At 40.8% G+C, this 81086-nt stretch carries 67 protein-coding genes, 1 tRNA gene and 1 rRNA gene; 32 read left to right on the forward strand and 37 right to left on the reverse strand.

The window, feature by feature from the left end:
• The 4 genes from AC13CS_RS02325 to AC13CS_RS02340 all read right to left on the reverse strand — a co-directional run.
• Positions 1-350: ribosomal RNA gene (locus tag AC13CS_RS02325) — 16S ribosomal RNA — on the reverse strand; the annotation flags it as partial.
• 305 nt (positions 351-655) lie between these two features.
• Positions 656-2689: a putative porin gene (locus AC13CS_RS02330; protein WP_293169427.1), complete on the reverse strand. Its 2034-nt coding sequence runs from the start codon at positions 2687-2689 to the stop codon at positions 656-658.
• A gap of 120 nt (positions 2690-2809) precedes the next feature.
• Complete coding sequence (locus AC13CS_RS02335; RefSeq protein WP_293169425.1) at positions 2810-4291, reverse strand: RagB/SusD family nutrient uptake outer membrane protein; 1482 nt, start codon at positions 4289-4291, stop codon at positions 2810-2812.
• Between the two features lie 11 nt (positions 4292-4302).
• Positions 4303-7536, reverse strand: a complete 3234-nt coding sequence (locus AC13CS_RS02340; protein WP_293169423.1) for a SusC/RagA family TonB-linked outer membrane protein — start codon at positions 7534-7536, stop codon at positions 4303-4305.
• 233 nt (positions 7537-7769) lie between these two features.
• Between AC13CS_RS02340 and AC13CS_RS02345 the strand changes: the two genes are divergently transcribed.
• The 4 genes from AC13CS_RS02345 to AC13CS_RS02360 all read left to right on the forward strand — a co-directional run bounded on the left by AC13CS_RS02345 (position 7770) and on the right by AC13CS_RS02360 (position 12991).
• Positions 7770-8366: a ribonuclease HII gene (locus AC13CS_RS02345; protein ID WP_293169421.1), complete on the forward strand. Its 597-nt coding sequence runs from the start codon at positions 7770-7772 to the stop codon at positions 8364-8366.
• A 29-nt stretch (positions 8367-8395) separates the two neighbouring features.
• Entirely contained in the window at positions 8396-10852 is a 2457-nt protein-coding gene (locus AC13CS_RS02350) for a ribonuclease HII (RefSeq protein WP_293169419.1), read from the forward strand.
• A gap of 123 nt (positions 10853-10975) precedes the next feature.
• On the forward strand, positions 10976-12292 hold the full coding sequence (locus AC13CS_RS02355; protein WP_482888341.1) for an OmpA family protein: 1317 nt from the start codon (positions 10976-10978) through the stop codon (positions 12290-12292).
• Between the two features lie 6 nt (positions 12293-12298).
• A complete protein-coding gene (locus AC13CS_RS02360; RefSeq protein WP_293169415.1) occupies positions 12299-12991 on the forward strand; it encodes a TapB family protein in 693 nt (230 codons plus the stop codon).
• 67 nt (positions 12992-13058) lie between these two features.
• Here the strand turns inward: AC13CS_RS02360 and AC13CS_RS02365 are convergent, their stop codons facing one another.
• From AC13CS_RS02365 to AC13CS_RS02415, 11 genes are all read right to left on the reverse strand, one after another.
• On the reverse strand, positions 13059-13598 hold the full coding sequence (locus AC13CS_RS02365; RefSeq protein WP_293169413.1) for a hypothetical protein: 540 nt from the start codon (positions 13596-13598) through the stop codon (positions 13059-13061).
• Positions 13599-13675: 77 nt separating this feature from the next.
• Positions 13676-14140 carry a lipocalin-like domain-containing protein gene (locus AC13CS_RS02370; protein ID WP_293169411.1) on the reverse strand — a complete coding sequence of 155 codons (465 nt, stop codon included), beginning with the start codon at positions 14138-14140 and terminating at the stop codon, positions 13676-13678.
• A 117-nt stretch (positions 14141-14257) separates the two neighbouring features.
• A complete protein-coding gene (locus tag AC13CS_RS02375; protein ID WP_293169409.1) occupies positions 14258-14485 on the reverse strand; it encodes a hypothetical protein in 228 nt (75 codons plus the stop codon).
• Between the two features lie 19 nt (positions 14486-14504).
• Positions 14505-14891: an RDD family protein gene (locus AC13CS_RS02380; RefSeq protein WP_482888342.1), complete on the reverse strand. Its 387-nt coding sequence runs from the start codon at positions 14889-14891 to the stop codon at positions 14505-14507.
• 11 nt (positions 14892-14902) lie between these two features.
• Positions 14903-15541 (reverse strand): porin family protein, encoded by a 639-nt coding sequence (locus tag AC13CS_RS02385; protein WP_293169406.1) that lies wholly within the window; start codon positions 15539-15541, stop codon positions 14903-14905.
• A gap of 369 nt (positions 15542-15910) precedes the next feature.
• Positions 15911-16597: a hypothetical protein gene (locus AC13CS_RS02390; RefSeq protein WP_293169404.1), complete on the reverse strand. Its 687-nt coding sequence runs from the start codon at positions 16595-16597 to the stop codon at positions 15911-15913.
• 167 nt (positions 16598-16764) lie between these two features.
• Positions 16765-17277, reverse strand: coding sequence for a hypothetical protein (locus AC13CS_RS02395; RefSeq protein ID WP_293169402.1), 513 nt, complete (start codon positions 17275-17277; stop codon positions 16765-16767).
• The gene (locus AC13CS_RS02400; protein ID WP_293169400.1) at positions 17274-17894 is read right to left on the reverse strand and encodes a hypothetical protein; all 621 of its coding nucleotides are present in this window, start codon (positions 17892-17894) and stop codon (positions 17274-17276) included. The genes AC13CS_RS02395 and AC13CS_RS02400 overlap by 4 nt, the downstream gene beginning before the upstream one ends.
• A 142-nt stretch (positions 17895-18036) precedes the next feature.
• Positions 18037-18753 carry a lipoyl(octanoyl) transferase LipB gene (gene lipB, locus AC13CS_RS02405; RefSeq protein ID WP_293169398.1) on the reverse strand — a complete coding sequence of 239 codons (717 nt, stop codon included), beginning with the start codon at positions 18751-18753 and terminating at the stop codon, positions 18037-18039.
• A 32-nt stretch (positions 18754-18785) separates the two neighbouring features.
• Positions 18786-19523: a hypothetical protein gene (locus AC13CS_RS02410; protein ID WP_293169396.1), complete on the reverse strand. Its 738-nt coding sequence runs from the start codon at positions 19521-19523 to the stop codon at positions 18786-18788.
• Between the two features lie 7 nt (positions 19524-19530).
• On the reverse strand, positions 19531-19686 hold the full coding sequence (locus tag AC13CS_RS02415) for a YqaE/Pmp3 family membrane protein (RefSeq protein ID WP_014032109.1): 156 nt from the start codon (positions 19684-19686) through the stop codon (positions 19531-19533).
• A 93-nt stretch (positions 19687-19779) separates the two neighbouring features.
• Between AC13CS_RS02415 and AC13CS_RS02420 the strand changes: the two genes are divergently transcribed.
• On the forward strand, positions 19780-20823 hold the full coding sequence (locus AC13CS_RS02420; RefSeq protein WP_293169394.1) for a LuxR C-terminal-related transcriptional regulator: 1044 nt from the start codon (positions 19780-19782) through the stop codon (positions 20821-20823).
• 60 nt (positions 20824-20883) lie between these two features.
• On the opposite strand, the gene AC13CS_RS02425 is transcribed toward AC13CS_RS02420, so the two are convergent.
• Entirely contained in the window at positions 20884-21165 is a 282-nt protein-coding gene (locus tag AC13CS_RS02425; protein ID WP_293169392.1) for a type II toxin-antitoxin system YafQ family toxin, read from the reverse strand.
• Positions 21166-21170: 5 nt separating this feature from the next.
• The gene (locus AC13CS_RS02430; RefSeq protein ID WP_293169390.1) at positions 21171-21404 is read right to left on the reverse strand and encodes a toxin-antitoxin system HicB family antitoxin; all 234 of its coding nucleotides are present in this window, start codon (positions 21402-21404) and stop codon (positions 21171-21173) included.
• A 209-nt stretch (positions 21405-21613) separates the two neighbouring features.
• Between AC13CS_RS02430 and AC13CS_RS02435 the strand changes: the two genes are divergently transcribed.
• From AC13CS_RS02435 to AC13CS_RS02460, 6 genes are all read left to right on the forward strand, one after another.
• Positions 21614-22156: a thioredoxin family protein gene (locus AC13CS_RS02435; protein ID WP_293169388.1), complete on the forward strand. Its 543-nt coding sequence runs from the start codon at positions 21614-21616 to the stop codon at positions 22154-22156.
• Positions 22157-22221: 65 nt separating this feature from the next.
• On the forward strand, positions 22222-23913 hold the full coding sequence (lysS, locus tag AC13CS_RS02440) for a lysine--tRNA ligase (RefSeq protein WP_293169386.1): 1692 nt from the start codon (positions 22222-22224) through the stop codon (positions 23911-23913).
• 159 nt (positions 23914-24072) lie between these two features.
• Positions 24073-26925 carry a TonB-dependent receptor gene (locus AC13CS_RS02445; RefSeq protein ID WP_293169384.1) on the forward strand — a complete coding sequence of 951 codons (2853 nt, stop codon included), beginning with the start codon at positions 24073-24075 and terminating at the stop codon, positions 26923-26925.
• 148 nt (positions 26926-27073) lie between these two features.
• Positions 27074-29563, forward strand: coding sequence for a hypothetical protein (locus tag AC13CS_RS02450; RefSeq protein WP_293169382.1), 2490 nt, complete (start codon positions 27074-27076; stop codon positions 29561-29563).
• Positions 29564-29570: 7 nt separating this feature from the next.
• Positions 29571-30293, forward strand: a complete 723-nt coding sequence (locus AC13CS_RS02455) for a toxin-antitoxin system YwqK family antitoxin (protein WP_293169380.1) — start codon at positions 29571-29573, stop codon at positions 30291-30293.
• 386 nt (positions 30294-30679) lie between these two features.
• A complete protein-coding gene (locus tag AC13CS_RS02460; protein WP_293169378.1) occupies positions 30680-32110 on the forward strand; it encodes a DASS family sodium-coupled anion symporter in 1431 nt (476 codons plus the stop codon).
• Positions 32111-32555: 445 nt separating this feature from the next.
• Here AC13CS_RS02460 and AC13CS_RS02465 read toward each other — a convergent pair whose 3' ends face one another.
• Positions 32556-33278, reverse strand: coding sequence for a hypothetical protein (locus AC13CS_RS02465; protein ID WP_482888343.1), 723 nt, complete (start codon positions 33276-33278; stop codon positions 32556-32558).
• A gap of 266 nt (positions 33279-33544) precedes the next feature.
• Here AC13CS_RS02465 and AC13CS_RS02470 point away from each other — a divergent pair, with 266 nt between their 5' ends.
• From AC13CS_RS02470 to AC13CS_RS02500, 7 genes are all read left to right on the forward strand, one after another.
• Positions 33545-36046 (forward strand): zinc-dependent metalloprotease, encoded by a 2502-nt coding sequence (locus AC13CS_RS02470; RefSeq protein WP_293169374.1) that lies wholly within the window; start codon positions 33545-33547, stop codon positions 36044-36046.
• Between the two features lie 160 nt (positions 36047-36206).
• Positions 36207-36401 carry a hypothetical protein gene (locus AC13CS_RS02475; RefSeq protein WP_293169372.1) on the forward strand — a complete coding sequence of 65 codons (195 nt, stop codon included), beginning with the start codon at positions 36207-36209 and terminating at the stop codon, positions 36399-36401.
• A gap of 703 nt (positions 36402-37104) precedes the next feature.
• Positions 37105-37704: a transcriptional regulator gene (locus AC13CS_RS02480; RefSeq protein ID WP_293169370.1), complete on the forward strand. Its 600-nt coding sequence runs from the start codon at positions 37105-37107 to the stop codon at positions 37702-37704.
• A complete protein-coding gene (locus AC13CS_RS02485) occupies positions 37701-38426 on the forward strand; it encodes a DUF3307 domain-containing protein (protein WP_293169368.1) in 726 nt (241 codons plus the stop codon). Before AC13CS_RS02480 ends, AC13CS_RS02485 begins: the two co-directional genes overlap by 4 nt.
• Positions 38427-38531: 105 nt before the next feature.
• On the forward strand, positions 38532-38927 hold the full coding sequence (locus AC13CS_RS02490; RefSeq protein WP_293169366.1) for a thioredoxin domain-containing protein: 396 nt from the start codon (positions 38532-38534) through the stop codon (positions 38925-38927).
• Positions 38928-39219: 292 nt separating this feature from the next.
• Positions 39220-40758: a DUF748 domain-containing protein gene (locus AC13CS_RS02495; protein ID WP_293169364.1), complete on the forward strand. Its 1539-nt coding sequence runs from the start codon at positions 39220-39222 to the stop codon at positions 40756-40758.
• A 481-nt stretch (positions 40759-41239) separates the two neighbouring features.
• Complete coding sequence (locus AC13CS_RS02500; protein ID WP_293169362.1) at positions 41240-42802, forward strand: AAA family ATPase; 1563 nt, start codon at positions 41240-41242, stop codon at positions 42800-42802.
• Between the two features lie 95 nt (positions 42803-42897).
• Here AC13CS_RS02500 and AC13CS_RS02505 read toward each other — a convergent pair whose 3' ends face one another.
• Entirely contained in the window at positions 42898-43194 is a 297-nt protein-coding gene (locus AC13CS_RS02505) for a hypothetical protein (RefSeq protein WP_293169360.1), read from the reverse strand.
• Between the two features lie 159 nt (positions 43195-43353).
• Here AC13CS_RS02505 and AC13CS_RS02510 point away from each other — a divergent pair, with 159 nt between their 5' ends.
• Positions 43354-43548 carry a helix-turn-helix domain-containing protein gene (locus tag AC13CS_RS02510; RefSeq protein ID WP_293169358.1) on the forward strand — a complete coding sequence of 65 codons (195 nt, stop codon included), beginning with the start codon at positions 43354-43356 and terminating at the stop codon, positions 43546-43548.
• Positions 43549-43672: 124 nt separating this feature from the next.
• On the opposite strand, the gene hemL is transcribed toward AC13CS_RS02510, so the two are convergent.
• From hemL to AC13CS_RS02530, 4 genes are all read right to left on the reverse strand, one after another.
• Positions 43673-44950 carry a glutamate-1-semialdehyde 2,1-aminomutase gene (gene hemL, locus AC13CS_RS02515; RefSeq protein ID WP_293169356.1) on the reverse strand — a complete coding sequence of 426 codons (1278 nt, stop codon included), beginning with the start codon at positions 44948-44950 and terminating at the stop codon, positions 43673-43675.
• Between the two features lie 451 nt (positions 44951-45401).
• Positions 45402-46247, reverse strand: coding sequence for a glucosaminidase domain-containing protein (locus AC13CS_RS02520; protein ID WP_293169352.1), 846 nt, complete (start codon positions 46245-46247; stop codon positions 45402-45404).
• Positions 46244-47149, reverse strand: coding sequence for a pyridoxal-phosphate dependent enzyme (locus tag AC13CS_RS02525; RefSeq protein ID WP_293169350.1), 906 nt, complete (start codon positions 47147-47149; stop codon positions 46244-46246). Before AC13CS_RS02525 ends, AC13CS_RS02520 begins: the two co-directional genes overlap by 4 nt.
• Before the next feature lie 8 nt (positions 47150-47157).
• Positions 47158-47487: a hypothetical protein gene (locus AC13CS_RS02530; protein WP_293169348.1), complete on the reverse strand. Its 330-nt coding sequence runs from the start codon at positions 47485-47487 to the stop codon at positions 47158-47160.
• 255 nt (positions 47488-47742) lie between these two features.
• Between AC13CS_RS02530 and AC13CS_RS02535 the strand changes: the two genes are divergently transcribed.
• From AC13CS_RS02535 to AC13CS_RS02545, 3 genes are all read left to right on the forward strand, one after another.
• A complete protein-coding gene (locus AC13CS_RS02535; RefSeq protein WP_293169346.1) occupies positions 47743-47904 on the forward strand; it encodes a C1orf53 family protein in 162 nt (53 codons plus the stop codon).
• Between the two features lie 60 nt (positions 47905-47964).
• Positions 47965-48540 carry a DUF4136 domain-containing protein gene (locus AC13CS_RS02540; protein ID WP_293169344.1) on the forward strand — a complete coding sequence of 192 codons (576 nt, stop codon included), beginning with the start codon at positions 47965-47967 and terminating at the stop codon, positions 48538-48540.
• Positions 48541-48753: 213 nt separating this feature from the next.
• Entirely contained in the window at positions 48754-50505 is a 1752-nt protein-coding gene (locus AC13CS_RS02545) for an aromatic amino acid hydroxylase (RefSeq protein ID WP_293169342.1), read from the forward strand.
• Positions 50506-50528: 23 nt separating this feature from the next.
• On the opposite strand, the gene AC13CS_RS02550 is transcribed toward AC13CS_RS02545, so the two are convergent.
• Genes AC13CS_RS02550 through alaS form a run of 4 tightly spaced genes read right to left on the reverse strand, consistent with a single transcriptional unit; the run spans position 50529 to position 55605 of the window.
• On the reverse strand, positions 50529-51143 hold the full coding sequence (locus AC13CS_RS02550) for a DUF4230 domain-containing protein (protein WP_293169340.1): 615 nt from the start codon (positions 51141-51143) through the stop codon (positions 50529-50531).
• On the reverse strand, positions 51144-52091 hold the full coding sequence (locus AC13CS_RS02555) for a GSCFA domain-containing protein (protein WP_293169338.1): 948 nt from the start codon (positions 52089-52091) through the stop codon (positions 51144-51146).
• A gap of 10 nt (positions 52092-52101) precedes the next feature.
• On the reverse strand, positions 52102-52953 hold the full coding sequence (locus AC13CS_RS02560; RefSeq protein WP_293169336.1) for a tetratricopeptide repeat protein: 852 nt from the start codon (positions 52951-52953) through the stop codon (positions 52102-52104).
• 39 nt (positions 52954-52992) lie between these two features.
• Positions 52993-55605 carry an alanine--tRNA ligase gene (gene alaS, locus AC13CS_RS02565; protein WP_293169334.1) on the reverse strand — a complete coding sequence of 871 codons (2613 nt, stop codon included), beginning with the start codon at positions 55603-55605 and terminating at the stop codon, positions 52993-52995.
• Positions 55606-55709: 104 nt separating this feature from the next.
• Between alaS and AC13CS_RS02570 the strand changes: the two genes are divergently transcribed.
• From AC13CS_RS02570 to pbpC, 8 genes are all read left to right on the forward strand, one after another.
• Positions 55710-56687, forward strand: coding sequence for a M23 family metallopeptidase (locus AC13CS_RS02570; protein WP_293169332.1), 978 nt, complete (start codon positions 55710-55712; stop codon positions 56685-56687).
• A complete protein-coding gene (locus AC13CS_RS02575) occupies positions 56687-57016 on the forward strand; it encodes a MerR family transcriptional regulator (RefSeq protein WP_293169330.1) in 330 nt (109 codons plus the stop codon). The genes AC13CS_RS02570 and AC13CS_RS02575 overlap by 1 nt, the downstream gene beginning before the upstream one ends.
• Positions 57017-57034: 18 nt before the next feature.
• A complete protein-coding gene (locus AC13CS_RS02580) occupies positions 57035-57634 on the forward strand; it encodes a LemA family protein (RefSeq protein WP_293169328.1) in 600 nt (199 codons plus the stop codon).
• Between the two features lie 3 nt (positions 57635-57637).
• Positions 57638-58075, forward strand: a complete 438-nt coding sequence (locus AC13CS_RS02585; protein ID WP_293169433.1) for a TPM domain-containing protein — start codon at positions 57638-57640, stop codon at positions 58073-58075.
• Positions 58056-58844, forward strand: a complete 789-nt coding sequence (locus AC13CS_RS02590) for a TPM domain-containing protein (protein WP_482888344.1) — start codon at positions 58056-58058, stop codon at positions 58842-58844. Before AC13CS_RS02585 ends, AC13CS_RS02590 begins: the two co-directional genes overlap by 20 nt.
• Positions 58845-58899: 55 nt before the next feature.
• On the forward strand, positions 58900-59382 hold the full coding sequence (locus AC13CS_RS02595; RefSeq protein WP_293169324.1) for a hypothetical protein: 483 nt from the start codon (positions 58900-58902) through the stop codon (positions 59380-59382).
• A 145-nt stretch (positions 59383-59527) separates the two neighbouring features.
• Complete coding sequence (locus tag AC13CS_RS02600; RefSeq protein WP_293169322.1) at positions 59528-65089, forward strand: alpha-2-macroglobulin family protein; 5562 nt, start codon at positions 59528-59530, stop codon at positions 65087-65089.
• A 10-nt stretch (positions 65090-65099) separates the two neighbouring features.
• On the forward strand, positions 65100-67472 hold the full coding sequence (pbpC, locus tag AC13CS_RS02605) for a penicillin-binding protein 1C (RefSeq protein ID WP_293169320.1): 2373 nt from the start codon (positions 65100-65102) through the stop codon (positions 67470-67472).
• Here the strand turns inward: pbpC and der are convergent, their stop codons facing one another.
• Positions 67473-68774 carry a ribosome biogenesis GTPase Der gene (der, locus tag AC13CS_RS02610; protein ID WP_293169318.1) on the reverse strand — a complete coding sequence of 434 codons (1302 nt, stop codon included), beginning with the start codon at positions 68772-68774 and terminating at the stop codon, positions 67473-67475.
• A 76-nt stretch (positions 68775-68850) separates the two neighbouring features.
• On the opposite strand from der, the gene AC13CS_RS02615 reads away from it, so the two are divergent.
• A complete protein-coding gene (locus AC13CS_RS02615) occupies positions 68851-69366 on the forward strand; it encodes a GTP-binding protein (RefSeq protein ID WP_293169316.1) in 516 nt (171 codons plus the stop codon).
• Here the strand turns inward: AC13CS_RS02615 and era are convergent.
• Together era and AC13CS_RS02625 are read right to left on the reverse strand one after the other, a co-directional pair.
• The gene (gene era, locus AC13CS_RS02620) at positions 69363-70244 is read right to left on the reverse strand and encodes a GTPase Era (protein WP_293169431.1); all 882 of its coding nucleotides are present in this window, start codon (positions 70242-70244) and stop codon (positions 69363-69365) included. The two genes, AC13CS_RS02615 and era, sit on opposite strands and share 4 nt — an antisense overlap.
• Positions 70234-71598, reverse strand: coding sequence for an alanine/glycine:cation symporter family protein (locus AC13CS_RS02625; RefSeq protein WP_482888345.1), 1365 nt, complete (start codon positions 71596-71598; stop codon positions 70234-70236). The genes era and AC13CS_RS02625 overlap by 11 nt, the downstream gene beginning before the upstream one ends.
• A gap of 220 nt (positions 71599-71818) precedes the next feature.
• Here AC13CS_RS02625 and AC13CS_RS02630 point away from each other — a divergent pair.
• Positions 71819-71891, forward strand: a tRNA-Met gene (locus AC13CS_RS02630).
• 195 nt (positions 71892-72086) lie between these two features.
• On the opposite strand, the gene AC13CS_RS02635 is transcribed toward AC13CS_RS02630, so the two are convergent.
• The 7 genes from AC13CS_RS02635 to AC13CS_RS02665 form a co-directional block, all read right to left on the reverse strand.
• On the reverse strand, positions 72087-73052 hold the full coding sequence (locus AC13CS_RS02635; RefSeq protein WP_482888346.1) for a hypothetical protein: 966 nt from the start codon (positions 73050-73052) through the stop codon (positions 72087-72089).
• 122 nt (positions 73053-73174) lie between these two features.
• Positions 73175-75262 (reverse strand): ATP-binding protein, encoded by a 2088-nt coding sequence (locus AC13CS_RS02640; protein WP_482888347.1) that lies wholly within the window; start codon positions 75260-75262, stop codon positions 73175-73177.
• A complete protein-coding gene (locus tag AC13CS_RS02645) occupies positions 75259-76524 on the reverse strand; it encodes an SIR2 family protein (RefSeq protein WP_482888348.1) in 1266 nt (421 codons plus the stop codon). The genes AC13CS_RS02640 and AC13CS_RS02645 overlap by 4 nt, the downstream gene beginning before the upstream one ends.
• A gap of 261 nt (positions 76525-76785) precedes the next feature.
• Positions 76786-77871: a hypothetical protein gene (locus AC13CS_RS02650; RefSeq protein WP_482888349.1), complete on the reverse strand. Its 1086-nt coding sequence runs from the start codon at positions 77869-77871 to the stop codon at positions 76786-76788.
• A gap of 622 nt (positions 77872-78493) precedes the next feature.
• Positions 78494-79345, reverse strand: coding sequence for a hypothetical protein (locus AC13CS_RS02655; protein WP_482888350.1), 852 nt, complete (start codon positions 79343-79345; stop codon positions 78494-78496).
• A complete protein-coding gene (locus AC13CS_RS02660) occupies positions 79320-80324 on the reverse strand; it encodes a type IV toxin-antitoxin system AbiEi family antitoxin (RefSeq protein ID WP_482888351.1) in 1005 nt (334 codons plus the stop codon). Before AC13CS_RS02660 ends, AC13CS_RS02655 begins: the two co-directional genes overlap by 26 nt.
• Before the next feature lie 545 nt (positions 80325-80869).
• The coding region (locus AC13CS_RS02665) for a hypothetical protein (protein WP_482888352.1) at positions 80870-81086 on the reverse strand (217 nt) is incomplete at its 5' end.

An 81086-nucleotide genomic window follows, 5' to 3' on the forward strand; every position in this document is an offset into this window, starting at 1 on the left:
CCGTAGGAGTCTGGTCCGTGTCTCAGTACCAGTGTGGGGGATCCCCCTCTCAGGGCCCCTAACCATCGCTGCCTTGGTGGGCCGTTACCCCACCAACTAACTAATGGTACGCATGGCCATCCCTGTCCGATAAATCTTTAATCGTCATATCATGCGATATGACGATACCATGGGGCATTAATCCAAGTTTCCCTGGGCTATTCCCCTGACAGGGGCAGGTTCCATACGCGTTCCGCACCCGTGCGCCGGTCGCCACCAGAAAAGCAAGCTTTTCCGTGTTGCCCCTCGACTTGCATGTGTTAGGCCTGCCGCTAGCGTTCATCCTGAGCCAGGATCAAACTCTTCATTGTATTTCCTTGAATGTCTGTACGACACCCGGAAATCCGAGTCCCTGCATCAAAATGGTTCTTATTCTCTTTACGCTGTCGTTACAATATGTATATGAACTTCTTTAATCTTTTTTGCTCGAAAAAACCCAGAATTTCAATCCAAATCTCCTCTCGCAAACGCCCTGCCTTATCAGCTAAGCGGGTGCAAATATACGCACGTTATTTTATCTCTACAAAATGTTTTTTGATATTTTTTTCGAAAAAAAATCAATTAAATTATAAGTGCTTGTTTTTCAGTATTCCCTTGTTTTGTTTCTTATCAAATTTTACGAAAAGAAATTCCAGACCAACCCAAATCTAATCACAAAATCGCGATACGGATAATTTGGTGCGGAGTAATAATTTGGTTCTGAAAAAATGGAATTAAGGTGTTCTGCCTTTAAATAGATTCTGGTTTGCTTTACTTTGGCATTTATAAAAAAATCCAATAGTGGATAACCGCCCAATTCTTCGTTATTCTGAATATAGAACTCGCCCAACAAGGGATTATAGGCATTCATATTATATGATGTAAAATATTTAAAGGTTATTCCTGTTTGCAGGAACATAGCTTTCTTAAATACATCACTTGAAAAGTACAGACTGTTCCTTGTAACCACTTGGGGAAGATTGAGCACTTGATTGTCTTGGGTCACCTCCTGATACATTATGGTGTTCATCAAGGCCCACTTTCGCCACTTCACTTCTTTTTTATACTTCGCCTTTAGGTGATTTATGGTTCCCGCTTCCTGAAAAGGCCTTACAAAAGCAGTTTCTTGCCCCAATCCTATTTCTTCCTCACTTGCGGTAGATGCAAAGTAGGTGTAATTGTCCACTGCGCTATACGCTGCTTCCAACTGACCAAAATATTTTGAATCGAAACCAAACTTGATACTCTGTGTTTGCACCTTTTCGAAAGTGTTGTTGTTTTGCCAATTGAAATTGCGATAATCACTTTGATAGAGCAAATAATTAAAGTCCGGCATCCGTGAAGAAATATGTATGGCGCCCGTTATTGAATTGTTGTCATTCAACCGATATCTCGCCATGGCATCAAAATTATTACCGGTAAGGTCTCCGGAAACAGTGTAGTTTACGTTGCCTTTTAGAAAAAATGGCCCCAAAGTGTTGCTATATGACCCTCCTACCGAAATTTCCTCACCTTTCAATTTGTTTTGAATGGTTTCTTCTTCAGTTATAAGAAGACTGTTAAAAAAGTAATTATAGTTGTACAGGCTTATATTACCAGACAATCTGCCCAAGGTTCTATTTGAAAACTCCACTGTTCCCTTATTGAACATCGTTTTAAGCCGGGCCCTATCTTCAATTGGGGTTAAAAACGGATCTTGACCAAATGCATCATTCTGTCGGGTTTGTCCAAAATCGTATATTTTGGATTCGTAACTAAACTCATGTCCGATGACCAAGATGGTTGGTTCTTTGTCCGTTGAATCTTTTTTGTGGTTGACCAATTTATATTGGTGGTCCAGGAAATAGCGCTTTCCCAATATTCGATTGTTGGCATCGGTATACAGTAAATCGATTTTTGCCCTATCCTGAAAATCGGGCAAATTGTCTTCGAACTGAGTTCTATCCAACAGCCCCCCACTTTCTTCGCTTTGCATCTCTTGTGCCGCTATATGTCCACGAAGGCCGTATTTTTCATTCCGTGTGAGATAATTAAAGGTTACCCTAAACTTCCCGTCCTGAGCTTCTTCATACCTGTATTTTCCCAATGAGCGAAAACCATTGTAGGCTATGGATGCGTTAAATCGCTTGGATACATTAAAGGTAAGCAATGCATCCAAAAACTGTCCTTGCTCCATGGTTGTCTTGAACATAAGCTCCGTCATCGGAGTAGGCACGTTATAATAGTTGATGTCCTCCTTTTCAAAATATCCCGGATGTTTTGCTGTAGCTCCTATTTGGGGATAATAGGATGTTCCTAAAAAGCTCTTGCCAAGCTCGTTATAAGGTTGTCCCATATTCGCAAAAGGCATCAACTCAAAATCATCTTTTCTAAGGTAATTATACTTGTATTCTTTTTTTATTGTTAAAGTGGTGTCCACATAGGTAGTATCCCTTTGATAGGAAATTATCTTATAATCACGGATGCTGATGGAGTCTTCCTTTTTAGCTGCCAACTTGCCCATTCCCTTATCTTTTAATTTTCGCTTTGTTGAATCCTTGGATTTGGTCAAAAGGGAGTCTTTACCCTGAAGTTGCAAGGAATCCGCCTGTTTTGTTGGCGGTAGCGAGTCTTGCTGCGCCATTAGGACATGGCCAAAAAATAAAAGCAGGGTCAATATTAAAAATCTCATTCCGTGATATTGGTTGGGCAAAGGTAAAAGTTTTGTTACTAAAGAAATGTGAAAAGTTGATGCATAAAAAACCCCGCCAATTGGCGGGGTTTCCATTAAAACTTATATAACAGCTCAAAACTAGTTTTGAGTTGAAATGCTTGGATTGTTTTGAATTTCCGACTGAGGAATCTCAAAGGTCAATCTTTCATCGTCGTAATTGATCGGAACGCCCACATTGGAAAGGTGATTATCTCCCCTAACAACGGTTCCTTGGTTTCTCTTTAGAGAAAGGTAGCTTTTTCCCTCTCCCCAAAGCTCAATACGGGTTTGAAGATAGATCTCGTCCAATAGCGCCTGCCCCGAAAGACCATCGACATAGGCCGTACTTGGCAATCTCTCTGCCAGCAAATCCTTCAATATGGTTCGTGCAGCCCCGGCATCACCTGCCTTGGCAGCAGCCTCTGCGTGCAATAAATACATTTCCGCCACCCTTAAGTAAACATAATCAGTGGTAATGTTGGCCTGACCACCTATTACCCTGTCCGGGTGGTAGAATTTATTCAAAGGCATTAAGTCCGTATATTCCCCGATCGGCTCGGCAAACTGTTGCTTACGCACATCATCCTCTGGAATGGCCGCATAAAGGTCGGAGTCGATAGCCTTGGCATCGCCTGCCCAGGCATAACTATAGGTGAAAAGGTCCATTTGTCCCCACCAAGAAACAAGTCCAAGACCGGCATCCACCGTTAGGTCAACGCCCCAGATCCATCCCGAGGTGTTCAAATCGTTGAAACCGCCCAAGACTTCCTCCGAGTTCATCAAAGTATAGCCACCATTGTTTATCACATCGGCGGTCAAATCCATGACCTCCTCATGGCTGTCTCCTTTGGATGCCAGCACATATGCCAGGATGGCCTGGGCAACGGTTTTGTCCACTTGGCCCTTTGAGCTTCTGGAGAACCCGTCCAACAAAGAAATAGACTCGTTAAGGTCTTTTTCCATCAGCGCATAAATCTCCGAAGTAGTCACCTTTGGCCCATTCAGGTCGTCCGGGCTATCGTAGATAGGCAGGATTTCGGCTGAAGGGTCGTAGGAGTTTGCAAAGTATTGGGTCAAATAGAAATAAGCATGGGCACGAAGTGCTTTGGCCTGTCCCATCAAAAACTTATTCTCTTCTATTTGAGGAATTACATCATTACCGCCCAGGGCATCGATCACCAAGTTCGCAGAGCGAATAACACGGAAATAGAACCTCCAGGGCATGTAATTTCTCGTTCTGGTAAAATCCTGTGTGGACTGGAACTCTGTAATATCGGCCCTGTACCAACCATAGGTACTTACAGAAAGTGCCATATCGCCGGAAAGCATATCGCCGTAGATATCATATCCCTTATGTCCAAAGTCATCATGGTTTGTAGTACCACCACTTTCGGTAGCGAACATTGTTGAGTAGATACCCGAAATTGTTCCTTCAATTACAGCTGGGTTAACGGCAGCCGCCTCCCCAACTTGCTCTTGTGTCAAGAACTCGGACGGTTGCTCGTCCAAGAAATCCTTTCCACAGCCTGCCAACAATAATAGTGCGGCTATAACTGATAATTTAATATTACTATTTTTCATAACTTTTTTTTCTAAAATTTAACTCTTACACCCAAGGTCACGGTAGTCAACGGAGCATAAATTCTCCTTGCCGAAGCACCGTTCTCTCTTACAGATGGGTTAAAACCTTCTCTAGCGGTTTTGATTGCCAAATTATCACCAGCCAACCAAATGTTCACGTTGTCAATCCCCATTCTTTCAACATCTTTTTTGGGTAACGTATATCCGATTTTGGCATTGTTAAAGGCAAGATAATCCGTACTTGTCAACCATCTTGTGGTATTTACCCTTTGATCCTGACCAGTGGCATCATCCAAACGTGGTACATTTGTAATGTCCCCTGGGTTTTGCCATCTCTGGGAAATATCCTTGTGGAAGTTTGTGGAGGCCGCACCGAAGTTATCGCTCATCAACTCAGAATACTGGTTGTCCATCGCCCATCCTCCAACACTGTAGGTAAACTGTGCAGAGAAATCGAAATTCTTCACTTGCGCTGCCAATCTGAATGCTCCGAACAAATCAGGAATACCAGATTTACCTACATACTTCTGTGTTGCATCGGCATAGGTTTCCGTGACTTGTCTTTCAATGTTGGCGTCTGGATTTTCATCCATGTAGGCCATCATATCAGCAATACCGTCTTCACCATCATCAAGGGTGCCGTTACCGTTAGCGTCGTTAAAGTATTGATAGTATTGACCAACACCGTTTTCCGGATTTACACCAGCCCACTCCCTGATGTAGAAATCATAGATAGAACTTCCCTTTGAATATCCATAAGGAGTTGCAGATGTATCCAATATTCTTGGCTCACCAGTTGAAGGCTCAAGTGGCATCGTAAGAATCTCATTGTTGATATGGGATCCATTAATAGAGAAATCCAATTTGAAATCCTCTTTATTAAAAATGTGGCTAGTAAGGTTGAATTCGATACCTTGGTTCAACAATTCACCATCGTTAACCGTAACGATTGCAATACCTTGGGAAGGTCCAACCCTTCTCTCAAAAATCAGGTTGTCCGTCTTTTTGCTGTAGAAGTCAACAACACCATCCAAATATCTACCGAGACCAAACTCGACACCTGTCTGGAACATTTTGGAGGTCTCCCATGTCAAATCTGGGTTTCCATTGTCCCTGATAGAAAGTGAAATTTGATCGTTCAAGTTATTGATGTCGTACGTGTCATATGCAATATAATAATCTTCATCATCTACTGCCTGATCTCCAGTAACACCATAAGAAGCTTTCAACTTCAAGAAATCGAAAACACCGTTACCGGACATGAAGTCTTCGTTGGTAATAACCCATGCAGCACCGACCGAACCGAAGGTACCCCACTTTTCGTTGATAAACCTGGAAGAACCATCTCTACGTACCGAAGCGGTCAAGAAATATTTCTTGTCGTAATCATAGTTCACCTGACCAAAGTAAGACTCAATGCTATATCCTCTGGAAAAACCGGAAGGAGGTCCTTGCGAAACAACAAAGTTGTTCAATTCATAAATATCGGGGTGAACGGCCAATCTTTTTGAGGCCACGCTTTGCTCTCTCTCGAACTGGTTGTTCTCATGTGCGACCAAGGCCTCAATGGAGTGGCTGCCAAATTCAGTCTGGTAACGCAACAGTTTTAAGAAGTTGGTAGTCAAGAAATTTCTGTCCCTTTGAAACAAACTGCCCCCAGTGGAAATACCACCACCATAGAATGGGTTTGTGAACGACTTGTAACGCTCAGTGGCAAACTGTGCACCAAAACGGGTTTCAAAGGTCAATCCTTTTGCAATATCGATATCCAAGGAGAAATTACCGTTGATTTCGTGTCTGTTCGTACCTACAAAATCATACAAAGCAGAAGCAATCGGGTTCAACTGGTCAGCATTTGGTCTTGATCTAAATCCAGAAGCTGTACCGTAATCGTACTGATAACCTCCAAATATTGGGTCTTCCACCAATTGGGCGTTCTCATCTCTCAAGAATACCGGGAATATCGGCGCCATTTTGTCGGCAAACTCAAACAAGTTTTCAGAACCAACGGTCTGACCATTGTTTTGGCTTTTGGAATAAGCATATCCTGCATTCACTCCAACTTTCAACCATTCCTTAACTTGGGAATCGGCATTCAACCTGGCCGTATATCTTTGGTAACCAGTATTAAGGGCGTAACCGTTATCGTTCAAGTACCCAATTGAAGTAAAGTATTTGCTTTTTTCGTCACCACCAGCCATTCTAAGGTTGGTTTCTGTCCTAATGGCTGCATCAAAAGCCAAATCGGCATATCTCTCAGGCGTGTATCTTCTTGTTACTCCCGGTCTAACGGTACTGGTTGCAGGGTCGATCAACTCACCTCCATCCGCAACGTTCCACATATTGTATCCAGGATGCACATAGTTCACGGAAAATAGATTATCGTTTGCGAAAGCAACAGGATCTTCTTCACCATCCAAGGCAGCACCATTACGAATACCTTCCCAAACATAACCTATGTACTCTTCTGGAGATGTGATTACGTCATACCTTGGTATCAACTGCATGTTGAAACCAGACTTCACATCCACTTCAATGTAAGATTCATTGGCAGAACCTGATTTGGTGGTAATCAAAATAACACCATTGGCCCCACGAGAACCATAAATTGCGGTTGCCGTGGCATCTTTTAATACTGTGGTAGTTTTGATATCCGCAGGGTTAATGGAGTTGATACTTCCTGTAAAGGGAACACCATCGACCACATACAAAGGATCTCGGTTACCATTAACAGAACCATAACCCCTTACACGAATAGTGGAAGTAGTACCCGGCTGTCCGGATGTATTGATTACGGAAACACCCGCAACCTCACCTGCCAATGCTTGGGAAACGTTAGAAAATGATTTTACCTCCAAGGCTTCGGCCTCAACAACAGACGCCGTACCCGCAAAGGCTTGCTTTGTTGTGGTACCATAACCTACAACTACCACCTCTTCCAAGGCCTGGGCATCGTCCTGCATCTGCACATTGATAGTGAATGATGCACCAACAGTTCTTTCTACGGTCGCCTGACCGATGTAACTGAAACGCAAAACCTGTCCTTCGGAAGCTGAGATGGTGTAATTTCCATCAAAATCTGTTTGTGTACCATTAGACGTTCCTACAACGACTATGGAAACACCAGGAAGTGGCAGACTGTTTTGGTCCGTCACGTTACCTGAAACTGTTTTCTCTTGTCCAAAAGAGAAAGACATGCATAACACCAAGAAAGGTGTTAGCATCCATGCTAACTTAGCTCTCATTTATTTCATTTTTTGAATTAGTCCGCTCAAAAATCAATATAAAAAGTTAATATTCAAAAAAATTAACAACCTTGCACTTCGTATGTTACGACAACATTAATCAACATTTTTCATAATTTTAACATATTATATGCAAGCCAAAGCCTTGTTTATTGGGTATGTAGGATTTTTTTTAACCTTTTATTAGTAATTATGTTTTTCTGCAGAAACCATTTGTTAAATTTTTAAGAAGTATGTTAAAATCATGTTACTGTTCTTTCTTTGAAGCTGGAACCGACGAAGCTGGAAGAGGCTGTTTAGCTGGTCCCGTTACTGCTGCAGCGATTACATTGCCAAAAAACTTCAATAATGACATATTAAATGATTCCAAACAGCTTTCCGAAGTCAAACGGAACATGTTGAGACCAATTTTGGAAAAAGAAGCAGTTTCTTTCTCCGTTTGTCACGTTTTTGAGGATGAAATCGATGAAATAAACATTTTAAACGCCTCTTTTTTGGCCATGCACCGTGCCATAGAGAAGTTGTATCCACAGCCTGATTTTATAATTGTTGATGGAAACCGTTTTAAACCCTACCCCAATATTGACCACGAATGTATAATTAAAGGAGATGGAAAGTACATGAGCATCGCCGCTGCCTCTATACTTGCAAAAACCTATCGAGACGAATACATGGCCAAAATCCATGAAGAATTTCCCATGTACAACTGGAAAAAGAACAAGGGATACCCGACCAAGGAACACAGGGAGGCCATCAAAAAGTACGGCATTACCAAATACCACAGAAGAAGCTTTAGGCAACTACCCGAACAATTGACGCTGGATATTTAAAAATCCTAACTTTGTGTCAAACTTAAAGAATGAGATCAAAGGTACTTTTTTGTTTGCTTCCCATATTTATTGCATCCTGTACAAAAGAGGTAAAGACCAAAGATTCCCTTTTGGAACAGTTGCCCCCTAATCCTTCACTCGTTTTAAAGATCAACAACCTGACCAATTTTAAGAGCGAACTAAAAAACAACTCCAACCTTAAAAGTATTGAGGGTTTTTCCAACATAAAAGAGGTTGCCGATAAAATTCAGGGACTGGAACATCTTTCTACCGACAAAACCTGTGTGCTCGCACTTTACGAAGTAGGCAAGGACAACCACGACTATATTTTGGCCACCAAAAATGATTCCGGTATTTTCAATGTAGACAGCGTGTCCAACAAAACCGTGGAAACCTTAACCTACGAAGGCATCAATGTAACCAAATACAATCTTGATGGCCTAGAAGTCTATAGTCTACGGAAAAACAACGACATCTTATTGAGTTCCTCCATGATGCTGATGGAAAACCTCATCAGAGTTAGTGAAAATACACCTGTGGACCCTACGCTGAAAAAACTTTATCAGGCAAGTTCGCTCGATAAGTCGGCCACTATATTTATCAACCCTAGTGGCAATACATCTTTGTTAGCACTAAAAGAGCAAGATAAAACCATGGACAATCCATTTTCTTCTTGGGTTTCTTTGGATTTCACAGCAAATTCCGACGAAGTTAACTTGAGCGGCGTAGCCATGGCTCCCGATTCCACAAAAAATTTCATCAATTTATTCAAGGGCACATCTCCCTTGGCCAACAAAACACCTTCCTATGCACCATTAACTGCACAGGCCATACTATCCTATACTTTTGACGATTACCAAGTGTTCGCCAACAACCAGAACATCTATTTGGACAGAGTGAAGAAAACCGATTCCCTATTCAATACCATTGAAGAAGTTGGGATAATCTATTTGAACAACGAAAAGGTCGTCCTTTTAAAATCTTATGGCACCGAAAGTTTGTATGATTATTTGGATAGTAAAAAAACGGCTTCTCAGGACTACCAGGGCAGTGAAATTATAGAGCTCGAAAATCCAAATATTGTTGAAGAAGGTTTTACGCCCTTGGTCAAAGATTTTCAATCCAATTTTTGCACGATCTTGGAGAACAGCTTTATTTTTTCGGAAGAGAAGGAAGCGCTACAGACCATCATCAGTAACCATAAAAACGCTTCTTCTTTTAACGGTGACCAGGGTTTTAAAACAGCAAAGGCATCCTTGGCGAACGAATCCAGCATGCTTTTTGTTTCCAATGCTTCGGGGATTGATTTTTTTGCCGAACAGGAACTTTCCCCAGAGGTATTCGAGGGCATCAAAGACAAAGATTTCAAGGAACAGGTTTTTGCATCTCAAATGGTAATGGACAATGGTTTTGGGCATTTCAATCTGTTGGTATCAAAAATTGAAAAGAACCAGGAAAGAAACACAGTGTCCCCCCTATTTACTTTGGAGTTGAACACCGATTTGGCCACAGACCCCCAGTTTGTAAAAAACCACAGGACCAAACAACAGGAAATTGTGGTACAGGACCAAAATAATGTCCTCTATCTCATCTCTACCGATGGAAAAGTACTTTGGACGAAACAGTTGGACGGCAGAATCCAAGGCGAGATAGAACAAGTTGACATTTACAAAAACGGAAAACTACAGCTCGCCTTCACCACAAACGACCAATTTTTGATTTTGGACCGCAATGGCGACGAAGTTCCTCCTTTTACTATTGATTTTGAAGGCGGCAACCTAAACCCATTGGCCGTTTTTGATTATGATGGCAGTCGAAATTACCGCTTTGTGGTCACCCAAGGCCAAAAAGTATATATGTACAACAATCAGGGCAAGATAGTTCGCGGATTTACCTTTACCGATGCTCCTAGCAATATCTTGGATGCTCCCAAACACTTTAGGGTAGGCAACAAGGATTACTTGGTGTTTAAACAGGACAACAGTACCCTCAGAATTTTACACCGGGTGGGAAGCGATCGGATTAAAGTACCTGAAAAGATAGACTTTTCCAACAATGAAGTGTTCCTGTATAAAAACAAGTTCTCGGTAACCAACAAAACTGGTGTGCTGCATCAAATTGATACGAACGGAAAATTGACAGCTACCAATTTTAACCTAAATCCCGATCACGGGTTTTATGCCACAAGCAATACCTTGGTTTTTATGGATGACAATATTCTCAGTATTAAAGGAAAGAAAGTAGAATTGGAACTGGGCGTATACTCCAAACCTAAAATCTTTTACATCTACGATAAAATATATGTAGGAGTTACCGATATACAGAACCATCAGATCTATTTGTACGATAGCCAAGCGAAACCCATCCCAAATTTTCCCGTATTTGGCAGCTCGTTGATCGACCTTACCGATATGGACAATGACAGAAGACTGGAATTGGTGGCCAAAGATCAGGAAAACTCCCTGATCGTATACAAAATAAACTAGTTTACTTTGTTATTGCAACCTGTACAATAATTGTTACGAAACATACATTTTTAGTCTGTACGAGGGTTTTATTTGAGTAGTTTGGACAGTATTGCTTTATCAACAAACTAAAAACACTTTTAAATGAAAACCTCAAACAAACTATTCTACTGTTTGTCCTTTGCCCTATTGCTGGGCACCAGCGGAGAGGCTCAGTTCTTTAAAAAACTGGCCAAAAAAGCGGAAAAGGCAGCTGAACGCACAGTTGAAAGAAGAGTAGAAAGAGAAACCTCTAAAAAAACGGACCAAGCACTCGACAGCATCTTGGAGCCGGGTTCTGGAGGACAACAAGCTCCGGGAGCCCCTTCGGAAAATGGAAACCCCACGGGCACCAATACCGAAAACAGTACCTCAACCCGCCCAGTAGCGGGCAGTCCAAAAACTATTGAAGTCTACAGTAAATTTGATTTTGTACCAGGTGACAAACCTTTATTCTTCGATGACTTCAACGATGAGTTTATGGGCGATTTTCCTTCCAAATGGAATACCAACGGTTCCGGGGAAGTGGTCACGATTGGCTCCATACCTGGCAAATGGTATTCCGTGGCCAGTAGAAGTATTACCGTGCCCAATTTGGGCACCACCCTTCCCGAGGACTTTACTATGGAGTTTGACCTTAAAGTGGTTAACTTAAGCAGAAATACGGGTTCTGGTGCCAAATTGGGCATCTATTTTTCCGAAACCTTAGGACTTACCACTAACGAAAACAATGTATTGGCCAACCTCAACTTTTGCCAATACATAGCAATCGGAGTAAGAGTGGACAACAATTTTAAGGGAGATCCAGCTCCCATACAAAACACTTTACAACAAGACTTACGAGAGGTTTACAAGGATGTGGTCCATGTGTCCATAGCCGTAAACAAAAACAGGTACCGCCTTTGGCTAAACGAGATAAAGGTTGCCGATCTTCCCCAATTCATCGTAAAACCAGAATTGATCAACTATGTAAAGTTTTATGTGACTGGTATAGACAAACAAAAGAGACAGGAACAAGTATTGATCAGCAACCTGAAAATTGCAGAAGGTGGTGTTGATTTACGCAGGAAACTCATGGCCGAAGGAAAAATCTCCACCAACGGCATACGTTTCAACTCCGGTTCGGCGGATATCTTACCACAATCCATGGGTATAATCCGCCAAATCTCCCAAGTGTTGAATCAAGATTCCGCTATGAGCCTCAACATTGTGGGACATACCGATTCTGATGGTTCGGACGAAAGCAACATGAAACTTTCCAAAGACCGGGCCGAGGCCGTTAAAAAAGCGCTGGTCTCCGTTTATGGGATTTCCGAGAACCGACTGAACTCCGAAGGAAAAGGAGAAGCGGAACCTGTTGCCGACAATGGCACCTCACAAGGCAAAGCACAAAACCGACGAGTTGAATTCATTAAACTTTAATAAAACATGAAACGATATTTTCTATTACTACTACTTGCCGCATTAGCAGCACCCATATCACAGGCACAATCCACTTGCAGTACATACTATCCGTTGGTTGATGGGGCCAACCTTCAATACACCAATTATAACAAAAAGGGGAAAGAGGATGGACAAATCAACTACACAGTCACCAATGTGGAAAGCAGTGGCGACAATGTAAGCGCCACGATGATGATGGAAATGGTGGACAGAAAAGGGAACACCTATACTTCGGATTATGAGATTGCTTGCGATGGCAACGTCGTCAAAATAGATTTTAAATCTCTGATGAACGACCAAATGCTCAGCCAAATGGGCGATGTTGAAATGGATATGTCGGGCACCGATGTGGAATTGCCCAACAATCTTTCCGTGGGACAAGAGTTGCCCGATGCCAATATGGAGCTTAAAATGAAGATGGGCGGAGCCATCAATATGAACACCAATGTGGAGACCATCAACCGCAGAGTGGAAAAGCAAGAAAGCGTGACCACTCCAGCCGGTACTTTTGACTGTTATGTAATCTACAGCGAAACGAAGACCAAAATGATGATGGCCAACCAAACATTTCCTTCCCGCACATGGTTTGCCAAAGGGGTTGGTATGGTAAAACAAGAATCCTACAACAAAAAAGGAAAGTTAACAGGCAGCATGGTTTTGACCCAGTACAGTAAATAGGTCATTACTTTATAAAATAAAAAAAACCGAGGCTCGCACCTCGGTTTTTTTTATTTTTACAGCGTTTTTATCGTCTCTTATATTCAATAATAATTTCTCCCTTTAAATGTGAACCAAATTGAGCGTTGTCCAGGGTCAATTTCAAATTATCCCCGCTCAATTCTATGGATGATATTGAGGAATACTCTTCAAACTCATCAGGTCCTTGTTGGACAGAATCGGTGACAACAAGCTTTCTTTCTTCGATTTTCCAAGTACCCGCATGATACCCTTCCCCATCATCTCCATCCATAAAATTCGTCCCCGTCGAACCGGTGAACACCTTTTCCCCATTGACTATTTCATATTCTTCCCTGGAATAGCGTAAAAAACCGGTAGTCTTTATTTCTTTGGGGTTATCGGTAAATTCAATTCCATAATCCGTTTCTTCGGGTACCATTTGTTCTATTACTCCATACTCACCTTCCACAAAAAAAGTGTCGTCGTAGTAATTGGTCAATGTCCACTTACCTAGCAGTTGCTCATCCAAAGGTAAATCAGATGCAGCATCATCTTTACTACAGGCAAATACGAAAAGGGCCAAAAGGTAAATTTTAAATTGTTTCATAATTTATGGTTACTGTTTAATTGTTTTTCACATAAAAAATAGAGGTTTGCTTCTACGCTTTTTATGGTCAAGAGGATTTATCCTTCGACTCGGGTATACTCTTCAAAACTGTAATCCACTTCTTCTGAATCATTTTCAAAAATCCAGCGCATGGTATCAGAATCAGGGAATTGGATAGTAATGTTGGCCCCATTTCCTTCATCAGATGTATCCGAAGTATCTGTAATAATTTTGAAATGATACGATTCACCTTGATTTTCCCAAGTACCCGTAGTAACCCCAGTACTGAAACAATCATTTTCGGTACCATCAAATGTTTCTACTCTGAAGCTTCCATCCTTATTGAAGATGAAGCGACTTTGAAGTGTACAGTAATCGTCATACGGAAAAAACTCATCTGTACCATCATCTATGCCCACAACACCACTGCCAGACTCCATCCATATACCAATAAGCAAATCGGTTTGCGTAGAATCGCTTGCATCATCTTTGCTACAGGCCATTGCTAAAAAGGCTAAAAGACAAACTTTTAATTGTTTCATAATTTATGGTTGTGTTTGATTAATTTTTGAATCTTAAATCCAAGTCCTAAACTGATTACAGATGTTTTATTATAATCGTCTAGGGGTTAGTTTGTGAGACAGGAGCAGGGTTTAAGCTTACCTTTTCGGTCTGTAAATTGCTCCCGTAGCAAAATCCACTATGGCTCCTGGCCAAAAAAATACAAGGTCTGCAATTAAAGCCACCACTCGAACTTCCCTTTGTTGTTCTCCTGGAGCTGGTTTGGTTTTCTGATGCTGGGTTACTTTACCTCCAAAAATTGTTGCACAGCTTGAGAGCATTATTACCATCAATCCTAGAGCTATTACATTTTTCATTTTTTTCATTCTATATGGTTTATTTGATTTAAAGTTTCTTTAATTGTGTTTGAGATAAAATATCATGAATCCCTCTATTTGAAAATAGATACGAGAAAATATCAATAGGTATCAGTCTTGAAATTGTTCTCCAAAAAATGTTTAACAAGCCTACCCTTTGGGAATGATTTACACTAACAACTTTAGTTTTAGTAATCATTTTTCCAATTGTTTGACCGGATGTAGACTCAAAAACAAAATAATAAACATAGTATAATGGAATCATAAAGTATTTAAGGCTTTCCCTTTCAACATACTTTTTCAATAGCATTGAAACCAGCACAACAGCAATGAAGAATACAATTGAGTCAACTAAAAAATTATAAAGCCTAACCCTCCTCTTGATATTGCCTTTTCTATGATTGAAATATTTCAAAGTGCTATTTATTATAATGTAAATCCTAGCCCCAAACTGATTACGGAGGTTTTAATAGTATCGTCTCTCTCTATCAAGCCATAACTATATCTCAAATTCAACTCCAGTTGATTGGTAAGATCAAAACCTAGCCCCCCATTTAAACCAAAATCAAATTCATCAAAATCGGAATACGTCTCCTTTTCTCCCTCCAATGAAGAATCAAAAGGGACTTTTTTTGTCACTCCAACTCTTTTTATCGCATAACCAGGCTGAATGCCCAGTTCCAGATAAAAACGCTCAACCAATTCAATTCTAAAATCAATAGGCAGTAAAATCATCAATTCATTTACCTTGGTAACAACTTCACCCACTATAGGGTCACTAAAATCTACATATTCCACGTAAAATTCACTTGAAGTTTTTGTTCCTTGGTTGGCCAACAGTAATTCAGGCCTTATGCATGATTTATCAGAAATAGTGATATTAAAAAAACCACCAACATAATACCCTATTTTTCCTTGGAAGTCCTGAACTTTTTCACCATTGAACTCTACATCTGGGCGAAACTGAGAATAATTGGTGCCAGCCTTGATACCAAAGCCATTATCGAATTGCGCTGATGCGGTAAAACAAATCAATAGTGCAATAAGTAGGTTTGCTTTTTTCATTTTTAGATGTAAGATTATGCTATTATGACCAAGGCTAATTCGGCTTTGGCGGGGAAAGTAACAAGTATAGTGCGGATAGCATACCGTAAATTGACGGATGCCCTCTCTCAATTGACGGATGGCGAAAAAGTAGAATAAAAACCTATTTAAAGCTTCCTTTCAATCATATTGAAAACAAAAAACCGAGGTGCGAGCCTCGGTTTTAATAAAGTATTTCTTGAAACCAACTATCCCCAGTGATATTTCACTGGTTCCATTTTACACCAGGGTCAAAAACCGAAATTCCATTATTGGATTCCCGTTTTCACGGGAATGACAGTTGCAATGAAAACCCCGATGCAAGCATGCAGGGAATTCTTTTCGATTAAATCAATTCTTATTTTTATCCGGTAAAGGCGAAATCATAATGTGGGCCCTGTGCGTTCCGGGGTTCATGATCCAAGGATGATTTGAGCCCACGGGTTTTTCAGGGAGCCCCGTAGATTCCGCCGTAGCAAATGGCAAATAGACCACATAACGGTATTGCGCTCCTTCAACCTCATTTGTTTTGGGGTTGTACAAATCACTTTCCCCATAATAAATATGAAGGGTGGATCCCGGTTTCCCCATATCCAGTTTGCCCGACTTTGCTTCTTTCTCTCTAATATCAAAGATTTCAGGTCCTGTTTTTCCCTCAGCTCGTAATTCTCGGCCTCTGGCCATAAAAGGTTCCAGGCTTTTGTGGTAGCAAGCCGCATTGAATCCTGATTTTTTAGGGTCGTCGGCGAGGACAATGAATTCGTTATCCCCTTCCCGAAGTGTTACGAATTCACCCGCCATATTATACCCAATGACTGTGCACCCAGATCTGCTTGCCTCTGGTGCGGCCATCAAGGATACTGCAATCAAAGCTTCATCGGAATCAATGGGAACGTAGTTGGTTTCAGCCTGATTATCGGTGCTGTCAACAACTGTTCCCGCAACAGCAGAGTCGTCTGCATCTTTTTTGTTTTCACTGGTATTCTTGCAGGAAATTAAAACTCCTGCCAAGGCAATTGCTATGATAAATTGTTTCATGGTGTTTTGAATTTAGTTATCGGCGACATGATGGGAACCCCCTAAACAGAAATTTATTTTACGGATTTGAACCCACCTGTGGCTAAAATGTGCAAGTAGTAAGGTAAGAAATATTTGCAGAACCTGTTTTTACTTATACAAGGCACGAGCCTAGAGGCTAGCGCCGGCTAGGGTGTTTTGTTTTTACTGGATGAAGTTTTCCTCTTGTTCAAAATATCTATAATGTCATCTTCACAAGCGTTCTTGTAAATTTCCGTAACCACTTTATTGTTATCTGCCACAATAAGTATGTTGTCTTTTAATTGATTTTTTTTGTTCGGTCCAATCCCATATAAACTTATTAGCTTTGCCTCATTACTTACAATCAAATCTCCTCCTTTTGAAGTTACTTTATTCCCCAAGTTTTTGCTTTTCACCTCTTCATTTAAAAGAATACTATACCTCTTCTCATCAGAGATATTCTTGAAAAATAAAATTACAAAGTCCCCATTAAGTGTATCGAACTCAAATTCTTGATCATAATCTGTATTCGCCCAAAAACCCGATAAAGTATCTTTTACTTTTAGTTTTTCCAATTCATTGATTTTAATAATATTTCCACACTCGCTGGAAGAATCACTAACTCCATTACATTGATAAAAAAGAAAAACTGCAACTATTAAACGAACACCTATCTTCATTTATCTATTATTTCTACTGTTCCAATACTATCAAAATCCTTTCTCGATATGATAAGATGTTTATAAATCTCATCCCACCTATGAATATCTTTAACCGTAATACAACCAGCGGATACATTTCCACAATGAAGGAATCTGTCTCCTGAATGTCCGATTCTAAACCAAGTTTTAGCATACGTTGACTGTCCTGTATAATAATCCCCACCAGGGTGTGGTTCATAAGGAATTTCAATATCATATTTTCCTAAAGGAGGTGGATTATCTTCCTGTGTTTTGGCGTAAAATTCACCTAAACCGTCTATTTCCAGTTTTTTTGATTTAATATAAAATCTCATTTCGGCAGCCCCTCTATGTGGGTGGCCTTCTCGGATATCATCTTCAAAAAAAGACATATCCCAATCCCATTGGTCCCACCGCCATCCTTTTTTCTTTACAGTCGCCTTTTTACCATTGAAGCGTCCTTCCAAAATTTCAAATTCTTCCCTATCTCCTGATTTTGTGACCAAAACCTTTAAAAATTCGGGCAAAGGCCAAATAAAACCATCATTTAACTTAACTCTTAACCAGCCATTACCTCCTAGACTTTCTATATAACCAAAATATGAATTGTAACTCATAGTTTTTTATTTCACTAAACTATGAGAAAAGTAATAGGTATAATATAGAGATCAAGTTGCCAATTGATGGATACACTCTCTGAATTGACAGGTGGACTGTCTGAATTAACGGATAAGTATAAAGTAGATCGAGATCGAAGCCCTAAACCCCAGCCCCTTCCTTAACCATTTCCGCCTCAAAAAGTGCAGTAAAATGCTTTAGGAGTTTTACCTTTACCTCCTCCATATCCACTTCCTTCTGACCCAGTTCCACGTTCAGGGAAGTAACCGCTTTGTCTTTGATGCCACAGGGAATCATCATATCAAAATAACCAAGGTCGGTATTTATGTTCAGGGCAAAACCGTGCATGGTCACCCAACGGCTCGCGCGCACGCCCATGGCACAAATTTTTCGGGCAAAGGGAGTGCCCACATCCAGCCAAACACCGGTTTCTCCTTCGGAGCGCTGTCCCTTTAGGCCATATTCAGCCAAGGTAAGGATTACCATTTCTTCCAAAAAACGAAGGTATTTGTGAATGTCCGTAAAGAAATTGTCCAAGTCCAAAATAGGATAGCCAACCACTTGCCCCGGACCATGGTAGGTAATGTCCCCGCCTCGGTTGATCTTATAAAATGTGGCCCCTTTGGCTTTCAAAACTTTTTCATCCACCAATAAATTATTGATGTCGCCACTTTTCCCCAAAGTGTACACATGCGGGTGTTCCACAAACAAAAAATGATTTGGGGTTTCAAGGCCTGCATCCTCCCGTCGGTTGCGCACCTTGGTGTCCACAATATCCTTGAACAGCGTTTCTTGGTAATCCCAAGTTTCCTTGTAATCCTTACATCCTAGATCTTGAAGGGCAACTTTCTTGTTCATGCCACAAAGATACAAAGCATTGTAATGGTAAACTATTTCTCCAGTTCCACCTCAAGATCCAAAACCGAGGGGTCTTTCATCAAATCCAAAAAGTTTACTTCGTAGATTAACGTCTTTCCATCGGCACTAAAGGTGGCCTCTTCCACTGTAGTGGATTTCACCTTTTTCGGAAAATGATATTTAAGTGTATAGGTAGAGCCCGACAGGAACATTTCGGCACCTTGCAGACTGTCCAATTGCTGCTGAAACATCTCTTGGTCCACAATTTTGGAGGTTCGGGTAAATGTATTTTTCTTGAATGAGTAATTCACCTCTGTTGCTTGGTCGGCAGGTTTTATCTTTTCTTGCTGCGGATTGGCATTGCCCCCTATTGCACTGGCTTCTTGAAAGGTACTGAAAGCATCGTTCATTTCGCTTACATCCTTAAAATCGCTGAAAAGGTCGAACATCATCACACTTTTCTCGGGGTCCATCACCATTCGCATGTTAAACGGTTCCAATTTTTTCAATTTGGCCTGTTCCTCTGGTGGCAGTTGGGCAATACTGTCTTTTTTATCTTTCAACAATTCTCTAAAGGAAATAATTGAATCTACGGGCTTTTCGTTGGTCTTGGCCATTTCTTCGCCAGCCATTTGCATAAGTTCGGACCCATCAAAATTGATGGACAATTTTCCCGAACCATCTTCTTTCAGATGGATTTCCTCCGTAAAATTGCATGCGTAGGTCAGGGCAACCAACATTGCCGATAACAAGATTTGGATTTTTTTCATAAGATTTTTAGTTAGTGTTGTTTAAAATAACCAGGGCTCCTATTACACCCGGAACCCATCCACAAAGGGTTAAAAGTAATACAATAAGAATAGAGCCACAACCCTTTCCGATAACTGACAAAGGCGGAAACAGTATGGCCAACAAAACTCTCCAGAAACTCATTTTTTTTGATTTTGATTGATGATACCTATAAGTAGTTAAAATAACACTTTTGTTACATAAAAACCACTATTTTTAGCCCGAATCGGATATCAAATGCGGTTTTTTGTCCTTATCATATTAGCAATAAACTCATCTGCCCTTTGGGGGCAATACCGTTTTTCTGGAGAGGTTTCCCAGGAAAATACAGGCAATGCCATTTACTTATCGTTGGTGGAGGATTACCGTAAATCTTCCCGTGTGTACCTCGACCAAATCGTTCAAAAGACAAAGGTGGATTCCTTGGGCCATTTTTATTTTGAAGGAAACAATCTCAACGAACAAAACCGAATCTATCGCATTCATTTGGACGGTTGTTCGGACAACACGGGCGCCAATCACTTTTTGGGTAAGTGCAATAACAGCAAAAACGTGCTTTTTATAGCCAACAACAAAGATACGCTCGAGTTCCCTACTTCTTTTGAAGACCAATCGCTCTGCACCATATCTTCCACAAACCCCAATTCGGGACTGTTATTGGAAATTGAAGGGTTAAAAGAGCACATGGCCTACGATTTTGGGGACTATCCCAGCGAGACCAACAAAAAATTGAACTTGGTTAAATGGTTTAAAAACTTGCACAGCTTTGGACAGAACACCAACGAACCTTTGGCAGAGCTTTACATTTATGATTTTTTGTCCGACAAAAGAAACGAAACCTTTAGGTTTTATTTGGAAGACCTTACGAACAATGAGTATTACGAAAACTTGTCCGAAAGATTGGCCAGCACCTACCCCGAGGCAGAATTCACGCATCAATACCAAGCCGAAATTACTACCGACAAAGAACTGGCCAGTTTCAATCGACCAAAATCATCCAAATGGAACAGGACCATAATTGCCCTTTTGGCTGTTTCCATTTTGGGCAATGTTTTGTTTTTCCTAGGAAAAAAGAAAAAGAGCAACACCTCCCAACTACTTGAAAAGCTAACCCCGCAAGAGCAAAAAATTGTCAACTTGATGCTGGAGAACAAGACCAATAAAGAGATTGCCTCAGAACTTTTTGTGAGCGTGAGCACCATAAAAACACACATCAATAACTTGTACAAGAAACTCGGCGTTTCTTCCCGAGAAGAGATGGTTGTCCGCTTCAAAAAATAAAAGAGGGATGTGTTTACTTTTTAATCACCAACCTATATTGGATGGACTTGAATCTGTACACTATCTGAATAATTTCGAATGGGAGCCTACCCGCACTAGACTGATTACATTGTCGGCATCAATCTGAATCCAGATAATCAGCAGGTCGGGTTTAATGTGACATTCCCAATTATCTTTATACCTGCCATGCAACCTATGCGGTCTCATTTCTTTTGGTATTCCCAAAACACCCTCTTTTTTAAGTAGTTTAAGCACTTTTACCACCAAATCATAATCACTTTTATTTGATTTGATTTTTTTTAAATCCTTTTTGAACCTGCTGGTAGCAACAATCTTGAACATTGGACTTATAATTCATCCAGCCAACCATCAAGGTTGTCGATAACTTCAACATCGCCATTTCTGGCATCCTCAATGGCCCTCTTGGTCTCTTCATTGGGAATGTTCCCAACATCCTTATAAAGAAGCACTTCTATGTAATTGTTCAGGCTTCTTTTTTGTGCTTTTGCTTTTTCCTTAATAGCCTCGATCAATTCTTCATCGAACCTAAAAGGAAACTGTTTCTTCTTTACAGTTTCCATGACAATATCATTTTAGCATTTTAATGACCAAAATACAAAATAACATTATGCTATACAAATAATAGCGTTATGCTTTTTATAGGTGTTTTGATTTTCCCTGCCATTTTTCAATTTCAACCCCGGTCTAGTCCCGATTTCCAACGCGTAAAAGTCATTTCAACCATCGATTTTAGTGAATTTGGCCACCTAACCATAAATCACATAAAATCATGAAACAAGTTTTAACCGCTTTGCTTATGCTATGCATTTTCTGTGTTTCGGCTCAAGAATTCAACAAGGAAATCAAAACGGAAAACGGCTTACAATTTTTGGTGGGGCAAATCAATTTGGAAGGGTTGCAATCCCAACCTTACAACAACTGGTTTCAAAACAGGTACAACAGCTATCATCCCGACGAAACCATGGTTGCACTTTTCAAAGAACAGCTAGCGGAATACGACATCAAACTCTTTTTGGGAACCTGGTGCGGCGACAGTAAGCGGGAAAGTCCCAGATTCATCAAAATATTGGAAGCGGCGGATTTTCCGATGGATCAACTGGAAATCATCGCCTTGGATTACCGAAAAGGTCACTACAAAACCAGTCCGACCGGAGAAGAGAAAGGATTGAACATTATAAAAGTGCCGACCATCATCTTTTTTAAAGATGGAAAAGAAGTCAACCGAATTGTGGAAAGTCCTTTGGAAACTTTGGAGGAAGACATGGCCCAAATTGTATTTAAAAAGGACTATGTGCCCAATTATGCATATTAAGTTTGACCAAGGCAAGGATTTAAAGCGCAAAAGTGTAATTTTGCGCTTTAAATTTTTTACAGACTATGCAACTATCGGAACAAGAGATCGTTCGAAGGGAAAAATTGACCAAACTCAGGGAAATGGGCATCGACCCATATCCCGCAGCATTATATCCTGTTGATGCCACTTCCAAGAGCATCAAGAATGATTTTGAAGAAGGAAAGAAAGTAGTAATTTCCGGTAGATTGATGTCGCGCAGAATTCAAGGAAAAGCCTCTTTTGCCGAACTTCAAGACAGCGAGGGCCGTATCCAAATCTACTTTAACCGTGACGAAATTTGCCCGGGCGACGACAAAACCTTGTACAACGATGTGTACAAAAAATTGTTGGACATCGGGGACATCATCGGTATAGAGGGAGAGCTTTTCACTACGCAAGTAGGCGAAAAAACCGTGATGGTGAAGAACTTCTCGCTTTTGAGCAAGAGTTTAAAACCATTGCCGCTACCAAAGGTAGATGACGAGGGAAAAGTATATGATGCCTTCAACGACCCGGAACTTCGTTACCGTCAGCGCTACGTGGATTTGGTCGTGAATCCTCACGTAAAGGACACTTTCATCAAAAGAACAAAAATCACCAACAGCATACGGGAGTTCTACAACCAAAAAGGATATTTGGAAGTGGAAACCCCCATTTTGCAACCCATTCCGGGGGGTGCGGCGGCTCGTCCGTTTTTAACGCATCACAATGCATTGAATGTACCCTTGTACCTGCGAATTGCCAACGAGCTTTATTTGAAGCGATTGATTGTGGGCGGGTTCGATGGTGTTTATGAATTCTCTAAAGATTTCCGTAACGAAGGGATGGACCGCACCCACAATCCAGAGTTTACCGTAATGGAGCTCTATGTGGCCTACAAGGACTACAACTGGATGATGGATACCACCGAAAAACTATTGGAGAAAGTAGCTATTGATGCTACCGGCAGCTCCAAAGTAAAAGTGGGTGAGCACGAAATTGAATTTAAAGCTCCCTACCCAAGAGTTCCTATTTTGGAGGCCATTAAAATCCATACCGGTTACGATGTGGCTGGAATGGAAGAAGATGAACTTCGTGAAGTGGCCAAAAAATTGGACATTGAAGTGGATGAGACCATGGGTGTCGGTAAATTAATCGATGAGATTTTTGGTGAAAAATGTGAGCACCACTACATTCAGCCCACCTTTATTATAGATTATCCGAAAGAAATGAGCCCGCTGACCAAAGAGCACCGTACCAATCCAAGGCTTACGGAGCGTTTTGAACTGATGGTAAACGGTAAGGAATTGGCCAATGCCTACTCCGAGCTTAACGATCCCATTGATCAGCGCGAGCGTTTTGAAGAGCAGCTCAAACTCTCCGAAAAAGGGGATGATGAAGCCATGTTCATAGACCAAGATTTCTTGCGTGCTTTGGAATATGGTATGCCTCCTACTTCGGGTATCGGAATTGGAATTGACCGTTTAGTGATGTTGATGACCAACAACTCATCCATTCAAGAAGTGTTGTTCTTCCCGCAAATGCGACCCGAGAAAAAGCAAGTGGAGCTTACCGAAGAGGAAAAAACAATCATTGAAATTCTTAAGCCACAAGGCGAAATGCCATTGGCCGACCTTAAAGCAAAAGCTGGTTTGAGCGGTAAAAAATGGGACAAGAGCACCAAAAGCCTTACAAAACATGGACTTATCAAAGTAGAAAAAACGGAAGACGCCCTGCTCGTGAAGTATACGGGTTAATCCGAGAAAGTTCCATCCCAATCATACGCAAACCCCTGAACCTTAAATCAAGTTCAGGGGTTTTCATTTTTAAAAAAAATCCTATCTTTCCACCGTTTTCCTCTTTTCTGAGGAAAATTTCCAGCAGCTACCCCAATAATCTTACTAAAATCTACTTATATGAAAAGAATGAAACTAACATTCCTTTTTGTGCTGTTGGTATCGTTTGCTGGCAAGGCACAAGAGGTAACCGGAACCGTTTACGACGACCAAAATGTACCTTTGCCGGGAGCTTCGGTCCAAGTAAAGGGCACCACAACGGGAGCCGTCACCGATTTTGACGGCAATTACACCATTGAAGCAAGTACAGGTGACATTCTAGTGTTTTCGTACATTGGCTTCAACGCCCAAGAAGCAACCGTAACCGGAAGTACCTTGGACATTACGCTACAAGCAGGGCTCGAACTGGAAAACGTTGTAGTGGTTGGTTCCCGTAATGCCAACAGAACGGCAACGGACACCCCAGTTCCCGTAGATGTTTTGGATGTCACCGAATTGACACAATCCACTCCACAGGTCACCGTTACTGAAATTCTGAACTATGCGGCGCCATCATTCAGTTCCAATCCGCAATCCATTTCCGATGGAACCGACCACATTGCCCCAGCCTCCTTGCGTGGACTTGGGCCCGATCAGGTTTTGGTACTCATCAACGGTAAAAGAAGGCACAAAACAGGACTCGTAAACGTGAACGGGACCTTTGGTCGTGGTAGCGTGGGTACCGATATGACCACCATTCCATCCAACTCCATTGCAAGAATAGAAATTTTACGTGATGGTGCAGCCGCCCAGTATGGCTCCGATGCCATTGCAGGGGTCATCAATATTGTGCTAAAAAACAACGTGAACGAATTGCAAGTGGATGTCAATACAGGGGCCAACTTTACCAGCGAACACGGTCCGGACAAAAATGTGGATGGAGAAAAGGTAAGCCTCGGATTGAATTATGGCCTACCTATTGGAAAAAATGGTGGATTCATCAATTTTACGGGGAATTTTAACCACAGAGGATCCACCAACCGTATGCAAGAGTGGGAAGGTTCCATTTTTAATGCCTATAACTCCATTGAGAGAGTTGCTGCTGCCGACAACTATGACACATCGCTTCTTTTAGATGATGACATAACGGATATTTTTCAATATGCAGGCACAGCAGGAATTACTTTAAACGGTGATGAAACCAAAGAAGAATTGCAGGGAATCTTGAGTGAAGATGTTACAGAATCTGAGTTATTGGCCAGAGGATTACAAAGAAGCGACTTCAATATGCAGGTAGGGCAATCCAAAGTAAGGGGCGCTCAGTTTTTCGCCAACCTTTCCATTCCATTGGACGAAAATCTGGAACTCTACGGTTTTGGTGGGTTGAGTTTTAAAAATGGTAAAGCCGCTGGTTTCTATCGCTTGCCGAATCAATCCAGAACCTATTCCCCGGCCTATCCCAATGGTTTTTTACCGGAAATCAACTCCAACATTATGGACCAATCGGCCGCCTTTGGTATTAAGGGAATGTTGGGCGATTGGAATATGGATTTTAGCAATTCGTACGGAAAAAACGAATTCATGTACTACGTTACCAACTCCAACAATGCTTCCATGGGCAACTCCACCCCTTTTGAAGCAAATTCCGGCGGGTTCAACTATAGCGAGAACACCACCAATTTTGATATGAGTCGCTTTTATGAAGACACCATGGCGGGCTTGAACATTGCCTTTGGTGCTGAGTATCGCGTGGAAAACTACGGCATTGTCGCGGGTGAAGAGATTTCTTATACGCAGTACAATACTTTGGGCAATCCTCACGATCCAACCGACCCCAACTCAGTTGTTCCCACGGACTTTTTTGGTAGTTCCAGACCAGGAGGCATACAAGTATTCCCCGGTTTTAAACCGGACAATGAGGTAGATGCCTATAGAAATACCATTGCCGGATATTTTGATGTAGAAGCCGATTTTACCGAATCAATTTTGTTGAGCGGGGCGATCCGTTATGAAAACTTCTCCGATTTTGGGGGAACCCTCAATTATAAACTGGCCACTAGAATCAAAATTTCGGACAACTTTAACTTTAGGGGTGGCGGACAGACCGGGTTCAGGGCCCCTTCCCTGCACCAAATCCACTATAGCTCCACCTCAACATTATTTGATGGTGGAATTCCGAACGAGGTCGGTATTTTCCCCAACACCTCAAGGGTTGCCCGTCTGTTGGGCATTGAGCCTCTCAAAGAAGAAACTTCCATTGGAGCCACCGCGGGTTTTACCGCCAGAGTCCCCAGTGCCAATCTTAAATTTACTTTGGACGGATATCTCATCAACATTGATGACCGTGTGATTCTTACCGGACAGTTTGATGATAACGGAAATCCAGAATTGGCCAACCTGTTCCAACAAGCCAACGCCACCCAAGCAGCTTTCTTTGCCAATTCGGTAGATACACAGACCTTGGGCTTGGATTTTGTGGTTGACCACAAAGCGAACATTTCAGATAATGTTTCATTAACAAACACCTTGGCTTTTACCTTTTCTGAAACAAGTGTGGAAAAGGTTAAAGTTCCTAAAGCCATTGCCGATGCGGGCTTGAGCGACACCTATTTTGACCCTACCAGTAGAATTTATTTGGAATCTGCCGTGCCAACTACCAAAGGAAATCTTTCCCACAATGTAAAAGTGGGTGACAACTGGAATTTCTTTTTGAGGAATGGCTACTTTGGCGAAGTAAGGGAAGCTACCAACGAAAATGATCCTACTATTGATTATACGTTTGGCGCTAAAGTAATCACTGACCTTTCCATAGGTTATAATATTTCAAGCAATACAAGATTCACGCTCGGAGCAAACAACCTTCTTGATGTTTATCCGGACAAGAACGACCCTGCTTTTAGATCGGACGGACGGTTTATCTACTCCAGAAGGTCCGTTCAATTTGGAACCAATGGACGTTATGTTTTTGGAAGGTTGACCTTCAAGATAAAATAGGATAGTTTTTAATTTGAGACATTTGATTGACCCTTCACCCGCCTACCGAATCGGTAGGCGGGTTCTCACAGTGACAAGAACTCGGACATCCAACAAAAATTGAACAAATACGGCTCTTCCCAAGACCTGCCCCTAAATATACCTACTTATGAAAACACCATATTTTAAAAAGCATTTCGTCTTTGTCCTATTCACTATTCAGCTACTAATGGGAGGAGGTAAAGTTTTAGCCCAGATTTACCCCGTACAGGTCACTCCGCAAATGGTACCGCCTTACAGCTTTAAACTATCCGATTATACCACAACGACCCAAGAAAAACTGGTGGTCAACCTATTGCTCAAGGATGCACAAGAATCTGGACGACAGGTTCGCTTGAAAATGTTCGTCGAAGGTCCTGGCATCAATTTCCAATCGGTGGACTTTGTTTCCGGTGCGGTGCCCATTGTGTTGGACGGAGGCATCAACCAACGATTGACGAACCTTGATATCCAACCCTACTTCAACCTGAACAATCTGGTAGGGATAACCCCCAAACAGTATGGCCAACAATTGCCCGAAGGGCAGTACCGTTTTTGTTTTGAGGTGTACGACCAATTTTCGGGCCAGCGTATATCCAACCGTAGCTGCGCCAATGTCTATTTGGTGCTGAACGACCCGCCCCTGCTCAATGTGCCCTTCCGTGGCGATCTGGTAACGGCACAGGAGCCGCAAAACATCATTTTCAATTGGACCCCAAGGCACATCAATGCCCCTGCGGTACAGTACGAGTTTACCCTAAAGGAACTTTGGGACACGGGCATGGACCCACAGGCCTCCTTTTTGGCCAGTCCGCCCTTGTACCAGACCACCACTTATGCCAACACCCTGCACTACGGGCCCGCCCAAATGCAACTCTTGGAAGGCAAAACGTATGGTTGGCAGGTAAGGGCCTTTGTGAGCGATGGCATCACGACCACAAGCCTGTTCCGAAACAACGGATTGAGCGAAATTTTCCATTTTACCTACCGGGCCGATTGCCCGCCGCCCCGTTTTGTGCTGTCCGAGGCCGAGAACTCCCAAACGGTAAAGATCAACTGGCAAATGGGGGAACATCTGCGCTACAGGGTGCAGTACCGCAAAAAAGGATATGGGGACAACGATTGGTTCGGTTTGTGGTCGCAAGGAAACGAGGCCACCATCCGCAATTTGGAGGTGGGCACTGTTTACGAGTTCCGTGTGGGCGGCGATTGTGGCCCCCTCCAGACTTCCCCCAATAGCGGAGGAGTTGGACTCGCCTATTCCGCCATACACGAGTTTACCACCCCCACCGAGGACGAGATGGCCTACTACAACTGTGGCATCCCGCCCGAAGTGGAGATTGCCAACCAAGACCCGTTGCTGAATTTAGGGGTAAACGAGGTGTTCATGGCGGGGGATTTTCCTGTTACCGTGGTTGAAGTGCAGGGAAGCAATGGCCATTTCTCGGGCTGGGGATATATCACCCTGCCTTTTTTGGAAAGTATCAAGGAAGCGGTCGATGTGGCCAATATAGTGACCCAAGGAGCTGTAAACGTGGGCAAATTCAGTCGAATACAAATAGAGTTTGACAACATCAAGATCAATACCGATTACCAATTGGTGGAGGGTATGGTGGAGACAAGTTATGACCCGAATAGGTCGGGTATCGTGGATGTGGATGAAGCGATTGAGGATATAGGTCAATTGTTATCCGAGCTTTTCTCTAGAAAAGAAGAGCTCTTAACTGAGCTTTCTGAGGCTCAAGGTTTTAATGAACAACAAAGCATCATCTCCCAAATCAATAATTTAGAGGTGACCATAGACCAGCAAATAGACCAAATACCCAACAAGGAAAATCTACCACAGGAGTTGCAGGACGAACTAGAAGCTTTGAAACAGGAGGGGAACATAGTTTCCAATGAAACGCTTTCTTCTCAAGAAATAGAGGCCATTTCCACTGCTGATGCCGAACGAAGGGAGCGGATACAAGAGATTGCCACTATTGCTATGGACGGTTTAAGTTCTGAAATACCCAAATATCAACTATTTGGAATAAGCATAACTGGCGATGTGATGAAACTAAGTTTTGAAACGGAGAGCTTCAATTTTATAACTGGATATGGAGAAGACCCCACTGCACTTTATAAAATAAAGTATAAAGCATTTTATTCGACTTTTAAAGGGTTAGGTAAAGCCAAACAACTGGAATTACTGAAAAGATTGAAAATACCTGCTAAACTAGCTAACAAAATGGCTTCTCACCCTATATCCCCAGCAGCAGCTATAAGCAGTATGACTAGAGCTGAAATGGAAGGATTAAAAGCTCTTCCAATCTTTGGGGATCTTGTGGAAGTAATTTTCTCAGATTTTGAAAGTGATGGAAGGGCTATTGATAATATGATAAAATGGGATAATGTTAGGGAAGATTTTTATACAATGATAAATTCAGAGACCCTAGATGATGTTATTATGATTTATACTAACTTGAATCTCTATGAAAAAACAACAATTAATACTTTAGAAACAGAAGTTTCGGATTCTAGATTTCCATTATGGGACTATAAATATGTTTACTATGGCACCCAATATGGAGAAACACTCCATATATTCGGAAGATACGACAATCCATTAAGACAATAAGAAGGGTATGAGAGCATCACTTAAAATAGCGGCATTCGTGTTATTTATAATAGTTAGTTGTAATTATAATGGTGATACAATAATTGAAAAATATTATCCTAACAATGTTTTAAAACGGAAATACACTCTTAATTCAAATGGGGCAATGAATGGATTGGACTCTACCTTTCGCATAGATGGGACACTAAAAGAAGTATGCTTCTGGAAACAAGGTAAATTAAGTGATAGCATAGTGAAGTTTGATTATCAGGGTAATGTTTCAACAATTGGAAAAATAAAGGATGAAACACTCATTTTTTATCGACTAGATGGAACAATTGAAAGTGAAGTAATGTTATTGAATGGTTTAAAGAATGGATTGGAAGTTCATTATAATGCTGATGGAAAAATTGTAGGGTTTAAAAGCTACAGGAACAATCTTGACCATGGGGTACTAATTCAGTTTAATAAAAACTTGACCCCAAAATACATCAAGCAGTTAAAGAGTGAAGACACAGGAGAAATTTTGACAAGCCACTACAATAATGGGCTATTAAAAACATTTAGGATATATGATAACGAGGATAATGGTTATAGAATCTTATTTCACCCAAATGGAGCTCTTAAATCAATAAGCCAAATTAAAAGTGGTAAATCAAATGGGCTAAAGTTCTCTTTTACTGTCAATGGGCAGTTAATCAGTAAGGACAACTATGAGGATGGAGAAATAAGACCTATTTTAAAAAAATAGGAAGTGGAAGAAATTTTGAAAATTATCTTGGAGCTACTGTATGGTAACAAAAAGTTACTTTTCGTTTTAAGTATTATAATAATTGTAGTCTTCATTATTACACTAATACTGTTTGACTAGTTCTCAAATAGCGAGAGCGTCCCGCTCGGAGCAAACAACCTGCTGGATGTTTATCCGGACAAGAACGACCCTGCCTTTAGATCGGACGGACGGTTTATCTACTCCAGAAGGTCCGTTCAATTTGGAACCAACGGACGTTATGTTTTTGGAAGGTTGACCTTTAAGATAAAATAAAGCTGTCATTTTATAGATGTTTGATACTGAAGCCCCATCACGGGGCTTCTTTATTTTTATCTTTTAACAAAAAATCCTAGCTTAGAACCCCAATGGAACTAAGCAAAAAAATTGGGCTGGTCCTAGGACCGGTTGCCTTCTTCATTTTGAATTTTCTGCCCTTTGAACTTATATCGGAAAAAGGCGATCCTGTAATTTCTGTAGCGGCCTGGATGCTGATTTGGTGGATTACCGAAGCGGTCTCTATTTCTGTTACCGCACTCCTACCCTTACTTTTGTTACCTATTTTAAAGGTGTTACCCATTGCAGAGGTAGGAGCCAATTATGGCAGCCCTATTGTTTTCCTCTTTTTTGGAGGATTTGTAATGGCGTTGGCACTGGAAAAGGTGAATCTTCATAAGCGAATAGCCCTAAATATTATCAGATTGACTGGCACAACCCCCAACAAGGTGATTTTAGGCTTTATGATCGCCACCGCCACTTTGAGCATGTGGATCAGCAATACGGCCAGTACTGTGGTAATGTTGCCCATAGCTATTTCCGTTATTAATTTATTGATCAACGATAAAGATGGATTTACAAAAAACGATCAAAATTTTGCCCTGAGTGTCATGCTGGGAATCGCCTTTTCCGCAAATGCGGGAGGAATCGCCACAGTAATCGGAACACCGCCAAACTCTGTATTGATAGGACTGTTGGAGAATGAATACAACACAGAAATTTCATTTTTAAAGTGGATGACGATAGGTTTGCCATTTTCCATCATCATGGTCGGGATTTGTTATTTGGTACTGGTAAAATGGATGTTCCCCAACCGTGACCTGAAATTCAATGCTTCCAAAGAAGTGATTCATACTGAACTGAAAAAACTTGGCCCGACCTCCGGTAAGGAAAAAATGGTGCTGGTTATTTTTGGCGTAACAGTCTTTCTATGGATTTTTAGAACCTTGATCAATGGCATTCTTCCCCAATTGGGACTTACCGACACCATGATCAGTATTTTTGCAGCCATTGCACTTTTCGCCATACCCTACAACATCAAAAAAGGTGATTTTATCATTGTATGGAAAGATACTTCCAGACTGGCATGGGGCATATTGATTTTGTTCGGTGGGGGACTGGCCCTGGCCCAAGGCATGTCCGCTAGTGGTATTGTGGATTTGGTTGCCAATGGCATTGCCCAAAGCGAAATAAGTATTTTGTTCACCGCTGCCCTTTTGATTTTTCTAATGTTGTTTATGACCGAGTTGATGAGCAACGTTGCCTTGGTGGCCGTTCTGGCTCCTGTGGTAGCGGGTATAGCCATTGGTCTGGATATTCCGATGTTGCATTTATTGATTCCTGTAACCATTGCCAGTAGCTGTGCTTTTATGCTTCCCATGGCCACACCGCCCAATGCCATTGTTTTTGCGAGTGGCTATGTTAAAATTCCACAGATGGCACGTGTTGGTGTATTGCTCAACCTGATTGCAGTAGTGTTGCTTATTTTGGTGTTCCAGTTTGTGATTCCGCTATTGTTCTAAACTAAAAAATGCCCCTCCGGGCGGAAGGGCATTTTCACAAACTAACTAACTCAAAAAAATGTAAGAAACTAACTTAATCAACGCTACCCACTTTTGCACAAGTGGAACGTAACTCTTTGCTAGGTACAAAGTTACAACCCTTTTTTGTGAATTTTATTGTAATTAGTTTTTTGTTAACGCAACAGTTAAACCCCGTAAATGATTCTTTGTTGTGCGTTTGCACATAAAGGATGCAAAAATTTTAGTAAAACCCACAAAAGGCTGAATAATCTGCATTCTAAAAATCGTTTTACTAAAAATAATTCCGTCTAAAAAGATGATGTTATTTTTTTGTTAACCAGACATTTATAAGTTTTCATTAACAAGAATATGCTACCAAACAAAAAACCCCTCGTTCGAGGGGTTTTTATAGCTAACTCAAATAATTCGTAAAATGATGAACATTTTACTGTATTGACCCTGAGTATAGGTCAAAATCTTCTGGGAGATACTTAGAGGTATCGAAACCCAAATCTATTTCTTCGTCTTCCATGTAGTTAACGGAAGTGACTGCAATTACATCGGTGTAAGGATCAAAGCCTTCTGGCAATAGATACTTGCTGTTTACTCCCAATACAAGTTCAGTTTCCTCCTCTACATAAGGAATTGACTTTAAATCCACATATACTTCATAAGGAGAAAAACCTTCGGGCAAGTAATCTTTGGTATCAAAACCTAAATCCATATCCTCTTCCTCCATGTAATTGATAGCATGTTCATCCACCACATCTGTGTAGGGATCAAAATTTTCCGGCAAGTACTTTTGGGTATCAAAACCTAGCGCGGGTTCAACTTTGTTCTCGAAGTATATGATGGAATTCAAATCAAAATAGTTTTTGTGAGGGTCGAAGCCCTCGGGAAGATAATCTGCTGTATCAAAACCCAGGTCAACCTCTGGCTCTTCCTCTAAATAAACTATTTCGTTCAAATTCAATTCATACAAGGCGTAACCTGCCATCTCTGAAGTTGAATCGTTTAACTCAGCACTAATGTTCAATGTGGTTAAACTGGTTTCTAAACTACCTGAAGTCTCGGATTGCACCTCGACAACCTTGGTATTTTGCTGATCGTTGGCTATGGCGGTACTACTTAATAATACACTACCATAAATTAATAATAACTTGTTCATTTTTTGATTGAATTTTATGATTGATGTTATGCCTATAAGACTATCCTAGTTGCAAAATGTTACAGTATTTAGGAATTTTTCACAAAAATTAAACACCCCTTGAGCCCAGCAATACGGGGCAATACAGCTCAAACCATCAGTAAAAGACAGGACTCCCAAAGGTTGGGGCATTCCGTTAAAAAAACGACCGTTAATATTTATTTAACAGTTAGTTCTCACGAATTTTAGGTTCTTTGAATCTTCTTAGTTATTCAAACAAACCTATAATGATCAAAAATTTACTACCTCGACTAATTTTAGTTGTTATTCTTCTGGGAACCCTCCAAACCACGGAGGCCCAACTTTTCAAAAAGAAAAAGAAGGACACCGAGCAAAAAAAGGACGATAAGTCCAAATCGGATGATATTAAACCTTATGACAAGGTAATTACCAAAGATGCAAAAACGGATAAAGGCCTTTTTAGCGTACACACCGTAGATGACAAACATTATTACGAAATCCCCGATTCCTTGTTCAATCGCGAAATGCTCATGGTGAGCCGAATCTCCAAAACTGCCACAGGAATTGGTTTTGGTGGGGGAAAGATCAACACACAAGTGCTGCGTTGGCAAAAAAAGGACAAAAAAGTATTGGTGCGTGTAGCTTCTTACGAAAATGTGGCTGCGGATTCATTGCCTGTCCACGAAGCTGTGGTCAACTCCAACTTTGAGCCCGTACTCTTTTCTTTTGACATCAAGGCCATCAACAAAAAAGATTCCTTGAACCCTGCAACGGTAATAGAAATAGACCCTTTGTTCACCAAGGATGTAAAAGCCCTTGGTTTTCCCAATGGTTACAGAAAAAGATTTAAAGTTACCCGTATGGATGGGGACCGAAGCTATATCGAATCCATCAAAAGTTATCCCTTGAACATTGAGGCACGCCATGTAAAAACATATTTGTCCAGCGACCCGCCGAGCAATTCCAGCTTGGGTTCCATTTCTTTGGAAATCAACAATTCCATGATCTTATTGCCCAAAGAACCCATGAAGCGTCGTTATTTTGATCAACGTGTCGGTTGGTTCGCCAGAGGGCAGGTAGATTACGGATTGGATGCCCAAGAAAGCAAAACCGTGACCTACTTGGATCGTTGGAGACTTGAGGTTAAAGATGAGGACATTGAAAAATTCAAGGCCGGCGAATTGGTAGAACCCAAAAAACCCATTGTTTATTATGTGGACCGTGCAACTCCCAAAGAATGGGTGCCCTATATAAAACAAGGAATTGAGGATTGGCAGGTTGCATTCGAAGCAGCTGGCTTTAAAAATGCAATCATTGCCAAAGACCCACCTTCACCCGAAGAAGACCCGGAATGGTCCCCAGAGGATGTTAGATATTCGGTGGTACGTTATTTGGCCTCCCCTATTCCAAATGCCAATGGTCCGCACGTGAGCGACCCAAGGAGCGGGGAAATTTTGGAATCCGACATTAACTGGTACCACAATGTAATGAGCTTGCTTCGCGGTTGGTATTTTGTACAGACTGCCGCCATTAATCCCGATGCACAAAAAACACAGTTCGAAGAGGAGATTATGGGCCGCTTGATACGCTTTGTATCATCCCACGAAGTGGGGCACACTCTTGGATTGCCACACAACATGGGAAGTAGTGTAGCTTATCCCGTAGATTCTTTGCGTTCCGCCAGTTTCACCCAAAAATATGGTACGGCTCCATCCATTATGGACTATGCCCGTTTCAACTATGTGGCACAACCTGGTGACGAAGGTGTAGCTTTAATGCCAAACATCGGCATTTACGATAAATATGCCATCAAATGGGGATACAAACCTATTTTGGACAAAACCGCAAAGGAAGAAAAACCAATTCTAAATGATTGGATTTTGGAACATGCCGGAGATCCCATGTACCGTTTTGGTCACCAACAAGTGGGCGACATTCACGATCCAAGCTCCCAAACCGAGGATTTAGGGGACGATGCCATTAAAGCTAGTTTGTACGGCATTGAAAACCTAAAGCGTATTGTTCCCAAATTAATCGATTGGACTACCGAGGACGGTGAAAACTATGATGATCTGGAAACCATGTACGGACATGTGACCGCACAGTTCCAAAGATACATGGGGCACGTTTCCAACAACATTGGAGGTGTTTACGAGTATCACAAAACCGCTGATCAAGAAGGTGCCGTTTATACCCATGTGAGCAAAGCGCATCAAAAAAATTGTATGGCCTTTATGCAGGAACAGTTGTTCGAGACTCCTGAGTGGTTGATTGACCAGGATATTTTCAACAAAATTCAATATTCGGGGTCTGTGGAGCGTATCCGTTCCATGCAAGAACGCTACTTGAACACCATGCTGCAATTGGGCAAATTGGCACGAATTATAGAAAATGAGACCTTGAACGGTGATGATGCGTATGGTTTGGTTGAAATGATGCGCGACCTCCGCAGGGGCATCTGGTCCGAGACCCGAAGTGGCAAAACAATAGATACTTATAGAAGAAACCTTCAAAAAGCACATATTGATCGTTTGGAATATTTGATGACAGCGGATGATCAAGATAAATTGCCTGATTTTGGCGGTTATAGAAAATCCACGCCCATCAATACAAGCCAATCCGATATTCGTTCGGTGGCGCGCGCCGAGCTCAATAACCTTAAAAGAGATATTAGAGGTGGCCTCGCCCGGATATCCGATACCATGAGCCGATACCATTTGCAAGATGCCCTGGAACGTATAGACCTTATATTGGAGCCTACTAGATAAATACTTTTTTAGATAAGTACAAATTGTAAAGGTGTAGCCGATTCGTTTATCGGTTACACCTTGTTTTTTTTCCCATACACATCCAAACATAGCCGTTTCACAACAAATCGCTGAGATTCCCATTCGGTTTGATTACTTTAGTAATTCCAAATCTCACATCATGAACTACAAAACAAAAAGCTTAATCTACTTTTCCTGTTTCGTGGCTGCAGCTACCTTATATTATGTAATGGATCAGCGCGACGATTTCCAAGATCAACTCAATTCAAAAACTTACGTCGAGACCCATTTCGAGGATGCCGACGATTATACTGATGAGTCTATAGAAGACGATTTGGAAGAAGAAAACAAATAACTTCCCCCTATTTATTAATCAACTACCACGGGGCAAGCCTGTCTGCCGACAAAGGCAGGCCCACAAAGTATTCAAACGAAAAAAGATTAATTCATTTCGACTTAGAACGTCGGGGAATAAAACCCTCAATGAGAGATTAAAGGCTTCACGAACTACGTTGTCATGACCAAAACTTTGGACACGGTTTTGTCCAAAGAATAAATCATTAAAGCTCGAACATAAAAAGTTATTGGCTATCCCCAACTAAGCGCCGAATAAAGTAGCCCCATCACAAACAGAGCACACCGCCTTAACATTGAATTTTACCAAGGCACCACAAAACATGCTGCATGAGGTTGATTTGGAAAAAGACCCAATATCAGGATAAAGAGGTAGAACAAAGAAAAGCGTACACCTTGAGTCGGTAAAACGACAAAAGATTGTACCGTACAAGTACCAATAACTAGACTTGAAAAAATTTTACAATCGCAAAAAGTCTATGCACCACGGCAATAAAAAAATGCAGGAGAGAGGGAGAAGAGGATAGTGTTTTTTGTTGATTTAAGAAGCCGCATCCGCCATGGTTGCGGTTTCTTTTTATCCGCATTTTTACAGATATATTTGATTATCTGCTATTAAACAGATATATTTGATTATCCATCAATTAACAGATATTTTAAATTATCTGTTAAAAAGCAGATAATTTGCTCTAAATTGAGAAAAAATGGTTGCTATTCTTACAGGGGATATCAAAAATTCAACAGAATACAAAACAGCCAAATGGCTGCCCGTGCTAAAACAGGCCCTGGGCCATTATGGTAAAGAGCCCACGGAATGGGAAATATACAGGGGAGACAGTTTTCAGTTGCAGACGGCACCGGAACGGGCATTGGAGGCATCGGTGTACATAAAGGCATGCATTAAGCAAACACGCGGATTGGATGTTCGCATCGCAATCGGTCTGGGAGAAAAAACGTATGATGCAGGAAAAATAACGGAGTCCAATGGCGGTGCTTTTGTACATTCAGGTAAATGTTTCGAAAACCTCAAAAAACTAAACTTGGCCATAAAAACACCCAATAAAGTATTCGACGAACACATCAACCTGCTCCTAGAACTGGCTCTTTTGACTATGGACAATTGGACCCCGGCCATCTCAAAAACGGTAAAAACCGCCATGGAAAACCCTGATTTGAATCAAAAGGAGCTGGCATCAATACTCAACAAGTCTCAAGGGAACATTAGTGAAGAGCTAAACAAAGCAGGATTTGATGAAGTCCAAAAAATGATTCATTTTTACAGAACCCAACTCGCACAACTATGACGCTTTTAGCCCTAAAATTGATACTCGCCCACTTTTTGGGAGACTTTGTCCTACAACCCGCACATTGGGTAGCGCATAAATTAGCTAAGAAGGGTAAATCCAAATATCTATACTTTCATATTGGAGTACACGTATTGGTGCTGTTGATCATATTGCAATTTCAACACGTGGGCGCCATCCTTTTTATTGTTGCGACCCACTATTTAATAGACTTGGGGAAACTACACCTTAGCAACCCAAAAAACTACCGTTGGCTCTTTGTGGCGGACCAAGTACTGCACCTTTTGGTGCTGGGGGGAGTGTTGTACTGGATATCTCCCTTTTCGTTGGACAGTACCGCAATTTTTACTGAAAGTTCACTTTTATTGATTACGTTTTTGGTCTTTGTCACTTACGTATCCGGTATTGTTATGCGGATGTTGTTGGCCCCTTATATTGATGAAGTTGCCAAGGACGACGAATCTGGGGAAGGTGGCTCCCTTAAAAATGCCGGGACCTACATTGGTATGCTAGAACGACTCTTTGTATTTGGTTTTATTTTGATGCAGCAATGGGCCGCGATAGGTTTACTGATCACGGCAAAATCCGTGTTTCGGTTTGGCGACCTTAACAAGGGAAAAAACCGAAAGTTAACGGAATACGTCCTTATCGGCACCCTTCTAAGTTTTGGCCTGGCCATACTTTCGGGCATGTGCTATCTATATATTAAGGAGCAACTTTAAACGTCTTTTTATCTTCTTTTACGACACGAAAAAAATGGATTGGGTTAAGCCCTATCATCATAAATATTTTATTTTATAGTAAAAGATATTTAAATGAAGGACGATATGGGAGTAATATCAACAAACAAACGGGAAATAAAGCTTTTTTACAATGCAGAGACCAGTGTGGGCATGCAGACCTTGGCTTATTTAAAAGCTTCCGAGAAAAAAATATTGGATGTGGACTTGTCGAAGACCAAGGTAACGGGCACCCAATGGACCGAACTTGCCAAGCTATTGGACAAACCCATTAAGGAACTCATCAATATCGAGCATCCGGATTTTATGAAGGAATACGGAAAAACACACGACCTCCATGGCGATGAGGATTGGCTCAAAGTTTTGGTGAACAATCCCAAGGTGGTAACCCAACCTATACTGGTGAACGGAGATAACGTCATTCAAATAGATACCCCTTCAAAAGTTATGTCCTTCTTGAAAGAAGAAGAAGAAAAAGACTAACCCACTACTCCCAAACGTACATATAATAAACCACTATAGTTTTGAAGTTCATAGTTTTAAAGAAAAGAATGAAATTCTTTGCCATCTGGTATCAAGTCCTCCCTTAATCCCTCCAAAGGAGGGAAACTTCTCCCCTTGGGGAGACCGGAGAGGGGACTATGCATAAAATTTATAGAAACTAAAGTAACTGCAATAAAATCTGACTACCGTTGGGCAAGTTTGCAGGCCTGACTGCCGGCAAAGGCAGGGTCTTAACCTTTAACTAGAAAAAAAACACACCATTAAAATAGCTATGCCGCAATCAAAAGTTTTACGCTACATAAAAATTGCGGTCGGAATCATTTTACTGTTGATTTTGGCAGGTGTGGCAGCTCAACTATTTTTCACCAACAAAATAAAAGCGGTACTAAACGATAACGTGCCCGAAGAACTAGACTTCAGCTATGCAAATTTGAGCACCAACGTACTTTTGGGCAAAATTAGTTTAACCGATGTGTCTGGCAATTCTCCCAAAAAAGACATCGATTTTAAAGCGAAATCCGTTACGGTTTCCGGTTTGCACTATCTGCCCTTGTTTCAAAATGGCGATATTACCATTGCCAACCTTACTGTGGAAACGCCCAGTATCACCTATCATCAAAGGAAAAAGGATAGCACATCAAAAGAGAAAGGAAAAATTCCATCCAAAAACATCAATATTGAAAACTTTAGCGTCCATAAAGGAACTTTTAAGATGCTGAGCCAAACATCGGATAGCTTGGCCACACTACAAGGCATTGAATTTACCCTTTCCGATATCAACTTTAACCAAGAGACATCTACACAAAATATTCCCTTTACCTATGGTGAATACCAGCTCCATGCCGAAAAAGGGTACTACGATTTAGGTCCGTTGGAATTTATCGAGTTTCAACAAATGCAATTAAACCCATATGATGGCCTGTTTCAGCAAGTGGTATTGCGTAGTAAGTATAACAAAGCGGAACTTTCCAAAAGACTTCCCCACGAACATGACCATTACGACCTCACCATTGACAACCTAATCTTAAAAGATTGGGATTTTGGCATGGAAAACGAGCTTCCCTATTTCCACTTGGGCCATATACAATTGCAGGAACCGGTTTTTCATGTGTACCGCGATAAATTGTTGCCGGACGATACCACACACAAAAAACTGTACAATCAAGCACTGCGCGACCTTAAGTTGGACCTTCAGGTGGATTTTATTCAAATTTCCCAAGGACTGGTTACCTACGAGGAGCGTTTGGAAGCCGATGTAGACCCCAAAAACCTGAGCTTTACGGATATTGAAGCCACCATAAACAACTTGCACAGCAAAGGCAGCGGTATGGTTGTCGTGAATGCAAATGCCAAGCTCATGGGCAATGGCCCCTTTACCTTGGATTGGTCCTTTGATCCCCTGAGCAAGTCCAACGATTTTTTGGCTACAGGTTCCCTTATAAATTTTGAATCGGAAAGTATTAGTCCGTTTTTAAAGAGCAATTTCAATGCCGAGGTAAAAGGCACCATACAACAAATGTTTTTTACCATTAGCGGGAACGAGCAGGAATCGCAGGGCGATATGAAGATGAAATACGACAAATTTGAGTTCACTGTGCTAAAAAAGGACCGTTTGGGCGTAAACAAGTTGCTCACCGCTGTGGTAAACCTGTTTGCAAAGGATGGTCACAAAACGGACAAGGACGGCTTCCGCCACGGAAATTTTAAAGTGGAACGCAACCAGGACAAATCCTTTTTTAATTATTTATGGATCAACCTAAAAGAAGGCCTAATGGACACCATGACGGGACGTGGTAAAAAGCGGAAATGACTTTTGGTGTTTGGTGTTTGGTGTTTGGTGTTTGGTGTTTGGTGTTTGGAAAACAAGCCAAATTTTAACAGAGCATAGGTCATTTTCAACTTTTAATTTTCAACTTCCACCCCACCCTTGACCCGTAAACCTTTTAACTTTTACCCTTCGTCCTTTTCACCCTTCACCCTAAATTGTTCATTGTTCATTGGTGACTGTTTATTGTTTATTGTAAACTGTTAATTGCTCATTGTTTATTGACAAATGTCAACTGTTCACTGCAAATTGTAGAAAATCCCCAGTTTTTTTGAGGTTTTTGCGCAATGGCATTTTGTTAACATTTGGTAATTTGCGATTCGCAGCCCCTCCCCCAAGAACTTTAGAGCAACCTTTTATGCTTTGCATAAATAAAGATGAATACATTGGCTACCTCCCGATTTGGGTGTATAGCGATATGCTTTATGCTTCAATAAACAAGTTAGGCAACATAAAAAAGTAAACTTTGGAATTACAAAATTTAAAAAAGGATAAGAAAAAACTACTGAATTATAACCCTTCTGTTTTTAATAATGCCGAAAATAGTTTTACTCATTTCGTCACGAAAATTAAAATTTCAGAATTTAGACATATTCAGAATCTTGAAATAAATTTTGAACATCCAATAACCGTAATTAGTGGAACTAATAAGATTGGAAAAACTAGCATATTGCTCTTGATTGCTTGTAGTCACTATAATTTTTTACGTATCGATTCCACCAAGCCGACATCTACATTGAGAAGACATACTTGGAAAGATGTACTTCAATTTACGAATTATGAAACTAGTACTAGAGACTACGAATATCAATTAGAATGGAGAGTTGGAAATGAACCAAGAAAGGGAAAATCAAGAAGGTTACATACAAGTAAGTCCTGGAGTGGAGTTGGCAAGGCGTCAAGAGACCCGAAAAGAAAAAATGCTCAAATCCGAAACCGTGATGTGAGATTTATAGATTTAGAGAGAATTTTACCTGCTAGAAATGTATCCAATAGTTTACTAAGAAAAATATTATCTGCACCTCAAACAAGAGTAAGTCCAGAAGTAGAAGAATCATTTCAATACATATTTTCATTACCAAATGCTATTGAAATATATGAGATTGGCTCACATATTAACAAGAAGGCATTTCTATTAAAAAATGGAATTGAAGATTACTCTAGCTACAACGCTGCATCAGGAGAAGAATCAGTGTTAAATATCCTACAAGAAATAATTGACAGTCCTAAAAACTCTTTAATCTTAATTGATGAAATAGAGGCAGGATTTCATCCTTATATTCAAAGAAGAATTGCGGATATTATACATTATTATAGTTGGAGAGACAAAAAGCAATTCATAATAACAACTCATTCCCCTACATTAATTTCCGCATTTAATTCAAAATGTAGAAAATTCATAGAACCTAAAGATAGTGGAGAAACAAAGTGTATTAGTAAAATTTCAGTAAATGCTGCTTTTTCTAAAATGGATTCAAAAGCATATCCATTGTTAAATCTCTATTGTGAAGATGATATAGCAAAATTTATATTGAGAGAACTTTTAATGAAGCTAAACTCAAAATATAAGTACTTTGATAGGCTTGTTAATATTATTGAATCGGGACCAGCAAATATGGTTAAGAACGATTATGACAGACACAAAAAGAATTTCCCTCAAATGAGACTAAAGATTGGATATGCTTGTGTTTTCGATGGCGATTATAAAAATAAACCAGACTATTCTAAATATCACAACAATCCTAATGAAAAAAGTTTTTTTCTATACCCATTCACAGCACCCGAAAAATTTCTAGTAAAAGCTTATTTAGACGAAAACCCAAATTCTGTTATTCAGTCTGCATTAACCATAAGTGACCATCATACCTTATTCTTAGAAATGGTAAATGAAGGGTTGGCTTCTGATGAAAAATCAGCTTTGTCAAAATGTTGGGCTTCTTTCGAAAAAACTGCAGAATTCAGAAAACTTGAAAACACATTTAATGAATTTATAACAAATATCGTAACTGATTTTACAACAATAAATTAATTACGTTCCTTAACCAAAATGTATAGTGCATACCCTGTGGCTACGCACCATCCATAAACCGTTAGGAAAAATGCCTGCGCACGTGTTTGCGGGAATCAACAGCACTCCAAACACTGTGACAATTTTTTGTAACAGCACTCCGCAACAGGCAAAAGATGTTCTCCCAAATAAGTAATTGGATACTCAGTAGCTTTATCCAAGCAACTACCATAGATTTCTACAAAGTTTTCCATTTTCTTGGGTGGCACTTCCATAAGCTCGGCTACAATGGTCATCAAATCCAAAGCATACAGCCCGCCATCATCCAAACCCATTTGCCTTAAATGTTCCGTAAGCTGGCTATGTTTTAAATCTTGCTGTATAAGCCGTACTGCTAAGGGTTTGCTATGCATTACAAATAAATATTATTGTATTTCAATATAAATTTATATCGTTTTATATTATTTCACAACATTTTAAAGTATTGTATTTTGCTATACGATAAATAAACAGTTTGTGATATGGTACAATTTCATATTACAAAGTAATATGTTCATGTATCGCTTTTCCTTATGAATAGAATTAAAGAGGTATTGAAACAACAAGGTAGAACCCAAACGTGGTTAGCGGAGCAAATCGGTAAAAGCTACGTAGTGGTCACCAATTACTGCAATAACAATGCCCAGCCCAGCATTCCTGTATTGCGACAAATCGCCAAGATACTGGACGTGGATGTACGGGAACTCTTGGTACCAACTAAATCTTAGCCATCATTTCGCTCCCATTCATCATTTCTGACACTGTACCATTGTCCCCTTGAGGGGACCTTAGGGGTGTTTTGGGAAAGTGCCTCTTTTAGATTTCGCCGCTACGCTTCTTCGAAACGGCAGCTTAAAATACGTTGTTTACCGCCTCAATCGTCCTATCCAAATCGGCATAACTGAGGGCATCGTTTAAAAAGTAGCTTTCAAAAGCAGAGGGCGGTAAGTACACCCCGTTCTCCAACATTCCATGGAAATATTTCTTAAAAGTATCGTTGTTACCCTTTGCCGAGCTGGCAAAATCCACCACCGGTTCGTCCGTAAAGTGTACGGAGATCATACTGCCATATCGGTTAATTTGGTGTGGCATCCCTTTTTTGGTCAATACCATGGCAATACCCTTGTGCAGATACTCCGTTTTTTCGGCCAAGCTGGTAAAAATTTCAGGCTTATCGTTCAGCGCGGTAAGCATGGCCAGTCCCGCACTCATGGCCAAAGGGTTTCCACTCAAGGTTCCCGCTTGGTACACGGGTCCATCGGGGGCCAAATGCGCCATAATCTCGGCTCGGGCCGCAAACGCCCCTACGGGCAATCCACCCCCGATCACTTTTCCGAACATTACAATATCCGCATCAATGCCCAAGGCTTCCTGTGCGCCTCCTTTTCCGAGACGAAAGCCAGTCATTACCTCATCAAACAACAACAAAATGCCTTCTTGGGTGCAGAGATCGCGCAATCCTTGTATAAATTCTTCTTTAGGGATAATACAACCCATGTTCCCTGCTACGGGTTCCAAAATAATGGCGGCAATTTCACCTTTATTTGCCTCCACCAAGGCTTTTACCCCTTCCAAATCGTTGTAATCGGCCAGTAGTGTGTCCTTAGCTGTGCCCTGCGTTACACCAGGGCTGTTGGGGCTACCAAAGGTAACGGCACCACTCCCCGCTTGTATCAAAAAAGAGTCGGAATGACCGTGGTAGCAACCTGCAAATTTGATGATCTTGTCCTTGCCCGTGTACCCGCGCGCGAGGCGTACCGCACTCATACAAGCTTCGGTACCACTGTTCACAAAACGGATTTTATCAATGTTCGGCACCATGGACACCGCCAGTTTGGCGATTTCGGTCTCAATTTCGGTGGGCGTTCCAAAGGAAGTTCCCTTTTTAGCCTTATCGATTACCGCATTGATCACCGGCTCGTACGCGTGACCCAAAATAAGGGGTCCCCACGAAGCAATATAGTCGATAAGTTGGTTGCCATCTTCATCGTACAGGTAGGCGCCTTTGGCCTCCTTGATAAAAATAGGGTCGCCCCCCACCGCTTTAAACGCTCGTACAGGTGAGTTTACTCCTCCAGGGATGTATTTTTTGGCCTCTGCAAACAAGGTGCTGCTTCGTTGGTAAATCATATATGTTCTATGTCATTCCCGTACTTCGACTATGCTCAGCATAGACTCCGACAGGAATCTTTTTTATTATTCTCTTACTTGTCATTCCTGCGTTCGCAGAAATCCATTTTAATCAAGTGGATTCCGCATCGTGCTTCTACTTCGCTCAGCATCCGTGCGGAATAACATTCGTGCCGCAAAGGTAATGAGGATAATACTTTCTTGGAAGTCAATTTTGTCATTCCTGCACTAAGGCTATGCACTGTATAAACTTTGGCAGGAATCTGTTTTTATTGCTTGTCATTCCTGCGAAAGCAGGAATCCATTGTACAACCAATTGGATTCCGCATCGTGCTTCGGCTACGCTCAGCATCCGTGCGGAATGACATTCGTGCCGCAAAGGTAATGAGGATAATACTTTCTTGGAAGTCAATTTTGTCATTCCTGCATTTCGGCTATGCTCAGGGCACAATTACTGCGTCACCCGAATGTTGAGCACCTGCCCTACGGAAATAATGTTATCATTTAAATTGTTGAGGCGGCGAAGCTCATCTACCGAAATATCGTAGCGTTTGGAAATGGCATACAAGGTGTCGCCCCTTTTTACGGTATGGGTAAATATTTCGTATTGTCTGGGTTCGCGCACTATGGGCAAACCGTTTTCCAATACCGCTTCATCGTATTCATAAAGATTGTAGTTCTCTATTATGGAGATTAACTTTTGTGGGTACTTGCGATCGGTAGCATACCCCGCTTGTCGAAGTCCATGTGCCCATTTTTTGTAATCGTCCCGTTTGTAGTTGAACAAAAACGCATAGCGTGAACGCGTGGACAGAAAAATACTGTGGTCGCGGAAGGAGTACATCGGGTGGTTGTACTTGCGGAAACATTCCCCCTTGGCATCATCATCATGAAAATCAAATTCGCCCTGCCAACCCGTGTGACATTTGATCCCAAAATGATTGTTGGTCTTTAGCGTAAGTTCGCCTCTACCAGAGCCGCTTTCCAAAATACCCTGGGCCAGGGTAATACTGGCGGGAATGCCAAAGGCACGCATTTCGTACTGGGCAATTTCGGCAAAGGTTTCGATATAATCTTTGGTATCGGAAATAGGAAAACGCTCAAAACGCCCCCTATCTTCGGGCATGGGATACAGATCCCGCACCTCTTCGGTCTCTAAATCCTTAGTGCTGGTGGCAGGTCTTTCGCTGTTCACCACAACGGGCGCACCCTTTCTTTGGGTTGACCTTCTTTTTTTGGCACCACAGCTAGAGAGCAAAAGTGCCGCAATCAATACATATATTATTCGCCTGATCATACCTCCAATAACGGTAAATTTTTCTTCTTCAGTATTTGGTTCATACCTTTTATTCCTTGTAATCCCCCTGTATGGATGGCCAAGATTTGGGTTTCTGGTGGAAAAACATCCCTTTTTACAAGGTCAAAAATACCAAAAAGCATTTTTCCCGTGTAAATAGGATCCAAGGGAACCCCAGTTTCCTTCCTAAATTGGTTAATGAACCCGACCAAATCGCAATCCACCTTGGCATAGCCCCCAAAATGATAATCAGTTACGAGTCTCCAACGATTATTATCGGCAAATGTACGAATCTCCTCGATTAAAAAATTTCCCTTTAACGCGGGGAACCCCAAAACTGTTTGATGCTGTTGGGATGCGTTGATGAGACCTGCCACGGTGCCGCCTGTACCCGCCGCACAACAGATGTAATCGAATTTTGCATCAAGCTGCGTTAAGATTTCCGCACATCCCTTTACCGCCAAAGCATTGGTTCCACCTTCGGGCAACAAGTAAAAATCCCCAAACCGCTCTTTTAAATTTTGAAGAAATGATGCTTCACTTTTGAGACGATAATGACTTCGGGATACAAAATGGAACTGCATTCCGTGTTCGTGGGCCAATTTTAGGGTCGGGTTGTCCTGCCACTTGTTTTCCAATTCTTCGCCCCGAATCACGCCAATGGTTTTTAGGCCTTGTTCATGTCCCGCATAGGCCGTGGCCGCAATATGGTTGGAAAAAGCTCCACCAAAGGTGAGCAGGGTATCTTTACCTCTTTTTTTGGCTTCGAGCAGGTTGTATTTGAGTTTACGGTATTTATTGCCCGAAATTAAGGGATGGATGGTATCTTCCCTTTTGATGTTGAGGGTAACTCCCTTTTCTCGGAGAAGAGGAATATCTATATGCTGATTGTGAATATTCAATCCAAAAATTATCGCGTCAAATAATGTAAAAAACCAAAGGTTTTGCGGTTGGATAGATATTGCATATCCTTTTCATTGGCGTATGCCTCACGCTCAAAGCTGATGTTTTGGTAAGCGCGGTAACTATCCAAATAAAGGACGGTACGAAACAACCATTCCGAAACATAGAGCACATAGAACGGCAATATGAGCAGTTCTTGCTGTTGCTTTAAGTGAATGCGTTCGTGGTTAATTAGCACCTCGTCGGCCATTAGAGCATCTTCCTTTAGGATAATGAAAGGCCATAGCGAGAGACCCACATAATTTTTATAGAAGAAATGTTTAAAGACTAGTATCACTTGATCCCATTCCTTTGGTTAGTCTAACAAATATAACTGCAAAAAGTGCTCAAAATTGGATAGTTAGGAGAAATCCATCAACATTTTCGGTGAATAACCTTGTTTTGAAAGTCTTAAAACCTTCGTTCTATTCCGGCGAAAACCGTAAATTTATATAGTAAACTACCTCTGGGCAACCCCATGAGGAATCGGAGCAACTTGCCTGATGGAAGTTAGGTTTAAATCTCGATTATAGAGTAAAATGGCGCAAACCACATGAAAGAGCACATTCCCTTGGAAGAGGGTGATTATTACGTATCGGAACAAGGGTATAGGGTGTTTACCGAAAAATACCACCTAAAACGTGGTTATTGTTGCGAAAGTGGTTGCCGCCATTGCCCCTATGGATATAATGCCAAAACAAACACCCAGAATTAGGCATTCGGCATAATATTTGTAGATTATTTAATCATATCTCAAGAAATTAAAAAAAGTACTATGAAAAGTTTAAAACGTTTTGCACTGATTGTCTTTTCCTTTGGTTTGTTGGCCTCCTGTACTTCCGTACGGGTGGTTTCCGATTACGACCAAAAAGCTGACTTTAACACCTATAAAAGCTATGCTTTTTACAAAACTGGTATAGATAAAGCCCAAATTTCGGATTTGGACAAGAAAAGAATTTTAAGGGCCATTGAGGCTGAAATGGGTTCTCGTGGATTTGTCAAATCCGACAACCCCGATGTATTGATCAGCATTTTTACCAAAGAGCGCGAACGTGTGGACGTCTACAACAACTTCGGTTGGGGCTGGGGCGGATTCTACAGCCCATGGGCCTGGGGTCCCGGTTGGGGTTGGGGCTGGGGAGGCTATGGCAACAATGTTAGCACCCGTACCGAAGGTTCTTTGTACATCGACCTGATCGATGCCAATAAAAAAGAACTGGTTTGGCAAGGTCGTGGCGTAGGTACACTGAACAATACCAAAAACATTGAAAAGAAAGAGCAACGCATCAAAGAATTTGTTTCGCAGATTTTGGAAGAGTACCCGCCGCAAATGACAGTGGCCTCCAACTAAAACCTACAAGAGATTGTCTGAATGAATTAAACAATGTCAGGTTGAGCGCAGGCGAAACCTTTTTAAGGCATCAACGCCATAAATTCTCGACTGACTACGCTCGAATTGACAATAAAAACCCATTCAGACAACTTCTTTTTTATTACCCTTAACTTTCCTTAAGAGAAAATCCACGCTCTATTTCATATCTTTAAGTCGCACAAAAATTGACTCATGAGCTACGAATCCAATCCTATACTGGACAAACTACCGAAGCATCTCAAACAATTCATAAAACCACAAAATTATGAAGCGTACACGGCCATTGACCAAGCGGTTTGGCGCTACGTGATGCGCAAAAACGTGGATTATTTGAGTAAAGTGGCCCACAGCTCATACGTGGATGGTTTGAAAAAGACAGGGATTTCCATAGATCATATCCCCAATATGTACGGCATGAACAGAATCCTCAAAGAAATTGGTTGGGCTGCCGTTGCAGTCGATGGTTTTATCCCACCTTCTGCCTTTATGGAGTTCCAAGCCTACAATGTGCTCGTGATCGCTTCGGATATTCGACAACTTGAAAATATAGAATATACCCCTGCACCCGATATTATTCACGAAGGTGCCGGACACGCTCCCATTATCGCCAATCCAGAATACGCAGAATATTTACGCCGTTTTGGCGAGATTGGCTGCAAGGCCATTTCCAGCGCCAAGGATTATGAACTTTACAATGCGGTGCGACATCTTTCCATAATAAAAGAAGCACATGGCACCCCGCAAAGTGAAATAGAAGAAGCCGAAAAGCATATTGAGCAACTACAAGAAAATATGGGGGAACCCAGTGAAATGGCCCTAATACGAAACCTACATTGGTGGACCGTGGAATATGGTTTGATCGGCACGGTGTACAACCCAAAAATTTATGGAGCAGGGCTACTTTCGTCCATTGGTGAAAGTACGTGGTGCATGACGGACAAAGTGAAAAAGATTCCATACTCCATTGAAGCGGCCCGCACCGAGTTTGATATCACCAAACCACAACCACAGCTTTTTGTGACACCCGATTTTGCTTTTTTAAGTCAGGTTTTGGAAGATTTTGCCAATACCATGGCCGTGCGAACAGGAGGGCTTTCAGGCATCAAAAAGTTGATTGGTTCCAAAGCGCTCGGTACCATCGAATTGAGTACGGGACTGCAAATCTCCGGGGAATTCAACAATGTAATTGAAAACGACGGGAAACCTATCTATATACAAACCAAGGGCGGCACGGCCCTTGCCTATCGTGAAAAAGAATTGGTCGGGCACAGTATTGCTCACCATGCCGATGGTTTTGGTTCACCTATCGGAAAGTTGAAAGGCATCAACATTGCCATTGAAGACATGGGGCCACGCGACCTTAAAGCCTATAAAATTTATGAAGGGGAACAAATTGCCCTGGAGTTCGAAGGCGGCATCAAAGTGGAAGGAACCATAGTAACGGGCACCCGAAACTTAATGGGCAAAATCATTCTTATCACTTTTGAAAATTGCACGGTTACCCACAACGATAAAACCTTATTCCAACCTGAATGGGAATTGTACCACATGGCTGTTGGCCAACACATTGTATCAGCTTATAATGGTCCCGCAGACCTTAATAGTTTCGACCTAACCAGCCATCAGATTACAGAAAGCGCCATAAAATCCAAAAAAGACGAAAAAAGGTTGCAATTGGAGCGGTATTATGAACAAATCAGGCATTTTAGGGAAGGAAAAAACATCACGATTTCACGAAACAAGGTCTTCCAAGCCCTTAAAAAAGAACATCCAAAAGATTGGTTACTGCCCGTAGAATTGTACGAACTGGCCAAACAGGACAACAATCAAGAGTATCAGCAAGAGATTTTGGAACACTTGGAACACATTAAGCGGGATAACCCCAAGGTAGGCCATTTAATTGATGATGGTCTCCAACTGGTGGATACGGCCTTGGTAAGTTAATCCTAACCTTCTCCTGTGACAGTTTAATCCAAAAAAGTTTTCAACTGTTCGGCATTTTCAACAGGAGTGTTTTCATAGACCAAGGTCCAGCCCATGGTATTGGTGAGCACCAAAATGCGCGACAGTTCGCTGACCAGTCGGTTTTCCGCATTGGAACGCAAAGAGGAAGCTTCTATTTTCTTCATTAAGGAAGCATTCACGTTGCGCTTAATGGCATTGTAATCCCCTGCGTTGAAGGGGTTCAAGTAATCTGCGGTAACATCGTAGTACTCAAAATCGGGACTTATTTTTATCTCTGGCTCTGGAATTTGTGTAATCTTCAGCAATTTATTCCCCTCGTCCACCTCATAGCCTATTTTGGACATATCATAAGCAATGGAAACGTCAGCATTTACCACAACCAATGCTTTCTTGTGTGCGGTTACCAACGGCCCGAACAGTTCTTTGGAATCTTTGTAATTGTAGACTTCGGCAAAATGCCCTTCGGAAACCACCAATTTGGATACGTTTCGCAATTCCTGCTGAATGAGCATGGAGTTTTCTTCAAGAATGGATTTTTGCTCTCGGTCATCGGTGCACGATTTATAGATCAAAACCGAGGCCAAGGCAATTACTGCTCCTGCTAAAACTTTTTTCATTTAATCAAATTTCATGAAAGAATACCTTTCTTGAAGATACGTAATTTTTGTGCGGAGCGATGTTTTAAACTTTTGATGCGCTTCAGAATCGGGGTTAAATGGTCTATGCAACAATCCTTTTTGAACGGCATCCACCTTATCCAAAACAGCATAACATTTTGATGAAATCCAGACCAATTTAAATTTTTCCCAAATGTAATCGACGGCAAGTTCGTTAGGATGCACCATATCCTTGTCATAAAAACGGTAGTCGCGCAACTCGTCCATCATAATTTCATAGGATGGAAAGTAGGACACACTGTGTCCTTTTATTATTTGATAAAGGGCAGCAAACAGATGCGCCTTGCTCTGCTGGTTTTCCACAAAACCATCTTTTACATGACGAACGGGCGAAATGGTGAAGATGATTTGTGCAAGGGAATTCATTTTGCGAATCATTCCCACCAAATTATTGAGACTGGACTCGATTTCGGTTACGCTCAACAATTTTTTAGTGAATTGCTTTTGGGACACCTTATGGCAATTGGCCACTATTTTATTTGAATCCTGATGCTCATACACCCATGCAGTTCCGAGGGTGATGATGATGTGCGATGAAGTTTCCAACCCTATTTTGGTTTCTTTCAACCTTTGGTTGAGGAGTTGCAACAATTCCAATGAATCCTCGGAGCGTAAATTGGAATGGGCTTCAAAACAACGCCAGATGCCATCTTGCTCAAAAATATCTCCTTTCTCATAAGTTTCTTCTTGAATAGCTCGTTGAACCAGATTTTCTATCGCTAAAGGATGAAACAATATCCCAAAGGGATTTTGCATTTGCTGGAACTTGAAGTAGTCCAACTTATTACCCATATTTTCCACAAAACAGGAACCCAAAAGCACCATCTTACTTTGATAGTCGATGGGATTATCGCTGGGTGTTAAAGGCATCTTGGTTTGTAATTCCATTATTTGACATCTATTTTTTTCTAGACCTCGGACTTAACCTATGAAACACTTGATAAGGATAAACAACATAATATACTTGATCTTCATTAATTGTATTTTGGTTGTTCTCCCATGCTAATTCGATTGTTTTTTCAGCCTCCTCCTTTTTCCCAGAATTATATTCTGATATGGCCTTGTAATAAAAAGCATCACCAAAGTTTTTATAAACCTTTAAACTCATATCAAAATTTTCGATTGCCTTTTCGTAATTCTTGAGTTCATATTCAACTACTCCCATATAAAACCAATCCATATAATGGCATGCTTCCTCAGGAGGTTCGTTAGGGAAATCTTTGAATTGCTGCTCTTTACTTTTTAGGAGGTAATTTTTAGCATTCTCAAATTGGTTCAATTGCAAATAATCCAATGCTATATAAAAATTATAAGTATGGTCCATCACGTACCCATCTCCAAACTTTTCCTTTGCCAGCTTTAGTTCATCTATTGACTCCTGGTACTCATTGGAGAAAAGACATTTCATAAACCCACTGTAATCCAAATATCTTTTCGGGTCATACAAAACTGCTTTTTCCAAAAAGGGCTTTCCTATAGAAAACTTACGTTCCTTATATAATGGCATTGCTTTCTGCTGCCAGAAATAGGCCGAATCAGGTTTGATCATCAAAGCAGAATCCAAATAGCGCTGCCTATCCACAGAATATACAGGAACTTTATTTGCCTTTTGCCAATAATCTGCAATTTTAATTGAATCATCAACTGATAGTACTACCTTTTCAGATTCAAACGACCTTCCCTCTTCTGTTTTGCTCTCATTTTCAGCACAGGCTTGAAAAATCAGAAATATATATAAGATTTTTTTCATACATAATATCAAGAGAGGTTGGGTTAATAATAAAATTAATTAAGATACATAAGCTTTTACTTTATCCAGCGCATCGGGAATCCCAGCAGGGTTTTTACCACCCGCAGTAGCAAAGAACGGCTGTCCTCCCCCACCACCTTGGATGTATTTCCCCAGTTCGCGGACAATGGTTCCCGCATTCAGGTCCTTTTCTGCCACCAAATCCTTGGAAATGTAGCAGGACAAAACGGCTTTTCCGTCCTTTTCAGAGGCCAACAATAGGAACAACTTATCTACCTGACCTCCTATTTCAAAAGCCAAATCTTTGATGCCACCTGCATCCAAATCCACTTTTTTGGCCAAGAATTGGACTCCGTTCACTTCTTCCAATTCTGAAATCAGTTCGTTTTTGAGTCCTTTGGCCTTATCCTTCAACAATTGCTCCACTTGTTTTTTAAGTGCAAGGTTTTCTTCTTGTAAACTGGCCACCGATTTTACAGGGTCTTGCGAGTTCTTCAACATATCCTTGATCTCGAAGAGCATACGATTGTTGTTGAAATAAAATTCTTTAACAGCATCAGAAGTAATGGCCTCAATTCTTCGAATTCCAGCGGCAACGGCTCCTTCGGAAACTATTTTGAAATGCCAAATATCGGCGGTATTCTTTACGTGGGTACCTCCACAAAGTTCAATGGATTGTCCAAAACGAATGGTACGGACCGTATCGCCGTATTTTTCACCAAAAAGTGCCATCGCCCCTTGCTCCATGGCTTCTTTCATGGGAACATTGCGGTTTTCTTCCAAAGGCAAATGTCCATCAATACGGGCATTGACGAAATTTTCGACTTTCCGTAGCTCCTCCACCGTCAATTTTGAAAAATGGGAGAAATCAAATCGTAGATATTTGGAATGCACAGCAGAGCCTTTTTGTTCTACATGGGCTCCCAAGACTTCGCGCAGGGCTTGGTGCAGCAAGTGCGTAGCGGTATGGTTGCAGGCCGTTCTCCAACGTTGCTTTTTGTCCACGATGGCTTTAAAGGTTCCCGAAACTTCTTTTGGCAACGATTTGGCAAAATGAACGATTTCGTTGTTCTCCCTTTTGGTGTCAATGATATAAGTAACATCGCCGTTGGGAGCTTCCAAATAGCCTTTATCTCCAACCTGACCACCGCCTTCAGGGTAAAATGGGGTAAGATTGAACACCAATTGGTATTGGTCTCCCTCCTTTTTACTGGTCACTTTACGATACTTTACCAGTTTCACATTGGCTTCGAGGCTATCGTAACCGATAAATTCTTGTTCAGCATCGGTCAATAAAACGTTCCAGTCGTCCTTGGACACTTCGGAAGCAGCTCTGGAACGGTCTTTTTGGGCTTTCAAGGCTTTTTCAAACCCTTCCGTGTCCAGTTGATACCCTTTCTCCTCCAAAATCAAAGCGGTCAAATCTATGGGAAACCCGAAAGTGTCGTACAGCTCAAAGGCCTTTGTACCTGCTATGGTTTTATCCTTGGAGGATTTTATCACGGAATCCAACAACACCAATCCTTGTTCCAAAGTGCTCAAAAATGAGCTTTCCTCTTCTTTGATCACATTTTCGATTAGTTGATATTGCTCCTTCAACTCCGGGAACGCTTTCCCCATTTGTTCGCCCAACACCTTGACCAATCTGTAGATGAATGGTTTGTTGGTGTCCAAAAAGGTGAATCCGTAGCGAATAGCACGGCGTAATATCCTTCGGATTACATAACCTGCTCCCGTATTGCTGGGCAATTGCCCATCGGCAATGGAAAATGCCACGGCACGCACATGGTCGGCCACCACACGGATTGCGATATCGGTTTGCTCATCCTTGCCATATTTTTTCCCTGTAATGATTTCCACCTCGCGAATCAGCGGGGTAAAAACATCGGTATCGTAATTGGATTGCACGCCCTGAAGCACCATGCACAAGCGCTCAAAGCCCATTCCGGTATCAATATGCTTTTCGGGAAGGGGTTCCAGACTTCCATTGGCCTTACGGTTGAACTGCATAAAAACCAAGTTCCAAATTTCCACTACTTGCGGATGGTCCTGGTTTACGAGCGAAGCTCCGTCCACTTTTTGTTTTTCTTCCTTGGGTCTTATATCCACATGAATCTCGGAGCAGGGTCCGCAGGGGCCTTGGTCGCCCATTTCCCAGAAATTGTCCTTTTTGTTTCCTTTTATAATTCGATTCTCAGGTACAATTGCCTTCCAAAGATCGTAAGCTTCTTGATCCAATGGCAATCCATCATCCCCGCTTCCTTCAAAAACGGAAACGTAAAGACTGTCCTTATCAATTTTATATACCTCGGTGAGCAATTCCCATGCCCACGCAATGGCCTCCTTTTTAAAATAATCCCCAATACTCCAATTCCCCAACATTTCGAACATGGTGTGGTGGTAGGTATCCTTCCCAACTTCTTCCAAGTCGTTGTGCTTACCGCTCACCCGAAGACATTTTTGGGTATCGGTCAATCTTTTGCTCTTTGGAACGGAATTCCCCAAAAAGTACTCCTTAAACTGGTTCATACCGGCATTGGTGAACATCAGGGTAGGGTCGTCTTTCATTACCATGGGTGCCGATGGTACAATCTTGTGGTTCTTTTCTTTAAAAAAGTTTAAAAACTGGTTTCTAACTTCTTGGGATGTCATTGAATTCCTAGGGTTTTCTTAAATTTAACACTTTAAGCAAAACAATTTTTATATTTGTTTGTTCTGATTAAAATGAGTGAGCAAAAATAGGATAAAATCCATTCATGTCTAAAGTTAAGTACTATTACGATCCGGATACACTTTCTTATAGAAAGATCGAGCCGAAGAAATCCAAAAAGTACAGGAATATTTTCTTGTTCTTGCTGGGCTCCGCACTGTTCGGTTTCCTTGGACTGATTATTCTTTTGAACACCCGATGGGTAAATACGCCCAAGGAACTTTCCCTTGAACGCGAGGTTCGAAATTATGAACTTCAGTTTGATATCATGAACAGGAAAATGGACCAAATGGAACAGGTTTTGGCCAATATTGAAGATCGGGACAACAATATTTACAGATTATATTTTGAAGCGAACCCAATACCCGAAGAGCAGCGTAGAGCGGGTTTTGGGGGTGTCAACCGCTATAAAGACCTTGAAGGCTTCAACAATTCGGAAATCATCATCAATGCAGTAAAACGATTGGACATTATCCAAAAACAAATGGTAATCCAATCCAAATCGTTGGATGAAATTGCCAAATTAGCGGAAGAAAAGGAAAAGTTACTGGCCGCCATTCCGGCCATTCAGCCCGTTAGCAACGAAGACCTTACCCGAATGGCCTCTGGTTATGGTTGGCGATCGGACCCCTTTACCAAAGCACGTAAAATGCATTGGGGCATGGACTTTACCGCTCCACGAGGCACTCCAATATATGCCTCCGGTGATGGAAAAGTGGTACGTGCCGACAATAGGTCGTCCGGTTATGGAAAACATGTGCGAATTGACCATGGCTACGGTTACATCTCACTGTACGGGCACATGAGCAAATACAATGTTACTGTTGGCCAAAAAGTAAAAAGAGGTGACCTTATCGGCTTTGTTGGTAGTACGGGACGTTCCCAGGCACCCCATGTCCATTACGAAATATTTAAGGATGGGGAACGCATCAACCCCATTAACTTCTACTACGGAAGTTTGTCCACGGAAGAATTTGAGAATATGCTCAGATTGGCCAATCAAGAGAACCAATCACTGGATTAATGCACGTAGACCTACCCGAAAAACGATATTATGGCATTGGCGAAGTGGCCAAGGCCTTTGGGGTAAACACCTCCCTAATCCGTTTTTGGGAAAAAGAGTTTGACGTGCTCCAACCCAAAAAAAATGCCAAGGGCAATCGTAAGTTTACACCGCAGGATATCCAAAACCTTCAGTTGATCTACCATTTGGTAAAAGAGCGAGGGTTTACTTTGGATGGTGCCAAAATCCATCTGAAAGAGGAAAAACAAAAAGCCCTTTCCAATTTTGAGGTGATTCAAAAATTACAAAAGGTAAAAGCGGAACTCCTTAAAATAAAAGAACAACTATAAACACTTAACCAATAGAAAATGAAAAAAGGTATTATAGCCATTATTGCCCTGGGGATTTTAGGGGTAATCGTTGTAGGATGGTACGTAAGCACCAACAACAAGCTTGTCGACATGAAAGGACAGGCCACTAAGCAATGGGCCAATGTGGAGAGTTCTTACCAACGCAGAAGCGACTTGATCGGGAACTTGGTGAAAACAGTACAAGGCGCCGCCGATTTCGAACGGGAAACCCTAACGGCCGTTATCGAAGCAAGGGCAAAGGCCACCTCAACCAGTATAGACGCCAACAATATTACGCCCGAACAATTGGCAGAGTTTCAACAGGCCCAAACAGGACTTTCCTCCGCCCTATCCCGGTTATTGGTTACCGTGGAGCGCTATCCCGATATAAAGGCCAATCAGAACTTTTTGGAACTACAGTCCCAATTGGAAGGCACAGAGAATAGAATCAATGTAGAACGCAACCGTTTTAACGATCTGGCCGGGGAATACAATATTAAAATACAGCAAATCCCGACCAATATTGTGGCCAGCATGGCCAATTTTGACCCGATGGCCCTTTTCAAATCAGATGCCGGTTCGGAAGATGTTCCCGAAGTGGATTTTGAATTCAATTAAATGATGTCGCACGTAGAAGAGTTTTTGACCGCCGAGGAAGAAAAGGAAATTGTTGAGGCCATTGTTGAGGCCGAAAAAAATACTTCTGGTGAAATACGGGTACATATTGAAGCCTCCACCAAAATAGATCATTTTAGCCGGGCACAACAAATCTTCCATTTTCTAAAAATGGACAACACCAAAGAAGGAAATGGTGTACTTGTTTATGTGGCTGTGGACGATAAAAAATTTGTGATCTACGGTGGAGAAGGTATTGACAGGGCCGTTCCCAAAGGTTTTTGGGACACCACCAAAGATGTAATGGCATCCCATTTTAAAAAAGGGGATTTTAAACAAGGTATCGTTGAGGGAATCCTTATGGCAGGCAAAGAACTGGAAGCCCACTTTCCATGGAACCATAACGACACCAATGAACTGAACGATGCGATATCCAAAGGGTAGTTTATTTCTGGCTTTTTTATACGTTTCCCTTGCTTGGGGGCAGTTTACCATACCCGAAAAACCGCAAAAACAAACCAGCGTTTACGATTATGTGAACCTGCTATCCCCATCGCAAAGCAATGCACTGGAACAAAAGCTGGTTCAGTATTCCGATAGTACCTCAACACAAATAGTGGTTATCATTATTAGTTCCACCGAAGGTGAAAGCATTAATTTTTTAGGGGCACAATGGGGACAAAAATGGGGCATTGGACAAGCGGACAAGGACAATGGGGTGCTTGTACTTTTGGCCAAAGACGACCGTAGAATTGCCATCAACACTGGCTATGGCGTAGAAGGCCGTCTTACCGATTTAATGTCGAGACGAATAATCGAAACCGTGATTATCCCGGAATTTAAAAAAGGGGATTATTATAGTGGTCTGGACAAAGGTTCCGATGCTATTTTTAAAGTCCTTACGGGCGAATTTACCGAAGACCGTACCTTTGGGAGTGGTAAAAAATTCCCTCTTGACGCCCTTTTCCCTATCATTATCTTTATTATCATCATCATTATTTTATGGAGCCGTAAAAACAAAGGCGGCAGAGGTCCAGGTGGTCGCAGGGGCGGCGGACTTGACATTTGGGATATGATCATCCTCAGCAATATGGGTCGCAGCTCAGGTTCTTCAGGTGGTTTTGGTAGCGGAAGCCTCGGTGGTGGAGGTGGGTTTAGTGGCGGTTTCGGTGGCGGTGGCTTTGGAGGCGGCGGTGCTTCCGGTGGATGGTAGTCGAAAACAAAGCAACCAAAACGGCATATCTTCATCTTTTTAAAAAAAAGACTTCATGTCTAAAAAACTACTGCTTTTATTCATTTCAGTATTCGTTTTATCGTGTAAATCAGATGACAACTCAATAGATTGTTCTTTAGTGGATTGCTTTGTTGGTGAAGACATCATCCGATTAACGTTTTTAAGTCTGGAAAACGATGAGAATTTACTAGCCAATGGAGCTTTGGATTCAGGAGCCATACAAATTTTGAATGAACAAAACCAAAACGTTACATTTTCTATAGAACAATACCCTATCACAGGAATGGTTATTGTCGTACCGGTTTCAACCGAAGAATTCGGTCAAAAATCGTTCACAATAAATATTAAAGACGGTGAGTCATCATTTGTAAGTTTCAACGCAAGTTTTAGGCAAGGAGAATGTTGCGGTCCCTATACCTCAATAGAAGGTGTGGAGGCAAATATTCCCTATGACCACACATTGGAAAAATATGGCGCTCTGCCGCTTTCCATTACTTTCTACATTTCCAGTACATAAGTTATAGCCTCATAAACCTTGAATCTTTTTTATTATGAGCCTTTGGCCTCATTTATAAATTCAATCCAACTATCCATCAAGTAACATGGCTCTGATGTTCAATTTTAACTATCTTGCTAATAGTAATTAAAAACACTCCTTTTTCATGTCCCGGTCATTCAAAACGCTCTTCATTTCCCTACTTATTCTCTTAGCATCCTGTAAAAAAAAGAACGGTACTTCCGAAACCGACAACCTTTTTAAGTTCAAAGACTACATAAGTTATCACACCAACGGCAACCAAAGTATTTCCACCTCCATCACCATTGCCTTGGCCCAACAATTGGAGCAGTTTGAACTGACTCAAGAGTTACCATCAAAATATTTGGACATTTCACCAAAGGTGAATGGAAAGCTCATAATAGAAAACGGAAGGGAGCTCATATTCCAGCCCTCGGAATATTTAAAACCCAATACCGAGTACACTATCCGCCTGAAACTGAACAAACTCTTTGAAGATATTGATAACGAGTTCAAAACCTACACCTTCAGTTTTAAGACCATTGCGCCGAATTTTAAAATCAATCTGGGCAATTTACAATCGTATAGTAAGGATTGGCAATATGTTACCGGCACTTTGGATGCTTCCGATATTCTGGAGGCATCAAAAATAAACTTGGTGCTTTCTGTACAACAAGGAGACAAAAACATTTCCGTAAAATGGGACAACACTTCGGACAATGCACAATATTACAGCTTTAAGATTGATAGTATCTCCAGAAAAACAGCCGATAGTAAATTGACCGTAAATTGGACGGGGAAAGCTTACAATATTGAAAACGAAGGCTCCGAAACCTATCCGATTCCAGGTAAAAACAAATTTGTGATTGTTGATGCCAAAACAACATCCGCTCCAAATGCTGTATTGACCCTAAATTTTTCCGAACCCTTGAAGCAAGACCAAAACCTAAACGGTCTGGTAACCATTGAAAACGCCGAAAGTTTGCGCTACGAAATCAATGGAAACGTTTTGAGTGTTTATCCCTCCAACCGAATTTTGGGAGAGGTTCGTGTCAATGCATTTCAAGGTATTAAAAGCGAATATGGTTTTACTCTGAAGAACAACTTTTCTGAACTGGTCTCTTTTGAGCAATTAAAACCTGCCGTACGACTCATTTCCAAAGGAACCATTTTGCCCAATGCGGCATCAACACCCATATATTTTGAAACGGTCAATCTTACCGCAGTTGAAGTTCGCGTCATCCAAGTATATGAAAACAACATGCTGCAATACCTCCAAAATTATGACTTAACAGAAAATTATAATCCCGATTTCAGGCCTGTGGGTCGAAGAGTAGCATACAAAGTTATTCCCCTGACCGAAGATGGCAATAAAAACACCAGTTATTGGCAGGCACATGGTTTGGATTTATCCAAATTGATTCAAATTCATCCCGGTTCATTGTATCGGGTCGAATTCAGCTTTAAGAAAGAACACACCTCTTACGATTGTGGTGATGGTGCAGAAACCGAAGAATCAAAAACCGAATATGCATTGGAACAAAGTTCTGATGAAGCCTCAGAAGAAGAACGCTATTGGGACAATGAAATCTACAATTACAGAAACTATGATTATAATTGGGAAGAGCGTGACAACCCCTGTCATTCCGCTTACTACAATTACGATAGAATAGCCGCCACCAATCTATTGGGAAGCGATTTGGGGCTAATCGTTAAAAAAGGAAGCAACCACTCACACCACTTTGCGGTGACCAACTTGCTCACCACACAACCCGTAGCGGACGCCAAAATAAAGCTGTATAATTTCCAACAACAACTTATCGGCGAGACCACTACCGATACCAAAGGCCTATCCGTTTATGACAGCGACAAGGGCATTGCCTTTGCCGTGGCCGAGCACAACAACAATTTCGCCTACGCCAAACTCGCAGATGGCAACGCATTATCCCTCAGCAAGTTCGATGTTTCTGGCGAGCAGCTCCAAAAAGGATTGCAAGGGTTCATCTATACTGAAAGAGGTGTCCACCGACCCGGTGATGTCATACATTTGACCTTTGTTCTGGACGATAACGCCAATCCTTTGCCCAAAGGGCACCCGGTTACTTTGGAAGTTAGCGATGCCCGCGGGAAATTGGTACAGCGGAATGTTTTAAAAGAAGGTAGTACCCCAGTTTCTGATGGCTTATATACTAAAAAAGAAAAGAATTTTTACTATTTCCCTATCCCGACCGATGCTAACGCCCCAACGGGAAATTGGTCGGCCAAAGTGATTGTGGGCGGTGCACAATTCAGTAAAACCTTAAAAGTGGCCACGGTAAAGCCCAACCGATTAAAAGTGGATTTTGCTTTTGATGACGAAGTACTGGAAGCAAATACTTTCAATCGCGGAAAAGCAACCGTAAAGTGGCTGCACGGAGCTCCTGCCCGTAACCTGAAAATTGACATAAATGCTACTTTGAAGCAAGCTTCAATGGCCTTTCCAAAGTTCAAAGATTATGTGTTCCAAGACCCATCACGTGATTTCAATGAGACCGAATTGCAGTGGATTTCATCCAAGTTGGACGCCAACGGTGAGCTGGACATCAACAAAAAAATAGAGATAAATGGGAATGCACCGGGAATGTTGCAAGCAACTTTCACCACCAAAGTTTTTGAGGGTGGAGGTGATTTCTCCATTGATGTGTTCTCCAAGAATTTGGCCCCATTTTCAAATTTTGTGGGACTCCGTTCCCCTAAAGCAAAACAATACGGCTCTTTCTTAACGGATGACAACAACACCTTTGATGTGGTCACTGTGGATGCCCAAGGAAATCCATCATCCAATAGAAAGCTAAAAGTACAAGTATTCAAAATCGAATGGCGCTGGTGGTGGAACCGAGGTTACGACAATCTGTCCCGCTATGAAAATGCTACTGTACACCGTCCTTTCAAGGAAATGGAGATTACGACCGGAAGTAAAGGAAAGGGCAATTTCAACATCAATGTTCCCGATGAGCAGGGAGGTCGTTTCTTGATTCGTGTTATTGACGAAGTCTCAGGACACGCCACAGGCCGTACCGCCTATTTTTACAGCAATTGGTGGAGAAGGCCCGCATCCGCAGATGCAGAAAGCTCCAAAATTTTGATTTTCTCCACCGACAAGGAAAAATACACCTTGGGTGAAGAAGCTATGGTCACTTTCCCATCAGATAGAGGCGGACGTGCTTTAATAAGCATAGAAAATGGAACCGAAGTACTATCACAACAATGGATTGAGACCTCATCCAAAGAAACCAAGGCAACCATTCCAATAACTGCTGAAATGGCCCCGAATGCCTATGTCAACATCTCCTTGTTGCAACCCCACAGTCAAGTAAAAAACGATCTTCCCATACGGTTGTATGGCGTGGTACCGCTATTGGTTGAAAACCCGGCTACCCTTTTGGAACCACAAATCAGTATGCCCGATGTTTTGGAGCCTAAAAAACCGTTTAAGGTCACCGTTTCTGAAACCAGTAAAAAACCGATGACCTATTCATTGGCCGTGGTGGACGAAGGACTTTTGGACCTTACCCAATTTAGCACACCGGATATTCACGGTTCGTTTTATGCCAGACAAGCATTGGGCGTCAAGACTTTTGATATTTTTGATGATGTGATGGGAGCTTATTCCGTGAGTGTGGATAATATTTACGCTATTGGCGGTGGCGGTATTGGTGCTGGTGCCAAAAACCGAAAAGCACAGCGATTTAAACCTGTAGTCACTTATTTGGGGCCATTTACCCTAAAGGGAGGAGAAAAAGCATCACACACCATTGATATGCCCAATTATGTAGGCTCCGTAAGAACCATGGTCGTTGCCGGAAACCCAAACAGTGCCTATGGAAATGCTGAAAAAACAACTCCAGTGCGCAAACCATTGATGGTTTTGACTTCCATTCCACGAAAATTATCCCCTGGTGAAAAAGTAACCATCCCAGTGACCGTTTTTGCCATGGAACCCAAGGTAAAAAATGTAAAAGTTACCATTGATGCTGGAAAAGCTTTGGAGCCCATCAACGGAACATCAAAAAATATCACTTTTAATGCCGTTGGGGAGCAAATCGTGAATTTTGATTTTAAAGTGAACCCAACTTCATCGTTCCAAACCATAAAAGTTACCGCTTCGGGAGCTGGGGAAAGTGCCAGTAACGAAACCGAAATTGATGTGGAAAACCCGAACCCCATCACCACAAAAAGTGAATTGTACACTTTGGATGCCAATGGTTCGCAGACCATTTCGATGGAAACTTTTGGCACATCGGGCACCAATACAGCGTTTATTGAGTTTTCCACACTACCCCCGATGGATTTTTCCAAACGGATGGATTACTTGTTACGTTATCCACACGGATGCGTGGAACAGACCACTTCGACAGCGTTCCCACAATTGTTCTTGGCAGATGTGTTGGACATCACTTTTGATAAAAAGAAAGACGTCGAGAAAAACATCAAAGCTGCCATCGACAGACTTGGTGATTTCCAGATTCCCAATGGCGGACTGAGCTACTGGCCCGGTTATGGCCATGCCGATGATTGGGGCACTTCCTACGCCGGGCATTTTATGTTGGAAGCCAAAAAAGAAGGATACCAACTTCCTTTGACATTCTTGAGCAATTGGTTGAGATACCAAAAGAATGCGGCGCGTCAATGGAGTAACCAAAGCACCTATTACAACGATGATGTTTCACAAGCATATCGATTGTACACATTGGCCTTGGCACAACAACCTGAACTGGCCGCAATGAACCGTTTACGCGAAACCGCAAATCTTAGCAATGAAGCCAAATGGAGATTGGCCGCCGCTTATGCCCTTGTTGGGAAAAAGGAGGTGGCAGAAGCCATTGCCCAAAAGGCAAACATCAACTTTAAACCCAATAACTACAATTACAGAACCTATGGTTCGGTTTTCAGAAACCGTGCCATGGCGCTGGAAACCATGGTGATTTTGGGTGACCCGCAACAAAGGGAACTGGCCGTTTCCTTGGCCAAAAATTTATCATCACAGCAATGGTATAGCACCCAAGAAACAGCTTTTGCTCTCTTGGCTTTGTCCAAAATGGTGATGAAGAATGGGGGAAGATCCATCGACCTTACCTTTACCAACAATGGAAAGAACATTAATATCAAAACCGATAGGGCCATAGCACAGCGGGAACTTTCCGTGACTTCCTTTAAAGAGGAAATCGAACTGAAAAACAATCAAGGAAACATCATTTACGCGACCCTTACCCAAACTGGAAAATTACCCGTTGGCGAAGAGTTGGCACAACAACAAAACCTAAGGTTGTCCGTGAACTACCAAGATCCATTGGGCAATTCCGTCAATATAAATGAACTGAGACAGGGAACAGAGTTTCAAGCTCAGATTACAATATTTAATGGTTCGGATGATTATATCGATAATGTAGCACTCACCCATATCGTGCCCAGTGGATGGGAAATTGTGGACACTTCATTTGCTGGAGGCAGCAACGCTAATGCTTCAAAAGCGGATTATGTGGATACCAGGGACGACCGTACCCATTTGTATTTTGATATTGATAGCAGAAAGTCGAAAACGTTCACCATAAAACTGAACGCTTCGTTTTTGGGGGAATACTATTTGCCCGGAGCACAAGTAGAAGCCATGTACGATAACACTTATTATGCTAGAAACAAGGGCAATTGGGTCAAAGTTGTTCAGTAGTTTGGTGTGGATGAAGTTTTTTTTATCAGCCCTAAAAAAAACTATTTTAAAACATCGAATCAAGGTTATCCTTTTATCCATTGTATTGATTTTATGGCTGTTTTGCTTGCCGAAAAATCTTTTTAAAGATCCCACTTCAACGGTTGTGGACAGTTCGGAAGGCTCCCTAATCGGTGCTCGCATTGCTGATGATGGTCAATGGCGGTTCCCGCAAATGGACTCTGTTCCGGAACGCTTCAAGCAGAGTATTTTACTGTTTGAAGACGAGTATTTTTATAGTCACCCTGGGTTTAACCCAATTTCCATTATCAAGGCCATTGGGCACAACCTCACCAAGGAAACCCGAAGGGGTGGCAGCACCATCACTCAGCAGGTCATCCGTTTGAGCAGAAAAAATCAAAGCAGAACCTATTGGGAAAAACTCATCGAAGTATTTATGGCAACTCGGCTGGAATTTCGGTACTCGAAAGAGGAAATTTTAAAACGCTATGCCTCCCACACACCTTACGGGGGCAATGTGGTAGGGTTGGAGACGGCTGCATGGCGTTATTTTGGGATTCCTGCCCACGAATTGAGCTGGGGGCAATCGGCTGCCCTGGCGGTTTTACCCAATGCCCCGGCATTGATTTTCCCCGGAAGAAATGAACAAACCTTTCTGGACAAACGAAACCGATTATTGAAAAAATTGTGGGACAAAGAAATCATCGACCAAACTACTTACGAATTGGCCATTGCCGAACCGCTTCCGCAAAAGCCAATGCCACTGCCCGATATAGCTCCCCATCTTACAGAACGTATCCGAAACGAGCATCCGGGCGAGCGTATAACCACTTCATTGCAAAAACCATTACAGCAGCGATTGAATCTTTTGGCCGAAAGGCATTATCGGCAGTTGCAGAGCAACGAAATCCACAATTTGGCTATTTTGGTCTTAGATGTGGAAACCCGAAAAGTGCTTGGGTATGTAGGAAATTCTCCTTCGGATGAGACACACGCCAATTATGTGGACATCATCACTAAAAAAAGAAGTACGGGCAGTACCTTAAAACCCTTTTTGTTTGCTTCATTGTTGGATGAAGGACAATTACTCCCAAACAGTTTGGTGGAAGATGTTCCAACGGTAATCAACGGATACAATCCACAAAATTTTAATTTAAAACACCTAGGTGCCGTGCCTGCCAGCAAAGCACTTTCCCGCTCTCTGAATGTGCCAGCGGTTAGATTGTTGCGGGAATACGGGCTTCAAAAGTTCTATAACAAGCTCCACAAAATGAAGATGGAGTCGTTAGACAAGCCCGCTTCCTATTATGGGTTATCGTTGATTCTTGGTGGTGCCGAGAGTTCCCTTTGGGAAGTGACTTCCACTTATGCTTCGATGGCTTCCAGTCTAAACTATTTTCTGACCCATTCCAGTACCTACAGGAACCAAGAATTTACAGAAGCTAACTATTTGCAAAATGAGTCCAAAGATTTTGGGGAAGAACAGTTTGACCCATTGGTTTTGGGTGCAGGAGCCATCTTCAGTACTTTTCAATCGATGTATGAGGTCAACCGACCTGAAGGCGATGAAAATTGGCAGTTTTTTGATTCCTCCCAGCCCATTGCATGGAAAACCGGGACGAGTTTTGGTTTTAAGGATGCTTGGGCCGTAGGGGTTACGCCAAAATATGCCATTGGTGTTTGGGCGGGCAATGCTGATGGCGAGGGCCGACCCGGGCTTACGGGCATCAGCGCAGCCGCTCCATTACTTTTTGATGTGTTGGATGCACTTCCAGCTAGCGGTTGGTTCCAAGAACCGTTTGATGATCTTGTTGAATTAGAGGTTTGTGCCGAAAGCGGATATAGAGCCTCGGTGTACTGTGATGACATCAAAAAAGAATGGGTGCCCACCCACGGCACCCGAAGCGGTCCCTGTCCCTATCATGAACAGGTATTTTTGGATGCCTCAGAACAATTTAGGGTGAATTCGGAATGTTATCCGTTGGATGATATAGTGGCCAAAAATTGGTTGGTACTCCCTCCTATTTTGGAATACTATTATGCATCTTCCAATCCCAATTACAAACCTTTACCACCTTATTTGGAGGGTTGTTCCACATTGGAAAACAATTTGATGGAATTCATCTACCCGAAAAAAAACGAGGCGGTTCTGCTCCCAAAAGATTTGGGTAACAAAACATCAGAAATCATACTAAAATTGGCACACCAACAATCCGATGCTGTTATTTATTGGTATTTGGATGAGATTTTTGTAGGCAAGACCGAAAATTTCCACGAACTCATTTTAGACATTAAACCTGGCAACTATACCTTAACAGCGGTTGACAATCAAGGCAACCGAATTCAACAAGTGGTGGAAGTACGGTCAGCTTCGGACGAATAGTTACTTCTTCCGCATAAAAATGGTCATCGGAACACCTGTAAAGTCAAAATTCTGCCTGATTTTATTCTCCAAAAATCGTTTATAAGGATCCTTCACATACTGGGGCAAGTTGCAGAAAAAAGCAAATTGCGGATATGGTGTGGGCAATTGGGTGCAAAACTTGATCTTAACGTATTTCCCTTTGGTAGATGGAGGTGGTGTTTTCTCAATAATGGGAAGCATTATATCGTTCAATTTGCGGGTCGGGATACGTTTTGAACGGTTTTTGTATACGTCCACAGCGGTTTCTATCGCTTTGTAAATCCGTTGTTTGTTTAGCACGGAAACAAAAAGAATCGGCACGTCTTCAAAAGGGGAAATCACTTCTTTTATTTTGGCGGTATATTCTTTTACCGAATTGGTTTCTTTTTCCACCAAATCCCATTTGTTCACCAAAATCACAATTCCCTTGTTGTTGCGCTGTGCCAACCAAAATATGTTTTGCACTTGTCCATCAAATCCTCGGGTCGCATCCAACATCACAATACAAACATCGCAATACTCAATGGCCCGAACGGAACGCATTACGGAGTAAAATTCCAAGTCTTCTTTCACTTTGGCCTTACGTCGAATACCAGCCGTATCCACTAAATTGAATTCAAAACCAAATCGATTGTATTTGGTGTCGATACTATCGCGTGTAGTTCCCGCAATATCGGTTACGATGTAGCGGTCCTCTCCTATCAATGCATTAATAAAGGATGATTTCCCTGCATTGGGCCTACCTACCACGGCAAAACGAGGCAATTCGCTTTCCTCTTCTTTCTCTTCCGGAAGTACTTTAACAAGGGCATCCAATAACTCTCCTGTACCGCTACCATTGATGCTTGACAGGGGGTAGTATTCACCCAGTCCCAAGGAATAGAATTCTACGGCATCGGCCATACGTTTGCTATTATCGACTTTATTTACCGCCAAAAAAATAGGCTTATCTACTCTGCGCAATAGCTTGGCAACATCTTCATCCATTCCTGTTACGCCAGATTCCACATCTACCATAAAAATGATGGCATCGGCCTCATCAATGGCCAATTCCACTTGTTTGTCGATTTCCTTTTCGAAAACATCGTCGCTGCCCAGAACGTAACCACCAGTGTCAATGACGGAAAACTCCTTGCCATTCCAGTCACTTTTGCCGTAATGACGGTCGCGTGTAACACCACTGACGGCATCCACTATCGCCTCACGGCGTTGAATAAGTCGGTTAAAAAAGGTGGACTTCCCAACATTGGGTCTTCCTACAATGGCTACGATAGCTCCCATTAGGTTTAATTTTTGGCAAAAATACCATTTATTATGAAGAAAAAATGATACCTTTTTTCATCATTTTCAAATGATTATGAGCGACTTGACCAACGAGATAGTTTTACGCCCCCGTTTTCGTGTCTCCCTAAGGGCAAATTTAGAACAATTGGAGTCAATTTTTGATGATGCTTCGGGTAGTCCTTTTTTGATCAAAAGGATGGATGAGCATATTTTTGTCAAGTTCAAAAAAGCGGAAACTACCTTTTGGACACCGCAACTTCATATGGAACTTTCGTCCTACGAGGAAGGTATAAGTAACATTCGTGGCGTCTTTGGACCCAATCCCACGCTTTGGACCTTTTTTATGTTCCTCCATTTTGGTGTGGGCACCATTTTTATCATCATGGGGATTTTTGCCTATTCCAATTATTCCTTGGGCAAGGATATTACCCTTTGGTTGGTGGGTATGTTCTTTTTGGTAGTGATTTGGTTCTCACTTTATGCCTTTGGCCGTTTGGGAAGAGCCAAAGGGAAACCACAAATGGACCAGTTGAAACAATTTGTCAGGGACACCATTGCTCCTTTTGAAAGAATTAACGACGAACCTTAGCCGTTGTACCCGAAACGCCTGAGCTGCTGGGAATTGCTGCGCCAGTTCTTGTTCACTTTTACATAGAGTTCGATGTGAACCTGCTTGGCAAAGAATTTTTCGAGGTCTTTGCGGGCTTCCACCCCCACTTTTTTAATTGCAGCGCCCTTGTGCCCTATGATGATTCCTTTTTGGGTATCTCGTTCCACCATGATTACGGAACGAATACGGATAATATCCTCATCTTCCAAAAACTCTTCGGTCTCTACCTCCACGGAATAAGGAATTTCCTTTTTATAGTATAGCAAGATTTTTTCACGAATGGTCTCGTTCACAAAAAAGCGTTCGGGCTTGTCCGTGATTTGATCTTTTGGATAAAATGGAGGTGCTTCTGGCAAGAGTTCCAAAATACGGTTGAACACTTCGGTAACATTAAAGTTTTCCAAAGCGGATATGGGATGAATTTCTGCATTGGGCAGTTGTTCTTGCCAATATTGCATTTGTTCTTCCAACTTCTGCTGATCGGATTTGTCAATTTTATTGAGGAGCAACAAAACGGGAATCTTGCTGTTCTGTATTTTTTTGAAGAAAGATTCGTCCTTGAGGGCTTTTTCCCCAATTTCCACCATGTACAACAGCACATCGGCGTCCTCAAAAGCGGATTTGACAAAATCCATCATGGAGCTTTGCAGCTCGTATGCGGGTTTTATGATTCCTGGGGTGTCGGAGAGAATCAGTTGGAAATCATCTCCATTCACGATGCCCAAAATACGGTGACGGGTGGTCTGTGCCTTGGAGGTGATAATGGAAAGTTTCTCACCCACAAAGGCATTCATCAATGTAGATTTACCCACATTGGGATTACCTATAATATTTACAAATCCTGCTTTATGCGCCACCTTTCTTTCTTTTTTCAAAATATTGTTTGGATGCTGCGTTCACCTTTGGTGAAAGATACAACACAGCGATCATATTGGGTATAACCATGAGTGCATAAGAGAGGTCTATCAGGTTTTTTACCAATTTTAATGATGCTATTGCAGCAAAAACTATCATAATGATAAAAAACACATTATACCATTTTCCGATTTTTGCATTCGTCAAAAATGACAAGCTCTTTACTCCATAGTAGGAATACGTGAACAATGTTGACAATGCAAATGCGGCCACAATCACCATCAGCAGTATATCTCCGATGCCATAAAGGGTTGTTTCAAAAGCGGACATTGTCATTGTGATTCCGCTACCATCCTCTAGGTAAGCACCACTCAAAATAATGACTACGGCGGTAAAGGTACATACTAAAATCGTATCAATGAACGGGCCCAACATCGCCACAAGCCCTTCTTTGGCAGGTTCATCATTTCGGGATTGTCCGTGGTACATGGGTGCACTACCCAAACCTGCTTCGTTGGAGAACATAGCTCTACGGACCCCAACAATCACCAAGCCCCAGAATCCTCCTGTAACCATGGTGTCGAAGTTCCAGGCTTCGACCAATATCATTTTTAGCGCTGGCCAAACTTCGCCTGCGTGACTTGCCATCACAAAAATCACTGCCAAAAGGTAAATCCCTACCATAAATGGTACAATGGCAGACGCTACTTTTGCAATTTTGGTCAATCCCCCAAAAATTACAATGGATGTAATTATCGCCAAGAAAAAACCAATTCCGAGTTTCCAATTATACTCGCTGGTCGCCCAAATCGTTTCGTGAGGTTCAACCACGCCCATAAAGGCCTCGGTAAACTGATTGGCGGTAAAAACCCCCAAAAATCCGAACAATCCGCAGACACTAAAAAAAATGGCCATGGGCTTTGCCCATTTTCCCATTCCTTGTGTAATGTAGAACATGGGGCCGCCCTGCATTTTTCCTTCGGAATCTGTGCCGCGGTACATAATGGCCAAACTACCGGAATAAAATTTGATTCCCATACCCAAAAGGGCAGTCATCCAAATCCAAAACACCACACCTGGTCCTCCATCGTGAATGGCAATGGCCACTCCCGATATATTTCCCAGTCCAACAGTGGCCGCAACAGCTGCGGATAGTGCCTGAAACGAACTAACATCACCTTTTGCATTTTTATCGTCGTACTTGCCAGAAACCACCGCAATGGCATGACCAAAATGGCGAAAAGGAGCAAATTTGGAATAAAACGCCAAAAATAGCCCACCTCCAATAAGAAGAATGAACATAGGCCACTCGGTGTAGGGCAAAAGTGAGGATATAAAATCGTTAATCTTGTCCATAAGGTAAAAAGGCCGAATTTATGGATTTTGGGCGGGATTGACGTTAAGGAAAAAGGAATATTGGGTTTAAGTTTGGAAATGATGTAAAAACCGTTGTATATTTGCCGTCCACATCGCGGGGTAGAGCAGTACCCTTCGACAAAGCTCAGGGCAGGGTACCTACACAAACTGAGCATTTTTATTGAAAACCAAGTTTCTAAAAGAAACAAACAACATATATCGCGGGGTAGAGCAGTAGGTAGCTCGTCGGGCTCATAACCCGAAGGTCGCTGGTTCGAGTCCAGTCCCCGCTACTAGCAAAGACAAGGCTTCACAGAAATGTGAGGCCTTTCTTTTTTGCAACGGGTACAGAATAGGTACAGAATCCAAACTTTTTTGTTTTTTTTCAAAAAATTTGATGTTTTTTGGTGCATTATGAATTTTTGGGGAAGAAATTAAATACAAACCCTGGTGAAATTGAAAAAAACGCAGTTTCAACTAAGGGAAGCCTACAACCTACCGTTAATTTCTGCGTTTTCATTGAATAACGATTTTATATATTTTTTAGAATCAATATTTTTCAGGTGTTCATAAAGAATGTATTTTTCATCATTCGGAAAACTATATGTTTCTTTATTATAAACAACAAATAAAGCTTTGCAATTTCTTTCATCATTAACATCATTCATAACGTAGTCCATCAAATCAAAGTAAAGTTGCAGTTGTTCCTGTTTTAAATCATAAACACTTCTTTTAATTTCAATCACAAAAACATCTTTGGTATCAGATAATATCAAGTCTATAATTGCAACTCTTTCTACTATATCCGATTCAAGTTTATATCTAATACCCAATTGTGATTTGTGCTTAGGGAAATATTTCGATAGATTTTCAATTATTTCTACTTCCTCTTTAAAAGAATTTCTTTTAGCGGTTACATAACCAGATATGCTTTTTATTGTTTTTTTATAACCATACTTTACCCTTAAATCATCCATCCCAATTTCTTTATATAATCTAAGAAGTTGTGAAGCTTTTATTTTGTTTGTCGAGTTAGTCTTTTTTAATATCTCAGTAGCCCAATGTGCATAAATTCTAACCTTTACTCCTTTTTTACGAGAACTATGAATTTCCTCATAGTTAAGACTAAAATTCTTATGTTCTTTGGATTTATCTCTAAAGTTGGTACAGCCCCAAAATTTCCCGTAATCAGAATCAATTAGTCTTAACTTCGAATTACAACCATAACAAATCTTTTTCTGCCAGCATTCATATAATTGGTTTATCTCATTCTTTTGCTTGTGATATTCATTGATTTGAATCTCTTCATATTCGTAGTAAGCTTTTACAAATAAATCTTGATTATCATAGAAATAATTTTCCGCCACTGTTTTTTTTGATTCGCTCAATTTTTTGATAGAATCGAAGAACTCCTTAAGTTCACTTGATTCCATAATTTTTGCGTATTTAATCATTTATGCAGTTGTTGGTTTGTAGATAACAGTCTGTGCTAAGAATAGTAGCGGATTTACATACACTAGCGTTTCAGTTAAACACTAACCTTTTTTATTTAGATTGTCATTCAGCGTTGGCATAATCATTCTTCTACGGCTTCATCTTTATTTAAAGGTGTTAATAAAAATCCTTTTTCTCTAAACCAATTTTCACTAATCCTATTATTGTCACTTTTCGGCAATGGATTTGCCTCGTGAACTTTGAAAGTGGTAGGCAGGTTTACAGAATGGCCAAAAATCAAAGCGTTTTGTGTTGGTATCGAAGGCATTCTTTTCAAAATGGTTTCAGAAATATGAGGGGTTATTTGCCTAATGTGAGATAAGTCTTCTGGATTCTGAATTCTATGAACTATGAAATTGCTACACTGAGATAAAACTGTTTTTGACAACTCACTAGGTCTTTGCGAAGAAATAAGCAGAAGTAGTCCAAATTTTCTTCCTTCTTTGGCAATTAAATCAAAAATTTTATTTGCCTTTAGAAATGACCCCATTGGACTGTGAGATATATATCTGTGAGCTTCTTCCAAAATTAAATTTACTGGATAAGAATTTCTAGGCTCAATTTCTTTTACACTTTCATAGATAATACGCGATATTACGCAACTTATTACTTCAACAATTTCATCTTCAACTGCACTAATGTCAATTATTATTATTTGACTTTGTTTTGCTTTTTTACCCTCTTCTTGATTAATTCCGATTAGCTGATTTTTATACAAGCTTATGTCCCCATCATCTTGTTTTAAAAAGCAAAAATCTTTCCTATCCTTTATACTCTTAACTCTTGTTATTAATGATGAACAATAGTCTCTAATATGTCTATTCCCATGAGCTTCTTCATATAAGAGTGCTAAATCCAAAGCATCCTCAATTATATCAAAAGAAAAATTTTGATATTTCTCGTAAGATGGCATCTGAAAGTTATCTACAATAAATAAGGGTGATCCATCCTCCTTTGGTTGTTGTAAGAAATAATGAAGTTGAGTAATTCCTTTTATTTCTCCATAGTGAACAGTAAGGCAATTGATAATATTAATGTCTAAATTAATCCCTCTATCAATATTTACTTTTGTATGAGTTTCACCTTCATCATCAATATATTCGAATTCCTTTTGAAGATGAATTTCACTTGTATTGAACTTTTGTAAAATTGAAATTATTCGATCCTTTTTTGATGCACTTCCCGTTTCATCACGAAGAATTTCACTTATACAAGTTGCTAGGATATGATTTTTAATTTCATTTACACTTTCTTCGGCAGAAAAAATGGCTGCTAAGCCTAGAGCATTCCGAAGAATAGGCAGCTGAGTTTTCTCAGTTGCTTGAAGCAATAGTGCCCATTCATCAATTGTTAAAAACCAGTGTGGTAAAACAAAATCCTTTGTATCTTTTTCTTTATTATCAATACTGAAATTACATACTTCTATGTCTTGATTGTTGTTGATTTCACTAAATGCTTGTTTATATTCTCCATTTACGTCAAAAACAACAAAAGTACTACCAGCTGCACTATAACTAGATAGCTTATAAATGGATTGTAGAATTGAAGAAATCGTACAAGATTTTCCGCTGCCTGTGTTCCCAAGTACAGCCGAATGACCTGAGAAGAATTTATCGATGTCAATTTTGACTTCGTAATCTGGAAAGATAGTAGAAGTACCTATTGATAGTGTTTTGTATCTTTTATTTTCACATTCGCAAGGTTTTTTACAATCCTTTGGGTTAGAACAAACGATTTCAGTTTGTTCTTTTACGTTAAAAATAGCGTCAAGCTCCTTTTCTTTAATATATAAGACATCAGTATACAGAGCTGGGTATACGCTAACTCCAAATTGAAACTCAAATAAGTCTGGATTACCCTCAATTGGTTTGAGAGTTCCAATAGGAAGTATTTCTAGATATTTTCCTGTTTGCACCTTACTTAATGATTGCTCCTTAGGATTGCTAAAAGGAACATTTAAATCCTTTTCTCGAATACCTGAAACTTCTGCTACAATAAAATAATTCTGATAAGGAAGTACAACATAACTATTTAACTGAGCAAAATAATGAATGTCGTCAAATCCACTAATATTGAAATTGTCAATACCGCTTAACAATTCGACAGAAAATCTGTCCGAATTTATTGCTACTACTTTGCCAATTACCCTTTGTTTATCTTCTCTATTCATTGTCTAGGGAAAAGAGTTTTGATGGCATTATCAATTTTATCGTCTATTTCATCGTTACTTAAATCAGGCAAAATATTTTCAACAAAGCCTTTGAAATAATGTAAGTTTTCTTCGTTTTCAAGTTTTCCACCTACGACCCAAATTCTTGGGTCGTTTAGTGTTTTGAGTTTATTTATTTCTTCACTGCTTGAATAATCCCCAAAGACAATTAATCTGAAGGACGGAATCGTAAAAGCCTGGTATATAAGATTATTAATGTGTTCATCACTAAAACTATACCCAAGTGTAATCAGTATATTATTATTACGCATTAGCTTTTTCTGAAATTCACGGAATAAGTCGGAATATGGACTTCCCATACTTGCATTCTGTTTCAACGGTGTTGGATGTATCATTATTACATCTTTCTTTTTTAAGTCTTTGAAACTTGATTCTTGAATTTCTCTTACTCTAAATAGTTTTGTCTGCTCTTCGTCCTGAATCCAATTAATAGATCCGTGGATTTTATATAAATAAATGAAGTTGTCAATTACACTCCATTTTCCTTGAGATAAGTCCATTCTTTCAGCTAGTGCATAGTTGAAAATTGTTGGATTGAAATATTTCTTTATTCCACCCGAAAAACCATTAACATAATGAATTCCAAGGCTATCAAGTGCTATTTCAGAGTATAAATCATAGTTGGTAGTAAAAATACTAGGTTTAGGCAAGTTTGCATTTCTGTACAGAAGCTTCCGGTAAAAGGTTTTATAAAGGTTGACTAGTTCAATATCCTTTTCATCACTTCTATTGTCTTCGTTTAAACATTTCTCTAATAAGAAGTTTCTAGCTTTTTTTATTAATTCTTGAACTTTTTTTGACTCTGAACTCTCTTCTTGTCCTGTTGTCTCGTAAAAGAAAAAAATACTATGAAGTGAACCTAAAAACGTTTCAAGGTTTTTGTCAAAAATTGTTGAAGTAATATCTAATTTGATTTCATCTTTGAGCCAATTCTTTTCTTCAACAGTCAATACGTTATCATAGAAATTTTTGGCTAAGGGTGCCATTGCAGGAATCCCCACTTCGTCTTCTATTAATTTGTCCTTGTATGATGAACAACCTGAACCAAGAAGAAATGACAGATGTTTTCCATCCAGTACTTTGTTAAATGAATCCTGTATTTTTTTAAGTAGGTCAGATTCAGCATTTCCGTCTTTTTTTTGCTTTAGCTTTTCGAGAACTTCTTCGTCTCCTTTGTAAAAATATAATTCTGATTCTGACATTTATTCTTCTTTTAATGCTTAATGTTCCTATTCAGCGTTCACAAGAAACAGCTCTTTTGGTTTTTCTAGTTTTTTAGACTTTCATATTGGCAAAAAACATATGTATTGTTTGTGTGATTGGCTTTTCATAGCTTGTGTATGGCCCCGACTATGGCAAGTGCGGGATTTTAAGGCACTTTCTTTTCCGCTAATCAGTTAGGTCATTTTTAGTAATTACTTTCATTTTGGCGCTTTAACCCACATTTGGTATAGCCGATGTGCTCAGTTTTTTTCTTTTTCAACTTTGGATTCTAGTAGTTTTATTTTATTCTCAAGTTTTCTTATTTCTTGAACATCTGTTTTTAGTTTCATCATTTCTTCTCTCATTCCGTTCTTACCATTTTCTTCATCTTCCGGTTCCACTTCATCTTCTGGTTGTACAAAATCAACTGCACCACCTTTTTGCGTGAAATCAATAAGTTTGGTAATCGACTTTTTAAGTGCATTAATCTTATCACCGTCCTGTTGTGGATTTAATCCAAGTTTTTCGATTGCCGTATCTAGAATTGTCTGAATACCGTTTTCTTTTTCTCTCTCAGCTTCTTTCTTTATTTCTTGTTCTATCTTTTTATTGCCAAGCTTTAGAGCTTTCCATTCTTCAGCCTTCTTAAGGATTTCAAGTATTCTATCAGCAACCTTTAAACCTGCTAGAAGAATCGTTGAAACTGATGTTGCAACTCCTGCATAAACTGCCATTTCCAAAATAACTGAGCCTTTTTGAGCTCCAATTATATTGAAGTCTTCTGGACTGCGGTTTTGAGCCATTGCTATTCCACGTCCGATATCATACCATGCTGCACCAAGCTTTTTAAAATCATTGATATTATTCATCGCAGACCCTTCTTGGAAATAAACTCTCATCAAAACAGAATCTTTAGGTAATTCATCATCTTCTTCGATTGGGAAAGATTTGCTGAGAGTCGTTTCTATTTCGTTAAGAGTCGTTTGGGCATTCGCTATTTTACTTGAAAACTCACCTATTTTTTGGGCAGCGGTTGCTATGTCTAAATTATTCTCATAAAGAACATTTTCAACATTCGATATTCCTTCTTGTCCTAATAGTACTATGATTTCAAGTTGTTCTAAAAAGCTAATTTGTTCAAGGGTCAGTGAATTGAGGTTTACGGTTTCTAATGCATTCAGCAAGTTTTCTTTGTCTTGCTCAAAAGGTTGTTTCGGTTGATTGTTGTTGGATTTTGCATTTTGATTCATCTTATTATGCAAATTCTTGTAATAGTTTGGAATCTTTTCGTCCACAATATTTTGCTGAAACCAATCAGTAAGTCTTAATAGTTCTTGTATTTGCATAGTTTCTATTTAATTGAAACAACGGTTTGGCTATGTGCAGTGTCCCGAAGGGCATTACGTAACAGTTGGCTCTGCCCAAGAAGTTTTATATTTTAATTTAAAGCATAGCTTTTTTATCGTTCAATAAATTTTTTGGGGGAGTTCAGAAACTAAATGTAAGAAATTTCAATAGATTAAGAAATCTGAAATTTTGTAATGAGTTTAAATAATATCATCCTATTAAGGATCATGGCAAAAAATACACTTAGATTCCAGATTTGAATAACATTGTATTTTCATTAGCCAGGCTAAGTGGAAATGGTAAAGCAAGAGGGCAACACGGCAGGCCGGTGTTGCGCAGAATGATTTTCGAACAACCTACTGTATAACAGTGGTTTATCATTAAAAAAGTTTTTTAAAAAGTGCTCTTAACGATTGTAATTTGCGGCAAATGCTCTTGAATCCCCTATAAACAGGCGCGGATTTGCGGCAAATAAAAAATAACTAATTGAATTCTTTAAATAGGGTTTTATAAGTACTTAAAATTGGGGAAAGAAAAGCTCTAATAAGATATACTCCATGATGTCGTGGTCAATTCCCTTACAAATAAAGAAGTGTCATTCATAATGGTGCTAGCAGGACATTAATTTTCAGTGACACCTAATTTAAGGGACTTTATTATCTCTTTTGCATAATTCATATTGCAACTCAAGGCTTTGACCAAAGCTATGGCAAGCGGACTGGATGAATCCTGTATCTCTTTATTCAATAAGTCATTTATTTTCACTTCCAATTCTGCATCAAGAACCAAAATACGTTTCATTTTTCGTCCCATTATTCTTGCACCAACAAGTCGGGTGTCGAAATTTTCCATTTCGAATAAATCTGAATGTTGCGCATCTTCCCTAAACATTTCTGGTTCATACAAGGCCCAAGCAATGCGTAATATATTAGCGGTATCTCCCAAGTCCTTTTCCCTATCCCCTGGTTTTTCGGACCAAGCAATCAATTTTAGAATAACCAGACCATGGGGCGGGCTAACAGGCAATGCAATGCCATAAGGATGATCAAAACTTTCAACCTCCTTAGATACTTGCGTCATTCCAACAGCTGAAAGCTCAAGGTTTCCTTCTGCAAACCGAACCATTCTTTCCTCTTCAATACCACCAAAAGGCAATAGGTCAATTGTAGTTTTGGATTCAGCATGGAGCAAACTATATGGCATATTTCCAAAGGATTTTTCAAAACCATGTTTTATCAATTCTTCCTTGACTGCATCAAATTGTTCATGGGTTGGCACCATAACGGCAAAATCAATATCCGCAGTAGCCCGCTTCGGCTTTTCCCCCACCTTATAAAGGGCAATATCACGTGCATTTGCTCCAATAAGGTAATAGTTGATTCCATTTGCCCTAAAAACGGTGTCTAGGATTTTGTATACCTTACCATGGTGGGCAAAGGAATATTCTTTAAAGCTTTGGTTTGATATGCTCATTAAATATCTTTTGTGCTATTTCCAAATTCCTTGGTTCACCGGAATAAATTAATTCGGCATATACCAAAACTGGATGTACAACATTTTCGTAACTCAATAAGTTATCTTTGTTTTTCTCTGGCATAGAATTCAACCAGAAAGGTTTATATAGGTTGATATTTCCCATGGGGTCCGGAACGAACTTTAATGTTTGCATTATGTCCTTATTGCTTTCAAAGGTCGTGAACATGGTAAATTTTTCTGGGAAAAAATTATTTGTAAGCAGCGCGGCGGCTGGTTCCCCACTCCAAAATACTTGGGGACGTAAATACTTTTTTTTCCATTGGCTCTGCATATCCCCTGAAAAAGAAAATGTACCAATGTGGTATTTGGGCAATATCTTTTCGTTAACCAATGGAATCCATCGATCTAAAAGTTCTTCATACTCCAAAAGTTGGTATTTATCATTCCCGTCTTGGGAAACTAGATACCCATACTCAGAGAGTCCTTGCATAATCTTACTGACGCTACCCAATGATATCATACTATTATCTGCCAAATACCGCTGTGTTTCATTGATCAGTTTTGGGTCTTGTAGAAATTGAAATATTAATTGTCCCCCTGCTTGGGTAAATATCTTGGAAGAAGGTTTCACATAGGGCGATGCATTATTGTTTTCCAAATACACTTTTAGCGGAGATAGGTTCAAATAGGCATTACCATAACTGTCCAAGTAATTGAACTTATATTCACGTAATATTTCCTTGGCCTTAGGTGTTAGGTAGTTGGCTACAACTAGAATAGGAAGTTCTTGTTTTTCCCTAATTATGGCCGGAATATTGTGCTGACGGATTTCATTTCTAAAATACACTGACACTTTATGGCCTTCAAGTGAATAGATTGGCAATTCTGAAGTTTGTTGAGCATCCAAAAATTTGGCCTCGATTTCAATATCCAGGGCCTCTAAAAACTTCATGAATGTTATAAAATCAAATGACATGTTCACTTTTTTTATTTGTTCATGAAACATGAACATTCAAATATAATGAACAAAATTAAAACATTCATCTTATGAAAGAAAAATAACAGCTGTTTTTATTATTTATCCCTTAATTACCCTTAAAGGTCAGCATCCTCCTATCATCATTTTGGTTAAATGGAGGCTTTCATTTTGTCCCGCTTACGGGACGAAAAATGTAAAGCAAGAGGATAGCACGCTAGAGCGGTGCTATTGATTCATTTTCCTTCGGAAAAGCCCATTTTTAGTAGATTTTTTGAAAATATTGATTAATGGCATTTACATCATTTTTGGTGAAAAAATGTTCTCAGCCCAGTAGAATCAATAAATTTTTGGTGAAAAAATGATTCTTCAATACTTGAATCAAGTGTTAATTTGTCTCCTTTCTTTTGAACATTTGAAATTTCTGGATTGATACTATTTTTAGCGTAAAAATGCGGTCAGCCCAGTAAAATCAAGAAATTTTTAGCATAAAAATCAAAAATCAGAGGCTTACTAAGGGCAAAAATGCTTTTGTAATTCCTAGATCAAACATCTCCTTTGGCTTTCTTTTCTTTCCGATAAAATAGGTTCAAATGATCCATTAAAGCTTCTTCCCCGACTGGCATCAATCGGTTTGCAATGGTCATCGCCTGATGGATGAATTCCTCTTCGTTCCTGTCCATTACATCATCCGAACCAAGATCGGGATTTATTGCCCTCATGGAAAGGTATAGCAATGCACGAACAGTCAACAACAGATCG

The organism is Flagellimonas sp. B-3, from assembly GCF_056857835.1.

What these genes read in the sequence shown, in the direction of transcription:
- AC13CS_RS02520 (WP_293169352.1), bottom strand. Translation starts at nt 46,247, where the DNA reads ATGATCAGGCGAATAATATATGTATTGATTGCGGCACTTTTGCTCTCT.
- lysS (WP_293169386.1), top strand. Translation starts at nt 22,222, where the DNA reads ATGCAACTATCGGAACAAGAGATCGTTCGAAGGGAAAAATTGACCAAA.
- AC13CS_RS02555 (WP_293169338.1), bottom strand. Translation starts at nt 52,091, where the DNA reads ATGGAATTACAAACCAAGATGCCTTTAACACCCAGCGATAATCCCATC.
- AC13CS_RS02360 (WP_293169415.1), top strand. Translation starts at nt 12,299, where the DNA reads ATGAAACGATATTTTCTATTACTACTACTTGCCGCATTAGCAGCACCC.
- AC13CS_RS02390 (WP_293169404.1), bottom strand. Translation starts at nt 16,597, where the DNA reads ATGAAACAATTTATCATAGCAATTGCCTTGGCAGGAGTTTTAATTTCC.
- AC13CS_RS02510 (WP_293169358.1), top strand. Translation starts at nt 43,354, where the DNA reads ATGAATAGAATTAAAGAGGTATTGAAACAACAAGGTAGAACCCAAACG.
- hemL (WP_293169356.1), bottom strand. Translation starts at nt 44,950, where the DNA reads ATGATTTACCAACGAAGCAGCACCTTGTTTGCAGAGGCCAAAAAATAC.
- AC13CS_RS02625 (WP_482888345.1), bottom strand. Translation starts at nt 71,598, where the DNA reads ATGGACAAGATTAACGATTTTATATCCTCACTTTTGCCCTACACCGAG.
- AC13CS_RS02550 (WP_293169340.1), bottom strand. Translation starts at nt 51,143, where the DNA reads ATGAAAAAAGTTTTAGCAGGAGCAGTAATTGCCTTGGCCTCGGTTTTG.
- AC13CS_RS02570 (WP_293169332.1), top strand. Translation starts at nt 55,710, where the DNA reads ATGTCTAAAGTTAAGTACTATTACGATCCGGATACACTTTCTTATAGA.
- der (WP_293169318.1), bottom strand. Translation starts at nt 68,774, where the DNA reads ATGGGAGCTATCGTAGCCATTGTAGGAAGACCCAATGTTGGGAAGTCC.
- AC13CS_RS02455 (WP_293169380.1), top strand. Translation starts at nt 29,571, where the DNA reads ATGAGAGCATCACTTAAAATAGCGGCATTCGTGTTATTTATAATAGTT.
- AC13CS_RS02640 (WP_482888347.1), bottom strand. Translation starts at nt 75,262, where the DNA reads ATGAATAGAGAAGATAAACAAAGGGTAATTGGCAAAGTAGTAGCAATA.
- AC13CS_RS02495 (WP_293169364.1), top strand. Translation starts at nt 39,220, where the DNA reads ATGCCGCAATCAAAAGTTTTACGCTACATAAAAATTGCGGTCGGAATC.
- AC13CS_RS02585 (WP_293169433.1), top strand. Translation starts at nt 57,638, where the DNA reads ATGTCGCACGTAGAAGAGTTTTTGACCGCCGAGGAAGAAAAGGAAATT.
- AC13CS_RS02480 (WP_293169370.1), top strand. Translation starts at nt 37,105, where the DNA reads ATGGTTGCTATTCTTACAGGGGATATCAAAAATTCAACAGAATACAAA.
- AC13CS_RS02425 (WP_293169392.1), bottom strand. Translation starts at nt 21,165, where the DNA reads ATGTTCAAGATTGTTGCTACCAGCAGGTTCAAAAAGGATTTAAAAAAA.
- AC13CS_RS02615 (WP_293169316.1), top strand. Translation starts at nt 68,851, where the DNA reads ATGAGCGACTTGACCAACGAGATAGTTTTACGCCCCCGTTTTCGTGTC.
- AC13CS_RS02435 (WP_293169388.1), top strand. Translation starts at nt 21,614, where the DNA reads ATGAAACAAGTTTTAACCGCTTTGCTTATGCTATGCATTTTCTGTGTT.
- AC13CS_RS02660 (WP_482888351.1), bottom strand. Translation starts at nt 80,324, where the DNA reads ATGTCATTTGATTTTATAACATTCATGAAGTTTTTAGAGGCCCTGGAT.
- AC13CS_RS02355 (WP_482888341.1), top strand. Translation starts at nt 10,976, where the DNA reads ATGAAAACCTCAAACAAACTATTCTACTGTTTGTCCTTTGCCCTATTG.
- AC13CS_RS02595 (WP_293169324.1), top strand. Translation starts at nt 58,900, where the DNA reads ATGTCTAAAAAACTACTGCTTTTATTCATTTCAGTATTCGTTTTATCG.
- AC13CS_RS02410 (WP_293169396.1), bottom strand. Translation starts at nt 19,523, where the DNA reads ATGAAAAAAATCCAAATCTTGTTATCGGCAATGTTGGTTGCCCTGACC.
- AC13CS_RS02485 (WP_293169368.1), top strand. Translation starts at nt 37,701, where the DNA reads ATGACGCTTTTAGCCCTAAAATTGATACTCGCCCACTTTTTGGGAGAC.
- AC13CS_RS02415 (WP_014032109.1), bottom strand. Translation starts at nt 19,686, where the DNA reads ATGAGTTTCTGGAGAGTTTTGTTGGCCATACTGTTTCCGCCTTTGTCA.
- AC13CS_RS02535 (WP_293169346.1), top strand. Translation starts at nt 47,743, where the DNA reads ATGAAAGAGCACATTCCCTTGGAAGAGGGTGATTATTACGTATCGGAA.
- AC13CS_RS02600 (WP_293169322.1), top strand. Translation starts at nt 59,528, where the DNA reads ATGTCCCGGTCATTCAAAACGCTCTTCATTTCCCTACTTATTCTCTTA.
- AC13CS_RS02385 (WP_293169406.1), bottom strand. Translation starts at nt 15,541, where the DNA reads ATGAAAAAAGCAAACCTACTTATTGCACTATTGATTTGTTTTACCGCA.
- AC13CS_RS02490 (WP_293169366.1), top strand. Translation starts at nt 38,532, where the DNA reads ATGGGAGTAATATCAACAAACAAACGGGAAATAAAGCTTTTTTACAAT.
- alaS (WP_293169334.1), bottom strand. Translation starts at nt 55,605, where the DNA reads ATGACATCCCAAGAAGTTAGAAACCAGTTTTTAAACTTTTTTAAAGAA.
- AC13CS_RS02460 (WP_293169378.1), top strand. Translation starts at nt 30,680, where the DNA reads ATGGAACTAAGCAAAAAAATTGGGCTGGTCCTAGGACCGGTTGCCTTC.
- AC13CS_RS02420 (WP_293169394.1), top strand. Translation starts at nt 19,780, where the DNA reads ATGCGGTTTTTTGTCCTTATCATATTAGCAATAAACTCATCTGCCCTT.
- AC13CS_RS02645 (WP_482888348.1), bottom strand. Translation starts at nt 76,524, where the DNA reads ATGTCAGAATCAGAATTATATTTTTACAAAGGAGACGAAGAAGTTCTC.
- AC13CS_RS02655 (WP_482888350.1), bottom strand. Translation starts at nt 79,345, where the DNA reads ATGAGCATATCAAACCAAAGCTTTAAAGAATATTCCTTTGCCCACCAT.
- AC13CS_RS02340 (WP_293169423.1), bottom strand. Translation starts at nt 7,536, where the DNA reads ATGAGAGCTAAGTTAGCATGGATGCTAACACCTTTCTTGGTGTTATGC.
- AC13CS_RS02330 (WP_293169427.1), bottom strand. Translation starts at nt 2,689, where the DNA reads ATGAGATTTTTAATATTGACCCTGCTTTTATTTTTTGGCCATGTCCTA.
- AC13CS_RS02345 (WP_293169421.1), top strand. Translation starts at nt 7,770, where the DNA reads ATGTTAAAATCATGTTACTGTTCTTTCTTTGAAGCTGGAACCGACGAA.
- lipB (WP_293169398.1), bottom strand. Translation starts at nt 18,753, where the DNA reads ATGAACAAGAAAGTTGCCCTTCAAGATCTAGGATGTAAGGATTACAAG.
- AC13CS_RS02650 (WP_482888349.1), bottom strand. Translation starts at nt 77,871, where the DNA reads ATGCAAATACAAGAACTATTAAGACTTACTGATTGGTTTCAGCAAAAT.
- AC13CS_RS02365 (WP_293169413.1), bottom strand. Translation starts at nt 13,598, where the DNA reads ATGAAACAATTTAAAATTTACCTTTTGGCCCTTTTCGTATTTGCCTGT.
- AC13CS_RS02400 (WP_293169400.1), bottom strand. Translation starts at nt 17,894, where the DNA reads ATGAGTTACAATTCATATTTTGGTTATATAGAAAGTCTAGGAGGTAAT.
- AC13CS_RS02445 (WP_293169384.1), top strand. Translation starts at nt 24,073, where the DNA reads ATGAAAAGAATGAAACTAACATTCCTTTTTGTGCTGTTGGTATCGTTT.
- AC13CS_RS02465 (WP_482888343.1), bottom strand. Translation starts at nt 33,278, where the DNA reads ATGAACAAGTTATTATTAATTTATGGTAGTGTATTATTAAGTAGTACC.
- AC13CS_RS02370 (WP_293169411.1), bottom strand. Translation starts at nt 14,140, where the DNA reads ATGAAACAATTAAAAGTTTGTCTTTTAGCCTTTTTAGCAATGGCCTGT.
- AC13CS_RS02475 (WP_293169372.1), top strand. Translation starts at nt 36,207, where the DNA reads ATGAACTACAAAACAAAAAGCTTAATCTACTTTTCCTGTTTCGTGGCT.
- AC13CS_RS02580 (WP_293169328.1), top strand. Translation starts at nt 57,035, where the DNA reads ATGAAAAAAGGTATTATAGCCATTATTGCCCTGGGGATTTTAGGGGTA.
- AC13CS_RS02470 (WP_293169374.1), top strand. Translation starts at nt 33,545, where the DNA reads ATGATCAAAAATTTACTACCTCGACTAATTTTAGTTGTTATTCTTCTG.
- AC13CS_RS02430 (WP_293169390.1), bottom strand. Translation starts at nt 21,404, where the DNA reads ATGGAAACTGTAAAGAAGAAACAGTTTCCTTTTAGGTTCGATGAAGAA.
- AC13CS_RS02395 (WP_293169402.1), bottom strand. Translation starts at nt 17,277, where the DNA reads ATGAAGATAGGTGTTCGTTTAATAGTTGCAGTTTTTCTTTTTTATCAA.
- AC13CS_RS02375 (WP_293169409.1), bottom strand. Translation starts at nt 14,485, where the DNA reads ATGAAAAAAATGAAAAATGTAATAGCTCTAGGATTGATGGTAATAATG.
- AC13CS_RS02505 (WP_293169360.1), bottom strand. Translation starts at nt 43,194, where the DNA reads ATGCATAGCAAACCCTTAGCAGTACGGCTTATACAGCAAGATTTAAAA.
- AC13CS_RS02540 (WP_293169344.1), top strand. Translation starts at nt 47,965, where the DNA reads ATGAAAAGTTTAAAACGTTTTGCACTGATTGTCTTTTCCTTTGGTTTG.
- AC13CS_RS02335 (WP_293169425.1), bottom strand. Translation starts at nt 4,291, where the DNA reads ATGAAAAATAGTAATATTAAATTATCAGTTATAGCCGCACTATTATTG.
- AC13CS_RS02450 (WP_293169382.1), top strand. Translation starts at nt 27,074, where the DNA reads ATGAAAACACCATATTTTAAAAAGCATTTCGTCTTTGTCCTATTCACT.
- AC13CS_RS02590 (WP_482888344.1), top strand. Translation starts at nt 58,056, where the DNA reads ATGCGATATCCAAAGGGTAGTTTATTTCTGGCTTTTTTATACGTTTCC.
- AC13CS_RS02545 (WP_293169342.1), top strand. Translation starts at nt 48,754, where the DNA reads ATGAGCTACGAATCCAATCCTATACTGGACAAACTACCGAAGCATCTC.
- AC13CS_RS02350 (WP_293169419.1), top strand. Translation starts at nt 8,396, where the DNA reads ATGAGATCAAAGGTACTTTTTTGTTTGCTTCCCATATTTATTGCATCC.
- AC13CS_RS02575 (WP_293169330.1), top strand. Translation starts at nt 56,687, where the DNA reads ATGCACGTAGACCTACCCGAAAAACGATATTATGGCATTGGCGAAGTG.
- AC13CS_RS02560 (WP_293169336.1), bottom strand. Translation starts at nt 52,953, where the DNA reads ATGAAAAAAATCTTATATATATTTCTGATTTTTCAAGCCTGTGCTGAA.
- AC13CS_RS02635 (WP_482888346.1), bottom strand. Translation starts at nt 73,052, where the DNA reads ATGATTAAATACGCAAAAATTATGGAATCAAGTGAACTTAAGGAGTTC.
- pbpC (WP_293169320.1), top strand. Translation starts at nt 65,100, where the DNA reads ATGAAGTTTTTTTTATCAGCCCTAAAAAAAACTATTTTAAAACATCGA.